Consider the following 114,923-nt stretch of genomic DNA (forward strand, 5'->3'; position numbering starts at 1 on the left):
ACTCGACCGACAACTCCGGTCAGGTCAACACCGACGTCGATGTGGACACCACCGTCGACGCCGGCCTGTTCTGAGCCGGACCACCAACGCCGCTGGCGGGGATCAACCACGATCCCCGCCAGTCGGCACGTCTACCGTTGACTCACCGGCCCACCCGGACACGAGGACTTCATGACGCAAGGCAACGACCCGCGACCGGCCAGACAAACTTCGGCCGGCGAGCCGGCCAGACAAATCAAGGTCATCGTCGAACTGATCGACCACAGCAGCAGGATCGCCGCGGCCAACGATCGCGCCGATCTGGTCGAGCGGCTGGCCAAGGCGAAGGACCGCATCACCGACCCGCAGATCCGGGTGGTGATCGCCGGTCAGCTCAAGCAAGGCAAGAGCCAGCTGTTGAACTCGCTTCTGAACGTTCCGGTCTCGCGGGTCGGTGATGACGAGAGCACGGTGCTACCGACCGTGGTGACCTACGGCGAGAACGCCGCCGCCAAGCTCATCGTGGCGCGCGGCGAGGGCGAGGAACCCGAGGCCGTCGACATTCCGATGGCCGACATCAAGAACGATCTTCGTCGGGCGCCGCAGGCCCACGGGCGTGAGGTGATCCGCGTGGAGGTGACCGCGGCCAGCCCGCTGCTCAAGAACGGGCTCGCGTTCGTCGACACCCCGGGCGTCGGCGGGCACGGCCAACCTCATCTCTCCGCGACGTTGGGCCTGCTGCCCGATGCCGACGCGCTGCTGATGTGCAGCGACACCAGCCAGGAGTTCACCGAGCCCGAGATGACGTTCATGCGACAAGCGTTCGAGATCTGCCCTGTCGCAACGATCATCGCGACCAAGACCGACCTCTATCCGCACTGGCGCCAGATCGTCGAGGCCAACAAGGCGCACCTGCAGCGGGCCGGTGTCAACGTCCCGATGATCCCTGCCTCCTCGCTGCTGCGCAGCCACGCGATCGCGCTCAATGACAAGGAACTCAACGAGGAGTCGAACTTTCCGGCCATCGTGAAGTTCCTCAGCGAGCAGGTGCTGGCGTTGCAGAACGACCGGATCCGCGACCACGTCGTCAACGAGATCTATTCGGCCGCCGAACATTTGACGCTCAAGGTCAAGACCGAGCTGGCAGCGCTCAACGACCCCGACACGCGGGACCGATTGAAGGCGGACCTCGAGCGGCGTAAGCAGGAAGCCCAGGACGCGTTGCAGCAGACCGCGCTGTGGCAACAGGTGCTCAACGACGGAATCGCCGATCTCACCGCCGATGTCGACCACGACCTGCGTGGGCGGTTCCGCGTCATCGGCCAACACATCGAGAAGGTCATCGACACCTGCGACCCGACCCATCACTGGGCCGAAATCGGCGCCGAGCTCGAGAATGCGGTCGCCACGGCTGTGGGGGACAACTTCGTCTGGGCTTATCAACGGGCCGAGGCACTGGCCGCCGAGGTCGCACGCACGTTCGTCGAGGCGGGTCTTGACGCGGTCAGCATGCCCCAGCTCGACCCCAGCCGGATGGGCGCCAGCCTCGGGGAGATGAAATCTCTGAACAAGCTGGAGGCCAAGCCGGTCCGTGCGGGGCGCAAGCTGACGATGGGCATGCAGGGGTCATACGGCGGGGTCCTGATGTTCGGCATGATGACGTCGTTCGCGGGTTTGGGCATGTTCAACCCCATCTCGCTGGGGGCGGGGTTGTTGATGGGGCGGACGGCGTATCGCGAGAACATGGAGAACCGGATGCTGCGGGTGCGCAACGAGGCCAAGACGAACACCCGCCGCTTCCTGGACGACACACAGTTCGCGGTGGGCAAGGAATCGCGCGACCGGCTCAAGGCGATTCAGCGGCAGTTGCGTGATCACTACCGCGGAATCGCCAACCAGACGTCCAGATCCCTCAACGAGTCTTTGCAGGCGACCATCGCCGCGGCCCAAGTGCAGGAGGCCGAACGCAGCGGCCGGGTCAAAGAACTCGAGCGTCAACTGAACATCCTCGATCAGGTCACCGAGCACGCGACCAAACTGATGCCGGCAAAATCCGCGCCCGAACCCGTCAGGACCACATAGCGGCGGCGGTGCATAAGCTGGACTCTCGGCCATCGCCGAACGCCGGAGAGCAGCCAGGAGCATTGGTGGGCAGCGCGAAATGAGCACGAGCGATCAGGTGCGCGCGATCCTGGGCGGAACCATCCAGGCGTACCGGGCCGATCCTGCTTATCGTCATCGCCCCGATGTGCACAGTGAGCTGGAGCGCATCGGCGGTCGGCTCAACCAACCGATCCGGATCGCGTTGGCCGGAACGCTCAAAGCGGGCAAGTCGACTCTGGTGAATGCGCTTGTGGGCGAGGACATCGCGCCGACGGACGCCACCGAGGCCACTCGGATCGTGACGTGGTTCCGGCACGGTCCCACACCGAAGGTGACCGCGAATCATCGCGGCGGCAGGCGATCCAACGTGCCGATCGGGCGCGATCCCAACGAGGGCGGGCTGACGTTCGACTTCGCCACGCTCGACCCCGGGGACATCGTCGACCTGGACGTGGAGTGGCCGGCCGCCGAGCTGATCGACACCACGATCATCGACACCCCGGGGACGTCGTCGTTGTCCCGCGACGTCTCGGAGCGCACCCTGCGTCTGCTGGTCCCCGAGGACGGGGTGCCCAGGGTCGACGCGGTGGTCTTCCTCCTGCGGACGCTGAACGCCTCCGATATCGCGCTGCTCAAGCAGATCGGTGAGTTGGTCGGCGGTTCCGCGGGAGCGCTGGGCGTGATCGGGGTGGCCTCTCGCGCCGACGAGATCGGGGCCGGGCGGATCGATGCGATGCTGTCGGCCAGGGACGTCGCGACGCGGTTCACCGCCGAGATGGAGAGGACCGGGACGTGTCAGGCGGTGGTGCCGGTGTCGGGCCTGCTGGCGCTGACGGCACGGACCCTGCGGCAGAGCGAGTTCGTCGCGTTGGAGAAGCTCGCCGGGGTGGACGCCGCCGAGCTGACCAAGGCGATGCTGTCGGTGGACCGCTTCGTTCGCGAGGACAGTGAGTTGCCGGTGGACGCCGCCGCCCGGGCGGCACTGCTGGACCGGTTCGGCATGTTCGGGATCCGGATCTCGATCGCGGTGTTGCGCGCCGGTGTGCGAGATTCGGTGGCGCTGGCCGACGAGTTGTTGGAACGCAGCGGGTTGGTGGCGTTGCGGGAGGTCATCGATCAGCAGTTCGCGCAGCGGTCGGAGCTGCTCAAGGCGCACACCGCCTTGCTGTCGCTTCGGCGGTTCGTACAGGCCAACCCGATCTACGCGACCCCTTACATACTGGCCGACATCGACCCGCTGCTTGCCGACACGCACGCGTTCGAAGAGCTGCGATTGTTGAGCCAATTACGTTCGCGGCCAACAACTTTCAACGACGACGAGATGGTCTCGCTGCGACGGATCATCGGTGGTTCGGGTACCGATGCGGCCAGCAGGTTGGGCCTGCAACCGGACAATCCCTACGACGGACCGCGCGCGGCGTTCGCGGCCGCACAGCGCTGGCGCAGGCGTGCCGAGCATCCGTTGAACGACCCGTTCACCACCCGGGCGTGCCGGGCGGCGGTACGCAGCGCCGAGGCGTTGGTGGCCGAGTACGCGGCTCTCGGGCGGGCCTGACGACCGGGCCTAAGGGGTAGGCGGCGCCGTCACCGTCTCGGTCACCGTTTCGGTGCTGGTCTCGGTGCTGATGATCGTGGTCGGCGGTTGGGTGGTCGTGGTGGTCGTCGTGGTGGTCGTGGTCGGCTCCGTGGTGGTGGCCGTCGGTGGTGCGGTGACGGTCTCGGTCACGGTCTGCGGAGCCTGCGTCGTGGTGGCGGTAACTGGAGACCGCGTCGTGGTGGTCAGCGGCGTCAGCGACGTGGTTTCGGTGGTGGAGTCGTCGCCACTGATCAGGCTCGCGAGCCCCCACACGATGAGGGCGATCAACAGGGCGCCGATCGCGCCGAAGGCGACCAGCGCAGCGGGCTTGCGGTACCACGGAACGGGCTCTTCGGGCGGCAGCCCGGTGCCGTCGCCGTAATTGAGGTACGCCGTGGGCTCGTTGTCGGGATGGTTCGGGTCGTCAGGAGGTCCGTATCGCGCCACGGCCATCGATACTAGGCGTTCAGGGCAGGGGATAGAGCGTGCGCGTCACATTCGTCCGGGGTCGGCGCGTCGTGCGGGTCGTGATCGCCTCGTCTGTCTCGTCGGCCTCACTGGTGGGCGATCTCTCGGTGCTTGTTCGCTCAGTGCTTGTTGTCTGGGTGCTCGGGGTCTCGGTGCTCGGGGCCGTCGTCGCCGAGGTTGTCGGGTCGTTGATCTCTGTGGTCTGCGGAGGGCTGGTGCTCGTGATCGTTCCCGTGGTCGAGGTGGTGGCTGTTGGGGTCTCGGTCGCCGTGAACGCCGGCTCCACGACGTTCAGCGGCGCCTTCGTCGGTTCGTTGGACCGGCCACCGACGAAGGAAACCGCCAGCACCAGGATTCCGATCACGGCCAGGCCGAGCAGGCTCGCACCGACCAATTCCGGCGTGCGGTTGTACCAGGGCTGCGGTGACGGGTCCGCACCGCGGTCGTAGTCGCTGCTGTTGCCGCCGGGCACGGCCACTGATCGTAGGGCCGTTCGCCCGCGTGTGCCTGCTCAGCGAAGCTGCGGCAGCACTTCGCGGGTGAAGAACTCCAGGTGATCGAGGTCTGACATATCGAGAACCTGCAGGTACACGCGTTGCACACCGGCGTTGACGAACGGGGTCAGTCTGTCGGCGATCTCGGCGGGCGTGCCGACCGTGGGAGAGTTGCTGCGCAGCTCGTCGACCTCGCGGCCGATCGCGGCCGCCCTGCGGGCGATTTCGTGGTCGTCGCGGCCGGCGCACAACACGAACGCCGCGGAGTACGTCATCGAGTCGGCGGATCGCCCGGCATCAGACACGGTCGCCGCGACGCGCTCGAACTGGGTCTTGACCGTGTCGAGCGGAACGAACGGGACGTTGAACTCGGTGGCGTACTTCGCCGCCAGCGCCGGTGTCCGCTTGGCGCCCTGCCCGCCGATGATCAGCGGCGGGTACGGCGTCTGCGTGGGTTTGGGCAGGCCGGGCGAGTCGGCGACCGTGTAGTGCCGGCCGGAGTAGTCGAACGTCTCGCCCTGCGGCGTCGTCCACAGACCGGTGATGATCTCGAGCTGTTCGGTGAGCCGGTCGAAGCGTTCGCCAAGCGATGGGAACGGGATCGCGTACGCCTGATGCTCGGCCTCGAACCAGCCCGCGCCGATGCCGAATTCGACTCGGCCCCCGCTCATCTCGTCGACCTGGGCGACCGATATCGCCAACGGCCCCGGATGGCGGAAGGTCGCGGAGGTGACCATCGTTCCCAGGCGGATGGTGGATGTCTCGCGCGCGATACCCGCGAGCGTGACCCAGGAGTCGGTCGGGCCCGGCAGGCCGTCGCCGCTCATCGCGAGGTAGTGGTCGGATCGGAAGAACGCGGAGAAGCCGAGATCTTCCGCGGCTCGCGCGACCGCGAGTTGGTCGGCGTAGGACGCGCCCTGCTGCGGTTCGACGAAGACCCGGAAATCCACCGATGAGCTCACGGCTGCCAGCTTAGGCGGCGTGCAGGTTGGCCAGCGTGACGCTGATGCATGCTTCGATCTCGCTGAGATGGACCGCCGGGTGGCCGGGTAGCGGTGGGGCGGTCGAGTGGTAGTGCGCGCCGGTGGGCGTGGTGAACTCCGCGTGGTGGGTGCCGTCGACCTCGCACGTTTGCACCTGCCAGCCCGGTGCCTCCTTGACGTAGTTGCACCGCTCGCACATGCCCAGCCCGTTGACCAGATGCGTGGGGCCACCGCGACGATCCGGTAGCGCGTGATCGCGGTGGCGGATCGGCGCATCACAGTAGGGGGTGCGACATCGTTGATCGCGCAATCCGATGAAGCGGGCCATCGCCCGGGGGAAGCGCCTCGAGCGCGACTCCATCGCCACCAGCGCCCCCGAGTCCGGACGCTTGTACAGCCGCCGCAGCGTGGCCCGTGACCGCTGGTCTAGGGCGGCGCCAACGACCAGCGCGCGCGCCACCTCGGCCGGTATCGGACCATAACCGTCGACCAGCGCGGGGCTGGTGTCGCCGCCCAGCAACGCCTCATCCGACATCACCAGGTTCACCGCGATCGGCTCGGGCACCTCGGCCGGCCGACCGGTGACCCGTTCCACCAGGGTGTCGGCCATCACCTGACCTCGGCCCCGCCCGTCGAAAGTGGTGTCGGACGCACGCTTGAGCGCCGCGTAGACGGATACGCCCTGACGCATCGGCAGCAGCGCGGTCACGTAGGCCATGGTGTCGGGGGCAGGGCGGATGGTCACGGTGCGATCGGCCTCGGCTCTGGCCGCGCGCTCGACGAACGCGTGAGGATCGAGCCGGTAGGCGATGGCTTTGGCGTCGGCGGCTATCCGCGCGTCGCCCTTCCCCTCCAGAGCCCGCACATCCGAGCACATTTCGTCATCCAACGCGCGGCGGTCCGCCACGCTCAGACAGGCCGATTCGCGCACGATCAGTGTGGCCCGCCGTTCCGACAGGACACCGCTCTCCAATGCGGCCAGGGTATGCGGCATCTCATCGACCAACGCCTTGGCGAACCCGAGGTGGCGACCACCTTGCGACGGCGAAACGCGCCGCGCCAAGGCGATCTCGCTGGAAACCCCGCGACCCCGTTTGGCCGCGGGCACACCGGCGGCGGCCTCACCGGCGCGCCGTGAAGCGTCCAGCAGCGCCGAAGCCCGGGCCTGCCCCGCCGCGGCGGCCGACTTCACCCGCTCCAACCAGGCGATCTGCTCGATCAGCGCAGCCTCGTCCGCATGCGGGTCCACCTCCGCCAGCGGCACATTATCGAACATGTGTTCGACACTAACATGCTCCACCGACGCGGAGGGCCGAAACGCGGCTACAGCCCCCGCCGGTTCGTGCGCACCGCGTCGACGACGTGTGCGTCGCCGTCGAATTCCACCCGGATCTCGTCGCGACCGGAGATGAACAGCAGCAACTCCTGTGGTTGGCCGACGATGGTCAGCGCGGGCCCTTTCCCGACGGTGGCGAGCACTTTGCCCTGCGGGGTACGCAGGGTGATTCGGGCAGGCGCCTTGGCCAGCGTCAGCCGGGCCATCACCGGAAGGGAACGATTCAGTGCCGACGCCGTCGCATCATCGAGAGGCCTTGGCTGCCAACCGGATTGGGCGCGACGGACGTCCTCGTGGTGGATGAACATCTCGCCCATGTTGGCCACGGGGTCGAGCAGCTTGAACGGGGAGAACAGCGGCGGGCCCGAGGCGACCTTGTCGAGCAGTTCCTCCCAGTCGGAGCCCTGGGCCGTTTGCCGCTGCACCCTGTCTGTGTAACCGGCGAGTGCGGGGATCATGATGCCCGGCGTGGCGTCGAGCCTGCGTTCGCGCACCACCAGGTGCGCGGCAAGGTCGCGCGTCGTCCAGTCCCCGCACAGCGTGGGGGCGTCGGGCCCCACTTCGCGCATGGTCTCGACGAGGGCGGCGCGTTCCCGTTGTGCGGCGGTCATCCCTTCACCTTAGGGACGGCCGCAAACCGCGGCCGCCATCGCGGTGTAGCCGTCGGCGAGCGCGCGCAGTTGTCCCGCCCCGTCGCCGGAGTGGGACGCGCCGTGCATCAGGGCCAGCGTCGTCGGCTTCAGGTCGGCCAGCTGGTGCAGCGTCGGTTGCAGGTTGGTGGTCAGGCCTGTGGCGTGGAAGAACCCCTCGGCGGCCAGTGCGGGTTCGACGACGTCGGCTTCGGTGATCGCCGGTCCTGCCCCAACATGGGTGAACAGGTCGCCGGCGAGCAGCGTCGAGGTGGTCTCGTCGAACCACAGCCCCGCTTCCCAGTTGTGTGGCACGTGCGGGGTGGCGATGAAGCGCAGCCGATGCCCGCCGATGTCGTGCACGCCGTCTTCGGGCGCGGCGACCGGGGGGCGGTCGCACAGGTCGGTCAGCGACAGCATGCACGCCAGTGCGCTGTGGATGACCTCGGCGTTGGGCGCGGCGTCGAGCAGCAGGTTGACCGCGCCGCACTCGTCGGCTTCCAAGTGCCCAAACGAGATCCAGCGGAGCTTCTCCAGCGGCACCACTCGGTTGATGGCCTCCGACACGAACGGAAAGAACTGGCGGTGGCCGCAGTGGAACAGGAACGGCTCGTCACCGGTCATCAGGAACTGATTGAAGGTGAAGCCGTGCTCGGTGATGCCCGGCACGAAGGTGGACAGCCGGTAGACGTCCGGCCCGATCTCGTCGACGACGGTCTCCATGCGGCTATGGTGCGCCGATTTCTGCACCAAGGCTGCCGATCGTCTCAGTTGACCCGGTTGGGAACAAACTCCGCGGGTACCCCGTTGAAACCTTCGTTACTTGAGTGCATCAGACTCAAGTCCGAGTTGACAGGGTAGGGTTCGTCGGCGCAGGCTTGAGTGCGGTGCACTCAGCCCGAAAGAGTGCAGTGCACTCGGCCCGAATGAGTGCAGTGCACTCGAGACCACTAGCAGGACTATCCAGGAGGAAACAACATGGCTCGTGCGGTCGGAATCGACCTCGGGACCACCAACTCCGTCGTCGCGGTACTGGAGGGTGGCGATCCCGTTGTGGTCGCGAACTCCGAGGGCTCCCGCACCACGCCGTCCGTCGTCGCGTTCGCGCGCAACGGGGAGGTGCTGGTCGGCCAGCCCGCCAAGAACCAGGCGGTGACCAACGTCGACCGGACCATCCGTTCGGTCAAGCGGCACATGGGCACCGACTGGTCCGTGGAGATCGACGGTAAGAAGTACACGGCGCAGGAGATAAGCGCCCGGACGCTGCAGAAGCTGAAGCGCGACGCGGAGAGCTACCTCGGTGAGGACATCACCGACGCGGTCATCACCGTGCCTGCCTACTTCAACGACGCCCAGCGTCAGGCGACCAAGGAGGCCGGCCAGATCGCCGGACTCAACGTGCTGCGAATCGTCAACGAACCGACCGCCGCAGCGCTGGCGTACGGCTTGGACAAGGGCGAGAAGGAACAGACGATCCTGGTCTTCGACCTCGGCGGCGGCACGTTCGACGTCTCGTTGCTCGAGATCGGTGAGGGCGTCGTCGAGGTGCGCGCCACCAGCGGTGACAACCACCTGGGCGGCGACGACTGGGACGACCGGATCGTGGAGTGGCTGGTCGACAAGTTCAAGGGCACCTCCGGCATCGACCTGACCAAGGACAAAATGGCGATGCAGCGGCTGCGTGAGGCCGCCGAGAAGGCCAAGATCGAGCTGAGCTCGAGCCAGAGCACCTCGATCAACCTGCCCTACATCACCGTCGACGCGGACAAGAACCCCTTGTTCCTCGACGAGCAGCTGACGCGTGCCGAATTCCAGCGCATCACCCAGGATCTGCTCGACCGCACCCGCCAGCCGTTCCAGCAGGTGGTCAAGGACGCCGGTATTTCGGTGTCCGACATCGACCACGTTGTGCTGGTCGGCGGCTCGACCCGCATGCCCGCGGTGTCGGATCTGGTCAAGGAGATGACCGGCGGCAAGGAGCCCAACAAGGGTGTCAACCCCGACGAGGTCGTCGCGGTCGGCGCCGCCCTGCAGGCCGGCGTGCTCAAGGGTGAGGTGAAAGACGTTCTGCTGCTTGACGTCACGCCGCTGTCCCTCGGTATCGAGACCAAGGGTGGCGTGATGACCAAGCTGATCGAGCGCAACACCACCATCCCGACCAAGCGGTCGGAGACCTTCACCACCGCCGACGACAACCAGCCGTCGGTGCAGATCCAGGTCTATCAGGGTGAGCGCGAGATCGCCGCGCACAACAAGCTGCTCGGCAGCTTCGAGCTGACCGGTATCCCGCCGGCTCCGCGCGGTGTGCCCCAAATCGAGGTCACCTTCGACATCGACGCCAACGGCATCGTGCACGTGACCGCGAAGGACAAGGGCACCGGCAAGGAGAACACGATCCGCATCCAGGAAGGCTCCGGCCTGTCCAAGGAAGAGATCGACCGGATGGTCAAGGACGCCGAGGCGCACGCCGAGGAGGACCGTAAGCGTCGCGAGGAGGCCGACGTCCGCAACCAGGCGGAGTCGCTGGTCTACCAGACCGAGAAGTTCGTCTCCGAACAACGAAACGCTGAAGGCGGCTCCAAGGTCCCCGAGGACACGCTGGCCAAGGTGGACTCCGCGATCGCCGATGCCAAGAAGGCGCTCGAGGGCACCGACATCGCCGACATCAAGTCCGCCATGGAGAAGCTCGGCGTCGAGTCGCAGGCCCTCGGCCAAGCCATCTACGAGGCTACCCAGGCCGAGCAGGGGGCGAGCGGCGGTGCCGACGCCGGTGCGGCGGACGACAACGTCGTGGATGCCGAGGTCGTCGACGATGATTCTGACAAGGAGAACAAGTGACAGGAAACGATCCGCACGAGCCGGTGACCGTCACCGACAAACGGCGCATCGATCCGGTCACCGGTGAAGTGAGAGAGGCAGGTTCGGGTCCGGCGCCGGATGCGGAGCCGGACGCGGCCGCTGCGACGGCGGCAGGGGAGGAGGCCGACAAGGCCTCCGAACTGCTCGCCGATCTGCAGAGGGTGCAAGCCGATTTCACGAACTACCGCAAGCGGGCGTTGCGCGATCAGCAGGTGGCGGCGGACCGGGCGAAAGCATCGGTCATCTCGCAGCTGCTGCCGATCCTCGACGACCTCGACCGGGCCCGAAGTCACGGTGACCTCGAGAGCGGTCCGCTCAAGGCAGTGGCCGACAAGTTGGTGAACACCCTTGAGGGGCTGGGGCTTTCGGGATTCGGCGCCGAGGGCGACGACTTCGACCCCGAACTTCACGAGGCCGTGCAGCACGAGGGTGAGGGCACTCACCCCGTCATAGGCACCGTGATGCGACGCGGTTACAAGGTAGGCGATCAGGTCGTGCGCCATGCCATGGTCGGTGTGGTGGACACGGTTCCCGAGGACGCTGCCCACGGCGATGACGACGCCGCGGGTGACGGTGCGCCGGAAGTCGAAGCCGAATGACGAGGAGGTGGCGCGGATTCGCCCGAGGGGGCGAATTCTGCGTCACCCTCGACTCGGAGGAAACGATGAATCCGACGCGATTCGTCGGCAACCAGCAAAATCTGAAGTGAGACTGCGATAAACCTACAAGAGCGAAAGGAGGTGACGCGGCATGGCCCCGCGTGAGTGGGTCGAAAAGGACTTCTACAAGGAACTCGGCGTCTCCTCTGACGCCAGCGATCAGGACATCAAGCGGGCGGCCCGAAAGCTGCTCGCGGAGAACCATCCCGACCGCAACCCCGGGAACTCGACCGCCGAAGAGCGGTACAAGGCCGTTTCGGAGGCCAAGGAGGTGCTCACCGATCCGGCCAAGCGCAAGGAGTACGACGAGACCCGGCGGCTGTTCGCCAACGGCGGTTTCGGTCGCGGCAGGTTCGGCGGCGGCGGGGGCTTCGGCGGATTCGGTGGCGGTGACGGCGCCGAGTTCAACCTGAACGACCTGTTCGATGCGGCGGGCCAGACCGGCGGGGCCAACATCGGCGACCTGTTCGGTGGTCTCTTCGGCCGAGGCGCCCAGCAGCCCCGGCCCAGCAGGCCGCGCCGCGGCAACGACCTCGAAACCGAGGCGGAGCTGTCGTTCCTGGAAGCCACCAAGGGTGTGGCGATGCCGTTGCGGCTCACCAGTCCCGCGCCGTGCACGAACTGTCATGGCAGCGGCGCCCGTCCCGGCACGAGTCCGAAGGTCTGCCCGAACTGCAACGGGTCCGGGGTGATCAACCGCAACCAGGGCGCGTTCGGATTCTCCGAGCCGTGCACCGAGTGCCGTGGCAGCGGGTCGATCATCGAGCACCCCTGTCAGGAGTGCAAGGGTACCGGGGTCACCACCCGCACCCGCACGATCAACGTTCGGATCCCGCCGGGCGTGGAGGACGGTCAACGGATTCGGTTGGCCGGCCAGGGCGAAGCGGGTCTGCGCGGCGCACCGTCGGGCGACCTTTATGTCACCGTTCATGTGCGGCCCGACAAGGTGTTCGGCCGCGACGGCGACGATCTGACCGTCACCGTACCCGTCAGCTTCCACGAATTGGCGTTGGGCACAACGCTTTCGGTGCCGACGCTCGAGGGTAAGGTCGGTGTGCGGGTCCCCAAGGGCACCTCCGACGGACGCATCCTGCGCGTGCGCGGTCGTGGTGTTCCGAAACGCTCTGGCGGACACGGCGATCTGCTGGTGACGGTGAAGGTGGCGGTGCCGCCGAATCTGGAGGGCGAGGCCGCCGAGGCGTTGGAGGCCTATGCGAAGGCGGAACGGGCCAGTGGCTTCGATCCGCGGGCCGGATGGGCAGGTGCGTGATGGCAGCGAAACGGTCCAATGACGAGGCCCGCACGTTCCTGATCTCCGTGGCCGCGGAGCTGGCCGGCATGCATGCCCAGACGCTGCGCACCTATGACCGGCTCGGACTGGTGCGACCGCAGCGCACCTCCGGCGGCGGCAGGCGTTACTCGCAGCACGACGTCGAGTTGCTCCGGGAGGTGCAGCGGCTGAGCCAGGACGAGGGTGTCAACCTGGCCGGCATCAAGCGCATCATCGAACTGACCAACCAGGTCGAAGCGCTGCAGGCGCGGGTGCGGGAGCTGACCGACGAAGTGGAGTCGCTGCGCGGGTCTCCACGCCGCGACCTCGCCGTGATGCCGAAGAGCACCGCGGTCGTGGTCTGGCAGCCCGGCGCCGGTCGGCGGCGACGGCAGGCGGAGTAGAGCTTCGTCAACCAATCGTGATCGAGAACCGAGCGGTCTCCGGCTTGTCGGGGGCCGCTTTTCGGTATCCGCCTCTGCATAGCGCATCCGTCGGAGCGGCCATCGGTTCGATGCCGATCAGGTCGTCGTTCGGGGGTGCGAAGAGTTGCGCTGCGGGATAACCGCTTTCGAAGGTCACGTCGATCCGGCGCCCGCCTCCGGTGAGGGTGAACACCGCGCCTTCGGGCACCTGGTCGAAACCGTCGTCGTAGGCGGTGACCATCAGGGTCTGCTCACCGCCGGGCCAGGGCTTGTGCGCGCCGGTGGGTATGCCCTTGTCGTCCACCGGCAGGTGGCGCATCGCCGGGGTGCTCAACGTCCACTCCTCGCGCGGCACGCCGGGGATCTTGACGTACGGGTGATAGCCGAAGCACAGCGGTACGGCCACCGACGAGGTGGGCGTCACGGTGGTCTCGATGGTGAGCCTGCGGGCGTCGAGCGTGACGTGTTGAGTGAGCATGTGCGGAAAGGGAAACGCCGCGAGCAGTTGTGCGTCGGCGCCGTAGTCGAGCACTGCGGTCATGCTGTTGTCCGTACGGTCGCTGACTTCCCAGCCGGGGTAGGCGGCGAGCACGCCGTGAATCGGCGCGCCGTGGTCATCGGTTCGAACCCCACCTGTCCCCGGAGTCAGGGTGACCACGGACCCGTCGACCTCATAGCTGTTGGCGCTCAACCGGTTCGCCCACGGATACAGGATGGGGATCCCCATCGTCTTGCCATTGTTCACATAGGCCGTCAAACCGCGGCGCTGACCGAGGAACTCATCACCCGACTCCGCCAGCGACGTGCCCACCATGCCCGCGGCGGGGACGAACGTCGCGGTCAGGTCCGACGACGAATCCCTCAGCGTGACGGCATCGAAGTCAACCACGAGACGATCGTCCCACGCTGCAGACGGAGTCGGCGCCTTACCGGTTTGTGAATCTGGCGACGCTCAGAGCGCCGAAACCGTCGCCGGATGCACAATTCAGCGATATGGGCGCGGGTCAGTCGGAGCGGGCGCCGCGCGACGCGTCAGGAGGCCAGCGGATCGTGCTGAATGCGTTCGGCCGGTGCCCCTTTGGCGATCAGGGCGGCCTTGGTCGCCGTCACCATGGCCGGACTGCCACAGATCAAAATCTGCCGGTCGCCCCAGTTGCCGTATCGGGTGACGACGTCGGCCAGCGTGCCGGTCTGTCGCACGTGCAGGCCGCGGGGTGGTCGCACATCCGGATAGTCCGCGGCCCACGGCGGGTCGACGTTGAACTCCGAGACCGGCGTGACCGAGAGCCAGGGGTTCTGTGAGGCGATCTCCCACAGAGTGCGGAGGTCGTAGAGGTCGCACGGATACCGTCCGCCGAAGAACAGGTGCACCCGCGGGTTGACGGCCCAACGGCTCAGATCCATGATCAGCGCCCGCAGTGGCGCCAGCCCGGTGCTGCCCGCCACCATCAGTACGTCGCCGCCGTCGCGGTCCACGTGCAGCCCACCGTGCGGATGGGACAGTCGCCATCGGTCGCCGGGTGTCGTCTCGGCGACGATGGCGGTGCTGACCATCCCACCGGGTACCGAGCGGATGTGGAACTCGATGCCACCGCCGGGTTCGGTCGGGATCGACGGGCTCAGGTACCGCCACCGGCGCGGCCACTGCGGGATTTGAACCGTCACGTACTGGCCCGGGTGGTAGAACAACGGCTGATCCAATTGCAACCGCACGACGGAGACGTCGCGGGTGACGCGCATGTGCTCGACGACCGTGCCGTCGCAGTATGGCGGGCCCGTCTCCGCGTCGGCGGCGCCACGCATCACCCCGACCATCAACGCGACCGCGTCGTGCGTGGCCTCGGCCAGCCGGTCGTCCCAGCTCGCGGCGAAGTGATTGCGGAAACCGGCATACAACGCGGTTTGCATGCTCTCGTAATGTCGTTGCGTCACACCGTATTTGCGGTGGTCGCGGCCCAGTTGGGCGAGGAATGCCACGGGCTCCTGCGCTCGTTGGGCGACGAGTTCATCGAGAACCCAGGTGACGGCGTGCGCGAACCGCCGGCGTTGCTCGTCCATGTCCGGCGGGAACAGGTCGCGCACCGAGATGTCGATCGCGAACCAGTGGCTGTAGAAACTCCGGATCAGGTCGGAGCCGAGCGCGGGATCGACCGCGTCGCGCAGCATGCGCAGCGCGTCACGGTCGTCGAGTCCCACGCGGCCCGAGTGTATGTCAGGTCGGCTACGTCTCTCGCCGGCGAAGTGCCGCCAGCACGATCAGCGCCGCGCCGACGGCGGTCCAGCAGGCCAGCACGATGACCGGCACAGCGCCGCCGGACCCGTCGAAGAACGCCGCCGACCGCAGCAGGGTGGCGTTGGCGCCCTGCGGAAGGAACTGCCCGAAATGCCCCCATCCGCTCGGCAGCAGTTCGGGAGCGCTGTTCAGACCGGAGAGCGGGTTGCCGACGAGAAGGGCGAACACCGCGCCCAGCGCCAAGCCGACGCGGCCGAACAGCGATCCCAGGCCCAGCAGCGTCAACCCCATGGCCAGCGTGCCCAGCGTCAGCGCACCGGCGACGCCCCAGAAGTTCGCGTCGAACGATCTCAGCACCCAGCGCAGCAGCGCGGCGATGGACAGGCCGGCGACACCGGCGAAGACCACGGCGGCGGCGAACCGAGTCCACACCTCGCGCTTGAGCGCGAGCATCAACGCGATCGCGGGCAGAAGTCCGGCAAGGGTGATGGGCAGCGCCGACGCGGCCAGGCCGGCGCCGCGTGGATCGTCGGCGGTCGGCGGCGCCAGATCCTCGACCTGCAACTGAGTGCCGGTCTTCTGCGCAATGCCGCTGCCGATCTGCGTCAACATCTGGGCGATCATCGGGCTGCCGCCGGTGGCGATCATCAGCGTGGGTCCGTCGGGCCCGAGTGCGATGCCGCCGTAGACGTCACGCGCGCTGATCGCTTCACGCAGCGCGTCCGCGCTGGGGTAATAGGTGACCGAGAACGCGCCCGGCGCGTGCTGTTCCATCGTGGCGGCCAGTTGTCCGCTCGCCGCCTGAGGGCCCGCGGCGCCGATCGGCACGTCGTGCGGAGCGGTGCGGGCCGCGGGCAGCGCGAAGGCCAACGCGACGATCGCGATGACGACGGTGAGCACCACGACAACGCCTGTCGCCCGTATCGCGGCAGGTGCTTCGTGGACCGGTGATGCGTGGGTGGAGCGCGCGGGGGTTTCGGTAGTCATGGCCGTGTCTTTTCATTCGTCGTTGAATTAATGCGCACCGGCAGCGTATAACCGCAGACGACAAATTTCAACAACTATTGAAATGATAGCCTCGAGGAATGGCGTCACCAGCAAAAACAGCCCGCCGCCGAGGCCGCCGCCAGGGTGAGCCGGTGTCGCGTGATGCGGTGCTCGCCGCGGCCCGCAAGCGGTTCGGCGCCGGGGGTTATGAGAAGACGACGCTGCGCGCGATCGCCCGCGACGCCCACGTCGACCCCTCGATGGTGCTTTATCTGTTCGGATCCAAGGCCGAGTTGTTCCGGGCGTCGCTCAACGTGGTCGTCGACCCCGGGGCCCTGGTCTCCGCGCTCGCCGGTGGTCCCGACGACGATCCCGACATCGGCACCCGCATGGTGCGCGCTTACCTGCGGATCTGGCAATCACCCGAATCGGGCCCGACGATGGTCGCGATGTTGCAGTCGGCCACCTCGAACTCCGACGCTCATGAAGCGTTCCGCGGGTTCATGCAGGACTATGTGCTGAGCGCGGTGTCCGAGGAACTCGGGGGAGGGGGGCAGGCCCGGCTGCGCGCGCTGCTGGCCGCCAGCCAACTCGTGGGCACGGCGATACTGCGCTTCGTCATGAAGATTCCACCGTTGGCCACGCTGCCCGACGACGACCTGGTGCGGCTTCTGGCTCCGACGGTCACGCGATACCTCACCGCCGACGCGGCCGATCTCGGGCTGCCGGCGTTCGACGAGTCATAACCCGTGAATGCCCTTGTACAGCACCATGAGACCGATCACGACGAGAATGCCCGCCATCAGGACGGCGTGCTGGCGGTCCATCCAATCCTTGAGCCGGGTCAGCGGTCGGTCCAGGCGGTCACCGGAGACGGCGTAAGCCAAGATCGGCAGCGCCACAGTCGATCCGGCCACGATCACGAACCACGCGACGGCCAGCCAGTCATCGCGTGAGCCACCGGCGGCGCTGCCGATCGCCAAACCCGCTGCGGCACAGATGAACAAGACTTTCGGGTTGACGACGGTCAAGGCCATCGCCGCGCCTCCTGCCCGCAACGGGCTCAAGGTGCTCAGGCTCTGCATCCAGCGAGGTTTGTGGGCTGACTTCTTCCGGTTGAGCCACCGGTGAATGCCGAAAACGATGAGTGCCGCACCGACCACGATCCGCAACCAGGACGCCCATCCCGGCGGTTGGCCCTCGCGCCCACCCATCAAGCTGGACACCTGGAGGAAGACGCTCGTCAGCACTGCCAACCCGATGAGCCATCCCGCCAGGAAGGCCAGTCCGGTCGGGCGCGGCCGCGGTGTGTGCAGCACGAGCACAGCGGGGATGATCGACAGCGGCGAGAGCGCCACCACCAACGCCAACGGGATCAATTCGGTCAGCACCGATCCCTTGTCCACGAAGCCGAACCTTATCGGAATGCCCGCTGCCGGTGCGGTTCTTGTGCGCCAGATGGTGTGTCCGACGACTATCGCGATCAGACCGATCGCGTGGGGTGGTACTGGCAGGCCTTCCATTCGCCGCCCTCGCGCACGAAGTCGATGTCGAAGGTCTTGGTGCTGGGCTGGTTCGTGGCCGCGAACCGGACCGTGGCGACGGCCGACGACGGGGGCTTGCCCGCGATGGTCACCGAGTGGATCGAGATCCGGGTGGGACCGTCGGCCTGCCGGCCGGCATACCACTCGGCCTCGAACCCAGCGGCCCCGCGCATCGACGCGCAGACGTGCGTGGCGAACGACGCGAAGTCCACGCGGTTGTACGAGCCGTTCATGCCGTCGAGGACCGCGCGGACCTGCTCCTCGTCGCTGGCCGCGGCCGCGGGGGCGGCCAACGCTGACGAGACGGCCGCGCTCAGTGCGAAGCCCGCGATTGCAGCGGTGAGTCGACGCATGGGGACAAGCGTCGCTGATGCAGATGTGAAAGCTGTGGCAGTTGTGCGGCGTGTTGTTTTTAAAGCCAGAAGATGCGAAGGCCGGGTGGGGCGAAAACTGATTAGACTTGAGCGGAACAGACTCAAGATTGACGACGTTGCACTATCCGACAAGCATTTTTGCCAAGCCTCACGTACCTAGGAAAGGGAAGGTGTCGTGGACTCGTTCAACCCGACGACCAAGACTCAGGCGGCGCTGACCGCGTCGTTGCAGGCGGCCACCGCCGCAGGCAACCCGCAGATCACCCCCGCCCATCTGTTGATGGCTTTGCTGACCCAGAACGACGGCATCGCCGCACCCCTTCTCGAGGCCGTCGGCGTCGAGCCCGCGACCATCCGCGCGGAAACGCAGCGACTCCTCGACCGGCTACCCAGCGCCAGCGGTGCGGCCTCGCAGCCGCAGCTCGCTCCTCAGGCCTTGGCCGCGATCACCGCCGCCCAGAACCTGGCCACCGAGATGGACGACGAGTACGTCTCGACCGAACACCTGATGGTCGGCCTCGCTGGAGGCTTGGGCGGCTCGGCCGCCGCAGGCGACTCGGATACGGCGAAACTGCTCACCGGCCACGGGGCCTCCCCGCAGGCGCTTCGCGAGGCGTTCGTCAAGGTGCGCGGCAGCGCCCGGGTCACCAGCCCCGAACCCGAGGGCACCTATCAGGCGCTGGAGAAGTACTCCACCGATCTGACCGAACGGGCCCGGGAAGGCAAGCTCGACCCGGTCATCGGGCGTGACACCGAGATCCGCCGCGTCGTGCAGGTGCTGAGCCGTCGTACCAAGAACAACCCGGTGCTCATCGGTGAGCCCGGCGTCGGCAAGACCGCGATCGTCGAGGGCCTGGCCCAGCGCATCGTGGCGGGCGACGTGCCGGAAAGCCTGCGCGACAAGACCGTCGTCAGCCTGGACCTGGGCTCGATGGTTGCCGGCTCGAAATACCGCGGCGAATTCGAGGAACGGCTGAAGGCCGTGCTCGACGACATCAAGAACTCGGCGGGACAGATCATCACGTTCATCGACGAGCTGCACACCATCGTGGGCGCGGGCGCCACCGGCGACGGTTCGATGGACGCCGGCAACATGATCAAGCCGATGCTGGCCCGCGGCGAGCTGCGCTTAGTCGGTGCGACCACGCTCGACGAATACCGCAAGTACATCGAGAAGGACGCCGCGCTGGAGCGGCGCTTCCAGCAGGTCTTCGTCGGTGAGCCGTCGGTGGAAGACACCGTCGGCATCCTGCGCGGCCTCAAGGACCGCTACGAGGTGCACCACGGTGTGCGGATCACCGACTCCGCGCTGGTGTCGGCGGCGACGCTGTCCGACCGCTACATCACCTCGCGGTTCCTGCCGGACAAGGCGATCGACCTGGTCGACGAGGCCGCGTCCCGGCTGCGCATGGAGATCGACTCCCGGCCCGTCGAGGTCGACGAGGTCGAGCGGCTGGTGCGTCGCCTCGAGATCGAGGAGATGGCGCTTGCCAAAGAAGAAGACGATGCCTCCAAGGAACGGCTGGAGAAGCTGCGCGCCGAACTGGCCGAGAAAAAGGAAGAGCTGACAGCGCTTACCGCGAGGTGGCAGAACGAGAAGAACGCCATCGACATCGTCCGCGAGCTCAAGGAGCAGCTCGAGGCGCTGCGTGGTGAGGCCGACCGCGCCGAACGCGACGGCAACCTGGAGCGGGCCGCCGAACTGCGGTACGGCCGCATTCCCGAGGTGGAGAAGAAGCTCGACGCGGCGCTCCCGCATGCCGAGGCCCGTGAAGACCTCATGCTCAAGGAGGAGGTCGGACCCGACGACATCGCCGACGTGGTGTCGGCGTGGACCGGTATCCCCGCGGGCCGGATGCTCGAGGGCGAGACGGCCAAGCTGCTGCGCATGGAAGACGAGCTGGGCAAGCGGGTCGTCGGTCAGCGCAAGGCCGTCCAGGCGGTCAGCGACGCGGTGCGCCGGGCGCGCGCCGGCGTGGCCGACCCGAACCGTCCGACCGGTTCGTTCATGTTCCTGGGCCCGACCGGCGTCGGCAAGACCGAGCTGGCCAAGGCGCTGGCGGAGTTCCTGTTCGACGACGAACGCGCGATGGTCCGCATCGACATGAGCGAGTACGGCGAGAAGCACTCGGTGGCCCGCCTGGTGGGTGCGCCTCCCGGCTACGTCGGCTACGACCAGGGTGGTCAGCTGACCGAGGCGGTGCGGCGGCGCCCGTACACGGTGATCCTGTTCGACGAGATCGAAAAGGCCCACCCGGATGTGTTCGACGTGCTGCTGGCGGTGCTCGACGAGGGCAGGCTGACCGACGGCCAGGGCCGCACGGTCGACTTCCGCAACACGATCCTGATCCTGACGTCAAACCTGGGTGCCGGCGGTACCGAGGAACAGGTGATGGCCGCCGTGCGCGGGGCCTTCAAACCGGAGTTCATCAACCGGCTCGATGACGTGATCGTGTTCGACGGGCTCAATCCCGAGGAGCTGGTGCACATCGTCGACATCCAGCTCGAGCAGCTGGCCAAGCGGTTGGCGCAGCGCAGGCTCACCCTCGAGGTGTCCCTGCCCGCCAAGAAGTGGTTGGCCCAGCGCGGGTTCGACCCGCAGTACGGCGCCCGACCGCTTCGCCGATTGATCCAGCAGGCCATCGGCGACCAGCTGGCCAAGATGCTGCTGGCCGGCGACGTGCACGACGGCGACATCGTGCCGGTCAACGTGAGCCCCGACGGCGACTCACTGGTCCTGGGCTGAGCGATTCGGCGTGCTCGCTCATTCTCAGCATGGGTGCGCACGCCGAACCCGCAAGATGGGGACATGATCACACCCGTTCCCGGTAATCCGAACCTGCTCCTCGGCGCCTACGACCTGGCCACGCTGGGTTACGGCGCCGAGGAGTTCTTCGTCTCAGGCACCGCGAAGTCGTATGCGACCGACGACACGGCCGACTACACCACCCGCATCGTGGTTCTGCAGCCGATCGATCGCGCGCTGTTCAACGGCGCTGTCATCGTCGAATGGCTCAACGTCAGCGGCGGGATCGATGCACCCGCGGTCTGGTCGATGGCGCATCGCGAGATCGCCCGCTCGGGTTATGCCTACGTGGGTGTGTCCGCCCAGCGGGTCGGCGTTGAGGGCGGGACGAGTCTGGTCGGCATCGACATGTCGCTGAAAACCCAAGATCACGAACGCTATTCGCGATTGCATCATCCGGGAGACGAGTTCTCGTACGACATCTATACACAGGTGGGGCGCCTGGTCCGCGAAGGCACTGTCGACGGGCTTCGCCCACAGATCCTGCTAGGGGTGGGTGAGTCGCAATCGGCCGCCTTCCTGTCGACCTACATCAATGAGATCGATCCGGAAGCCGCCGTGTACGACGGATTCCTCGTGCACTCCCGGTTCGGCACCAGCGCGCCGCTGGACGGTGCGAACCTGTTCGAGGGGCACGAATCAACCCTGCAAGCCGTCCCGTTCCGTCCCGACCCCCGCGTCCCGGTCCTGGCGTTCATCACCGAGACCGACCTGGTCGGCGGATTCCGGGTGGGGTATCACGCTGTGCGGCAACCCGATAGTGACCGGCTGCGGACGTGGGAGATACCCGGTGCTGCCCACGCGGACAACTACACCATCATCGGCAGTTTCATGGACAGCGGATGCGCACCGCTGGCCGACCTCGCCGCGGCGTTCGCGCCGACCAACGAGCTCATCGGCGAGAAGCTCTCGTACAACATCAACTTCGGGCCACAGCACCACTATGTGTTGCAGGCCGCCGTTTCCCACCTGAACGACTGGGTGCGCACCGGCAGGCCTGCGCCCTCGGCCCCGCCGATCGCCTTGACCGGATCCGACCCCGTGACGCCCGAACTCGACGCCAACGGCCTTGCCAAGGGCGGCGTCCGCACGCCCTGGGTGGACGTGCCGACCGCTCGCCTCTCTGGGCTCGCTCCCGACGAGGGCCCGATGTCATTCATCTTCGGCTCGGGCGAGGTGTTCGACGACGGCGTGTTGAGCAGGCTCTATCCGGGCGGCAAGGACGACTACCTCGAACGTTTCACCGCGGCGCTGGACCAGGCGGTCGAGGCGGGCTTCATCCTGACCGCGGACCGCGCCGAGATCCTCGAGTTGGCCGCGAGGAGCTTCCCAGGCAATTGAGCCCGTCATCGAAACTGCGGGCAGATCGCGTTCTTGCGCCGAAATGCGGTCTGACCGCCTTCTCACGGGCCGGCGCGGGGCCGATTGGACGCTATGTGATGGGGCTGTGATCGAGATGAGTTCGGGATTCGGTGCTACCTGCAAGTAGGCTAGGGCGCAATGGTTCCGCTTTGGTTCACGCTGTCCGCGCTCTGCTTCGTCGGCGCGGCCGTGCTGCTGTACGTCGACATCGACCGTCGGCGGGGGTTGGGGCGCCGGCGTAAGTCCTGGGCGAAGTCGCACGGCTTCGACTACGAACACGAATCGGCCGACATCGTCAAGCGCTGGAAGCGCGGCGTGATGTCCACGGTCGGCGACGTCACGGCGAAGAACGTGGTGCTCGGCCAGATCCGCGGCGAGGCGGTGTTCATCTTCGACCTCGACGACGTCGCGACGGTCATCGCGCTGCACCGCAAGGTCGGCACCAACGTCGTCGTCGACCTGCGGCTCAAGGGCATCAAAGAGCCGCGGGAGAACGACATCTGGCTGCTCGGCGCGATCGGCCCCCGCATGGTGTACTCCACCAACCTCGATGCCGCGCGCCGCGCGTGCGATCGGCGCATGGTGACGTTCGCCCACACCGCTCCGGACTGTGCCGAGATCATGTGGAACGAGGAGCACTGGACGCTGGTTTCCATGCCGGTGACCAGCACACGGGCACAGTGGGATGAAGGCTTACGGGCCGTGCGTCAGTTCAACGATCTTCTGCGCGTCCTGCCGCCGACCCCGCAGGCCATGACGAGCCAGAGCAGCCAGGCCGCTCTGGCCCGACGAAGCGGGTCACCGAGCCGCCCGCTCACCCCCGCCGCGGGCCGCGGCGAACCGGCACCCGGCGTCGACGCGCCACCGCGCCCCGAAGCGGCGCGTTACCCCCAGCAGCCGCCGCCTCGGCCGGATGCCAGGCGCCAACCGCCGTCGCGCAACGGACGGCAGTCGCCGCACTATCAGCGGTAAGTAATCTCTAGCGCATGTCCCGCCCTGTCGCCCTGATCACCGGACCGACGTCCGGCATCGGCGCGGGTTTCGCCCGCAGGTTCGCCCGCGACGGTCACGATCTCGTGCTCGTCGCCCGCGACACCGGCAGACTCGAGAGCCTGGCCGCCGAACTGCACGACCACGCCGGTTCGAACGTCGAGGTACTCACCGCCGACCTGGCCGAGGCCGCCGACCGCGCGAAGGTGGCCGACCGGCTGGCCGCGGGGGTGCAGGTACTGGTCAACAACGCCGGTTTCGGAACCTCCGGGGAGTTCTGGAGCTCGGACTTCTCACTGTTGCAATCCCAGCTCGACGTCAACGTCACCGCCGTCATGCAGTTGACGCACGCGGCGCTGCCCCCGATGCTGGACGCCGGCCGCGGCACGGTGATCAACGTCGCCAGTGTCGCGGGTCTGCTACCCGGTCGCGGTTCGACGTATTCGGCCTCCAAGGCCTGGGTCGTCGCGTTCTCGGAGGGCCTCGCGAACGGCTTGGGCGGCACAGGCGTTGGAGTGCACGCCCTGTGTCCGGGCTTTGTGCGCACGGAGTTCCACCAGCGGGCGGGCATCGACATGGACGGCACGCCGTCGTGGTTCTGGCTCGACGTCGACGACGTGGTCCGCGAGACGATGGCCCATGTCGGCGAAGGCGCCAAGAAGAAGAAAGTCGTGATCATTCCCGGTGTGCAGTACAAGGTGCTCACCCCCGCAGGGCGGATGGTGCCGCGAAACCTGGTGCGCGCCATGACAAAAGTCGTGGGCAGGGGCCGTGGCCGGACATAGGGCACCGCGTACGTGCGTGCGCTGATCGCGGTGCTGACCACGGTCGTCGTCGTCGCGGCATCGGCATGTTCCCAAAAGGGTCCGTCGGCTCATCCGTACGCCGCGCAGACTGCGACGATCGGTGAATCGCTTGCGACACTGGGTTGGAACATGTCGGTGTCGAACCTGCGCTTCGACGGCGACTACGTGTTGTTCGACGTCGACGCGTCACCATCGGACGCCGGCGCGGCGCACGCCAAACCCGAAGACATCCGGTTCGGCCTGTACGGGGCACTCGCGCACCCGATCGAAGCCAACGGGATCGGAAGCTGTCGCGATGCGACCGACCTTGAGTTGCAACCACTCTCGGCCCCCGTACCCGACCGCCTCACCGGCACAGTGTGCATAGGGCCCGCGCGCGATCATGTGCAGGTGCGCGGCGTGTACGCCTACTCGCCGCGGGAGAGGACACCGGGCACCACCGTCGCCCACCCCGCGGCCTTCCCCGTCGGTCTGCCCGCGGTCAGGGACAACGACACCGGACTGTCTCTGCGCACGACGAGCCTGGATGCCTTCCGTGGCGACGGCGCCATGCTCGACCCGACGGCGCTGGGCGATCCCCGTGCCTTCACGGGCAACGGATACATGCTGCTCGGTCTGGAAATCGGCGGTGTGGCAGAGCAATACCGCGAGGTCTCGCAGCAGCGCGGCGGACCAGCGATGGTGCTGGTCGCGCCCACACTGCCCCCACCCGGGCTGAGCCACGCCTGTGACGTCTACGGCGCCTCGGTGTTGGTGCTTCCCGACGCGTCCCGCGACGCCGTCCAGGTGCGTGCATCGCTGTGCACCCAGGGCGAGATCAACAACGCCCTGCTGTACGCCACCGTTTCGCTCGTCGGTACCCACGCCGCGCTCTGGACGAAGGATGACTGACCCACCGGAAGTCGCCGGCCCGACCGAATGGGGCGAGGGTCCCGGCGTCGGCCCCTGGCAGGGACCGGCGCCCGACGACCCGCGCTACGACCCCGCCCTGCTTCGCGACGGAGACACCCGCAACGTCGTTGACGCATACCGTTATTGGACGCGGGAAGCGATCGTCGCCGACATAGACAAGCGACGGCATCCGCTGCACATCGCGATCGAGAACTTCGGCAACGACGCCAACATCGGCGCGGTCGTGCGCACCGCGAACGCGTTCGCCGTCGACACCGTCCACATCGTCGGCAGGCGCCGGTGGAACCGCCGCGGCGCGATGGTGACCGACCGCTACCAACGGCTGCGCCACCACGACACCACCGCCGCGCTGCTGGCCTTCGCCGCCGACGCGCGGCTGACGGTCGTGGCCGTGGACAACGTCGCGGGCGCCGTGCGCATCGAAACCACTCCGCTGCCGCGCGACTGCCTACTCATCTTCGGTCAGGAGGGGCCGGGCATCACCCCCGAGGCGAGGGCCGGTGCCGCCATGACGATGTCCATCGCGCAGTTCGGCTCGACGCGAAGCATCAACGCCGGCGTCGCGGCGGGTATCGCGATGCACAGCTGGATCACCCAACACGGGGACCTTTCGGCGGCCTGGTAAGGCAGGATCGACACCATGGATCAGCTCTGGGCCAACCGCGCAGCCAGCGCTGAGGCCGCGATCACCAAGCGACACATCAGACGGCTATGGGGCCTGCCGGGGACCCAGCTGGGCGTCGTCGCCTGGCCCGCGACAAGGCAGCACCGCATGTTCGGAACGTGGCACTACTGGTGGCAGGCGCATCTGCTCGACAACCTCGTCGACGCCCAGGTGCGCGATCCGCGACCAGAGCGGCAGAAGGCGATCGCCCGCCAGATCCGCGCACACCGGTTGCGCAACAACTTCTCCTGGGTCAACGACTACTACGACGACATGGCGTGGCTGGCACTGGCGCTGGAACGCGCGGGCGCTCTCGCATCGGTCGAGCGGCCCAAGGCGCTGAAGAAACTCTCCGGGCAGTTCGTCAACGCGTGGGTGCCCGAAGACGGCGGCGGCATCCCCTGGCGCAAGCAGGACCAGTTCTTCAACGCCCCCGCCAACGGTCCGGCGGCGATCTTCCTGGCTCGCTACGACCGGTTGCGCAGGGCCCAGCAGATGTCGGACTGGATCGACGAGACCCTGATCGACCCGGAAACCCACCTCGTATTCGACGGGATCAAGGGCGGCTCGCTCGTGCGTGCGCAGTACACATACTGCCAAGGCGTGGTGCTGGGTCTGGAAACGGAACTGGCGGCGCGCACCGACGACCCCGACCACGCGGCGCGGGTGCACCGGTTGGTCACCGCGGTCGCCGAACACATGGCCACCGACGGCGTCATCAAAGGCGCCGGCGGGGGTGACGGCGGGCTGTTCAACGGCATCCTTGCCCGCTATCTCGCGCTCGTCGCGACCACGCTGCCGCAGAAAAGCGAACACGACGCCGCGGCCCGAGACACCGCCCGCTCACTGGTGCTCGCCTCCGCGGAGGCGGCGTGGCAGAACCGCCAGGTGGTCGACGGGCTGCCGCTGTTCAGCGCTTTCTGGGACCGCACAGCCGAAATCCCCACCGCCGCCGGGGGTCAGGCGCAATTCGTCGAGGGTGCGGTCAACGCTTCCGAAGTGCCCGAGCGTGATCTGTCGGTGCAGCTGGCGGGCTGGATGCTGATGGAAGCCGCTCACGCGGTGGCGGGGGCGTGAGCACCGAAGCCGGACCACGCATCGTGCGCGTGCTGCCCGCACGGTTCAGCGCGAATGCCAAGACGGCCAGGACCGGGGAGAATGTCGCGGCGGGCCTGCTGCTGCTCTCCACCGTCGCCGCGCTGCTGTGGGCGAATTCACCGTGGGCGCACAACTATTGGACGTTGCTCGACACCCACGTCGCGATCACCTTTGCCGAGCACCGCTTCGAACTGACCGTCAAGCATCTGGTCAACGACGGTCTGATGGCGTTCTTCTTCTTCATCGTGGGCCTCGAGGTCAAGCACGAGTTCGCCATCGGCGAGCTCACCGACCGGGCTCGAGCGGCGGTGCCCGTGGTGGCGGCGATCGCCGGCCTGGCGGTGCCCGCCGCGATCTTCTTGTTGTTCAACCCTTCCGGCGAGGACGCGCAGGCATGGGGCGTGGTGATCTCCACCGACACCGCGTTCCTGATCGGCGCCCTGGCGATCATCAAGCCCAAGTTCCCGGCCCGGCTGCGGATCTTCCTCCTCACCCTGGCCGTCGTCGACGACGTGGGCGCTCTGTGCGTGATCGCGCTGTTCTACTCCGAGCGCATCGACGTTGTGCCGCTTGTGGTTTCGATCGGATTGATGGCGGCCATCGCATTGGTGCGCTTCATGCCCGTCGGGCGGGGACCCGCCTACGCCGGGCTCGGGTTCTCACTGTGGGTGAGCCTGTACATGGCCGGTGTGCATCCGACACTGGCAGGTGTCGCGGTGGCGCTGCTGATCCCGGTGTTCTCGCCCGAGCGCAGCCAGGTCGAGGAGGTCGTCGCGCGTATCCGGGCCTTCCGGCAGTCGCCGAACTCCCGCTACGCCCGCGAGGTGACTCGCGGCTTGCGCGACTCGATCTCGATCAACGAGCGGCTTCAGACCAGTGTGGGCCCGTACGTGTCGTTCCTGGTGCTGCCGCTGTTCGCGTTGGTCAACGCCGGTGTCCAACTCGACGCTCAGAGCGTCTCGGCGGCATTGCGCTCGCCGCTGACGTGGGGCATCGTCGCCGGACTGGTGGTCGGCAAGTTCGTCGGTATCACCATCGCGACATGGGCCATGCAGCGCTCAGGAGTCGGCGCGCTGGCGCCCGGTCTCGGCCTGCGCCGGATCGCCGGCGGTGCGGCGCTGTCCGGAATCGGCTTCACCATCTCTCTTTTCATCGTCGACATCGCGATCGACGATCCGACCCGTCGGGAGCGGGCCATCATCGGCGTGCTTCTGGCATCGGTGGTCGCATTCGTCCTCGGCTGGTTGATCTTCCGGATCACCGACCGGCTCAGCCCGCCGGATCCGGTCGGCCTCAAATTGTTGCGGCCCATCGACCCGGATCGCGACCACATCGCGGGCGACCCCGACGCGCCGCTGACGCTGGTGGAGTACGGCGACTTCGAGTGCCCCTTCTGCAGCCGGGCAACCGGGGCCATCGACGAGGTGCGCGAGCACTTCGGCGGCGAACTGCGCTATGTGTGGCGCCACCTACCGCTGGGGCGCGTCCATCCCCGCGCCTTCGACGCCGCGCGGGCGAGCGAGGCCGCCGCGCTCCAGGGCAGGTTCTGGGAGATGGCCCACGAACTGTTCGGCCACCAGGACGACTTGGAGTGGTCGGACATGTACCGCTACGCCGTGGCGGCGGGTTGCGACATCGAGCGGTTCGACCAGGATGTCCGGGTGCACTCGTCGAAGGTCTTTCACCACGTGCAAGACGACGCGCAGGACGCGGAATTGATGGACCTGAACTCGACGCCGACCTTCTTCGTCAACGGCAGGCGGCACAAGGGTCCGTGGGATGCCGCCAGCCTCATCCGCGCACTCGAGAACAGCGGAGCCGGCCGCTAGCCCGGCTGCTCACCGGAGTCCAGCGGCGGCGCCGCGATTCCGGCTCGTTTCGCCGCGCGGCGCCGCTTGTACCACTCGATGAACATCGGCAGCACCGAGATCACGACGATCGCGATCACGATCGGCTCGAGCAGCTTCTGGACGATCTCGAACCGGCCGAGCCAGTATCCGAGCAGGGTCAGGCCGACACCCCACACGACCGCGCCGATCACGTTGAACGCCGTGAACACCGGATAACTCATCCGGGCCGCGCCCGCCGTCAACGGGGCGAGCGTGCGGACGATCGGCACGAAGCGTGCGATGACGATCGCGAACGGCCCCCGCTGCTCGAAGAACACGTGTGCCTCTTCGAGGTACTTCTGCTTCAAAACCCGCGCATCGGGCCTGAACATCGCGGTGCCGATGTTGCGCCCGATCCAGTATCCGACCTGACCGCCGAGCACCGCGGCGATGGGGATGAACAGCAGCAACTGCCAGAGCTGGAAGTTGATGACCTCGCCGCCGCCCTCGGCCAGCGCGGCCGTGCCCGCCGCCAGCATGCCCGCCACGAACAGCAGCGAGTCGCCCGGCAGGATCGGGAACAACACCCCGGACTCGACGAAGATGACGACCAGCAGCCCGACAAGCGCCCACGTGCCGAAGTAGCCGAGCAGCGTCATCGGGTCGAGGAAGTCCGGCATGAGCGCCAGGTGGTCGGTCGCCGCGAGGGCCGAGGTGGTCATGGCTCACCAAGATACCGGCGGCGCGAGCGCGGCCCGCGTCCGCGCGCGGGGGATGCGTACAGCGCGGATGCGTCATTAATGTCTGGCTATGCCCACTCACAAGGCGGTTCTCGTCGAATCCGTCGGCGGTCCCCTCACCCTGGCCGACGTCGAGACCACCTCCCCGCCGCCGTTCCACGTGCGCATCGCCGTCGCCGCCTGCGGCGTATGCGGTACCGACCACGGCTTCGTGGCCGGCGGCTTTCCCGGCCTCAACTGGCCGATCACGTTAGGCCACGAGATCGCGGGGACGATCGCCGAGGTGGGCGAGGGCGTCGAGGACTTCGCGGTCGGTGACCGGGTGGCCGTGGGATGGTTCGGCGGCAACTGCAACCGTTGTGTGCCGTGCCGCAAAGGCCAATTCATGCAGTGCAAACGCATGCAGGTGCCGAGCTGGCACTATCCCGGCGGCTACGCCGAATCGGTGACCGCGCCCGTCACCGCCCTGGCGCGCATCCCGGAGGCATTGACGTTCGCCGAGGCCGCCCCGATGGGCTGCGCGGGCGTCACCACCTTCAACGGCCTGCGGCAGACGAAAGCCAAGTCCGGTGACCTCGTCGCCGTGCTCGGCGTCGGCGGGCTCGGTCACCTCGGTGTGCAGTTCGCCAGGGCGATGGGTTTCGAAACCGTGGCGATCGCCCGCGGCGCGGACAAGGAGGCCGATGCCCGCGAACTCGGCGCTCATCACTACATCGACTCCAAAGCCGCCGACGTCGCCGCCGCACTCGAGGCCCTCGGCGGTGCGGCGGTGGTGCTGGCGACGGCGGCGAACTCACAGGCGATGGCCGACACCGTCGGCGGGTTGGCACCCCAGGGCGAGCTCGTCATCATCGGCGTCACCGCTGACCCGCTGCCAATCGCCCCGGTCCAGCTGATCACCAATGGGCTGCGCGTGAGCGGTCATCCGTCGGGCACCTCGCGCGACGTCGAGGAGACGATGCACTTCGCGGTGCAGAGCGGGGTGCGCGCCAGGATCGAGGAGCGGCCGCTGGCCGAGGCCGCCGAGGCCTATGCCGCGATGGAGGAGGGCCGGGCCCGCTACCGCATGGTGTTGACCATGTGAACCAGCCGCCGCGGTGGGATAATCGCCGAAACGGCGAGAGGACGGCTCATGCCCATCGCAACGCCCGACGTGTACGCGGAGATGCTCGACCGGGCCAAGGAGCACGGTTACGCCTTTCCGGCCATCAACTGCACCTCGTCGGAATCCGTCAACGCCGCGATCAAGGGCTTCGCCGACGCCGGCAGTGACGGAATCATCCAATTCTCCACGGGGGGCGCCGAATTCGCGTCGGGACTGGGGGTCAAGGACATGGTCACCGGCGCAGTCGCACTCGCCGAGTTCGCCCACGTCATCGCCGCGAGGTATCCGGTCACGGTGGCGCTGCACACCGACCACTGCCCGAAGGACAAGCTCGACACCTACGTGCGGCCACTGCTCGCCATTTCGCAACAACGGGTCTCCGGCGGCGGGCAGCCGTTGTTCCAGTCGCACATGTGGGACGGCTCGGCGGTACCGCTCGACGAGAACCTCGAGCTCGCGCGCGAACTGCTCAAGGATGCCGCCGCGGCCAAGATCGTGCTGGAGATCGAGATCGGTGTGGTCGGCGGCGAGGAGGACGGTGTCGCCAATGAGATCAACGACAAGCTCTACACCACCGCAGAGGATTTCGAGAAGACCGTCGAGGTGCTCGGCGCAGGCGAACATGGCAGGTACCTGCTGGCCGCGACATTCGGCAACGTGCACGGCGTGTACAAGCCGGGAAACGTCAAACTGCGGCCCGAAATACTCGCCGAGGGGCAGAAGGTCGCCGCTGCCAAACTCGGATTGAGTTCGGATGCAAAGCCTTTCGACTTCGTCTTCCATGGCGGCTCAGGGTCGTTGAAGTCCGAGATCGAGGACGCGTTGCGCTACGGCGTGGTGAAGATGAACGTCGACACCGACACCCAGTACGCCTTCACCCGGCCGGTGGCCGCGCACATGTTCACCAACTACGACGGCGTGCTGAAGATCGACGGAGAGGTCGGGGACAAGAAGGCCTACGATCCGCGCAGCTACCTCAAGAAGGCGGAGGCGTCGATGAGCGAACGCGTCGTCGAGGCGTGCCGCGATCTGCACAGCGCGGGTCGTTCGGTCACCGCGACTCGGTGACTTCGGTGCACCAACCGTCGGTGCGCGGTCAGTAGCGCACCGACATCACTGGGGGGCCTGGCAGATCTTCCACTGTTCGTCGTGGAATTCCAGATCGAAGCTGCGCTGCGACCGGGTCTGGGGAGCGTAAGCCATGAACGCCGTCACGTTCGCCTCCGCGTGGTCTCCGTTGATCACCACCTGGTCGATGCTCGCGACCACGGGATACCGCTTGGCGGCGGCGACCCGTTCGTGCGTCTCCTCCCATTTCTTGTCGTCGAACCTGACGTAGCTGTCCCGCTTGGCGCCGCAGGTGATGCTGCGCAGTTTGGCCAGATCGCCGTTCTGGATCGCGGTGTCGAACTCCTCGATGGTGTTGCGGACCATCTCCTCCTGCGATACCTTCGGCCTCGAGTCCCGGGTCAACAAGACGGTGCCGAGCACCGCGATAGCCACCAGCGCGGCGATGACCAGCACCACGGCCACCACCCAACCCCAACTGCGGCGCTGCCGCGGCGGGCCGGGAGCGTCGTCACGGGGCGGAATGACCTGCGGGGCAACGGGTTTCTGCTGTCCGGCGGTACCGGGAGAGGAGAACACCTCGGTGGCCGGTTCGGCCGGGGTGTCGATCTTCTGCGTCGTGCCCGCGTCGAATCCGGAGGGCGCGGTGAATCGGCGCTCACCCGGCTCGGTGCCCGGCGCCGGTTGTCCCTGCGGCTGGGTGGTCGTCATCACCTCCGTCGCGGGCTCCTGGTCGCCATGCGGTTCGATCACCTCGGTGACCGGGTCGGCGTCGCGCACCTCGCCGGAGTCGGCGCTTTCGCTCTCGGGTGCTTCGGGATTCTCGGAGGCGTGAACGTCCGAGGCGTCCGACCCGTCCGGAACTTTGTCCGGCTGATCAGGCCCTGATGGATTCGACATGCCTGCTGGGTCCTCCCTTACGACGCTACGGCGGGAAGCTTAGTCACCGCCGTCGGGTCCTCGCTCGTACCGGTGCGTTGCCGGCCGACGCGCACGGCACAATGGGGGCCATGACAAGGATGGGTGATCTGCTCGGGCCGGACCCGGTACTGCTGCCCGGCGACAGCGGCGCCGAAGCCGAACTCGCCGCCGGGGAGAAGCCCGCGATCGTAGCGGCCGCGCATCCGTCAGCCTCGGTCGCCTGGGCGACGCTGGCCGAGGAGGCCCTCTCCGACGACCGGGCGATCACCGCGTACGCCTATGCGCGCACCGGATATCACCGCGGCCTGGATCAGTTGCGCCGCAACGGCTGGAAGGGCTTCGGTCCCGTGCCCTACCGCCACGAGCCCAACCGTGGATTCCTGCGCTGTGTCGCGGCCCTGGCGCGGGCGGCCGACGCGATCGGGGAGACCGACGAGAACCAGCGCTGCCTGGACCTGCTCGACGACTGCGATCCGTCGGCGCGGGCCGAACTCGGGCTTGCCTGACTACTCAGCCTCGCAATTGCAGTTTGCGGTGCCGTCGCCCGGCTCCACCTGAACCGTCGCATGGTCCAACCCGCGTTCGGTCAGCACGGCACGCGCATCGTCGAGCACCAGCGCCGAATCCCGGTCGCTGGTCAGGTGGGCGGTGACCATGTCCTTGCCCGGCACCAGAGTCCAGACGTGCAGATCGTGCACATCGGTCACGCCCTCGACCGCACACAGCGCGGATCGCAACTCCTCGACGTCGATGTGGGCGGGCGAGGACTCCGACAGGATCCGCAGGGCCGCCCGGGCCAGTGAGAACGCCCGCGGCAACACCCACAGCGCGACGAACACCGCGACCACGACGTCGGCGTACGGCCAGTGCGTCGTGACGGTGACGATGCCCGCGATCAGCACGCCGATGCTGCCGACGGTGTCGGCGACGACCTCCATGTAAGCGCCCTTGACTGCCAGGCTCGTCTTGGAGTGCGAGCGCAGCAGCAGCACGACGACGGCGTTGGCGAGAAGGCCCGCCAGTGCCACGACGATCATCGGCACACCGGGCACCTCGGGCGCATCCCCGATCCGTTCGATCGCCTCGAACAGGATGAATGCCGCGACGCCGAGCAGCAGTACCGCGTTGGCCACCGCGGTGAACACCTCGGCGCGGTGCCAGCCGTACGTACGGGCCGGGGAGGTGCTGCCCTTGCGGGCCAGCAACACCGCGGTCAGACCCATGAACATCGCGACCAGATCGGTCAGCATGTGGCCGGCGTCGGCCAGCAGCGCTATCGAGTTGATCATCAGCGCCGTGACGAGCTCGATCACGAAGAAGGCGGTGAGGATCGCCGCCGCGATGACCATCCGGCTGACCCGGGTGTCGCGTCCGCTGTGATCGTGGCCGGCGCCCATGGCAAGCAAATATATGCGTAAATCCGCATATATAGCAAGGTTGCGGTCCGGCGCGCGCTCATCGCGGGCGGTGTCAGAGCCAGGCCGACCAGAACCGCGTCAGATCGCCGCCCAGCCACACCAGCGGGCGCGGCACGCCCGAGAAGTCGAAGAACCACAGGACCAGCTGCCAGAACCACCGGTTGAGTCCGGGGGTGAAGAGCAGCAGCAGCAAGACCAGCAATCCCCACTGCTTGGCCGGAGCCACCGCTCGCTGGGTCTGCGGGCTCAGGTGCGGCTCGAGTGCGCCGTACCCGTCCAGCCCGGGTACCGGAAGCATGTTCAGCAGCAACGCCGTCACCTGAAGAAAGCCCAGGAACGCCACGCCGGACCAGAAGACGCCGTGCGCGGGATCGTAGAGCGTGCTCGTCAGCACCAACAGCAGCGCCGCGAACACCAGGTTGGTGAACGGCCCCGCAAGGCTGACCAGCGTGCGCTGACGTGGCGTCATCCAGCCGGTCTGGACATACACCGCACCACCGGGCAGGCCGATCCCGCCGATCGCGATGATCGCGATCGGCAACCCGATCGACAACAGCGGGTTGGAGTATTTGAGCGGGTTGAGCGTCAGGTAGCCGCGCACCGCGACGTCGCGGTCGCCGAACCGCCATGCGGTGTAGGCGTGGGCGAACTCGTGCACGCACAGCGACACCAACCAGCCCGCGATCACGAACGTGAACACCCCGACATAGGCCAGCGGTCGCGAGATCTCCGTCGCACAAGCCCATGCGGCCACCCCGCCGGCCACTGTGGCCGCCACGATCGCGAGGAAGACGGGGCTGGGCCGCACCGACTGGTGCAGCGGACGAACGCTCACGGGTCGACGCTACCCGAGGTCAGCGCACCCGCAGCCAGCCTTCGGTGTGCCGGTAGAACGTCGAGCGCTGCACCGGGCGGGCGGCCATCACCCCGTCCCGGACCACGATGGCGCCGGAGGTCCCGAGCTGGGCGGCCCGACCCGTCACCCACCGTTGCGGGCGCATGCGACGGGACAGCACGGTGGCGCGCAAACCGGGCATCGTCGGCGTCGGTTCGATGCGCACTGCGGCCGCCGCTCCGTCGAAGAGCACCTCGTCGTCGACCACTGCCTCGCCGATCAAATCGGCGGGCGCCGAACCCTTCTCGAGCGCGCCCTCGCCGAGCCAGAACGCGGCGCCGACGAGCGCGGTTCCCCGGTCGTCGCGAATCAGCGGCACCCGGGTGGCCCGCCCGCGCAGAGCCCAGCGCGCCTGCCACGGCTGCCGCACGTGGGCCACCTCGACATCGAGCCGATCGGTGCGCAGCAGCCGGGTCAGCACCGCCGCCACGTCGGCCTCGGAGCCGACGACAATCAGGCGACGGCAGGGGGCATCCGATGAGTCGGCAACCGGGAGTCCGCGCAGCGCGGACGGTATCCGCCGTCGGCCGAACCGCAACACCACGACGTCAGCGGTGTTCAAGTTCGGCTCCTCGCAAGTGGCTGGGATAGGGTGACTCACCGGCTGCAACAAGGTTTCGGTGCAAGAGTAGCCAGGAATTGCGAGGTCCTAGTCATGCCGGCAATCGTGCTCATCGGCGCGCAATGGGGCGACGAGGGCAAAGGTAAAGCCACCGACCTGCTCGGTGGACGCGTCCAGTGGGTGGTGCGTTATCAGGGCGGCAACAACGCCGGCCACACCGTCGTACTGCCGACGGGTGAGAACTTCGCCCTCCACCTGATCCCGTCGGGGATTCTCACCCCGGGCGTGACCAACGTCATCGGCAACGGCGTGGTGGTCGACCCGGGCGTGCTCCTCACGGAGCTGCAGGGGCTCGTCGATCGCGGCGTGGACACCGAGCGGCTGCTGATCTCCGCGGACGCACACCTGCTGATGCCTTATCACGTCGCGATCGACAAGGTCGTCGAGCGGTATGCGGGCAGCAAGAAGATCGGCACCACCGGCCGCGGGATCGGCCCCTGCTATCAGGACAAGATCGCCAGGATCGGCATCCGAATGGCCGACGTGCTGGATCCCGTGTTGCTGGCCGAAAAGATCGAGGCCGCACTGGATTTCAAGAACCAGGTGCTCGTCAAGATCTACAATCGCAAGGCGCTCGACGCCGCGGAGGTGGTCGACAGCCTGCTCAGCCAGGCCGAGGGCTTCAAACACCGCATCGCCGACACGCGGTACCTGCTCAACACGGCCTTGGAGAAGGGCGAGACGGTGCTGTTGGAGGGCTCCCAGGGCACCCTGCTCGATGTGGACCACGGCACGTATCCCTTTGTGACGTCGTCGAATCCGACAGCGGGTGGTGCCGCGGTGGGATCGGGAATCGGCCCGACGCGGATCACGACGGTGCTCGGCATCCTCAAGGCCTACACGACGCGCGTCGGCTCGGGCCCGTTTCCGACCGAGCTGTTCGACGAGAAGGGTGAGTACCTGTCCAAGACGGGCGGCGAGTTCGGCGTGACGACCGGCAGGCGACGCAGGTGCGGCTGGTTCGATGCCGTCATCGCCCGATACGCCACCCGGGTCAACGGCATCACCGACTACTTCCTCACCAAACTCGACGTGCTGTCCAGCCTCGAGACCGTGCCGGTGTGTGTCGGGTACCGGGTACACGGCCAGCGCCTGGACGACATGCCGATGACACAGTCCGAGATCGCGCATGCCGAGCCCATCTACGAGGAGCTGCCCGGCTGGTGGGAGGACATCTCCGGGGCCCGCGAGTTCGAGGACCTGCCTGCCAAGGCGCGCGACTATGTGTTGCGGGTCGAAGAGCTTGCCGGAGCGCATGTTTCGTGTATCGGCGTCGGCCCCGGCCGAGACCAGACGATCGTGCGCCGCGACATCCTGGCGCAGTCGTGATGTGGGGGCACCGCCCGCTTGCGGGGGACGCTTGCGCGAAGAACCGACGGCTATGACGGATCCGCACCTCGAAGATCCCGACTACGACAAACACGGCGGCTTCCCGAACTATCAACGGGCCGAGCCGGGGCCGGGATTCGGCCGGTTCCTGGCGGCGATGCGCCGTGCGCAGGACCTCGCGGTGTCGGCCGACCCGGACGGAGACACCTGGGAGCGAGCCGCCGACCAGGCCGAGGCCTTGGTGGAACTGCTCGACCCGTTCCGCGCGGCCGAGGGTGTCGGCCCGGCGAACCGGGTGCCGTCGCTGCCCGGTGCAGGCAGCCTGCTGATGCCGCCGTACCGGAAGGTGCAGCTCGACCCGGACGGGGTCACCCTGAAGGTGGAGTTCAGCCGGTACCACGTCGGCGGCAACTCCGCCGTGCACGGTGGAGTGCTGCCGCTGCTGTTCGACTCGGTGTTCGGCATGGTGATCCACGCCGTCGGCCGCCCGATCAGCCGCACCGGTTTCCTGCATGTCGACTATCGCAAGGTGACCCCGATCGACACCGAGCTGTCGGCCCGTGGCTGGCTGCGTGAAGCCCAGGGACGCAAGGCGTTCGTCAACGCCGAGCTGCGCGATCCGGACGACAACCTGCTCGCCGAGGCCAACGGGTTGATGATCCAGCTGCTCGCCGGACAGCCGTGAGGTCGGTGCGCGCAGACTGTGCTACAGCGGCAGCGGATCCGGGTAATTGTGATCTTCCCGCAGTCTCGGAGGCCTGATGACACGATCACGACGTGACCATCAACCACACCGACCCGCCCCGGCACCTGACCACCCCACGCTCGGCGGCCCTAGCGGGCGTGCTCTTCGCGCTGTTGTTCGGGGCGGCGCTCGTGCTGATCCGTCTGGCGTTACCCGAGGGTGAGCAGCCAGGATCGCAGTGGGTGCGCGAAGGAAGCGCCAATCTGCGCATCGCAGCGATCCTCATGCCGTTCGCGGGAATCGCGTTTCTCTGGTTTATGGGTGTCGTGCGGGACGGGATGGGCGGCTACGAGGACAAGTTCTTCTCGACGGCTTTCCTCGGCAGCGGCCTTCTGTTCCTGGCGATGATGTTCGTCGCCATCGGCGTCGGTGCCGGCTTGGAGCGCAGCGGCGGAGTGACCGATGCGGGGGTGGCGGTCTTCGGGCAGATGGTCTTGATGGTCGTCTCGAAGACTTATGCGCTGCGAATGGCTGCGGTGTTCATGATCTCGCTCGCCACGATCTGGCTGAGGACACGACTCATGCCGCGGTGGTTGGCCATCGCCACGTATGCCGTGGCGGGGGGAGTGCTGCTGGCCGGTGATCTGAGCATGTGGCTGGTGCTGACCTTTCCCGCCTGGGTTCTGGTGGTCAGCGTGCTGCTGTTGACGCGGACGGGGCTCAGCGCGGCCGCGGCACCGGATCTTCCGACGCCACCCTGACCAACGGCCCCTTGGAGAGATGGCCATTCGACCCCCGGCGGGTCAGGATTCCGAGAGCCGCAAAGCCTGTGCCGGACAGAGCTTCACGGCTTCACGGGCGTGGTCGAGCTCATCGTCGGGGACCTCGGCTGTCTGGACGGCCCCGCCGTCCGTATCGGCCAGGACCACGACGATGCCGTCGTCGTCCTGGTCGAAAACGGCGCTGGCGGACATCACGCAGTTGCCCGCCTGGATGCAGACGTCGCGGTCCGCGTGCACCTTCATTTCCGTCACCTCCAATCCACCAGCAGCGATTTGAGACCGTAGATGAAGTGGAACGTCCGGAACTGCACATCGGCGAAGTCCTCGGCCAGCCGTAGTGCCGGAAAGCGTTGCAGCAGAGCTGGAAACGCCACCCGCATCTCCATGCGGGCCAGCGGCGCTCCGAGGCAGTGGTGCACGCCGTGACCGAATGCGAGATGCCCGGCCGCGCCGCGACCGACGTCGAGAACGTCTGGGGCGTCGATGAAGTCGGGATCGCGGTTGCCCGACGGCAACGATACGAACACCAGCTGTCCGGCCGGGATCGCGACACCGTTGATCTCCACGTCTGTTGTGGTGATGCGCGGTATCGCGGTGTGCACGATGGACAACCAGCGCAGCAGCTCTTCGACCGCGGGGCCGACGGCGTCGGGATCGTCGCGCACGGTGGCCAGTTGCTGAGGATGTCGCAGCAGGGCCAGCGTGCCCAGCCCGAGCATGTTCGAGGTGGTCTCGTGGCCGGCGAGAAGCAGGAGCCCGGCGATGCCGACCAGTTCGTCGTCGGTGAGCTCGGTGCCATGTTCACGAACCAACATGCCGAGGATGTCGTCGCCGGGCTGCCGCCGTGCGCGTTCGACCAGCGACCGCATGTACGCGCGCCCGGCCCGCTGCAACTCGAGTCGCTCGGTGACCGGCAGCGACAAGTCGAGCTGGCGCGCGCTGCGGTGTTGGAAGTCGTCACGATCCTCGTAGGGCACGCCGAGCAGTTCGCAGATGACCAGCGACGGGATCGGCAACGCGAAGTGTTCGACGAGATCGACGGGCGCACCGGCGGTTTCCATCATGTCCAGGTGCGTCTGGACGATCTCGACGATGCGCGGCTCGAGCCGTTTGATCCGGCGGATCGTGAACTCCGGGGTGAGCATGCGGCGCAGCCGCTGGTGCTCCGGCGGGTCCAGGCCCAGCAGGTTGCCTGCGCGGGCACTGGTCAGCTCCTGCTCCGAGAGCGTCGGCGCGCCCGGGACGACGAATCCCGGCGGGCGGCCGTTGGAGAACCGCTCGTGGTCGGACAGCACCTGCTTGACGTCGTCGTGCCTGGTGACCAGGTACACCGTCATACCGAAGGAGTTCAGCACGGTGCGAACGCCGGTGGTCTCGCGGATCTCGGCCAGCGCAGGTGTCGGATCGAATGCGTCGCGACGCATGTGCAGAGGCGGCAGCTCCGGTGCTTGCGTCATGACCCGACGCTACCCGCGGATCGCGGCGTCGCCGAGACCGACGTAGTGGTCGTTTTCACTCGCGCTGATCGACCAAAGCGTCGCTCTCGGCGAACCGGTCGTTCAGCGCGGGCCACCAGATCCGCGGTCCGATGAGCGTGAACAGCGCCGGGATGATGACCGTGCGCACGATGAACGTGTCGAGCAGGATGCCGAGGCCGACAATGATGCCGACTTGGGTGAGCACGATCAACGGCAGCACGCCGAGCACGCAGAACACCGCGGCCAGCACGATACCGGCGCTGGTGATCACCGCGCCGGTCGCGGAGACGGCGCGCACGATCCCGCCGCGCGTGCCGTGTTCGGGCGTCTCTTCGCGCGCACGGGTGACCAGGAAGATCGTGTAGTCCACGCCGAGCGCGACGAGGAACAGGAACGCGAACAGCGGTGTGGTGTTGTCGAGCGCGGGGAAGCCGAAGACGTGCACGCTGGCCCAGCCGCCGAGACCCAGCGCGGCCAACGCGCTCAACACCGTGACCGCCACCAGGATCAGCGGTGCCAGGGCGGCGCGCAGCAACACATAGAGCACCGCGAGCACGACGACGAGGATGGCCGGTATCACGACCGCCCGATCGCGGGACGCGGCGGCGCTGGCGTCGCGGGCGGTGGCATCCGAACCGCCGACCAACGCATCCGGGTCGGCGGCTCGCACCGAATTCCGCAGAGAGTCAACGGTTTCGAAGGCCCGCTCCGAGGCGGGTTCGGCGTCGAGCACGACCGACCACTGCGTCAGGCCGCCGGGGGTCTGCCCGGCGGGGTTGGCCGAGACCACGCCGGGCGTCTCGGTGATCGCGCGCTGCACGTCGGCGGCGCGGTCGGTGGACGCGATGACGCGGGTGGGGTCGGTCAGACCGCTCGGGAAGTGGTCCGCCAGCCGCGAGTATCCGCTCACCGATTCGGCCTGCACCCGGAACTGTTCGGTCTGTGACAGTCCGATCGGCGTGGCGACCGATCCGATGCACAGCACCGCGAGGCCGCCGATCGCGATCGTCGCGACGGAACCGGGCCTGCGGGCCACAGCCTCGGCGATGCGGTGCCAGATGCCGCTGTCGGTGTGCGCCCGATCGCCGGGCTTGGGGATGAACGGCCAGAACAGGCGCTTGCCGAACACGCCGAGCAGCGGTGGCAACACCAGCAGCACGAACACCGCGGCCACGACGAGGCCCGCTGCGGCCTGCACACCGAGGCTGCGCACGCTCGGAGACGACGCGAACACCAGCGTGAGCAGCGCCAGCACAACCGTGGCATTGCTGGCGATGATCGCCGAGGCTGCCCGTCGCACCGCGGTGTCCAGGGCATCGAGATGATTTTCGGTGCGGCCCAATTCTTCCCGGTACCGGGAGATGAGCAGCAGCGCGTAATTCGTACCCGCGCCGAACACCAGCACGCTGGTGATGCCCGACGTCGAACCGTCCGGGCTCATGCCGACCGCCTGGGCCACGGCGGCGCCGAGCACGGCGGCCACCCGGTCGGCGAACCCGATCACCGCGAGCGGGACCAGCCACAGCACGGGTGAGCGGTAGGTGATGATCAGCAGCAGAGCGACCACGGTCGCGGTGACCGCGAGCAGGGTGAAATTGGCACCGGAGAACGAGTTCGCGATGTCGGCGCCGAACGCCGGGCCGCCGGTGACCTCGGTGCGCAGGTCCGCGGGCAGTCCCTCGGCGGCCTTCGCGCGCACCTTCTCGACCTCGTCGGAGAGTTCGAACCCGGTGAGCTCGGCGTTCAGCGGCACCACGGCCAGGGCGGCCGCGCCGTCCTCGGAGACCTGGACGGCGGGCCACTTCTGGTCGACGGTATCGACGTCGGTCGGGCTCAGCGCCGCGCCGTCGGTGCGGGTGATGACGACGATCGCGGGCACTCGGTCGCCGCCGGGGAACTCGGCGCGCAGGGCGTCGACGCGCGCTGACTCGGCGGAGTCGGGCACGGGCACCGGCGACCGCGCGCTCGAGTCGTCGCTGCCGACGAGACCCATCAGGGCGCCCGAAACGAGCACCACGAGCACCGCGAGTATCCAGGAGAGGCGGCGGGACATGTCCCGAATATTTCAGAAACTTAACTAATAATCAAACCGCCCCGACCGGTTCGGCCTATGCTTTCGGCGTGCCCGAGGACCGTGACGCGCTGGAGGCGACGATCGCCGCCGACGTGCGTGCGATGAACGCCGAATCCGACGAGATCGGCCGGCTGTTCGCGAGCCGACACGACGTGGCGGCCAACGACTTTCGCGCGTTACTCCATGTGATGGTCGCCGAGACCGAGGGTGCGCCGTTGACGGCGGGAGACCTCCGCAGACGGATGGGCATGTCGGCCGCCGCGATCACCTACCTCGTCGAGCGGATGATCGCCTCCGGGCACTTCCGCCGCGAATCAGACCCCCGTGACCGCCGCAAGGTGATCCTGCGGGTGGCGGATCACGGAATGAACGTCGCCCGCGGGTTTTTCACCCCGCTCGGTGAACGAACCCGCGACGCGCTGGCGGGGTTGTCGGACGACGAGCTGGCCGCCGCGCATCGCACGTTCACCGCGCTGATCGACGCCATGCGGGAATTCCGCGGCCAGCTGGAGCAGTCGGCAATCTCAAACTGACTGTCGCTTCCGCGACGGTGTTACCGGGTACGCGATGACGTCTGGCAGGCTGGAGCCCCGATGACTGATACCCCGCAGACAGTCGATCCCGCCGATCCGGTGACCGATCCCGAACCGGTCGCCGGTACGCCCGGCGCCTCGTCGGTGATGCTGCTCGGCTCGGGTGAGCTGAGCCGGGAGCTGGCGCTGGCGTTCCAGCGGCTGGGCGCCGAGGTCGTCGCCGTCGACCGCTACGCCGACGCCCCGGCGCACGGTGTCGCCGACCGCCCGATCGTCGCGAGGAAGAACGACGCGGAGGAACTGACCGCGGTCATCGAGAAGGAGAAGCCGCGCTTTGTGGTGGCCGAGGGCGGCGTCATCGCCGCCGATGCGCTGATCGCCGTCGCCGAGCGCGGCGTCGCCGAGGTGTTTCCGACCCCCCGCAGCGCCCGCCTGTCGCTGGATCGGGAGGGCCTGCGCCGGTTGGCGTCCGACGAGTTGGGCCTGCCAACCGCACCGTTCTGGTTCGCCGGATCGACCGAGGAACTCAGCGCGGTCGTCCAACACGGCGGATTTCCCTTGGTGGTCAAGCCGATCGCGGCGGCGGCGGGAGAGGGCGAGTCGGTGCTGGTGCGCGCCGAGGATGTCGAGCCCGCGTGGCAGCGCGCGGTCGCCGCGGGGCGGATCCCGCACAACCGCGTGATGGTCGAGTCGGTGGTCGAAATCGATTTCGAGGTCACGCTGCTCACGATCCGCACGATCGGACCGACGGGTCCAGCGGTCCACTTCTGTGAACCCATCGGACACCATCAGGCCGACGGCGATCTGCTCGAGTCGTGGCAGCCGCAGCGGTTGACGCCGGCCGCGCTGGATGCCGCGAAGTCCATCGCCGCTCGCATCGTGAACTCGCTGGGCGGGCGTGGTGTGTTCGGCGTCGAGCTGTTGGTGCGTGGCGACGAGGTGTACTTCGACACCGTGCGCCCGCGGCCGCATGACACTGGCCTGGTCACGCTGCGCTCGCAGCGGCTTTCGCAATTCGAGTTGCACGCCCGCGCGATCCTGGGGCTGCCCGTCGACACGATCATGATCTCGCCGGGGGCCGCGGCGATCATCTACGCCGGTGCCGAGGCGACGCCGGCGAGCGGGCAGGATCCGCGGGCGGTGCTGACCGAGGCGCTCGCCGTGGCCGAGAGCGACGTCGCCCTTTTCGACCGCCCCGACGAGACCGAGGACAGGCGGCGCCTCGCGGTGGCGTTCGCGACCGCGCCCGATCCGATCGTCGCCCGTGATCGCGCCCGACGCGTCACCGCCGCAGTGCGCAGGCTCTGGTAGCGGTGGCGGATTCCGAAGCCACACCCGAGGACCGGCCGACCGCGGCGCCGTTTCTGATCGCGCTCACAATCTTTGTGATCGTCGTGATCGTAATCGGGTTGTTGAACCTGTTCGGCGGTGATCGGGAGTCCGCCGACCAGCAGGTGGCCCGGGCCGCTGTCGGGCAGAACGACGCGCTGCAGCGGCAGAACTACTCCGACTACCGCGGCTACACCTGCCCGGAGCAAGCGGGCACCGAAGCGGATGTGCTTGCCGTACAACGGGATTCCGTGGCCGCGCGCGGTGAGCGGTTCGTCGATGACGTCACCGAGGTCGCGGTCGACGGCGATCGCGCCACCGCCAAGGTGACCTATCACTTCGACAAGGCGCCCGACGAGAAGCGGGTCGTTGAGATGACCTTCGTCCGCGACGGCGACGCCTGGAAGGTCTGTTCTCCCGGTCCGAGGTAGCTGTGGGACACTCAACGACCGTGAGTTACGCCGGAGACATCACGCCCGAAGAGGCTTGGAAGCTGCTCACCGGCACCCCCAACGCGGTGCTGGTGGACTGCCGCACCGACGCCGAGTGGCGCTTCGTCGGCGTGCCCGACCTGTCGTCGCTGCAGCGCGAGGCCGTGTTCATCGAGTGGAACCGCGTCGACGGCACGCACAACGACGCGTTCGTCTCCGATCTCCGGCGCGAGATCGGCGACGCCGGTTCCGCGGGACCGGTGGTCTTTCTGTGTCGCTCCGGCAACCGGTCGATCGGCGCGGCCGAGGCCGCCACCGAGGCCGGGATCGAGCCGTCGTACAACGTGCTCGACGGATTCGAGGGCAACCTCGACGAGAACGGACACCGCGGCGGCAGCGGATGGAAGGCCGTCGGACTTCCCTGGAAGCAGTCATGAGCCCCGGTCCCGAGCACGCGGTTCCGTCGGTCCGCACACCCGCGGATCTGCCGGACGGGGTGAGCCAGGCGACCATCGGCGTGCGCGGTGGACTGCTGCGGTCGGAGTTCGAGGAGACGGCCGAGGGGCTGTTCCTCACCTCGGGCTACGTCTATGCGTCCGCCGCCGATGCCGAGAAGGCGTTCACCGGTGACATCGACCGCTATGTGTATTCACGCTACGGCAATCCGACCATCTCGATGTTCGAGGAGCGGCTGCGCCTGATCGAGGGCGCGCCCGCCTGTTTCGCGACCGCGACGGGCATGGCGGCTGTCTTCACGTCGCTGGGGGCGCTGCTGGCCGCCGGTGATCGGCTGGTCGCCGCGCGCAGCCTGTTCGGCTCGTGTTTTGTGGTCTGCGACGAGATCCTGCCGCGGTGGGGTGTGGAGACGGTGTTCGTCGACGGTGAGGACCTCTCGCAGTGGGAGGAGGCTCTCTCGGTTCCCACGCAGGCGGTGTTCTTCGAGACTCCGTCGAACCCGATGCAGTCGCTGGTGGACATCGCCGCGGTTTCTGAGCTCGCGCATGCCGCGGGCGCAAAAGTGGTGCTGGACAACGTTTTCGCGACACCGATCCTGCAGCAGGGTTTCCCGCTGGGGGCCGACGTCGTCGTCTACTCGGGGACCAAACACCTCGACGGGCAGGGGCGTGTGCTCGGCGGGGCGATCCTCGGCGACAAGCAGTACATCGACGAGCCGGTGCAGAAGTTGATGCGCCACACCGGTCCCGCGCTGAGCCCGTTCAACGCGTGGACACTGCTCAAGGGACTGGAGACGCTGGCGGTGCGGGTGGACTACCAGAACACGTCGGCGCAGCGGATCGCGGAGTTCCTTCAGAACCACCCCGCCGTGAGCTGGGTGCGCTATCCGTTCCTCGATACGCACCCGCAGTACGACCTTGCCAAGCGCCAGATGACCGGCGGCGGAACGGTTGTCACGTTCGAATTGGCTGGCGGCACGAAGGAGCGGGCGTTCGAGGTGCTCGACAAGCTGCGCATCGTCGACATCTCGAACAACCTCGGCGATGCGAAGTCGTTGATCACCCACCCGGCGACCACCACCCACCGCGCCATGGGTCCGGAGGGCCGCGCCGCGATCGGACTGGGTGACGGCGTTGTGCGGATCTCGGTGGGCCTGGAGGGAACCGACGATCTGCTCAACGATCTCGATCAGGCGTTGCGTTAGGTGTCCAGGCGCAGCGATGCGAAGAAGGCCCGCCGCCGCAAGCGGCAGGCCGCCCGCAACGAGCGCTGGATCCCCGACAACGTGATGGACGCGCTGACCGACGAGACCGCCATGGCGGCGTTGTTGGAGGCCTTCGACGCGCGAATCACGGAGCGGGGCTGGGTGTTCGACGACGAGCTCTCCGACGAGGAGTCCGCGCTGTGGTTCTACCCGCCGTCTCAGGCCGAGGTGCCCGACGAGGATCTCGTGTCCGTCACGACGGTGGTGCTCACCCCTGACGACGATGCGGACGTCGCGCACGTGGTGTTCGTCGGCACGGCCGACGACTATCAGTTCAACTTCGACGAACTGTTCGAGTGCCTCGACGTCGTCGAGGCCTACCGGTTGGGCGACCCCGCCCCGACGTTCCCCGTCTAGCGTCGAGTCAGTCCTCGACGACGCCCTGCGCGGCGCGCGCCCGGTCCTCGTACTTCTTGCGGGCGGTCGTGTCGAAGTCGAGGAAAACCCGGTCCAGACCCAGCTTGTTGTTGAGCCAACGACGCCCGCGTGGGCCGAGCATCTGTGCCGCCTGGGCGGTGAAGCGCAGCGGAGTCGGCACGGAGACATGGGTTTTCGGCTTGTCGAGAGTCTTGACGATCGCCGCGGCGATCTCCTCGGGCTCCACCGGCTTGATGGCCCCGCCGCTCTTGGTGCCCGAGATCAGCTCGGTGTTGGTGAACGGCGGCATGATCACCGACACGTCGACGTCATGCGGCGCGACCTCGTCGGCCAGCGCGGCCGACAACCCGACCACGCCGAACTTCGCACCCACGTACACGACCTGACCCGGCACCGGGATCAGCCCCGACAGCGAGGCGATGTTGATGATGTGCCCGCTGCGCCGCGCGATCATGTCCGGGAGCACCAGCTGACAGCCGGTGATCACGCCGTAGAGGTTGACCTCGAGGGTCGACCGGATCGACTGCTCGGTTTCGTCGACGAACGGTCCGATGGGCATCACGCCGGCGTTGTTGATCAATACGTCGATGCGTCCGCCGCCGTCGGTGCGGGCCTTGTCGAGGAAGCTCGCGAACGACTCCCGGTCGGTGACGTCGAGCGGATAACCTGACGCCGGGCCCAGGTTGCCCAATTGGGCGACGGCCGATTCCTGCAGCGCCACGTCCCGGTCGCCGATCACCACACGGGCACCGCGCGCCAACAGCGCCTTCGCGGTCGCGTACCCGATGCCCCGGGCGGCACCGGTGATCGCGATGGTCTTGCCCCTGATGTTGTCCATGCGGCCAAACTTTACACGTGTCAAGTTTGGTGTGGAAGTGGCCGATACTCGGATGGGCCGGGCCATGTGCGGTACAGGAATGGATGCGCCCGGTCCGCGATGGACAGTCAGGTGATGCCCGTGTCGACCCAGCTCGAGTTTGTTGCCGTACGCCAGGAGGATCCCCTGGCGGAGCCGTTGCTGGCCGAGTTGGCGGTCGAGTACTCGCAGCGCTACGGCCCGCCCGAAGACGCAGTGCGCGAGTGGCTGCGCGGACATCCCGAAGAGTTCGTTCCCCCAGACGGTGACTTGGTTCTCGGGCTGCTCGGCGACCGGCCCGTCACCGGCGGTGCCTTCTGCCGGTTCGACGACACCACCGCCGAACTGAAGCGGATCTGGACCGACAGCCGGCACCGACGACAGGGGCTGGCGAAGGCGCTGCTCGCCGAACTCGAGGCCCGAATCGTCGGGCGCGGCTATCGACGGATCTACCTGACCACCGGTGATCGCCAACCCGAAGCCGAGGCGCTCTATGTCTCCGCGGGCTATGAGAGGCTCGCCGAGCCGCTGCCCGCCGACGGTGATGTGTTCCCGGTGGCCTTCGCGAAGGCGTTGTGATGAGCTTCGCCCAGTGCTGGAACGTCGACCGGCCTATAGGCTGGGCTCCGGTGCCGGCTCGGAGCGGAGTCCACGGCGCCGGGGGTGATCGTGGCGTTGTCGCAGTCGATGGTCGGCTGGCTGCTGGTTGCGGCCGGTCTGCTGACGTTCCTGTTCGGGACGGCCTCGCGGGTGTTCATCGGGCGACGCCGCGAGACGAAGCCGGTGCGGATCATGGTGCACACGTTCCGCCGGACGGGGGTGGCGCGCGTGCTGTTCGGCAGGTTCGAAAGCGACGTGCTCGACGACGACGAGCTCGACGCGATGATCCTGATGCCGACCATCGTGATCGCCTGCGGGCTGTGCCTGACCGCGGTCTTTCTGCTCGGGTACCAGAAGCTGGTGTAGGGATCAGCCTTCGGCGGCGGCGCGTTCGGCCGCATCGCGAATCGATCCGCGCCATAACGGGCCGTGTCCGGGGAGCAGCACCTCAGTGTCCAGAAGGCCGAGCGCCGACAGACTGCGCACGCAACCGTCCTGGTCGTGGTTGAAGAGCCCGGGCAGAAGCTGCGGTCCTGCGCGTGTCGAAAGAGGGTGCCCGGTGACCAGCGCATCGCCGCTCACCAGAACGCCGTCGACCAGAATCGAACAGTGCCCACCGGTGTGACCCGGCGTCGGAACGGCCATCGGCTCGCCGGGCAGACCCGCCGCCACGTCCTCGGTCAGGGGTTGGGCGGTGGGTATGCCATCGCGCACCATGGCGCCCTTGCGGGTGATCGCCACCGACCATGTGAGATAACGAGGACGCCAGATGTGCTTGGCGATGTCGGCCGGAGAGGCTTGTTCGAGATACTCCCGCTTGGCATGCCCGACTTCGGCGGCATGGCAGTAGACCGGTGTGCCGTGCGTCTCGGCGAACCAGATCGCCGAGCCGAAATGGTCGATGTGGGCGTGGGTCAACAGGATTGCGCGCAGATCCTCCACCCCGAATCCGAGCTCGCGCAGCGACGCCAGCACGTCGTCGCGGCTGCCGGGGAACCCCGCGTCGATCAACATCACGCCCGCGCCGTCGGTCACCAGGGTCCAGTTGACGAGGTCGGTGTACGCGAAATGGACGGTGTCGGTGATGGCGCTCAAGCTTGCTGCCATGTCGCGAGTTTAAGCAAGGGAGTAGAAACGAATCGTGGCTGAACTCAAACCTGGACTGAAACTGGGCTATAAGGCGTCGGCGGAGCAGTTCGCTCCGCGGGAACTGGTCGAGCTCGCCGTGGCGGCCGAAGAGCACGGCATGGACAGCGCGACCGTCAGTGACCACTTCCAGCCGTGGCGTCACGAGGGTGGCCACGCGCCGTTCTCCCTGGCGTGGATGACGGCGGTCGGCGAGCGCACCAAGAACCTCCTGCTCGGTACATCGGTGCTGACCCCGACGTTCCGCTACAACCCCGCGGTGATCGCGCAGGCGTTCGCCACCATGGGGTGCCTGTACCCGAACCGGATCTTCCTCGGCGTGGGCACCGGCGAGGCGCTCAACGAGATCGCCACCGGCTACGAGGGCGACTGGCCCGAGTTCAAGGAGCGCTTCGCGCGGCTGCGGGAGTCGGTGCGGCTGATGCGCGAGTTGTGGCTGGGCGACCGGGTCGACTTCGACGGCGAGTACTACCACACGAAGGGCGCCTCCATCTACGACGTGCCCGAGGGCGGCATCCCGGTGTATATCGCCGCCGGCGGGCCGGTGGTGGCCAAGTACGCCGGCCGCGCGGGTGACGGGTTCATCTGCACCAGCGGCAAGGGCGAAGAGCTCTACAGGGACAAGCTCATCCCCGCCGTTCGCGAGGGTGCCGAGGCCGCGGGCCGCAACGCCGACGACATCGACCGGATGATCGAGATCAAGATCTCCTACGACACCGATCCGGAGCTGGCCCTGGAGAACACCCGGTTCTGGGCGCCGCTGTCGCTGACCGCCGAACAGAAGCACTCCATCGACGATCCGATCGAGATGGAGAAGGCCGCCGACGAGCTGCCCATCGAGCAGGTCGCCAAGCGCTGGATCGTCGCGTCGGATCCCGACGAGGCCGTCGAGAAGGTCAAGGACTACGTCGACTGGGGGCTCAACCATCTGGTGTTCCACGCCCCGGGCCACGATCAGCGCCGATTCCTGGAGCTGTTCCAGCGCGACCTCGAGCCGAGGTTGCGTCGCCTGGGCTGATCGGGCGCGCCGAACCGTCAACAACTGCAGCATGATTCGAGAAGTTAGCGACGCTCATCGGCCGCCAAGACTGGTGACGCAACTAATTCACGCACATCGCCGCTCGACGAGCTCTTAAGCTATGCGCGTGGTGCACCCGATTGACAGCTGCAGCAACGCGACCGGAAGTGGCCGGTGAAGATCGCCATCCTCGGTCTGGGGTATGTCGGCGTGACCGCTGCGGCGTGTCTGGCCCACAAGGGCCACGATGTAATCGGCATCGATCCTAACGCGACGAAAGTGGCTGCGGTTCTTGCCGGCCGATCCCCGGTCATCGAGCCAGGTGTCGAAGAACTGATCGCCGACGCGCGCGAGCGAGGCCTGATCAGCGCCAGCACGACGCTTGTTCCCGAAGTTGCCGACTGCGAGCTCGCCATCGTCTGTGTCGGCACGCCGAGCGCCGTCGACGGATCGCACAATATGACTTTCATCGCCGAGGTAACGCGCCAGCTCGCCGAATTGGTGAAGACGCATCCGAACAGCAAACTCACGGTGGCGTATCGGTCCACGATTCGGCCCGGGACGATGGAGGAGCTGATCCAGCCGATCATCGATGGTGTGCTCGGCGAAGGTGCGTCGCGTATCGAGCTCGTGTACAACCCAGAGTTCCTTCGTGAGTCCTCTGCGGTCGCCGACTACTACTCGCCGCCCAAAATCGTCGTTGGCACGAAGACCGGGGCCCCCTGCGCCGCGCTGGACAAAATCAATGAGGGCATCGACGCGCCGGTGTTCAATGTCAAGTACCGCGAGAGTGAGATCACCAAGTTCGTGGACAACACGTTCCACGCGGTCAAGACGGTCTTTGCCAATGAGATCGGACGTGTGTGTACCCAACTTGGGATCAGTGCCGCCGAAGTTCACAAGATCTTTATCTCCGATACCACGCTCAACATATCGCCCTATTACTTGAGGCCGGGAGGTGCTTTCGGGGGATCGTGCCTGCCGAAAGACGTTCGGGCACTTCAGCACATCTCGCGAACGACGGCTGCCTTCACGCATCTCATCGACTCACTGATCACCTCGAATGAGGCGCATAAGACATTCCTGTTCGAGCACGTCACTTCAGGTTTGGCGTATGGGTCCCGAGTACTACTGTTAGGCATCGCATTCAAGGACGAAAGTGATGATCTGCGCGAGAGTCCGAACGTCGATCTGGCTCGGATGCTGATCACAGCCGGTCATCAGCTGTCGATTTTCGACCCACATGTGGCCCCGCAGAACCTGATCGGACAAAACCTGGGCGTGCTTTCGAACTCCCCCTTCATCAGGGACTTGCTCGTAGACCAAGCAGTGGTCGAGAGCTCGGAATGGGATCTCGTCATCGATTCGCGAAGTTCCGCCGGAAGGTACTCACTGACAGCCACCCGCATCATCGACATCAACCGGTTGGCATAGCGGTCGACCAAAGATGGATTTCTTTGAGGAGGTCCTGCGTCATGGCTGAGGGTTCGCTGCCCAAGACCATGGAATGTGTGCGTAGCCGGCATCCTTTGCGAATCGCTTTGGTTTACAGTCGCTTTCCTTTTCCAATGATGCGTGGCGACCAGATGACAGTGGCACACCTCTTAGGCTTTCTGGCCGCCCGTGGTCATGCGGTCGATTTATATACGCTCGCCGTCGACGGAGAATTGGACGCCAAGCAAACACACTGGCTTCAGGAAGTTTGTCGCACCGTTCAGATCTATCCGCAACCATGGCATGCAAAGGTGACGGGGCTTGCTTGCGGGCTGTTCGTATTGCTACCACTGCAGGTGAGCATTTTTCGAAACTCGAAGTTGAAGCGAGATCTGTCGCGGGCGATCAACTCGGATGACTATGACGTCGTCTATTGCTACTACCCCCGCACTGCGCCGGCCGTACCACGCCGTTTGAGCACCAGGACGGCAGCCGTATCGTTCCTGGCGCTCCAACTGTCGCAGACGCTCAACACCAAACGTATGGCGCAGTACGAACGCAGCAGGATGAAGCGACTCGTCTACCGAATCGAAACTGTGCTGATGGGGCGTTACGAGGCTCGAGTCTGGAAGGACTTCGACAAGGTTGTGCTCATCGGGCCGGCTGACGTTGCGGCTGTCAAGGAGCAATGCCGCAAACATGGCGAGCCCGAGATCGACAATTGGATTTATGGGGCACACGGAACCGATACGAAAAAATTCGTGGCTGCTGATCCGAATGAGGTTGTGCCAGGCCGAATCATCTTTTCCGGCTCGATGCTGTATCCGCCCAACATCTACGCCGTGCTCTGGTTCGTAGACAATGTCTGGCCCGCTGTGCGGGCCCAGATTCCGGAGGCAAAATTCATCGTCCAAGGCCGTGACCCTGCTGCGAAGATCGTCGAGTTGGACGGGCGAGATGGAATCTCAGTCACAGGCACAGTTCCAGACGTCGGCGTGCTCATCCGCTCTGCGCAGGTGTGTGTGAATCCGATGCTTGCCGCAGGAGGGATGCAGAACAAGCTCATCGAGTACATGGCGTGCGGCAAGGCAGTCGTGGCAACCTCTGTGGCCAACGAAGGGATACGCGCACCAGACACGGCACTGGTTATCGCCGACGATGCGCATGCGTTCGCGAGCGCCGTGATTCACTTGCTCAGCGAGCCTGATGAAGCGGCGAGGTTGGGATCCGCGGCGCGCCGATACGTTCTGTCCGAGTGGACCTGGGAGAAACATTTTCTCGATCTGGAGGCGGCGTTCCATCACGCGTTGGAAGGGTCTACCGCCCGCAGCGCATTTCCGCCGCGCGACACTAGCCGACCGATTGGTCAATGACCTGTAGACGATCCAGCGGTATGCCGCGAAGGGCGTCGTCGGCGTCCCACCTCAAACCCGCCTGTTCGTAGACGGTTCCGATGAAGTCACGGGTCGCCATGGGGTCCAATTCGAAGGAGACACCCAACGGAGCGGAACTGGTGTCGATGACATAGGCGCCGTAAGTCTGCAGTGCCCGCGCCACTGTGCGCACGGCAGGAGTGAGGGCGAGTTCATTCAGATCCAGTGTCGGATCTAATCGGATGAGCGCGCCCTCTGGGATGCAATCCGGCTCCGGGTACTTCCCGTCGGTCTTGATCGCCGGTGCTACGAACACGTTCGTGCACGCGAACTTGCTCTGGAGCGCTAGTGCGTGCGGGATGTCGCGGTTCTCGATCTCAGAGAGCCGGATGACCCCGGCCAGCCTCGAAGCACCAGATCCCGTCGCGTGCCCTTCGCTCCGATCGCTGTTCACCCAGCCCGACCCCTCCAAGTGGGTAACTGCACCGAAACTAGTCGTCCACTGGCCGTCCTTGCGGCTCGCTTGCCAGAACTCGAACACCAAGCCGCTGGATCGGTCGATGACGACCATTGCTCCGTCGCTGCCCGTGTGCGGACGGGCTTCGTCGGGAATGGGGACGTCATGCCCGTCGAACGGGCATGGCCCCCAGTCGGTAACGGTGCATCGCACGCGATGGCGCTGACTCGTCGCGTCGGCTTCATAAATCGGGATACCGAATTCGACGAGGTTCGAGTGCAGACCGTCTGCCGTGAGCCGTCGGATGATTGCCTGGCTGTTTTTCGTCGTAGTGGCGTTGTCCGGTATCGGTGTGCGGAAGGGGCTGTCGGACGCCGACGGCTCAGGGCCCGCGGTGGATGTTTCCGGCGAACCAGCAGTTCTCATATCTTGCATTACCGTCGCGGCAGCGAGCAGAAGCAAGACCGCCGCGACCACACATGCGGCGATCCGCACAGGATGCTTCGTGTGCGCTGCCGCAGGTCGCCGTGGCTGCTGACGTGGCGTGCGAACGTTAGTCAAAGTCAAGTTGCTCCCCTGCATTGATAGCACGAGGTGCGGCGTACTGGATTCGCGTTGAGATCGCTCGTGACGGGGCGTGTGAACGGACTTTCACAGCGACCTCCCCGAATGACGTTAAGCTGGCCCGGCGGTCGGAAATCTGGTTACGGCGGGTTCGAGTCGGCGCGGAGGACAGTTGGGTGGGGAGTCGTCGCCGGGTTACGCGGGTCTTGATGATCCTCGACTCCTTCAGCTTCGGCGGCGCCGAGAACCTCATCGCAGAGCTCGGTTCGCACGCGCCCGATTCGCTGCAACTGTCGGTGGCAAGTCTGGCGCCCGCTAGTCAGGGCCGCAATGCAATGCTTGGTCGACTCACCGACGCTGGCCTTGAACCCGTATACCTTTCGGTGAACAGGCTTGCCGATCTACGCGGATTCGTGAGCCTGGTTCGTACGCTGCGACGTGCGCCTGTCGATGTCGTACACGCGCAATTGGGCTACGCCGCTATCGTGGTTCCGTTGGCAGCACGGCTGGCCCGCAAGCCGGCGGTTGCCACGCTCCACCTGAGTCCGCAACCCCACCAGCGGCGCCGTGAATGGCTCAAAGAGCGACTCTCGGTGCGGATCCCGGCCCGGTTGGGTCGGGTCGTTTTCGTCTCTCAACACGTATACGACGAGTTCGCACGCCGGCACGGACCCGCTCGCGCGACGTGGCGGGTGATTCCGAATGGTGTCGATCTCGACCGTTTCCGGATCCGACCGCGTACAGATCGAGCCGCGAGCCCGGTGTGGGCGTCGGTCGCGGCTCTCCGCCCGGACAAGAACCATGTAGATCTCGTCCGCGCGTGGTCCCGTGTTGTCGCCGCATTTCCCGAAGCCAGCCTGCTGATCGTCGGGGACGGACCATCTCGTGATGACATCGAACGCGAGGTGGCCGTCCACCAGCTGCAAGCATCTGTGCGGTTGCTTGGTCGTCGCGAGGATGTGGCAGAGATCCTGAGTTCTGTCGACGGTGTCGTAACGGCGTCGGTTGATGAGGCTCTGCCGACAGCACTCATCGAAGCAGCTGCGTGCGGACTTCCCGTGGTTGCGGCCGACGCGGGTGGTACCCGCGAGATCGTCGAGGATGGCGTGACGGGCCGCCTGGTACCCCTCCGCGATGTGTCGGCTCTCGCAGAAGCGTTGTTGACTACCATTGCGGACCCGGTCACTGCGGCTGCCTATGGCGCCGCCGGCCGCGCGGTCGTCGAGTCCAAATACTCCTTCCCGCGGTGGGTGGAGAACTTGGAGACCCTCTACGCGGAACTCTTGCGATGACGACCCGAGGCGAAGGTGCAGCCTCAGCGCCTGCCATCACCGTGGCGCACGTCATCCATTCTCTCGGTGCCGGCGGTGCCGAACAGGTCTTGATCGAACTCGCTCGGGTGGCGCCGTCGGCAGGCCTACGCATGATCGTGATCGGCCTCTCCGACGGCCACTCGGACGGACAGCTCGACAATCGTGTCGCTCCGCAGCTGCAGGCCCTCGGCGTGAAGGTATACGAGCTTCATGCGGCTCGTTATGACCCGACCGCGGTGATCCGGGTCGCCCAAATCGTGAGTGACGAAAACGTTGACGTCGTTCACACCCACCTCAAACATGCCGACGTGGTCGGTGGCCTGGCCGCTCTGTTCGCGCGTATCCCGTCGGTGTCGACGTTGCATGTGATCGACATCCCGACATCGCGCATGCATCGTCTGCGGGTGAACATCGCAGCGCGAGCGCGTCGACTCCTCTCCGGCACGGTTATCGCGCTGTCCACCGAGCAGAATGATTGGTACCGCCGGTACGCGGGTCCTCACCCGAACGTAGCGATGGTGCCCAACGGAGTCATCGAGCTCGAGGTCCGCCGGGACCGGGCGACAGTCCGTTCGGAGATCGGGGTCTCGCCCGAAACCACCCTGGCGCTTGTGCTCAGCCTCATGAAGCCAGTGAAGGGACATGCCCAACTCTTGGAAGCGATCCGCCTCGTTCCACCCGAAGTGCCTGTGACCTTCGCTCTCGCCGGCGACGGCCCGCTGCTCGACGAGGTCCGGTCGACGGTCGAGGGCGACAGTTTGCTTCGCGGCAGAGTGCGAATACTGGGCTTCCGCACCGATGTTGCCGACCTGTTGTCCGCATGCGACTTCGTTGTCCACCCCTCGATACAGGACGCATTGCCGACCGCATTGATCTCGGCTCTCGCTGCAGGGCGTCCCATCGTGGCGACCGATGTCGGAGGCATACCCGATATCGTCGGTCCGGGCTGTGGCGTCTTGGTCCAGCCAGCCGACCCGTCCGCATTGAGCGCCGCAATTGTCGACATGACCGAACTGATCCGCTCCGAGCCGACCCGTGCAGAAGATATTCGCCGCGCCGGCCGGGAGATGTATGAAAATCGCTTCAGCGCCGATATGTGGGTGGATAACTTGCGCAAAGTCTATGAGCGGTTGATGCGCCTATGAATACTGCTGCGGGAGATGACGTTCCGCGTCGCCGCATCGCGCTGGTTGAGTTTCCGCCATCGGGTGGCCTGTACCAGTTCGCGCTTCAGCTTGGTGAGGCGCTTGCGCAGGCCGGAGACGAGGTGGAGATCATAACCGGCCCCTCCCCGGAGCTGACGTCCCACGAGCCCGGCTGCCGAGTGCGAAGCATTCTGCCTACCTGGCATCCGAAGGCCGGCGACACCGTCCCCGAGTGGTGGCGTCGCTGCCGTCGGGTGTTGAGGGCCGGCCAGCACATCGTCGCCTGGGGCGTGTTGCTGGCCTACTTGACGCATAGAAAACCCGACGTGATCGTCTGGTCTGCCTGGCGGTTCTCGATCGATGGCCTGGGTGTCCAACTGACGAGAAGATGTTGCCCACGCGCAGTTCTCGCGCTCGTTGCGCACGAGGCGCTCCCGCTGGTCGAGCAGCCGGGCAGCACCGAAATGTACAAGTCATCGGCGACAATGAATCGCGTCCTTGGCCGGGCATACGCACAACTCGATGTGGCGTATGCGCTGGGCGAGTCGTGCAAGGAAGCCTTGATCCACTCATGGCCTGTCAGCGCACCAGTGCACATCATTCCGCACGGCGACCAAGGCATCTACGCGACAGCAGATGTTCCTCCTGCGGACGCGACCGGCCCAATTGCCCTGTCCTTCGGGACGATTACCAAACACAAAGGTCTTGACACATTGTGCGAGGCATGGCCGAAGATCAGATCCCAGCTCCCTGCGGCCGAGCTCGTCATCGCCGGTCCGCAGGCTGCCAACGTTGATGGGCAGGCGCTGCGCGAGCGTGTCGCCCGCCTTGACGGCGTGCATCTGAACGTCGGGTACGTGCCCATTGAAGACGTACCGTCGTACTTCGCGAAGGCGCGTTGTGTCGTGCTGCCCTACAAGCGTGGCAGCCAGTCCGGAGTCGCCCACCTTGCCCACACCCTTCGCCGGCCGGTGGTCGCGACCCGGGTGGGAGACATTCCCTCGGTCGTTCAGCACGAGGTGTCAGGTCTCATCGTCGAGCCTGACGATCCTGATGCCCTCGCGGCAGCGATCGTGCGCATGCTGACAGACGCCGCCGCTGCCCGGCGGATGGGAGACGTCGGCGCCGACGCGCTAGCGGTGCGATCGTCGTGGCATCGAGTCGCCGACCGATTTCGCCGTGGACTCCCCGGTCGGTGAGAGTAGCGACTGCGCTCGGCAAAGTGGCGCGAAACCACCATCACTACTCAACGCAGCTTACGATGCCGCTACGACGGAACCGCTGTCAGCGGATTCCCCAAACTCAGTGCTTGCCGAGAAAGGAGTCTCAAGGTAGCTGAGGAGAGTCCCCGCCGCACCGAGACCGGGTTGCCGGAGGTAACTCCCGAACCCGGGAGTTCGGGGTTCCCGCCTACAGGGCGGCAGGTCGCTTGGAACTATCTGGTGTTCGGCCTGAGCAGAAGCTCGGCGTTGATCACGACCGTTGTTGTGGCACGGCTGTTGACGCCCGCCGACTTCGGTCTCTTTGCGTTGGCATTGCTGGTTGTCAACCTCTTCGAATATGTCAAGGACCTCGGCGTCAACGCGGCGCTGGTGCAGAGCCCGCGCGACTGGAATCGGATCGCGCCGACGGGTCTGACGTTGTCCGTTGTTCTGGGAGCGACTTCCGGGACGATCGTGGCGCTAACCGCCCCACTCGCCGCAGCGGTTGTGAAGAATCCTGACGTTGTCCCGCTCATCCGGGTGCTTGCAATCGGGCTTGTCATCTTTTCTCTCAGTGCCGTTCCCGCTGCGCGTCTTCGCCGTTACCTCGATTTCCGAAGCCGGATCATGCCCGAGTTCGGGGGAGCCGTCGTCAAGACCGCACTCACGATCGGAATGGCAGCAACGGGTTTCGGGGTGTGGAGTTTGGTCTACGGTCAACTGGCCGCCAGCGTCGTCATCACGGTTGGCTACTGGTGGGTGGGTAGGGCGAGACCGAAATTTGGATTCTCCAAAGACGAAGCGGGTGCTCTTATTCGCTTCGGCGCTCCCATAACACTGGCCGGACTCGTCTGGTTCGCCACTGTCTCCGTTGACTACCTTGTCATCGGGATACGTTTGGGAGATACCCAGTTGGGCCTCTACACGCTGGCGTATCGCTTGCCCGAACTTATTGTTGTGTACTTGTGCATCGTCATCAGCGAGGTTCTGTTCAGCTCGTTGTCGCGGCTTCAACACGATCGAGCGGCCATGGAAACGCATTTCGTCAGCGTGATGACCGCGGTGGTGGCTCTCGTCGTTCCGATAAGCGTGGGACTTGCCGTGACGGCGCCGAGCCTGATCGCCACGCTGTACGGTCCTGACTACTCCGGTGCGGCACCGGCGCTTTCGGTCTTGGCGATCTACGCGCTGGTCCTTGCGGCTTCGTTTCATGCCGGAGATGTGTTCAAGGCGATCCACCGGCCATCGCTGCTGACGATTCTGAGTATTGGAAAGCTCGCAATCCTCATCGGCCCGATCTGGTGGGCAGCTGGGCGCAGCATAGTGATGGTGGCGGTCGTCCTCCTCGCCGCGGAGGCCGTCCATGGCGTCGCGAAGTTGGTGATCGTTCAGATGGTGACCGATCTCAAGCTCAGGCAGCTGTGGGGTGCGGTGTTTCGTCCGCTGCCGGCCGGCGTCTGTATGGGAGCGGTGATGTTCGGCGTTGCAAGCCTCATCGCACCGCTTCCGCCGCCGGCGGTCGTCGCGCTGACGTTCGCGGCAGGTGTTGTGGTGTACCTCCTGAGCCTTCGCGTTACCGCACCGAGTCTGTTCGCTAGTGGACTTCAAACCGTGCGCTCCGTCCGTTCTGCTCACCGGGCGGAGAAGGGGAGCGCTGATCAAGCGCCGAACAGCGACCATCCGTTGGATAGTGATCCTGACAGGAGAGAGACGTGACCAGAGGCCTGTTGAAACGAACATGGTTGGTCGTAGTGACGCTTGCCGTGCTCGGCCTCGCTTTGGGGGCGGCAGCGGCACTTGTTCTCATCGATCGTCAGGACCGAGTTGAGGCGCGGGCAACCCTTGCGATGATTCCGCAAAGTGAGATACCTCTTCTTGAGACACCCAACTACTGGGACATCTTGAACCAGGGACAGGCAACGCGCTCGGCCGCGATCATTCTCGGGGACAAACGGTGGCTCGATGCCGCTGCCACTCAAACGGGTGTGCCGAGGGGGGAGCTGTCGCTGTCTGCGAGCGCTGTGCCAGAGACCACGCTGATAACCGTCGCAGTCGAAGCTGACAGTCCGGAAGCCGCCGAGCGCGCGCTTGATTGGGTCCTGAAGAATGCGACCAGCCAAGCGGCCTCGATCGTCGGCCCATTCACTCTCCGACTGATAACAGATCCAATTGGCAGTGCGCGCGAGATGGGTGCCGCACCGGTACAGCTGATCACGGCCATGGCCATCGGGGGACTTCTCGTCGGTGCCGGCGCGGGGGTCGCCGTGAGTCGATCAGCTCAAAGGCGGTCGGCCACGGGTAGGCACGAATCGCCGGTACCAGAAGCTCGGGCGAGTGACGATGGAGCCATCAGTCCGCGAGACGACAGCCGAGCCGCCGGTCGACCGAGGGGAGAAAATCTGCTGCCATGAGTGAGACCCGGCTCGCTGCCACCCAGGGTGAACGGGCATTGAGTCACAGATACTTCAGCCCGTTGGTGATGGTGATCGGCTTGGCGCTCGCAGCGTGCATCGGCGCGCTCGGATTCCAAGCGACCGCGATCGCCGTGGCCTTGCCCGCAGCCGCAGTGGGCGTTTGGTACGTCCTGCAGCGGCCCCTGGTGGTGCTGGTGGGGATCGTCGTGATCGAAGTCGCCAACGTGGCGCAGATCATCGGCGGGCGACCCGCATCACTTCTGGTTCGGGGATCAATCGGCTTGGGAATACTGGCGATCGCGCTTGCTCTCCGTGACCCGGCGATGCGAAGTAGGGTAAATCGTGGGACCCTATGGTGCGTACTGCTGGCCGCGTGCTTTCTCGGCACCCAACTGTTGGCCGTGCTGGGCAGCGAAAGCCTTGAAGCGTCGATGGATCAAATGCGCAGTAACACTTTGGTTTGCGTGTTTCTGGTCGTGGTGCTCGTTCTCATCCAACTGACTGGCAGACCGTGGGCGGTTGCTGCAGCCATAGTGGTGCCGTTGGCTGTGCTGTCGGTGTTGTGTTACGTGAATCAATTCGGTTTCGGCGGTACCCAAACCTTTGGTGGCTTCGCGAAGGTGACGCAGCCTCCTGCAGGGCTGAGCAACATTCCCAGATACGGGGGGCCTACGACGGACGCGAATTTCTGGGGGCGGCAACTGATTATCGGCCTACCATTGGCCTTCGCATTGGTGTCGCGCGCATTGCGGTCAGGTCATCGACGTGCTGTGTTGGGTTGGTCTGTCGCCTTGGCGGCCCTGTTGGGCGGTGTCTACTTGACACAATCGCGGGGGGCGATCATCTCCGCCATGGTCGTGTTCTTCGTCTGGGCATGGGTGAGCGGGGGTAGAACGAAGACTCGCGCGCTGAGGAGTCTGCCCGTGGCGGCACTGGTGCTGTTCATTCCCGGCATAGGCGATCGGATCTGGGAACTACTGGGGTTTTTCACGTCCTCCAGTCCATATCACCAAGCCGTCGACTCCTCTGTGGTCGGTCGAACAGCTGCGCAAGAAATGGCCTGGGCGATGTTTCGTGATCGCCCCATCTTCGGTTTCGGTCCAGGGACGTTCTTGTCGGAAATACCGAATTACGGGGGCAGCACTCCGACTGCGATCCTGCATCCGAGTCGCTCCGCAGACGCGGCGCACAATCTGTACCTTCAACTCGCAGCCGATAGTGGTTTGGTAGGGGTCTTCGGCTTCATCGCGCTTGTCGGCGGCTTCATGTGGATGGTCGCGGCAAGGGCGGTCCGCGTACCACCGAGTGCGGCGGCCGACCGTCCGCTCGCTGTGGCGCTACTGGCCGGGATGACCGGCTGGCTGATCGCGAGTGCCTTCTTGCATCTGGCGTACTTCCGGACATTGGCGATAGTGCTTGCACTCGCGGGAGCGGTGGCCTTCGCTGCGCGACCTGCAGTCGCGCCGAGGGAGGCGCGTAAGGCGCGGAGATCGCCCGCCGTTCTGATTTCCTGCATAGCGGGCATCGCGGTGGCAAGCGGTGTTCTTGCGGCAACCAGCACACGGACATACACATCGAGCCAGACGTTGCTTCCGGTCCCGTCAGAAGCGATGGCTGAAAATTACGCCTACGCGCTCGGAATGCGGGGCCGAAGTGTATTCGTCACCACGCTGGCCGCCATGATGATTGACGGGGACCCGCACGAGGTGAAGAGTTCGGGTGATGCCGTTCGTGGCGTCGTGACCCTCAGCGTCACGCAAGACCAAGCTTGGAGAGCTCGACGGGGTCTGCTGGAAGCGCTGGACCTCGCTCAGGCGAGATTGGCACTCTTCAAGGTCGATTCGAGCTACTACTTTGTGCCGATCGGCGGCCGGCAGGACAGCACCGGCCTCCGATGGCCGCCGGGCGCAGTGCTTATCGCATTGGTATTGGGAATCATGGCAACCGTCGGCACATGGATGGCACTTGGGCGACGATCACTGAACCAGGACCGACCCACAGCGCGCGACGCGCCTACATCTAGCACATGAAGACAGGGCAGCGAAAGCCAAGGACGTCACCTGTACGCAGCCTTCAGGCTGTCGATCTTCTCCTCGGGTATGTAGTAAGTATTCGAGCGGCCGACCTGATCAAGGACGGGACGGCCTCCGCTGAAGGTGGCCCTTCGATAACCTTCTGCGATGAGGATGCGCTCATGGTCGAGCTCCAGGCCATTTTCGATTAGGAACGTAGGTCGGTATTCGCGAATAGTCTCCAGCCCCCCTGAAAGCACGTTCGATTCGAATCCCTCGACGTCTATTTTTACCAACGATGGGCGGGTTTCCACCTCATCCCACCTGCGCACTTCACAGCGGACTTTCTCGATTCTGAGATGTCGTCGATTGAACCCGTAGACGGTGTCTGCGTTCAAGACTTTTGCTGCTGATGAAGGGTCGAACGACGCCAGACCATCGAAGGTCCAGCCGCGGTAGCGAGGCAGGTAGAGATCAAAATGCCCGTCTTCTGTCCCCAACCCGAAGGGATGGATGGTGATCGCCGGGTCATCCGCGTGACGCCTGATCAATTTACGAGCGAGAATTGGATTGGGCTCGAAGGCTTGTACCGGCAGAAGCGGATGATAGAGCCGGACCGAAGCAATAGTCTGTCCCCGATTTGCCCCGATGTCGAGGAACTGTGCGTCAGATCCGAAAGGAAATCGGTCGAATGCCCTGTAGTCGGGATCCGATGGTTTTCGGAGAATGCGGTTGAGCTTTTGTTGTGCCCAAGGCTTCACTTCCGAGAAGGGTGCTGCATAGGTTTGAGCAGTCCGCACCACCTTTCTAAGCTCCAAGGCTCCTCCCGGCTATCCTCTGAGATGCTTGCATGCGTTGCCGCTTCCTGTTAGTGCATGGCGTAGTCCGCGGACTGGTCAAGGCAGCTCAGCCCCCGACACCAGCAGTCGGAAGCGAGAGAAGGATAGGTCGCTACCAATCCCGATGCGCGGCAAGGCAAGCGGGTCTGACTCACGGTCTGCCAAACCCGTCATCGTGGACAACGACCACGTCACGCCTGCCTTCTGCAGAACCGTGCGCGCACGTTCGTCGAAGTCTTGCGCCCGGCCGTTGGGATAGGCGAACACCTTGGGTGGCTCGCCGGTGAAGCGCTGCAGCGCAGCACAGGACTGGATGATCTCGCTTTCGACCTTGTCGTCATCGCACCGCGAGAGTATCGGGTGCGTGACCGAGTGTGGATGGAGTGTCACCAGGCTGTCACGAGTGAGATCTCGTGCCTCGTCCCAGGACAACATTTGGAACGGGCCTGGGTCGGTGTCCGCTGGTCCAAGCTCAGCGACGATTTTCTCGAACTCCCTTATCCGCATATCGTCGTCTAGATCCTTGAGCCGCTTGACCGCATCCGCGTACGTCGCGCCACGTTCGGCGGTGTCGACGAGCGAGCGCATCCCCAACCCGAGATCGGTCAAATCGATTTGGTGTCTGCCGCTCCGCGCAAACGCGAGCCAAAGACGGTCAGGCCAGAGTGTTTCACGGGTGCCGATCACGCCCGTTGTGAGGAAGACCGCGGCAGGCAACTGAAGTTCGCGCAGAATTGGCGCAGCGTGAACGAGAAGATTTCGCGTGCCGTCGTCGAAAGTCAGAACGGCTGCACGCGCCGGCAGTGCGCCTTGCCGTAGTCGCTCGAGTGCGGTTTCGATCGGGAGCACCTGAAAGCGGCGAGCCACATATCGCAGCTGCCGCCGCAACCTGACCGCACTGATCACGTGCCAACACGGTGGTGACAGCTCTTGGGCTTCAATACCGTGATACATCAGGACCATGATTTTGCCCCGATGCCTTCGGTGCCGGGAGTATGCGGGAACACCGGCAACGCATTTGACCCACGCTACTGTCTCGACCACTGCCCGGCGTGCAGACTTGGCCAGCTTGAGTTGCGCCGCATGCCCGCGCCGCCGCTGACCGCTGCGCACGTTGTTGACCACTGTCGCTCTCTACCGATAGTTCTGGCCGATCGCCTACCTGCCGTGAGCATAGATGGTCGCACCAACCCGTCGTCGACATTGCTGTTTGACGCCGAATGGCGACCTTGCCGCGCTTGTGACTACAAAATGGCAGTGTGAACCCGAAGGAAGGCGAGTTGCCTGAACGCATGCGCGGATTCGTCCGAGGAGCGGCACGGAAGTTACCGCCCTCCGCGCGCAGTCGGATGAAAAAGGCGTGGCGGCCGATCGGTTCGCCCCTGGCGCGAATACGTATGGGTTTCGGGACTCGACCGCTGAGTTATGAGTGGGGGAACGATCGGGGCCTGGAGATCGCGCGCTATTACCTCGAGAACAGGTTCTTCCCCGAGTTCGCGGCAGATATCCGCGGTCGGACACTCGAGTTCGGCTCAGACATGTACGCCAGCCGCTTTGGGGACACAACGCGCCTCAGCAAGATCGACGTACTCAACCTGGAGGACGGTATTCCGGGCACGACCATCCGGGCTGATCTGACGAAGCCAAATGGCATCCCTGACAACACCTTTGATTGCATCATCTCGACACACGTCCTGCACCTGGTCAAAGACTTCAACGCCGCATGTGACGACATGCATCGAATCCTCAAACCCGGTGGAGTCCTTATGGTCGCCGTACCGCACGCAAGCATGTGCGATCCGAGTTGGGGCGAATACTGGCGGTTCACTCGGCTAGGGGTCCAGGCTGTCATGGAGCGGACGTTCGATCACGGCGACGTCACGATGCGCGCATACGGCAACTCGTTGACCGCCGCAGGCGAGATTCGCGGTCTGTGCGCCCACGAATTCACTCGCAGGGAACTCGACTACCACGATCACCGGTTCGCCGTGGAGATCTGTGCGCGCGCCGAAAAGCGCGGCCTACAGGGGTCTGCGCCTACGCAGCACCACTATGAGAACGAGACTGATTGCCAACAGAGCAAGCGCTCCGCCGCCGGCCCACAGCAGCCATCGTGAGGCAAGCCATTCAGTGTCCGCCGCACCCTCCGACGTCGCATCCGGGCTGCCCACCACGTTGACGGTCACGGGTCCCTGTCCAGGTGTTGAGACCAGTGCAACGCCGTCGATCGTCGACCAACGCGTGCGGTCGCTGTTGAGCCAGTTGAGAAGCTCGTCGAGTTGCGCGGGACCGACGTCCGAGGTCGCGACCAACAGTGACCGGCCGCGATCGAATACCGTCTGGAGCGACGCGAACCGCAGTGGTGGGGTCAGGCTGAGAGTCGCGGGCTTGCCGTCATCGTCAACTGCGCTGACGACCACCGGTCCTTCGGGAGCCGCCGACACCGGCAACACGACATCCGGGTAATTCCACCCGTCGGCGGCGATCACCAACCCGGGATTCGACGAGTCGATCACCTCCTGACCACCCATCACAGTGGTGTCTATCGGCGGGACACTCATTCGTTGCAAGCCCACCATGATGGTGACGGCGCGGACGGTATCGCCCAAAATGTCGTTTCCGATACCGATCTGGACGGTGGGCGACATCAGTGCTTGCGGCAATGATCGCAGGCCACCAGGCACCGGCGGCGTGGCTGGACGGCTTTCCACCGTGCTGTCATCGTCGATGACCAAAGACAGCACCTTGTCGCCGGGACCGGCTGTTGAGAAGTCTCCACACGGCCCGTAGGTGCCCGACAAGCGTATGTCGAATCGGGTATATCGCTGCAGAAGGTTGTCAGGTACGTCAACCCAGTGGTCGATGATGCCGTTGTCCTCGGTCCGCCAGAAGTCGATGGTTTCGTTGCCGACGGTGACGGTGATGTCGCTACCCGGCACGGGGGTATGCGACCCGAGTAGATGCAACCGCACCGAGCGGATCGATCTCGCCCACTTGGTCTGGTCGAGTCCGACCGACACCGATGGCGAGAGGCCGGTCGCGCTGAGCTCAGGCTGCTCCAAGTCACCCAACGTGACGATGTCACCCAGCTGTAGAGATTGCGATGTCAATGGTCCCACAACGGCTTTGGGCGCTAGTGCCAGCTGGGAAATCTCGCTGAACAGTAGCCGCGTCTGGTTCTTCAAATCGTCGGGCGGGCCCGAGATCAGGAGCCACGGCACTCCGGCACCGGAAAGAGAAAGTCCGCCGGTTCCTCCTTCTGCGATCACGATCTGGCGTTCCAGCGGTTGCGATGGGGCTCTCGGAACTGTCTGCCCCTCGGGCAGTGCAACTATGGCTATCTCGGTGGGCTGTCCGTCGTAGCGGGCCGCGGCCGCAGTGGCCAGTTGAACCGTTGCATCAGCCTCAGCCTTTGACGGCTTCTCCGGCAAGAATATGGTCAGTCTCCGCAGCACTGCCGGCAGGAATTGTGCGACCGTGACGGGCGGTTGCTCCGCCCCTTCGTACGTGATGGATGCGTTGAGCAGGCGCAGCGGATTCCTCGGGTCGTTGCAGTACCCGTCGGTCGCCAATAGATAGGTCGACAGCGTCACGGTGACCGCGTTGTCGATCACGGTCGCTCCGGCCAACGGAATGACGATCGGCGCTTGATCCACTGGCGGTAGGCCCACCCGCGAGATGGTGCGATCGTCTTGCCTCACGGCGATCACTCCGGGCCGCGGATCAATCGGCAGTTCGACAATCGCATTGAGGGCGACGGGTGCCAGCCCGGCCGGAACCGGAATGGTCACCCGTCTCGAGTCCTCGAGCCCACGGAAATCCAGACGAGGGTCAGGCCCGAGCTCGGTGAGTGGAAAGGTCGGGGCGATCACCACTGCACCGCCGTCTGCGGGTTGGGCCCAGGATGTTGGTGCGCTCATGACCGGAAGCCCGGCCAACGCAGCTGTAGCGAGAACTCTTTTCACATATGTGGCCCACATTGCCGGAAATAGTACGTGGGTAAAGAGCACGAGAGCCGAATTTCGGCGCCGAAGCCACAGGTGATCTGCCGCAAGGCGATCGGCTCCCGCTGGCTTCAACCGATAGACTGGCCATCTCAACAGCCGGGACACAATCGGGGGCAGCGTGAGAGTGTTGGTCACCGGCGGAGCCGGCTACATCGGAGCACATGTGGTCCATGCGTTACAACGTGATCGACAGGACGTGGCAGTGCTCGACGATCTCTCGACCGGAATCAGGGATCGATTGAATCAAGGCACGCCGTTCTATCAGGGGTCGGTGCTCGATGCCGATTTTGTCGTCAGCGCTCTTCGTGAACACCGCACCGAGGCCATCGTTCACGTAGCCGCAAAAAAGGCTGTAGAGGAATCCGTTCAACATCCGCTGACCTACTACCTTGAGAACGTCGTAGGTATGCACTCGCTGCTCTCGGCGATGACAGATACGGGAGTGTCGAGGATCCTGTTCTCCTCCAGCGCGGCCGTATACGGTGTGCCCTCGGATGGCATGGTGACCGAACAATCGGAGACGGCACCCGCTTCGCCGTATGGCTGGACGAAGCTGATGTGCGAACAGATGCTCCGAGACACCGCGCGCGCTCATGAACTCAGCTGGGTCAGCCTCCGCTACTTCAACGTCGCCGGCGCAACGGATCCGGTCCTCGGAGACCGGGGCGTCAACAACCTTGTGCCAAAAGTCTTTCGGGCGATCAGCTCGGGTCAGAATCCGCAGATCTTCGGCGACAACTACCCCACCGAAGACGGCACTTGCGTTCGCGACTACATCCATGTGGAGGACGTGGCTGAAGCGCATGCTGCGGCTATCCAACGCATGGCAGCCTTAGAACTCGCGGCCACATACAACATCGGCACTGGATCGGGCACGAGCGTGCTGGCAGTGATGCAAGCCGTCCAGCGAATTACCGGCATCAAATTCAAGTGGGACGTGTGCGGTCCACGAGAAGGCGATCCCGCCCGAGTTGTGGCTGACCCGACAAAGATCCGCGACGAGCTGGGGTGGAGGTCGCGACATGACCTAGACGACATCATCGGCAGCGCGTGGAACGCGTGGTGCGCCGCGAGCGCCGGGCCCCATGACGCACGTTGAGGCAACGAAGGCGTATGGAGGCCGCGGCAGGGTCAGCGCTCTCACCGGTGGTCGGCGTCGACCACATGCTCCTAACACAACTGCAGGGCCGCAGAGGCGTATAACGCGGCGGTCCCGGAGTCCGATCACCGAGGACTGGTCGTTACCGTCGATGTTCCCGTCGACCCGACCGCGAGCTGACCGGATCCGGGCCGATTAGGCTGTACGTGTGTCGGAGGCGGTCAGGACCAACTCACATACTTCGCGCGAGCGTTCCTCCGCCATCTACGTCGCATCCCCGGAAGGGGACACCGGTAAATCCACGATCGCGCTGGGCATCCTGCACCGGTTGACCGCCACCGTGGCCAAGGTCGGTGTCTTTCGGCCGATCACCCGGCTCGGCGAGGACCGCGACTACATTCTCGACCTCCTGTTGGACCACACCACGGCGGGCCTGTCCTACGACGACTGCGTCGGCGTCGGCTATGAGCAACTGCACGACAACCCCGACGGCGCGCTGGGCGAGATCGTCGACCGGTACCACCGGGTGGCCGATCAGTGCGATGCGGTCCTGATCGTGGGCAGCGACTACACCGACATCGCCGCGCCCAGCGAGCTGTCGACCAACGCACGTATCGCGGCCAACCTCGGCGCCCCGGTCGTGCTGGCGGTCAAGGCCAAGGATCGAAGCCCCGACGATGTCGCGCACATCGTCGACATCTGCCTCGACGAGATCGCCGCCCAGCATGCCTACACCGCGGCGGTCGTCGCCAACCGCTGTGATCCCGCGCAACTGACCGCGGTGCTCGACGCGTTGAAGGGCTTCGACCCCACGTGCTACGCGCTGCCGGAGGAGCCGCTGCTGGTCGCCCCGTCGGTCGCCGAACTGCAGCAGGCCGTCGAGGGCGAATTGATCAGCGGTGACCCGGCGCTGCTGTCGCGGGAGGCGATGGATCTGATGGTCGCGGGGATGACCGCCGAACGCGTACTCGAGCGGCTCAGCGAGGGTGTGGCCGTCATCGCGGCCGGCGACCGATCCGACGTCGTGCTCGCGCTCGCTAGCGCCCATGCCGCCGAAGGTTTCCCGTCGTTGTCGTGCATCATTCTCAACGGCGGGCTGGAACTACATCCCTCGATCGCGGCGCTGGTGTCGGGGCTGGGATTGCGGTTGCCGATGATCGCCACCGCATTCCGGACGTTCGAGACGGCCAGCCGGGTGGCTTCCGCACGCGGCAGGGTGACCGCGACGTCTGTACGCAAGATCGACACGGCTATCGCGTTGATGGAGGCCCACGTCGACGTCGCAGACCTGCTGGATCAGTTGGCCATTCCGATCCCGGAAGTGGTCACCCCCCAGATGTTCACCTACAAGCTGGTGGAGTGGGCCCGGTCCGACCGTAAGCACATCGTGCTGCCGGAGGGCGACGACGACCGCATTCTGACCGCGGCCGGCCGGTTGTTGCACCGCGGCGTCGCCGAGCTGACGATCCTCGGCGAGGAATCCCAGATACGTTCGCGCGCAGCTGAATTGGGGATCGATATCTCGGGCGCCACGGTGCTGGACCCGCAGACCAGCGACCTGTGTGACAAGTTCGCCGAGCAGTACGCCGAAATGCGCAAGCACAAGGGCGTCACGGTGGAGCAGGCCCGCGAGATCATCCACGACGTCTCATATTTCGGCACCATGCTGGTGCACAACGACCTGGTCGACGGCATGGTGTCCGGCGCGCGCCACACCACCGCGCACACCGTGCGGCCCGCCTTCGAGATCATCAGGACGCTGCCCGATGTTTCGACGGTTTCCAGCATCTTCCTGATGTGCCTTGCCGACCGGGTGCTGGCGTACGGTGACTGCGCGATCGTGCCGGATCCGACCGCAGACGAACTGGCCGACATCGCGATCTCGTCGGCCCGTACCGCGGCACGCTTCGGCATCGAACCGCGAGTCGCGATGCTGTCCTACTCGACAGGCACCAGTGGAACGGGCGCAGACGTCGAGAAGGTCCGAGAAGCAACCGATTTGGTCATCCAGCGGGAACCGGACCTGCTGGTCGACGGCCCTATCCAATACGACGCCGCCGTCGACGCCTCCGTGGCCAAGTCCAAGATGCCCGACTCCAAGGTGGCCGGTCATGCGACGGTGCTGATCTTCCCCGACCTCAACACCGGGAACAACACGTACAAGGCGGTGCAGCGCAGCGCGGGCGCGATTGCGATAGGCCCCGTGCTGCAAGGGCTGAAGAAGCCCGTCAACGACCTCTCGCGCGGGGCGTTGGTGGAGGACATCGTCAACACCGTCGCGATCACCGCTATCCAGGCGCAGACGCTCTGATGGCCCGCAGCGTGCTGGTTCTCAACTCTGGGTCGTCCTCGCTCAAATATGCTGTCATCGAACCTGATTCGGAGACGATGGTGATCGACGGCATCGTCGAGCGCATCGGCGAGGGGCAGGTGCGCGACCACGCGGAGGCCCTGCAGACGGCGTTCGAGCAGATGGCCGACGCGGGCCAGGGCCTCGATGCTCTGGACCTCATCGCCGTGGGGCATCGCGTGGTCCACGGCGGTCCCGACCTGTATGAACCGACGCTGATCGACGATACCCTGGTCGCGAGGGTCGAAGAGCTGTCTCCCCTTGCGCCGCTGCACAATCCGCCGGCCCTGCTCGGAATCGAGGAGGCGCGCAAGGCGCTGCCCGACCTGCCTCATGTCGCGGTCTTCGACACCGCGTTCTTCCACGACCTGCCCGCCGCCGCCGCCGCCTACGCGATCGACCGTGACATCGCCGAGCAGTGGCACATCCGTCGCTACGGCTTCCACGGCACCTCGCACCAGTACGTCAGCGAGCAGGCCGCCGCATACCTGGGAGTTCCGCTGGACTCGCTGCGCCAGATCGTGCTGCACCTGGGCAACGGCGCGTCGGCCTCTGCGATCGTGGGCGGCCGCCCGGCGGACACCTCGATGGGGCTGACGCCGATGGAGGGGCTGGTGATGGGAACCCGCTCGGGTGACATCGATCCCGGAGTGCTGTTCTACCTCTGGCGTACGGCGCACATGAGCGTCGAGGACATCGAAGAGATGCTCAACCGTCGCTCCGGGGTGCGTGGACTCGGCGGCGAGGTCGACTTCCGGGTGCTGCATCAGCGCATCGAAGCCGGGGACGCGTCTGCGCAACTGGCTTACGACGTCTACATTCACCGGCTGCGCAAGTACATCGGCGCCTATCTGGCGCTGCTGGGCACAGTGGACGTCATCACCTTCACCGCCGGAGTCGGGGAGAACGACGCGGCGGTGCGGCGCGACGCGCTGAAAGGCATGGCGCCGTTGGGGATAGAGCTCGACGAGAAGCTCAACGCCGGCCCCGAGAAGAACACCCGGCGGATATCGACCGACCGGTCCGCGACGACGGTGCTAGTTGTTCCCACTGATGAGGAGCTTGCGATCGCCCGCGCCTGCACGAACCTCGTCGAGCACTGAGCGCGGCTTCTCCAGCGGCAGTTCCCGCGCGGAATCGCAGATGGCCAGCAGTCGGCGGACCTGCCTGCCGCAGCGCACCTGCCAGTCGATTCCGTTCCGGGAGCAGATCACGTTGATGTAGTGCAGCGCGGCGAACCCGGCGGTGCCGAAGAAGTCGGCGAGCCGCAGGTCGATCACCAGCCGCCGGGTGCCGGCGACCTGACCTTCGACGTAGGTGGCCAGCGCGCGGCTGTTGGTGGCGTCGATCTCGCCGTCGACCGTCACCAGGACCGTCGAACCATGCCGGTGGGACGCCGTGAAGCTCGCCCGATGGTGGTGTTCGCACTGATCGACGGACCGGGGGTCGGGTCGGAACACCCGGCAGGTTCCTACAGCGGACACGGCGCACTCCTGTTGTCGAGATGCAATTGAAACCGCGGATGCCCTCGGCGGCGCCTGACGTTCCTCAGCCGCATTCGAGGATTTGCCCCCGATGACCTCTGCAGTTCGGCTGTGACCTCAACCTGTGATGCAGATTACTACGGAATCCGCGGCGTGACCATTGAGTGTTACGACATGGGCAAATCCCGTAAAGTCGGCGCTTCGTGCGGCGTGGTTTGCTATATCGACCACTGAATCCGTAGTCCTCACTCTGGCCGGTGTGGCGCCGGTGCGCACCGATTTGCCCCGCCGGCGACCGGTCGAAATCCGAACCCAGTCGCCAGCGCCCTCAGAACGTGCTCGTCGGGCGGACGCTGTTGGCGAGGTCCACCAGCGCGTAGCGGTGCGCCTGGGTCGGCGCCACCCGTGCCAGGGCGCGCAGCGAGGCCTCCACGCCCAGCTGCAACCCGTGTTCGGTGAACGGGAACCCGAGGATGTGGTTGGTGCTCGCGGTGTTGTCGGCCAGCCAGTCCATCGCGGTGCCCAGCACCAGCGCACGGATCTGCAGAACCCGCGGCTCGGTGTCGGGCAACGCCTCGACGCGCCGCGCGGCGTCCCGGATCTGCTGTTCGGTGATCTCGCTCGACGATCGACCGGACAGCAGGGTGACCGCACTGGTCAATCGGGCCGTCGTGAAGTGGCGGGACATCGCGGGCACCTTGTCGAGGGTCTTCACCGCATCGTCGCGCTCACCGGCGGCCGATTGCGCGCGCGCCAGTCCGAACCCCGCCGAGATCACCCCGTTGTCCGTCGACCACACGGTCTTGTAGAACTTGCCCGCGTCCGGGGTGCCGGCCAGCTCGGCGGTGGCCGCCAAAGCCAGCTTGGGGGCCAGCTCGCCGGGCATCGTGTCGAGCACCTCGGTGAAATGCTTTGTCGCCGAGTCATAATCGGCGGTCAGGAGTTCGGAGACGGCCTTGAACCAGACGAGCCGCCACGGCCAGCCCACCCGCCCGGCGAGATCGTCGAGCTTGCGGGTGGCCTTGGCGACATCGCCGAGATCGAGCAGTGCGCGCACTTCCATCAGCGGCAGTTCGACGGAGTCCGACAGATCGATCCCTTCGGAGTCCAGCGCCCCGTGCCTGGCCGCGCGCAGCTGGTCGAGGGCCTGCACGGGCTGGCTCACCACGCTGGCCGACAGCACCGGCGCGCCGACGTCGGTGGGGTCCACCAGGGGTACGGGCAGCGCCCTGACGATCTCCTGAGCCGTCAGTCGTTCGGAGTGCACCTGCCCGTCGAGATAGACGTCGGTGTGGGCGACCAGAAGATCGATGCCGAACGTGGACCGCGTTGGCGAAAAGACCGTGGACAGACCGGGTTTGGGTGACCCGGTGTCCTTTGCGACCACTTCGCGCAGCACGCCGAGCAGCTGCCCGGACATCTCGTCGGCGCTGCCGAAGCGCCGCCGCGGGTCCGGATCGATCGCCCGGCGCAACACCCGGCCGAACGAGTCGTACTCGGCCAGCACCGGATCGTCCTCGGGCAACCCGTCGACATAGCGGCCCTTGCGCGTGCGCAGTTTGAGGGTCAGCGCCGCGAGCGTGCGGCCGACGGTGTAGATGTCGGTGGCAACCGTCGGCCCGGTCCGCACGATCTCGGGTGCCTGATATCCGGGAGTGCCGTAGAGATAGCCGAACGAGTTGATGGTCGACACCGCGCCGAGGTCGATGAGCTTGAGCTGTTCCTCGGTGATCATGATGTTCTCGGGCTTGAGGTCGTTGTAGGCCAAGCCGATCGAGTGCAGATAGCCCAGCGCGGGCAGTATCTCGAGCATGTACCCGATGGCCTGGGCCACCGGCAGCTTCTCGCCCCTGGCCTGTTTGAGCGAGGTGCCGCCGACGTACTCCATCACGATGTAGCCCACGGGGTTGCCGTGCTGGTCGGCGTGCTCGACGAAGTTGTAGATCTTCACGATGCCGGGATGGGTGACCTCGGCGAGGAACTGCCGCTCGGCCATCGCGATCTTCTGCGCCTCGGCGTCGCCGGAATGCACCAGACCCTTGAGCACGACGGGTCGTTCGTTGACGTTGTGGTCGAAGGCCAGGTAGACCCACCCGAGGCCACCGTGCGCGATGCAGCCCTTGATCTCGTACTGGTCGGCGACCATGTCCCCCGGGTTCAGTTGCGGCAGAAAGGAGTACGGACTACCGCAGTGCGGACACCACCCTTCCGACCGGGCGGGCTTGCCATCGCTGGAGCGGCCGACCGGGCGTCCGCAGTTCCAGCAGAACCGCTTCTTCTCCGCGACCACCGGGTTGGTCATCAACGCTTCGAGGGGGTCCTTGGCCCGCACCCGCGGGATCTCGACCAGCCCGCCGCCCAGCCGGCGCGTGCGCGACAGCGCCCGCGTCGTCGAGGTGGTGTGCTCCTGTGGCTCGGTCTCCCCGGTGCCCACCGACGCGCTGTCGTCGTCGTCGAGGTGGGGCCGGAACACCGCCTCGGTCGCCATCGGGCGGATGGTCGACGCCGAATCCATGCCCATGTCGTCGAAGCTCGCGGGTTGGGTGCCCGGATCCTCGTCGTCGAAGTCCTCCAACTGGGTCTCGGCCATCAGTCGGTGTACCTCGCGACCGGAGGAGCAGGCGCCGGCCCGAGCACCGTCAACCACTTGCGGTACAACGTGTTCCAGGTGCCGTCGCGGCGGATTCGTTCGAGCGTGCCATTGACGAACCGGACCAGGCCGGTGTTCTGCTTGTTGACCCCGATGCCGTAGGGCTCCTGGTTGAGGCTCGGGCCGACGATGTGCAGATAAGGATCCTGTGACACCAACCCGGCGAGGATCGAGTCGTCGGTGCTGACCGCGTCGACCTGCCGCTGCTGCAACGCCACCAGGCAGTCGGCCCATGCGACCACCCCGACGATGATCGGCGGCGGCGTGATCTGGCGGATCCGCTCCAGAGACGTCGTGCCCTTCGCGACGCACACGCGGCGACCCGAGAGGTGCGACGCCTGCCGGATCGTCGAGTCGCGCGGCGCAAGGATGCGTTGATTGGCCGTCAGGTAGGACGTCGAGAACCCGATCAGCTTCTTGCGTTCGCAGGTGATGGTCATGGTCTTGACGACGACGTCGACCTGATTGTTCTGCAGTGCGGCAATGCGATCCGCTGACGACAGGATGCGGTACTCGACCTGCGAGGGGGTTCCGAAGATGTCGCGGGCGATCTCACCGGCGATGTCGACGTCGAACCCGGTGATCTGCCCGGTGATCGGGTCGCGGAATGAAAACAGGTTGCTTCCGATGTCCAGGCCGACGATCAGCCGTCCGCGCGCGCGGATGTTCGCGACGGCCCCCTCCGCCTCGGCCCGACTGCCGAACGGGCGAAGGCTCGCCATGCGATCGCAGTCCTCGGTGTCCTCCCCGGGCGGCCGCACCGGTTGCGGTGGCAACTCCTCCATACCCGCCGGGGTGGGCGGCGCAAGCGTCACGCCGGGTGCGGAAACCACCGACGCCGCCTGCCCGCACCCGCTCAGCAGCAGCGTGGCGGCGAAGAGGATGCCCAAGAACCTGATCACCGGTACTCACTCAGCCTCGGCCACAACCCCAGCGCCACCGCGACCGCGGCGACGACGCTGAGCACCGCGGCGCCGACGGTCGCACCGGACAGCACCCGGTGTGCGTCGATGATGTCGTCGCGGAGTTGTCCGCGGCTTTCTTCGATGCCCTGGCTCAACGCCGCGTCGAGCTTGTTGAACGCGGGCGTGGAGTCGTCCGCCCCCGTGCCCAGCGCCACCTGCGTGGCGGCCTGGTAGTTGCCGACGCTGATGTAGGCGTTGATCCGGTCGTCGGCGGCGCGCCAGCGCTTCAACAACTGCTCGGCCTCGGCGAGGTCGGTCTTGTCGATGGCGTCATCGCGGGCCAGATAATCCGAAAGCTGCTGCTGCATCATGTCGATGCGCTGGTAGTACGACTGTTTGCGTACCGTCTCGTCGCCGCGCCGGATCAACGACAGCGTCTCGTCGGCGCGGGCCTGCTGCGCGGTGATCGCCAGGTTCGTCACGGTCTTCAACGACTCGGCGGCGGTGTCCTTGGCGCTGCGGCTGTCGGAGGTCGAGATGACCAGTGCCGTGCCGACCCAGATCAACATCGTCAGAACGGCCAGGCCGCCCGCGACGAAGCCGATGTTGATCCGCCTGCGGGTGCGTCTGGCCAGCCAACGGTTGGCGAACACCCCGAACAGCAGGGTCGCCAGCACCACCAGGATGACCGGACCGGGAATGCGGGTGGACGCGCTGGTCTCGACGTCCACTCGCGCCGAGGTCTCCTCGTAGAGACGTTCGGCCCCGGGCAGGATCTGTGTCTGCATCAACGCCGACGCCTCAGACAGGTACGACGAACCCACCGGGTTGCCCGAACGGTTGTTGGTGCGTGCGGTCTCGACCAAGCCCGTGTACACCGACAACTCCGCGTTGATGCGACCGAGCAGTTGCACCAGGTCCTCGTCGGTGAGCCCGCTCGACGCCCGGGTCACCGCCACCGACGCGTCCGTGATCGCCTGCTCGTACCGTTGCCGGACGTCGCGCGGTTCCGCGCCGGCGATGAAGGCCGTGGCCGCGGCGGCGTCGGCGACGGACAGCTTCGTGTAGAGCTGCCCGGCGGCGAAAGACAGCGGTTCGGTGTGGTTGAGCACCGTCATGAGCGCCTGCTGCCGGTCGTTGATCGTCGTCGAGGTGGCGAACGCGCTGGCGATGACCAGCGCGGACAACACGATCCCGATGGTCAGGATCCGGCCGGGGGTGGTCCACAGGAACCACCAGCGTTGTTGTGCCGACGTCGACGGCGACCGCGACGCGAGCGGCTCCGTCGACGGGTGCGCCAACTCCACAGTCACGTGCGCGCGGACCTCATCAGCATCGCTTTCCGGCTCGTCGTTCCGACCGCTCCCACTCTATGAAAGAAGTCTAAGAGTTTCCGGGAGGCCGGGCGGTCCTATTGTTGAGGCGTGCGTGGCGACGGTGACGGATGGGTGGTGTCCCAGGGCCAGGCCTATTGGGGTCGGTACGGCGCGGCCGGTCTGCTGCTGCGAGCCCCTGGCCACAACGGCACCCCGGTGGTGCTGCTCCAGCACCGGGCGGCCTGGAGCCACCAGGGCGACACCTGGGGTCTGCCCGGCGGTGCCCGCGACAGCCACGAGACCGCGGAGCAGGCGGCCATCCGGGAGGCTCATGAGGAAGCGGGACTTCCGGCGGGGCAGTTGACGGTGCGCAAGGTGGTGGAAACCAAGGTCGTCGCCGGCGACGGCGTCAGCTGGACCTACAGCACGGTCATCGCCGATGCGCCGGCGATGCTGCAGACCGTTGCGAATCGCGAGAGCGCCGAATTGCGCTGGGTCGCCGTCGATGACGTCGCGAAGCTGCCGCTGCACCCCGGCTTCGCCGCCAGCTGGCAGCGGTTGCGCGACGAGTTCGCCTCGATCCCGCTCCTGGTCAATCCGCAGCTCTGAGTGCCGCCCTCAATGCCGCCTTCAATGCCGCGGCCGCCGCACGCGGGTCCTCGGCCGCCGTGACCGCCCGCACCACGACGATGCGGCGCGCGCCGGCGGTCAGCACCTGCGGTAACCGGTCGGCGTCGATTCCGCCGATCGCGAACCACGGCTTGTCCGTACCCAGTTGGGCGGTGTGCCGGACCAGGTCCAGGCCGGGCGCCGGGCGGCCCGGTTTGGTCGGGGTGGGCCAGCACGGGCCGACGCAGAAGTAGTCGACGGCCTCGTTCACCGCCGCCGCGACCTGGTCCGCGTCGTGGGTGGATCGCCCGATCAGCGGCCCGTCGCCGACGATGCGGCGCGCCATCGCCAGCGGAAGGTCATCCTGGCCCAGATGGAGCACGTCGGCGCCGGCGGCCAGCGCGATGTCGGCGCGGTCGTTGACGGCCAGCAGCGCGCCGTGGCGCCGGGCCGCGTCGGCGAGCACCTCGAGGGCCTCGAGTTCTCCACGCGCCTCCAACGGGCCGAACCGCTGTTCGCCCGGCGAACCCTTGTCACGCAGTTGGATGAGGTCGACCCCGCCGGCGAGGGCGGCGTCGGCGAATTCCGCGAGGTCGCCGCGCTCGCGCCGGGCGTCGGTGCACAGGTACAGCGATGCGCCGGCCAGGCGTTCCCGAAGTCGGTGCACACCGCGACGCTAGCGACTCGTCGGTCGGGCCGTGGCCGGCGGGTACTGTGGGTTGACGAACGCGGGAGTCCCGGGCGGGGACTGAGAGTGGGCATTCGTACCTGCCCTTACCGTCGCACCTGATCCGGGTCATGCCGGCGAAGGGAGGGATGTTGACCACAGCGAGCCTGGCCGTGATCGGCGGCGGTGTCATCGGATTGGCCGTGGCGCGGCGTGCGCTGACCGCCGGCTGGGATGTCCGGGTGCACCGCACCGATGATCGCGGTGCGTCGTGGGTCGCGGGCGGCATGCTCGCACCCCACAGCGAAGGCTGGCCCGGCGAGGAGAAGCTGCTTCAGCTCGGCCTGGAGTCGCTGCACATGTGGCACGACGGCTTCCTCGACGGGTTACCCGACGATGTGGTCACCGCACGCGGATCGTTGGTGGTCGCCGTCGACCGCGCCGACGCGGCCGACCTCAAAACGGTGGGCGAGTGGCTTGCGGCCCAAGGGCATCCGGTGACGGCGACGACGTCCGCCCGCGACATCGAACCGCTGCTCGCCCAGGGCATCCGGCACGGATTCCGTGCCGAAACCGAACTGGCCGTTGACAATCGGCTGCTGGTGCGAGCCTTGGCCGTGCTGTGCGAACGGCTCGGTGTGCAGTGGGGGCCGCCCGTGTCCGACCTCGCCTCGGTGCATGCGGATGCCGTCGTGATCGCGAACGGCATCGACGCGCCGACATTGTGGCCCGACCTACCCATTCGGCCGGTCAAGGGTGAGGTGTTGCGGTTGCGGTGGCGCCGCGGCTGCATGCCGGTGCCGCAGCGGGTCATTCGGGCCCGGGTGCACGGCAGGCAGGTGTACCTGGTTCCGCGGGCCGACGGGGTCGTCGTCGGCGCGACGCAGTACGAACACGGTCGCGACACCGCCCCCGCGGTGACGGGAGTGCGCGAACTGCTCGACGATGCCTGCGCGGTGATGCCTGCGCTGGGCGAATACGAACTCGCTGAATCCGCGGCGGGTTTGAGGCCGATGACGCCGGATGGATTACCGCTCGTCGAACGCCTCGATGAGCGCACACTGGTCGCGGCGGGCCACGGGCGCAACGGCTTTCTTCTCGCGCCCTGGACGGCCGAGCGGATCGCGGCCGAACTCGACGTCACGATTGGAGCGACACCATGACGCCCACGCGAGGAGCAAAACCATGACGCGCACGCGAGGAGCAAAAACCATGAAAGTAGTTGTCAACGACGAAGCGGTGGAAGTCGACGCGACGACGACGGTCGCAGCGCTGCTGGAGCGTCTCGGTTTTCCGGAGAAGGGGATCGCCGTCGCGGTGGACTGGTCGGTGCTGCCCAAATCGGACTGGGACACCGCCTTGTCGGAAGGCGCTCGCGTGGAGGTGGTGACGGCGGTGCAGGGTGGCTGATTCGAAGCTGACCATCGCCGGTCGTGAGTTCGGTTCGCGGCTCATCCTGGGCACCGGAGGCGCGGCCAACCTCGCGGTGCTCGAAGAGGCGCTTGTCGCATCGGGCACCGAGCTCACGACTGTGGCGATGCGGCGCGTCGACGCCGACGGCGGGACCGGCGTGCTCGCGCTGCTCGACCGGCTGGGCATCACGCCGTTGCCGAACACCGCCGGTTGTCGCGGCGCGGCCGAGGCGGTGCTGACGGCCCAACTCGCCCGCGAGGCGCTGCGCACCGACTGGGTGAAACTGGAAGTCATCGCCGACGAACGAACGCTGCTGCCCGACGCCGTCGAATTGGTCAGGGCGGCTGAGCAATTGGTCGACGACGGTTTCACCGTGCTGCCCTACACCAACGACGATCCGGTGCTCGCGCGCCGGCTCGAGGACGTCGGATGCGCGGCGGTGATGCCGCTGGGTTCGCCGATCGGAACGGGGCTGGGAATCGCAAACCCGCACAACATCGAGATGATCGTCGAGTCGGCTTCGGTGCCCGTGGTGCTCGACGCGGGCATCGGCACCGCGAGCGACGCCGCGATGGCGATGGAGTTGGGATGTGACGCCGTGCTGTTGGCCACTGCCGTGACACGCGCCGCCGATCCGCCGACCATGGCGGCGGCGATGGCGGCAGCGGTCACCGCCGGTCATCTGGCACGCCAGGCGGGCCGCATCCCGAAGCGGTTCTGGGCTCAGGCGTCCAGCCCGGCTCGATGAGTCGGTATGTCGCACTGGGCAGTTCGATGGCGGCGGGTCCCGGGATCGGACCCCGCGCCGACGGCGCACCCTGGGCCGCCGGCCGCTCGGCGCGTAACTATCCGCACCTGGTCGCCGCGAAGCTAGGTCTCGACCTCGTCGACGTGACGTACTCCGGCGCGACCACCGCGAACGTCCTGCGTGAGGCGCAACACTGTGCGCCGCCCCAGATCTCGGCGCTGACCGGATCCGAAGAACTGGTGACGGTGACCATCGGTGGCAACGATGTCGGGTACGTGCCGATGCTCTTCGCCGCGGGCCTGCCACGGGCTCTCCGCAGGTTGCCGCTGCTGGGCGGTGTGCTGCGCGCTCAGCTGGACCCGCAAGCGCGCGAGGACGCGCTGACAGAGGTCGCCGCGGCGCTCGAGGAGGTCGGCCGGACCCTGCGCGCCCGCTCACCACGCGCGATGGTGCTGTTCGTGGACTACCTCACGTTGCTACCGCCACCGGGTGACTCGGCGCCACCGCTGTCCGACGCCGACGTCGCGACCGGCCGCCACGTCGCCACCACGCTGGAACGGCTGACCGCGGAGGCGGCCTCGGTCACCGGCTGCGGACTCGTTCGGGCCGCCGAGCACAGCCGCGCGCATCACGCGTGGTCGGCCGAACCGTGGACGACACGGTTCGGGGCGCCGTTACCGGGCAGGCCCGCGCCCCTGCACCCCAATGCGGCGGGCATGCGGGCCGTGGCCGACCTCGTCGTCGCGCAGGTGACGGGCGAGGGATCCGAGCGACGCTAACGTAGTGGGCGATGAGCCACACCCGGGTTTCGAAGACACTCGCGCTGATCGCGGCCGCCGCACTGCTGCTCGGGGGGTGCGGCCGGGACCACGAACCGAAGCCGACGGTTCAGCCGCCTACCACGCAGGCCGAAGTTTCCCCGGCCGCCGTGGACTTCGCCAGGTCGCTCGCGCAGCGGACCTCCGCCGATGCCATGTATCAGCATCTTGTCCGGCTGCAGGAGATCGCCGACGACAACGACGGTAACCGAGCGCTGGGCACATCGGGTTACGACGCCAGCGTCGACTACGTTGCTAATACCCTGCGGGACAGTGGTTTCGACGTGCAGACGCCGGAGTTCGAGGTGCGGCTGCCGTTCGCCGACGAACCCGCCCTGAGCGTCGGTGGCGCCGCAGTCAAGGCCAAACCGCTGAATTTCACGATCGGTACGCCCCCGGGCGGTGTGGCTGGCCGACTGGTGCTCGCCCGCGTCGAGGACAGCCCGGGATGCTCGGTCTCCGACTACGACGGCTTGCCCGTCGAAGGTGCCGTCGTGCTCGTTGACCGCGGCACCTGCCAGTTCTCGGACAAGGAAAAGGCGGCGGCCGATCGCGGCGCTGTGGCGTTGATCGTCGCCAACAACGAGGACAACGACGAGATGGGCGGCACGCTCGGCGAAGACACGCAGGTGCGAATTCCGGTCGTCAGCGTCACCAAGGTCGAAGGGGAACGGCTACGGGCCGCGCCCGGCGAGGCGACGCTCAAGCTCAATGCCGGTGTGCGCAGGGAGCGAACCCGCAACGTCATCGCTCAGACCACGACCGGTGACACCCACAACGTCGTGATGGCCGGTGCACATCTGGACAGCGTCCCGGCGGGCCCGGGCATCAACGACAACGGGTCCGGTGTGGCGGCCGTGCTGGAGTCCGCAGTTCAGTTGGGTGGTTCCCCCGACGTCCGCAACGCGGTACGGTTCGGTTTCTGGGGTGCGGAGGAGGTCGGGTTGTTCGGATCGAACAACTATCTGGAGACGCTGGATCTCGATGCTCTCAAGGACATCTCGCTCTATCTGAACTTCGACATGGTCGCCTCACCCAATCCCGGCTACTTCACCTACGACGGGAACCAGTCTCTGCCGCCCGACGAGGAAGGCGCCGTCGTTCGGGTGCCCGAGGGGGCGGCGGGCGTGGAACGCACGTTGGTGGACTTCCTCGACGCGGCCGGAAAACCGGCCGAGGACACCAGCTTCGACGGTCGCTCCGACTACGACGGTTTCACCCTGGCGGGCATTCCGGCAGGTGGCACCTTTTCGGGCGGCGAGGCCAAGATGACGCCGGAGCAAGCCGAGGTGTGGGGTGGCGAGCCGGATCAGCCGTTCGATCCCAACTACCACAAGGAATCGGACAACCTGGAGCACATCGATCGCACCGCACTCGGCATTCACGGGTCCGGTGTCGCTTACGCCGTCGGCATCTACGCCCAGGACCAGGGTGGGCCGAATGGAATTCCCACCCGTGATCTCCGCGTCCGTCACCCGCTCGCGTCATGAAGACGTGGGCGGCCAGCGTCGGAGCTGTCATCGGTGTCGTAGCGGCCATGACCTCGTGCTCGTCGCCGGAGCCGACACCGCCGTCGCCCCAGGAGGTGGCCGACGAAGTCACCACCGACGCGATGTTCACCCACCTGCAGAGGCTGCAGGAGATCGCCGACACCAACGGCGGTAACCGCGCCAACGGCAAGCCAGGCTACGACGCCACCGTCGATTATGTTGCACAGTTCCTGCGCGACAAGGGATTCGACGTTCAAACGCCGGAGTTCGAACTGCTCGACCGTAGTCAGGGCGGCAACCCGTCGATGCGGGTGGGCGGGCGCGAATATCCCGTCGACCAGGCCTCCCTGTTGATCACCACGCCGCAGGGCGGGTTGAACGCCGTGACCCTTCGGCCGACCAAGCCTGCCGGCTGCCGGGCTGCCGACTACGACGGCACCTCGGTGCGCGGCGCGATCGCCGTCGTCGACGACACGGGATGCTCGGTGGTCGCCAAACAGAATGCGGCCGTGTCGGAGGGCGCCGTCGGCCTCCTCGTCGTCAGCTCGCCGGATGGCGGCGGGAGCCCGGCCGGCCTGTTCACCCCCGGCTACTACCAGGATCTGACCGTGCCCGTCGGGGTGATCGGCCGCGACGCCGACACCGCTCTACGGCGGAGCTCGGCACCGGTGCGGCTCGTGCTCGACCGCGAGCCGGTCATGAAGAAGACCCGAAACCTCGTGGCGCAGACCAAGACCGGCGATGCCCGCAACGTCGTGCTGGCGGGCGCGCACCTGGACAGCTCGGCTGCCAGCCCCGGTGTGAACGACGACGGGACGGGCATTGCGGCGCTGCTGGAGACGGCGGCCGCACTGGGCCCGCAGCCCCAAATCAGGAACGCTGTGCGCTTCGTGTTCTGGGCTTCCGAAGAGAACGGGCTGGCCGGACCGACGAGATACGTGCAGGGACTGTCGCCCGACGAACTCCGCGACATCGCACTGTATCTGGGCTTCGACATGCTCGGTTCGCCCAATGCCGGCTACTTCACCTACGACGGCGACCAGTCGGCCCAGCCCAACCCGGCGATCCCCGCACAGTCGGTACCCACGGGTTCGGCCGGTATCGAACGGACGCTGGCCGGTTACCTCAACACCGCGGGGGTGCGGCCCGCCGACATGCCACTGAGCGAATTCACCGACTATTACCCATTTCTCGCCGCCGGAGTGCCGATCGGCGGTCTGACGGCCGGCTCGTCGCAGCGCAAGAGCGAGATACAGGCCCGGCTCTGGGGTGGCCGGGCGGGGGTCCCCTTCGACCCGAACTACCGGACCAAGCGGGACACCGTCGAGAACGTCAACCGAGATGCGCTGTCGGTTCTTGGGCCGGCGGTCGCCTACGTCGTCGCGGGCTACGCGCAGTCGATCGACGGCGTCAACGGCGTTCCGCCCCGGGATCAGCGGCAGCGGACCGCTCGCTAACCTGTCGGGATCGACGCGCTGTCAGGTCGGTTCGATCACGGTCTGAAACGGTAAGCCAACGCACCCACCAGCACCACGCAAACGCCGGCCAGGATCGACGGTCCCGGAAGCAGGAACGCCAGCACCACGCATCCCGCCAGCCCGATCGCCGGGACCGTTCGGCGGCCGAGGGTCCAGGCCGACGCGTTGGCGATCGCGTAGTAGACGAGCACGGTGAACGACGAGAACCCGATCGCGGTGCGGACATCCACGGTGGCGGCCAGCGTGGCCACCAGGACGCCGACGGCCACCTCGGCGCGGTGTGGGCTGCCGAATCTCGGGTGGACGTGCGACAACGTGTGGGGCAGGTGGCGGTCGCGCGCCATCGCCAGCGTCGTGCGCGACACCCCGAGGCTGAGCGCCAACAGCGACCCGAGCGCGGCCACCGCCGCACCGACCCGCACGACTGGCTCGAGAGCCGGGAAGCCGGCGGAGGTCACCGCGTCGGCGAGTGGCGCTGTGGCCGAAGCCGTTGCCGCACTACCCAGTTCGGCCAGAACGGCGGTGGCGACGAGCGCGTACACCACCAGCGTGATGGCCAGCGCCAACGGTATCGCGCGGGGGATGCTGCGGGCCGGATCGCGGACCTCTTCGCCCAGTGTCGCGATCCGCGCGTAGCCCGCGAACGCGAAGAACAACAATCCGGCGGCCTGCAGCACGCCGCCGACGGAGACGTCGGGGCCGATCGACAACCGGCTCGACTCGACCTCCCCGAAACCGAGGACCGTCACCACCACGGTGCCCAGCACCGCCAGCACCACACCGACGATGACGCGCGTCAGCAGCGCCGACTTGTGGATGCCTGCGTAGTTCAGCGCTGTCAGCGCCGCGACCGCTCCGACCGCGACCCCACGGGCCGCCTCGGGCCACACGTAGTAGCCGACGGTGAGCGCGATCGCAGCGCACGAAGCGGTCTTGCCGACGATGAAACTCCACCCCGCGGTGTAACCCCAGAACTCGCCGAGGCGCTCACGCCCGTAGACGTAGGTACCGCCGGACTTCGGGTACCGCGCGGCGAGCCGGGCGGACGAGGTGGCGTTGCAGTAGGCCACGACGGCGGCCACGACGAGGCCGATCAGCAGTCCCGAACCGGCCGCAGCGGCGGCGGGCCCGACGGCGACGAAGATGCCCGCGCCCATCATCGAACCCAGCCCGATCACGACCGCGTCGAAGGTTCCCAGCCGGCGTGGGAGTCCGGGGCCGGCCGGCGTGCTCACGCCGGAATGCTAGATCAGGCCCGGTGGTGATGCGGGTGCAACGACTCGCGGGCGGAGGTCGTCGCTGAGGCGACGAGCGTCACGAGCACCCCGGCACCGCCGAGCACGGCCAGCGGGACCGTCCACAGCCGTCGCATCAGCAGCGCCGACTCGCACTGCTCGACGTAGTTGGTGTCGCCGCTGGCCGCGGCCGCCTGTGTCAGGTCCGTGAGATATCCCGTCCCGCAATTGACCTGCCAGCCGTACTGGTCGTAGCTGTCGAGAAACACCGGAAAGTTCATCGCCAGCAGCGCAGCGCCCAACACGACGCCGGCGATGATCCCGGTCCAGGCGAGGCGGTGGTGGTGATCGGACAAGGTGTTCCCCCGTTCATGTCATGCAGACGTCGGAAAACAACAGCACCGGCCACGAGACGATCGACCCCAGATACGAAACCACCAGGTCGGCACCGGTCATCCGCTGCAGGTGTTCGGTGTGGGTGGTCGACCAGAACACGCCGATCAACAGGTACGGCGTGCCCAGGACGAGGGCCGCCGTAATCAACTCCCCGATCGTGACCTGAAAGCCCAGTAGCTTGCGGAGCGCGCCGAACACCCCATTATGTTAATCGTCATTCTCCATGGTTTGGCAAGTTTGGATCAACACCGGCACTCGTGCCGGACGGGTATGGACGAGCTCACTCCGATATCGTGTCTGCCATGTCGCGCACTCGGCCGGCGAGCGGTGACGCGGTCCGGCGCCGGCCGAAGGACCGCAAGGCCCAGATCGCCCGGGCATCCGCCGAGGCGTTCAGCACCCTGGGCTTCTACGGCGTGAGCATGGAGTCGATCGCATCGCGGGTCGGGATCACGGCCGCCGCCCTGTACCGGCACTATGCAAGCAAGTACGACCTGTTCCGCGACGCCGTGCTGAACCTCGGACAGCAACTCGTGGATGCCACCGCGTTCATCGACGAGACCGATCTGGAGGACCCACAACGGGAACTGGGCCGGCTGGTGGCCGCGCTCACCGAGACCGCGATGGCGAACCGGGAGTCGGGTGGGCTGTATCGCTGGGAGGCCCGATACCTCCGGGGCGACGACCAAGCGTCGCTGATCGCGCAGATGCGCACCGTCAACCGCCGCATCCAACGCCCCATCCACGCGATGCGCCCGGATCTGACCTCGCGGCAACGGTGGACCTTGTCCATCGCGGTCCTGTCGGTGATCGGCAGCATCGTCGACCATCGCGCGAAGCTTCCCACCGTCCAGGTGCGGGTACTGCTCTCCGACCTCGCAAAGTCGCTGGCCGCCACAGAACTGCCCGATGACGATGACGTCGTCGCTGAGCAACCGGTCGCACCGGTTTCCACCGTCGTCGAGCCGTCGAGATACGAAGCGTTGCTCAACGAGTCCATGCGCTTGTTCAACATCAAGGGATACCGCGACACGGGGATGGAGGACATCGCCGCGGCCGTCGGCATGCCGGCCTCGGGGATCTACCGGTACTTCGCAGGCAAAAGCGACATCCTTGCGGCGGCGTTCCGGCGGGCCGCCGACCGGCTCTCAGAGGAGTTGACGGCGATCACCGGCTCGATCGCAGATCCCGAGGACGCACTGAGCGCGGTCATCGATGCCTACGTAGCCAGATCGTTCGCGCATCCCGAACTCGACCACGTCTACTACTCCGAGCGGCTCAACATGTCGCCGACCGATCAGAAGATCTTGCGAAACATGCAGCGCACCACCGTGGAATCGGTGGTGGAGTTGGTGGTCGCCGTGCGCTCGGAGTGGACACCGGCCCAGGCCCGGTTCGCCGTGCACGCGGCCATGGCGTTGGTGATCGACCTGGGCCGGTTGATGCGGTACGAGAACTCGCCGCAGAACCTGGCGATTCTGAAGCGGCTGCTGGATGTGACTCTGTTGGGCCGCTACCGGTTACGCGCGACGTTGCCCGCCAAGTAGGCGAGGTAGCCGACGGTTCCGAGGACCGCGAATTTGCGGGTCTTGCGGGCGGCCAGACCAAGGCCCAGTACGGTCTCGATGGCGCCGTTGAGGTAGATGAACTCGCGCGTGTTGTGCGGGAAGGCCTGTATGGTCACCGACTCGAACAGTTCGGGTTTGGCGAAGTGCGCGAGCCCGGCGCCGGCGAGGCCCAGGCCGGCCAGCGTGGCCGCGCGCGAACCGCTGCTCGATTCCTGAAGTGACACAGCCGTTGTTCCTCTCTGATCACGAAATTCGATAGTCGCTCAGAGGATACTGTGACGCCTCTTTGATGGCTTTACGGGTCGATACCGGCTGGAGCAACGTGGCCTCGCCGTTGGGGTCGAAATAGTATGACCGCGAACCCGCGCAGTTGCCTGCCATGAACACCGAGTTGGCCATGAGCTCGGTCATCCGCTCCAGGTAGCGAGTGTTGGCTTCCTCGGTGACCTCGAATGTCGTTGCACCCCGGCGCTTCATCTCACCGAATAGCCGATCCATATGGCGCATCTGATATTCCATCGAGTTGAAGAAGTTCAGCCCGAGGAACGCAAAGGGGCTCGCCAGACTCAGATAGTTGGGGAAGTAGGGCACCGTGACGCCCTGATAAGCCTGAAACCTTGTGTCGCGCCACCACTTCCCCAGGTTGCGCCCCTTACGCCCGATTACTTCGATCGCAGGGAAGTTCGCCTCCCACAAATCGAAGCCCGTCGCCAGAACGAGCGTGTCGATCTGTGTCTTCGTTCCGTCGGCGGCAACGACACCGTCGGCTTCGATGCGCTCGATCCCCGAATTCTGCAGATGCACATTCGGTTTGGTGAACACACGGTAGTAGCTGTTGGAGAACGTCGGGCGCTTGCAGCCGAAATCGTAGTCGGGGGTCAACTGCTTGCGGAGCTCGCGATCGCGCACGGAGAAGAACCGGTGCATCTTGGCCACGTCGGACGCCGCGATGTTCAGGCGCCGGAACAGAAGCTGTCGGTGACGCAGGCCGACGAAGAGAAAGAACTCGTATATCGCGTCGGTGACGGCCCGAAGCGCCCGCTGCGTCAGCGGGACCCGGGAGAACAGTCGCTTGACACCGTCGGGGATCGGGAAGTCGAGTCTGGGCACCACCCACACCGGTGTGCGCTGGTAGACCGTCAGGTCGGCCGCCTTCTTCGCGAGTTCCGGAATCAGCTGCACGGCGGTCGCACCGGTGCCGATGATCGCCACCCGACGGCCGTCGAAGTCGTATGCGTCGTCCCACGCGGTGGTGTGCATGATCCTGCCGGCGAAACCGGTGATCCCGGGGATATCGGGTGTGTGCGGCTGCGACAGGAACCCGGTGGCTGTGATCAGGTAACGCGCGGACAGCGTCTCGCCACCGGCCAACGCGACCCGCCACACCGCGACCTCCTCATCCCAGCGGGCACCTTCGACGAGCGTGTTGAACCGCATGTGCCGACGCACGTCGTACTTCGCGGCGACGTCAGCGGCGTACTGCTTGATCTCGTCGCCGGTGGAGTACAGCCGCGACCAGTTCGGATTGGGCTCGAAGTAGTACGAGTAAGTGGTCGTCGGCACATCGACCGCCAGCCCCGGGTAGCGGTTGACGTGCCAGGTGCCTCCCAGGTCGTCCTCGCGATCGAGGATGACGAAGTTCTCATAACCCATCCGCTTGAGCTGGATGGCGGCTCCTATCCCCCCGAAACCGGCGCCCACGATGACGACGTCGAGTAGTTCCGAAGTCATGAGAAAAACGGTACCTCAGGTACCGGGCACTATCGGGGAGGCCTCAGCCCTTGAGCGAGCCGCTCCGTGGCGGGTCGAGCGTCGCGATACAGGTCACGGCCCGGTCGCCCTGCTCCCAGGTTTCGGCCGTGGGATAGAGCACATACAGCTGAACGGAACTGTCCGTCATAGCGTCCGGCGCGTAGGCGGCCAGTTCGGGACTGCACTTCTCGGCGTATGCATCGATCGCCGCTTGACCTGGGAAGTCGCCGTCGGGCATCTGGAGCACCGCGAAGACCTCACCGGCGTGGACCTCGTCGCATCCGACCGTCTTCACGGTCAGCACCCGGGTGTTGTCCGGAATCTCGGCCAGGCAGTCGCCCTCCTTGACGTCGGTCGCGGTCACCGTGCCGTTACCGATGAGGAAGTACACCAGCAGGGCGACGGCGAGCCCCGCCACCCACAACGCCGACAGCACCAGGCCCGCGATCGCCAACCCCCGGCCGCCCTGACCTTCCCTGGCCTTTCTCAAGCCGACGACGCCGCAGACGACGCTGATCAGAACTCCGCCGAGCAGGCCGAAGATCAGCGAGACGATGGCCCACCAGTTCGTGGGGCGCTGTTGGGGCGGCGCGTAGTAGGACTCCTGCTGCGCATACGGGGGAGGCGGCGGTGGCGGATAACTCGGTGGTGGCGGCGGAGGGTAAGCGGGCCCGGACGGTGGGTACGGACCGGATGGCTGACCGCCGTAGGGCGGCGGTGGTCCGTACGGCGGACCCGGCGGCGTTGTCACGCGGCAACCGTATCGCGGTCATCGCCTTCGAGCCGCGGATCGAACCCCGAGCACTCGCTTGTCGCCATCGCCACGCCGGCCACCGCGGTGACCACCCTGTGGCTAGGAGGCACCCGTCAACCGTAATGCCGCGTCGACCGCCAGCGCGGGCACATCGAGTGTCTTGGAGGCCAGATCATGCCGGGCTCCGGTGATCTCGACGACCTCGGCGCGTGCGCCGATCAGCTCGGCGGCGGACCGCAGTTCGTCGATCGAGCCGAACGGGTCGGCGGTGCCGTGCGTGAACACCGTCGGAACCGCGATACGCGGAAGGTGTTCGGTGCGGGCGCGTTCCGGCTTGCCGGGCGGATGCAGCGGGTACGAGAACAGCGTCAGCACATCGATGTCGGCAGCCCCATCGGCCACCGCCATCGATGTCATCCGGCCGCCGTAGGAGTGCCCGCCCGCGATGACCGGACCATCGGCGAGCCTGCGGGCGAGCTGGATCGCCTCGATCACTCCGGCCTGGTCGGCCTTCGCGGATCCGGACGGCGGGCCCTTCGGTCGGCGGCGCCGGTACGGCAGGTTGTATCGCACCGCAAGCCATCCGCGTCCGGCCCACTCGTCACAGAGCCTCACGAGCAGCGGCGCTTCCCTGCTGCCGCCGGCGCCATGGGTGAGGACGACGACACCGGCGGGGTCTGCGTCCGGCTCGTGCGCGACACCGGCAATCGGCTCGAGGTTCACTCGGACAGCCGGAACAGCGCCGACACCGGACCGTGGCCGTGTCCCAATGGGTAAGCCGCACGCAGACATTCGGTCACCCAGCGCTTGCCGAACGCGACCGCGTCGGGTACCGGGTAACCGTGTGCCAGCGCGCCGGCGATGGCTGCGGCCAACGTGTCCCCGGCGCCGTGGTCGTGGCCGGTGTCTATTCGGGTGGCGTCGTATTCGTGGAATTCGGTGCCGTCGAAAAGCAAGTCGGGACTCTGCGCCGATGCCCGCAGGTGCCCGCCCTTCACCAAGGCCCACCGCGGTCCGAGGGCGTGCAGCGCGCGGGCCGCCTCGCGCTGGGATGAGTGGTCGACGACCTCTATACCCGTGAGCAGACGCACCTCGTCGAGGTTCGGCGTCACCAGCGTCGCCAGCGGAAATAGCTGCGTTCGAAGCGAATTCAGCGCACTGGGATGCAACAGCGGATCGCCGTGCATGGAGGCGCACACCGGGTCGACGACCAAGGGCACCGTACCGGCCAAGCCTTGTGCGCGCCAGGTCTCGGTGACGGTGTCGATGATGTCTGACGACGCCAACATTCCCGTCTTGGCCGCCTGTATCCCGATGTCGGAGGCCACCGCTTCGATCTGTCCCGCGATGACGTCGAGCGGGATCTCGTGAAACCCTTTGACCCCGACGGAGTTCTGTACCGTCACCGCGGTGACCGCAACCAGGCCGTGCACCCCGAGCAGAGCGAACGTGCGCATGTCGGCCTGGATTCCGGCACCTCCGCCGGAATCGGATCCGGCGATCGTCATCACCCGCACGGGTGTGGCGCCGGGCGGGGGCAGTGGCAGGTAGCTCATGCCAGGGGCAGGTACACGCGGTTGCCGTGTTCGGCGAATTCGCGTGACTTCTCGGCCATACCCATCTCCATCGCGGCTTCGATCGCCTCCTCGCTGTCGAGTCCGTGCTTGGCGGCATATTCGCGCACGTCTTGCGTGATGCGCATGGAGCAGAACTTCGGTCCGCACATCGAGCAGAAGTGGGCGGTCTTCGCCGGTTCGGCAGGCAGCGTCTCGTCATGGAATTCGCGTGCGGTATCGGGATCGAGTGACAGCGCGAACTGATCGTTCCAACGGAACTCGAAGCGCGCGCGGGACAACGCGTCGTCGCGCTCCTGGGCGTGGGGATGGCCCTTGGCGAGATCCGCCGCGTGCGCAGCGATCTTGTAGGCGATGACGCCGTCCTTGACGTCTTTGCGGTCGGGCAGGCCCAGGTGTTCTTTCGGGGTGACGTAGCACAGCATCGCGGTGCCGGCCTGGGCAATGATCGCCGCGCCGATGGCGCTGGTGATGTGGTCGTAGGCCGGTGCGATGTCGGTCGCCAGCGGGCCGAGGGTGTAGAACGGCGCCTCTTCGCACCACTCCTCCTCGAGCCGGACGTTCTCCACGATCTTGTGCATCGGCACGTGGCCCGGACCTTCGATCATCACCTGCACGCCATGTGATTTGGCGATCTTCGTGAGCTCGCCGAGCGTGCGCAGCTCGGCGAACTGTGCGGCGTCGTTGGCGTCGGCGATCGAGCCGGGGCGCAGACCGTCACCGAGCGAGAACGTCACGTCATAGCGTTGCAGGATGGCGCACAGCTCATCGAAGTGCGTGTAGAGGAACGATTCCCGATGGTGTGCCAGGCACCAGGCGGCCATGATGGAACCGCCGCGACTGACGATGCCGGTGACACGCTTGGCCGTCAGCGGGACGTAACGCAGCAGCACCCCCGCATGTACCGTCATGTAGTCGACGCCCTGCTCGCACTGTTCGATCACGGTGTCGCGGTACAGTTCCCAGGTCAGCGCTGCGGGCTCGCCGTTGACCTTCTCCAACGCCTGGTAGATCGGAACCGTTCCGACCGGCACCGGAGAGTTGCGCAGGATCCACTCCCGGGTTGTGTGGATGTCACGACCGGTGGACAGGTCCATGATCGTGTCGGCGCCCCACCGAGTGGCCCACACCATCTTGTCAACCTCTTCGGCGATCGAACTGGTCACCGCCGAATTGCCGATGTTGGCATTGACTTTCACCGCGAACGCCTTGCCGATGATCATCGGCTCGGACTCGGGGTGATTGTGGTTCGCGGGTATGACGGCCCTGCCCGCGGCGACCTCGTCGCGAACCAGTTCGGCGGGGACGCCCTCGCGTGCGGCGATGAACGCCATCTCGGCGGTGATCTCGCCGGCGCGGGCCCGCTGCAGCTGCGTCCCGCGGTCGCGCACGACGCCGGTCCGCGCCGGTAAGCCCGCCTGCAGATCGAGGGTCACCGTCGGGTCGGTGTACGGGCCGGAGGTGTCATACAGGTCGAGGTGCTCGCCGTTGGTCAGGTGCACCCGGCGAAACGGCACCTTCGCCCCGGGCACTTCGTCGAGTTCGCGGTAGACCTTGGTGCTGCCCTGGATCGGGCCGGTGGTCACCGACGGAGTGACAGGACTGTTCGCGACATGCGTCATCTGAGCTATCTCCCTACGCCGGCATTACCCGGTCAGGTTCGTACGGTCGACGGGCCCACCCGTCCTCTCAGCGCACTGGTGTGCGCTCCCGTGTGTGGACGCCTGCCACGCTAGCGCAGACAGGGCGGAACCGGGAGGGGGTGAAGTGAGTTCGTCAGGACGGCGGATCGTCTGGACCCGGCGGTGGTGGAGGTGGTGGCTCCCAGTCGGGTGGCAGTTCTTCAGGCTCGAAGGGATCGTCGATCCAGCGGCACCACGGACTCCTGCTCGGTTCCGTTCCCTTGAACACGATCTTCAGGAAACGGGAACGGTTGCGCCACCGGCGTCCCTCGATCTCACGTCGCCGCTCCCGAACCCTGCGTCGCTGCTCGGCGTTGATCGACCAAACCTCCTTCCGACGCCAACCAGATCTGGTGGGGGTGGTTGCGGTGCGGTCGAGCCGGTACTGCTCGCGTAGCGCCTCGATGCCCTCACGAGGCGACTCCCACGTTGCGGCACCACGATCTTGCGGCGCGGATCGATCAGCCTCGGGAACCGGCCATCGCGGCGTGCGGCGGCACTGGTTCGACCGAGCGTGTTGTACATGTTCTCGTTATTTGGCGATCTTCGCCGGGTGCCCGTGCGGCAGCGACACCAGTTGTTAGAAGAACTGGCGCAGCGTCATGAGGATCCCGCGCTCGCGGAACGACTGACGATGTTCACCGCATGCGGCAGGACGATCTTCTGCCAGTCAAGGTGGGTCTTGGCGCTGTTCGGTTCGGTCATGACCACCATCATTTCATCAAGGTGAGTGCGCAAGGGAATGAATCATGCTGTCTCACTTCATATTTCAACTTCCTATCTCCCTACACAGGAGATTTTCCGGCCCTATATCTGCTGTGTACAGAGCGGAATGCCGTTCCCGCAGGTCAGTTCGGGTGCCACGAAATCGCTGCGCACCGAATTTCCCACGCCGGAAAACAGGTCCGCCAGCCGCCCCAGCCGCCCAGGCCCGAAGCGTACAACCCGTACACAACCCTTCCAGTTCGTGTCGGACAGCGGTCCTGATGGCCCCTACGCCTTCCCCCGGTGGGGTGTCTGGTCGGCCTGTGGTGGCCGTGGAGCGTCCTCCGGCGGGCGGGGGTGGGGGTTTTTGGTGCGGTCGTGCGGGTGTTGGCTCCAAGAGGGTTCCAAGGAATCTGATCGACGGTCACCTCACCGCCGCGTGAGTCGCGGTGAAAGCCGAGAGGAGGTGACCGCAATGGTTCGTCGGATGGAACGCCGCATGACCCGCGCATTCCGGTTCAAAGGATGACCGAAAAGAAACACGAAGCGACCAAGAGGAGGTGACAAGCAATGGTTCGTCGGATGGATCGCCGACTGCTCCGCTGGTTCCGGCGCAGGAATTGACCGACATGGACAACGACATCGAGAGGTGGTGATTAGCAATGGTTCGTCACATGCAGCGCCGCTTGACCCGGCATCGCAGGCGTCTGTAAGGGCACTTACGCCAAGTGAGGCAACACAGGAGGAGGTGACAAGGAATGGTTCGTCCGACGGCACGCCGCCTGACCCGACATCGCCGTAGGCACGGCTGACCGCTGTGCACTGAGCAATCAAGAGCGGGAGGTGGTGATTAGCAATGGTTCGTCGGATGGAACGCCGCCTGACCCGACATCGCAGGCGGATGTGAGGGCACATGCGCCAAGTGAGGCAACAGAGGAGGGGGTGACAAGCAATGGTTCGTCGGATGGATCGCCGACTGCTCCGCTGGTTCCGGCGCAGGGGTTGACCGACATGGACAACGACATCGAGAGGTGGTGATTAGCAATGGTTCGTCGGATGGAACGCCGCCTGACCCGGTGGCGTATGCGCAGGTACTGAGAGAAGCCCACGGCGAGCGTCCGTGAGTTCTTCTTGCGCTGCGAGCCTTCTTCGCGACAGCGACCGGGGCCTCCTGTGCGCCGGTCGCTGTCGGGAGCGGGAGCGGGCAGCGTGAGCGCGGACCCGGTCGTCCTCGCGCGCGTCGGCTGCGGCCTGAACGCGGCGGGCACGGTCGGCGTCAGTCGATGTCGACGCGGCGCGCACAGCGTCGACATCGGTGTGCGACTATTCCAGAGCTCCGCTGACAAGTCTCGGTCACGCCAGTTCGATGAGCACCGGGGCGTGATCGCTGGGCGCGCCGATGCGGTCTTTCCCGCTCTTGCGTTCGTCCCGGACGATCTCGGCGTGCGTGACGCGTTCGGCCAGCGCGGGTGAACCGAGGATGAAGTCGATCCGCATACCGCGGTTCTTCGGGAACCGCAGCTGGGTGTAGTCCCAGTAGGTGTAGACACCCGGACCGGGAGTGAACGGCCGCACCACATCGGCGAAACCCGCTTCCACCACCGCGTTGAACGCCTCGCGTTCGGGTGCGGTGACGTGAGTGCTGCCCTGGTAGAACTCGACGCTCCAGACGTCCTCGTCGGTCGGCGCGATGTTCCAGTCGCCGACGAGCGCGATGTGTGCGGCCGGATCGTCGGACAACCATTTGTGTGCTGTATCGCGAAGCGCATCAAGCCATTTCAGCTTGTACGCGTAATGCGGTGAGCCGACGAACCGGCCGTTGGGCACGTACAGGCTCCACACCCGGACACCGTTGCAGGTGGCGCCGAGCGCACGTGCTTCCGCCGCCGCCTCCACTTCGGGCTTGTCACTCCAGGTCGGCTGGTCGTCGAACCCCACCTGCACGTCGTCGATGCCGACTCGGGACGCGATCGCCACGCCGTTCCACTGGTTGAAGCCGCAGTGGACCACTTCGTATCCGGCGGCGAGAAACGGCATGACCGGGAACTGCTCGTCGTTGCATTTGGTCTCCTGCATCGCCAGCACGTCGACGTCGGCCCGCTCGAGCCAATCGGTGACCCGTTCGACCCGCGCCCGAATCGAGTTGACGTTCCAGGTGGCGATCCGCATGGCCTACAGGCTACGAGCGTCGACATAGCGGCTGTGGTGCTGCGTCGAGAAATCCATCGACCTATAGAGACCGCGGGCCACCTCGTTGTCGACAAGCACCTGTGCGTAGCCGCGGGTTGCTCCCCGCTGGGTCCCCCAGTGCAACAGCGTCGAACACAGTGCGCGCGCCAGGCCCCGGCCGCGGGCCCGCTCGTCGACCCGCACCGCCGACAACCCGACCCATCGCCCGCCATCCGGCGCCGTCGTCACCGCGGCCCTGCCGACCGCCGCGCCGGCGATGGTCGCGAATGCAACCTCGCCGTCGACGACCGCAGTCAGCACGTCGACAGGCACATCGCGCTGGTATAGACGCAGCCATTCGCCGTCGGGCGCGGGAGTCAGCGCCACCGACTCATTAACGGTCACCTCGCGCAGTTCGCTTGTCAGCACTGCGGTTTCGAGGTGTCCCGGCAGGTCGGCGAGGCGGAACAGCCGGTCGGGCACCGACAGCCACGGCGTGAGGTTTCGTTCGGCGTAGAAGTCGATGATCGTGGGAAGCGCCGAGGCATCGGCGTCGAATCCCAGCGGCACAGCGGAATTCGCGCGATGCGTGTGCCCGTGCGCGGCGCGCAGCAGCCAGCCGTCGACCCACGTCTGCTCGATTCCCGGCCACCCGAGCGCGGCGGCGTGTTCGACTTTGCGAATATCGGCAGTGCGCAACGGTTTCGGTGGAAGCGCCTTGAGGACGACGACGTCACCGGCGTCGACGTCGACTATCTCGCCGCGCTTGGTGCGCACCCGCAGCTTCGGATGGTCGGTGAGCAGGTGACCGATCACGTCGGTGAACGGGGGTTCGGAGCCGGCGGGTAGGCGGTAGCGGATGATCACCCGCGTCCCCGTCGGAGGTACCTGCATCAGTGACCGAACGGATCGGGATCCTTACCGGGCATCCACGACAACCCGGGCACCCCCCAGCCGTGCGACTTCACCGCACGCTTGGCGCTGCGCGCATGCCTTCCGATCAACCGGTCCAGATAAAGGAAGCCGTCGAGGTGGCCCGTCTCGTGCTGCAGCATCCGGGCGAACAGATCGGTGCCCTCGATGGAAATCGGGTTGCCGTCGGCGTCCAGGCCCGTCACCCGTGCCCAGTCGGCCCGCCCAGTCGGGAACGACTCCCCGGGCACCGAAAGACAACCCTCGTCGTCGTCGTCCGGATCGGGCATGGTCTCGGGCACCTCGGAGGTCTCCAACACCGGATTGACGACCACACCGCGGCGGCGGGTGACACGACCGCGCGCGTCCGCACAGTGGTAGACGAACACCCGCTTGGACACCCCGATCTGGTTCGCGGCCAAGCCAACCCCGTTCGCGGCGTCCATCGTGTCGAACAGGTCGGCGATCAAGTCCGCGAGATCGGCGGGCAGTGAACCGTCCTCGCCTACCTGCACCGGCTCGGTGGCTTTGTGCAGGACGGGATCTCCTACGATGCGGATCGGAACGACTGCCATGCGGAAAATCTTAATTCGGGAATGCTTGCCGCCCGACTCGCGGGCATGTCGAACCGCTCATCGGCCCGTCACGTGGTTGAATGAGCGCCGAACCACAGCGATGTCATTCAAGTTGTCGGAAGGGTCCAGGAGCCAGATGGACGGCGCGATCGCGCGGACTGCACAATCCGGGGACAACTCTGAACTCTCCGACGGGCTCACCCGGCGCGAGCACGACATTCTCGCGTTCGAGCGGCAGTGGTGGAAGTACGCCGGCTCCAAGGAAGACGCCATCAAGGAGTTGTTCTCGATGTCGGCCACCCGCTACTACCAGGTGCTGAACGCGCTCGTCGACCGGCCGGAGGCGCTTGCCGCCGATCCGATGCTGGTCAAACGGTTGCGACGGCTGCGGGCCAGCAGGCAGAAGGCGCGGGCCGCACGCCGCCTCGGCTTCGACGTCACCTGAGCCTCGACGTTTTTCGAAGCCGCGTGGCTCGCTCGATAAGGTGGGCGCAATGAACCAGCGAGATTCGTCGGGGCTGCCTCTGCGCGCCATGGTGATGGTGCTGCTCTTCCTGGGCGTCGTCTTCCTGTTGGTGGCGTTCCAGGCGATGGGTTCCGACAGCGACGACGACGACGCGACGCCGCTGACCACAACGACCACCACGCCGACGACGTCGGAATCGGCGAGACCCGCCGATGCCGAGGTCCGGGTCTTCAACGTCTCCACCGTCGCCGGCGCGGCCGAGGGTACCGCCCGACGGCTGCGCGAGGCCGGCTGGAACGTCACCGAGACCGGCAACCTCGAACTGCCAGACGTGCCGGCGACCACTGTGTACTTCAGCGATGCGCCCGGCGAGCAGGAGGCAGCGCAAGAGGTGGGACGTCTGCTCGACGCGCCCGTCCAGCCGCGCCTGCCCGAACTCGCCGAACAGCCGCCAGGCGTCATCGTGGTCGTCACCGGCTAGGCTCGTGCACATGTTCAAGACCGTCGCCGCCGCCGCCTTGTTCGCTGTTCCCGCTCTCGCCTTGAGCGCCTGCACGGCGCCCGAGGAGCCCAGCAACACCCCCGGCACCCCGCCGCCCGTCTGGACCGGATCTCCGTCTCCCTCAGCCCCGCCCGGTGAGGGCGGTGGCGGTCACGGTGGCGGGCAGGGCCAAGGTGAGGGAGAAGGTCAGGCCGCCGGTGAGAAGCTCACCGCCGAATTGAAACTGGCCGACGGCACCCCGGTGGCCACCGCGGACATCCAGTTCAGTGGCGGCTACGCGACGATCACCGTGGAGACCACCACGTCCGGGAAGCTGACCCCCGGCTTCCACGGCATGCACATCCATCAGGTCGGCAAGTGCGAGGCCAATTCGGTCGCACCCACCGGCGGCGCGCCGGGGAACTTCAACTCGGCGGGTGGGCACTTCCAGGTGCCAGGCCACAGCGGCCACCCGGCGAGCGGCGACCTGACGTCGCTGCAGGTCCGCGGGGACGGTTCGGCGAAGGTCGTCACGACGACCGACTCGTTCACCGCCGAGCAACTCACCTCGGGCGCGGGTACCTCGATCATCGTCCACGAGAAGGCGGACAACTTCGCCAACATCCCGCCGGAGCGCTACCAACAGGTCAACGGTGACCCGCCGCCGGATGCGGCCACTCTGGCGACCGGTGACGCCGGATCGCGGGTGGCATGCGGTGTTATCCGTACCGGCTAACAGCCACATCGATTTCGTCGGCTCGCCGCGACCGACGGTCGGAGTCGAGTGGGAATTCGCGCTCGTCGACGCGACGACGCGGGCCCTGAGCAACGAGGCCACCGCGGTCATCGAGGAACTCGGCGAGAACAACCCGCGCGTGCACAAGGAACTGCTGCGCAACACGGTCGAGATCGTCACGGGTATCTGCGATTCGGTGCCCGAGGCGATGACGGACTTGCGCTCGACGCTGGTGACGGCCCGCGAGATCGTCCGGGCCCGCGGCATGGAGTTGTTCTGTGCCGGCACCCACCCGTTCGCGAAGTGGTCACCGGGCAGTCTGACGGATGCCCCCCGCTATGCCGAGTTGATCAAGCGCACCCAGTGGTGGGGCAGGCAGATGCTGATCTGGGGCGTGCACGTGCACGTGGGAATCCGGTCCGCGCACAAGGTGATGGCGATCAACACCTCGCTGCTCAACCACTACCCGCACCTGTTGGCCCTGTCGGCGTCGTCCCCGTTCTGGGACGGTGAGGACACCGGCTATGCGTCCAACCGGGCGATGATGTTCCAGCAGCTGCCGACCGCCGGGCTGCCGTTCCACTTCCAGACGTGGGGGGAGTGGGAACGCTTCGTCTACGACCAGAAGAAGACCGGCATCATCGACCACATGAATGAAATCCGTTGGGATATCCGACCTTCCCCGCATATCGGGACCGTGGAGGTGCGCATCTTCGACGGGGTGTCGAATCTGCGCGAGCTGAGCGCCCTGGTAGCGCTGACACATTGCCTGGTCGTCGATCTCGACCGGCGGCTCGATGCCGGTGAGTCGCTGCCGACCATGCCGCCGTGGCACGTGCAGGAGAACAAGTGGCGCGCAGCGCGTTACGGTCTCGACGCCATCATCATCCAAGACGCGAACAGCAATGAGCGGTTGGTGACCGAGGATCTCGACGAACTGCTCAACCGTCTCGAACCGGTGGCCGCGTCACTGCACTGCGCCGACGAGTTACGGCGCGTCGCGGACATCTACGGCACCGGCGGGTCGTATCAACGACAACGCCGCGTCGCCGAGGAGCACGACGGTGACCTCCGCGCCGTCGTCGACGCTCTGGTCGCCGAGCTGGAGTTGTAGACGATGGCCGCCATCCCGATGTTCCCATTGCAGGTGGCGATGCTACCGGGCGAGGAGCTCCCGCTACGGATCTTCGAACCGCGTTACGGTGCACTGGTTTCGGATTGTCTGGCTACCGAAGATCCGGCGTTCGGCGTCGTGCTGATCACGGCGGGCCGGGAGGTGGGCGGCGGTGACACCCGCAGCGATGTCGGAGCATTGGCACGCATCGCCGAGGTCGCAGATTTCGGCGATGGCCGCTACCGCCTCAAATGCACGGTAGGCGAACGCATCCGGGTCATCGAGTGGCAGCCCGACGACCCGTATCCGCGCGCCGCGGTCGAACCGTGGCCCGATCAGCCGGGCAAACCCGTCGAGGCCGAGGCGATCCGCGACGTGGAGGATCGCATGATCGCACTGTTCGAGCGGATTGCCGCTGCACGCGGCGCCGAGGTCAACGGTCGCGAATTCGTGGCGGGTGCGGACGCGTCCGGTGATACCGGTAAGTGGTTGTATGCGTTGACCTCTCGTCTGCCCATGGGACAGGCCGACCGCTACGCGGTGCTGGCTGCGCCGACGGTGGCCGAACGGCTGTCGGCGTTGAGCGACGCCGTGGAGACCGTGACGGCGATGGTGGAGTTCCAGCTCGGGGGTTAGCTGTTCGGCGGACTTGTTCAGCAGGTCCGGTGTGCTTCAACGAACACCGTCCGCGGCGTGGTGTCGTCGGCTTCGCCAGCGGCACACCGGCCATAGCGGTCCATCAGATCCGCGGCGCTGATCGTGGTCACGTCCCATTCGCGGTCGGTGAACCAGTCGCTCACCTCGGTGCGCTCCTCGATGTACCACAGATCCTGTACGTCGAATGCGTCGTCGTCATCCTCGGCACCGGACTGCCCGCGGTACTCGCGCAGCTTCTCACGGCGACTCGCCAGGTAGTCCGGATCGAAGAACCCCGCCCCGAACGACTCGACACCGACGCGGCTGCCTCGCGCGCTGAGCTGGTGGATTCGTTCGAACAGCAGGTCCTGCCCGCTCGCAGGCAGATACGGCAGCAGGCCCTCGGCGGCCCACGCGGTCGGCTCGCTCGCGTCGAACCCGGCATCCCGTAGGGCCCGTGGCCAATCGTCGCGCAGGTCGATCGGCACGGGGATGTACCTGGCGGTCGGCTGGGCTTCGTGTCTGCGCAACGTGTCGACTTTGAATGTGAGGACCCGCGGTTGGTCGATCTCGTAGACGACGGTGCCGCCGATCCACGGCAACCGCCAGGCCCGCGCATCGAGCCCGGCCGCGAGGATCACCGCCTGGTCGATGCCGTTGGCGCCCGCGGCGATGAAGAACTCGTCGAACCATTTGGTGCGCGACGCCGCGTACCCCCCGATGGCTCGGATCCGTTCGATCATGTGGGCGGGCGGCAGATGCCAACCCCGTTCCACCGCGGCGTCGACGAACATCTGAGCGTACGGGTCGGTGAAAAGTGGGCACTCGGTGTTCTGCTCCTGCGCACGAGACCAGGCCACACCCAGCGCCGTCGCGCCCACACTCTCGGTGACGTCCCAGCTGTCGTCGTCAGTTCTGGCCATCGGCACCGCTTTCCGGCTGGTCGGCGAACTCGTCAATCTCGTCCGCGGTCAACAGATCGTCTCGGACGTTCTGTTCCCTATACGCAAGCTGACCAACCCGGTTCGCCACCACCGGTGCGGTGATCACTGTGAACAAGCCGGTGAGTACGAGCATGCCGACGTCGGCGTTGCCGCGCAGCCGTATCCCGGCGCCGACGATCACCAGCAGAAGCCCGAGAACCTGCGGTTTGGACGCCGCGTGCATCCGGGTCAACGTGTCGGGGAAGCGGACCACGCCGATCGCGGCGGTCAGCGCGAGCGCAGAGCCGCCCAGCACGAGCATGCTCGCGACGATGTCGGGACCCGTCATCGCCGCCCCCGCATGGATCGCGGCTTGTCGACGTCGGGAACGCGGAATCGGGCGACGCTCACGGTGCCGACGAAGCTGATCAACGCCAACGCGGCCATGCCGTAGGTCACGGTGCTGTCCAGACTGTAGGCGCTCCAGATGCCGATCCCGCACATCGCCATGGCGATGAGCGTGTCGACGGCGACCAGGCGGTCCAGCGTGCTCGGCCCGGACAGCAGACGGAACATCGTGATCGCCGCGGCGGCGGTAATCATCACCGCGGCGATGACCCAGACGGTGTTCATGCGCACTCCGCCTTCGCTTCTCGCTGGGGACTCATGTTCGGTGCTCCTCATGGGCAGGGCGCCAGTCCTCGGGACGCTCGAACGTCGCGACCAGCAGCCGTTCGACCACGCCCACCTGGTGGTAGAACGCGCTCAGCGCGCGGTCGGAGCCGACGTCGATGACATGCATGTAGAGCAGCCGGCGGGTCTGGTCGATCTCGAGCACGATCGAACCGGGAATGAGGTTGAAGATGTTGACCGCCAACGCCAGAACCAAATCCGACTTCACTGAGAGCTGTGCCCGCAGCACGGCGGACAGCGGCGGACGGGGTTTCACGGCCAACAGCGCAACCTGTACCGACGACAGCACCAACCGGTAGGCGACGGTGAGCAGAAGCCGGAGCAGCGACAGCACGTGCACCTTGCCTTCGACCGGTACGGCGGGCAGCGGCAGGAGCACCGTGATCAACGACGCGATCACCAGCCCCGACAGCACGTTGGCAGCTGACAGGTTGCCCCACAACAGGATCCAGACGAAGACCAGCCAGCAGAGGACCCATACCCGCAACACGACGCTTCTCATCGGCGCCCGCTCTCCGCCTGCGCTCATCGCGGCCCCACCACGGCGGTGATGTACTCGCTTCGGTCGAGCACTTCGGTGGAAGCCCTTTCGCTGTAGGCGAATATCGGCCCGGCCAGCACCGTCAGCGCGAGTCCGGCGGCGATCAGCGCGCCCGTCGGCCCCACCATCCCCGCCGGCATGCGCCCGACGTGGTCGCGGTCGACGAACTGGATGTCCTCGGGTTCGTCGAGCAACGCCGACGGCACCGCCGCGGACAGGTGGCCCTCCGGCGCGTCCTCGCGCGAGCGCCAGAACGCCTTGGTCCACACCCGGACGACCACATACAACGTCAACAAGCTGGTCACGACGCCGCCACCCACTAAGATCCAGGCCAGCACGGAGCCGTCCTGCGCCCCGGCTTCGAGTAGCGCCACCTTCCCAATGAACCCGGAGAGCGGTGGTATGCCACCGAGGTTGAGTGCGGGGACCACGAACACGACCGCCAACAGCGGACTGGCGGCCGCCAGACCTCCGAGGCGGTCCATCGTCGACGCTCCGGCCTGGCGTTCGATCAGCCCGACAACCAGGAACAGGGTGGTCTGCACCAGAATGTGGTGTGCCACATAGTAAATCGCGCCGGCCATGCCGAGCTGGTTGGACAATGCGATGCCGAACACCATATAGCCGATGTGGCTCACCAGCGTGAACGACAACAGACGTTTGATGTCGCTCTGCGCGATCGCACCGAGGATGCCGACCAGCATGGTCAACAGCGCAGCCACCAGCAGCACCGGATCGAGCCCACCGCCGGGGAACAGCAAGGAGTGCGCCCGGATGATCGAATAGACGCCCACCTTGGTGAGCAGGCCGGCGAACACGGCGGTGACCGGAGCGGGCGCGGTCGGATAGGAGTCGGGCAGCCAGGCCGAAAGCGGGAACACCGCGGCCTTGATGCCGAACGCCACCAGCAGCACGGCGAACATCGCCGATCGGATTCCGCCCGATACGTCGTCGAGACGCACGGAGAGCTCCGCCAGGTTCAGCGTTCCGGTGGCTCCGTAGACGAGGGCAAGACCGAACAGGAAGATCAGCGAGCCGACCATCGACACCATCACGTATGAGATGCCCGCGCGCACACGGTCTTTGCTGGCTCCGACCGTCAGCAGCACGAAGCTCGCGGCCAGCAGCACCTCGAAACCGACGAAGAGGTTGAACAGGTCTCCGGCGAGGAACGCCATGCAGACACCTGCCGACAACACCAGATAGGTGGGCATGAAGATCGACACGGGTTGGCGTTCGTCCCCGTCGCGGACACCCTGCCCGATCGCATAGAGCACCACGGCCAGCAACACGATCGACGAGACGACGAGCATCAGCGCCGACAACCGGTCGACCACCAGAGCGATGCCCAGCGGACCCATCCCGGGCACGGACTGTCCCCAGCCGCCGACGTTGAGCACGAGTGTGCCGTCCCGGTCGGCGAGGTAGAGCAGCGCGCCGCACACCGCGACGACGACAGACAACACAGCCAGGGTGACGAGCCGCTGCAGTCGAGGCCGTCGGCCAGCGATCAGCGTCGTCGCCGCGCCCAGCGTCGGGAGCAGGACGGGCAGGGGAATCAGGGTGGCCGCTAACGTCATACGCAATCCACCTTCGCTACTTGCCCCCGAATCACTTCGACCCCTCGTAACCGGGCAGGGCGTCCAACTCGTCGGGTGCGTCGGTGTCGCGTGCGGCTTCGGGTTGCGGACGGTCCTCCTCGACGGCGGCGGTGTCCTTCGCGGCCAGTTCGGAGACCCTGGCGTCCTCGGGGTCGTCGCCCACTTCCTCGGCGGTGGTCAACCGGTAGGTCCGGTATGCCATCGCCAGCACGAACGCCGCGACACCCATCGTGATGACGATCGCCGTCAGGATCATGGCCTGCGCCAACGGATCTGCGGTGGTGGTGTGTTCGTTGCTTGTTCGCCCCCAGATCGGGGGCTTGCCGGACGGGCCACCGGCGATGAGGATGAGCAGGTTGATCGCGTTGCCGACGAGTAACAGCCCCAACAGCATTCGCGTCAGGTTCCGCTCGAGCAGCAGGTAGACGCCGGCGCTGGTGAGCCCGCCGAGCAGGATGAGGGGTACGAGGGCGGTGGTCATCGTGAACTCACCGCCGTCTTGAGCTCCTCGGTCATCTCCACGTCGATGCGGGCCCCGAGGCTGCGCAACACGTCGAGGACCAGACCCACGACGATGAGGTACACCCCGAGGTCGAAGAACAACGCGGTGACGAACTTGACGGTGCCCAGAATGGGAACGTCGATCTCGATCAGCGCCGACGACAGCGCGGGCGCCCCGACCAGAAGCGAGGCGAACGCGGTTCCGGCTGACAGGGTCAGCCCCGCGCCCAGGATCTTGCCCGCGTCCAGCGGTAGCGTCTCGCCGAGTTCGTAGCGACCGCCGGCGAGGTACCGCAGCACCAGCGCGAGCCCGGCGGTCAACCCGCCCGCGAACCCGCCGCCGGGGGTGTTGTGCCCCGCGAAGAAGAAGTACGCCGACAACACCATGATCAACGGGAAGATGACCCGGGTGGCGACCTCCAGGATCAACGACCGGTGCCGCGGATCACGCAGTTCGCTGCCGCGCAGCCAGGTGATGTCACCGGCCGCCGGGCTGGTGTTCACGATGGCGGGAAGTCGGCCGATATCGGGCTGGCCCGCATCGGAGACCCGCGGCGGCGCCCCGAACCTCCTGTGCCGGAACACCATTGACGCGACACCGGTCGCCGCGACCACGAGCACCATGACCTCGCCCATGGTGTCCCAGGCGCGGATGTCGACGAGCAGCACGTTGACGGCGTTGGCGCCGTGGCCGCGGTAGTACGCCGCATCGGGGATCAACGATGCGATCGGAGTTCCCGTGCGCGCGGCCATCGCGTATGCCGCCAAGGTGGTCACGGTCGCCCCGACCGCCAGTGCCAGCACCGCCCGCGGCCACCGGTACCTGCGGATATGCGCCCGGTCGGCTTCGGCGGGCAGCGTGCGCAGCACCAACACGAACACCACGAGGGTCAAGGTCTCGACCAGGAACTGGGTCAGGGCCAGATCCGGTGCGCCGTGCAGCGCGAAGATCGCACCACACCCGTATCCCGTCACGCCGACGAGCAGCACCGCCGCCAAGCGGTTGCGCATCACCAGAGCGCCGAGCGCGGCGGCCAGGATGATCAGGCCGATCACCACCTGAAGCGGTGAACCCCACAGCCGGAACTCGGGGCGGTCGCGAGCGCCCACCGCGAGCGCGATCGTCGGCACCAATACCAGCGTCGACAGGATCGCCGTCTGGGTGGCCGGGATGGAACCACGTTGGGTGACAGCGGTGACTTCCACCGCCCACAGGTCGAGTCGGCGCACCACGGCGTCGTACACGTGGTCGGCGTTGCCCAGCGGTTCGCGGACCGTACGCAATCGACGCAACCGCTCGCGACCCACGAAGGCCGCCACACCCGTGGCGATTACGAGCACCGACAACAGCAGGGGCAGGTTCACGCCGTGCCACAGGGCGAGGTGGTATTCGTTGTTGCCGCCGGGCACCGTGTCGGCGTAATCCTCCAACACGTCGCCGATCCCGACGGGCCAGATCCCGAACGCCAGGCCCGCGGCGGCGAGGATGCCCGGCGCGATCATGAACGTGCGGTCGGGGCGATGCATCTCGGCGACACGTCTGCTCGGCTGTGGCTGACCCTTGCGGCCGAACGCACCGAACAGGAAACGCAGGCTGTAGATGGTCGTGAACACCGAACCGACCACGATGCCGGCCAGCACCAGCGGGGCGAAGACGCCGAGGGTGGGGCTGTGCAGCACGGTGGCGAAGTCGGCCTCCTTGGCGACGAACCCGAAGAACGGGGGTATCGCTGCCATGCTGGCCGAGGCACCGATTGCGATGACCGCCAGCGGTCGGGCGCGGTCGCCGAGCCAGGCCAGCCTGCGGGTGTCGCGCGTGCCGGTGGCGTGGTCGATGATGCCGACGACCATGAACAGCGCCGCTTTGTACATGGCGTGCGCGACCAACATCGCCAGCCCGCCGAGCATCATGTCGCTGCCGCCTGCGCCCACCATGACCGTAATCAGTCCCAGCTGGCTGACCGTTCCGAAGGCCAGGATCAACTTGAGGTCGTACTCGCGCACCGCACGCCAGCCCGCCATCAGCATGGTCAACAGGCCTAGCGAGACCACGATGGGCCGCCACAGCGGCGAGTCGGCGAAACCGGGGCTCATCCGCGCGATCAGGTAGACACCTGCCTTGACCATCGCCGCGGCGTGCAGGTATGCGCTCACCGGGGTCGGTGCGGCCATCGCGCCCGGTAGCCAGAAGTGCAGCGGCACGATCGCCGACTTCGACAGGGCGCCGACCAAGATGAGCACCAAACCGACCGATGCCGCCACCCCGCCCGGCGGGGAGTCGAGGAGTTCGGACAACAGATAGGTGCCCGCGATGTTGCCGAGCACGATGATGCCGACCAGCATGGCCAGGCCGCCGAACGTCGTGACCAACAGCGCCTGGGTCGCTGCCCGTCTGCTGGTGAGGCGCTCGGCGTAGTGGCCGACCAGAAGGAACGACAGTACCGAGGTGATCTCCCAGAAGACGTAGAGCACCAGCATGTTGTCACCTATCACCAGGCCGAACATCGCGCCGGAGAAAGCGACCAGTTCAGCGGCGAAGCTGGGCAACCGGTTCTCGATGCGGCCGTCATGGTGGTGGAAGTAGTCCGCGCAATAGAACAGCACCAGTGCTCCGATACCGAGCACCAAGACGCTCATGATCGCGGCGAGCGTGTCGAAGCGCAGCGTGATGTTCATCGACAGCTCGGGCACCCACGGCACGTCGACGGTGCTCGACTGCCCGGCGGACGGCCAGTTCTGCGCCACCCACACCAGGGACAGCAAAGGCACCAGCGCCAAAGGATAGAAGGCCTTACGACCCCACCTGTGGACAAGCAGGGGCGCCAGCGCGGTGGCGACCGCGTGGGCGAGCAAGACGGCGAGCAGGGCACTCCGATCGGTTGGGTTGGTCAGCACGCGGCCGCCAACCGGAGAACTGATGGTCGGGGTGTCAGCCGAGTAAGGCTTCGGTGATTGTCATTCTACGTGGGCCGATCGGCGCTACTATGCCGCGTCGTCGACACCACCGATGCCGCGGTGGCCGGCCCGGCCGTGAACCAGCGCCGGGCGGCGCGACCATCAACGCCGCCCGGCAGGAACCTGGGCCGCCTGCCGGACCGGGGTTGCGTTGACCGCTACGCGGTTCGCGCCGGGCTGATCGAGCCGTGACCGCGTCGGCAGGGCGTGGGCGGTAGCGCATACCGCACCGGAAGGGCGTGGCCGACTAACCCGATGCCCGCGCCGAGGATCGGCCAGATCGGCCAGAAGTACCACGCGCCGGCGGTCAGGCCGACCGCCAACCACACCGTCAGCACGATCGCGACCATGGCAAGGTAGCCGGCCAGGTGCAGCTGGACGCTGCGGCGCGCCATCCGCCTGCGGACCTCCCGGCGGCGCGGGTCGTTGCGCCGAAGGCGCTCGAAGGGCAGGTCGGCGGTTAGGCCGCGCAGTTCCGGGCGAGTGTTCGCGGCGAACGCGGCCTGCAGTCGGGCCTCGTACTCGGGCATTTCGAGGTAGCCCTGCGCCAGGGCCAGCCCGAGCACGTCCGCGGTCTTCTCGCGGTCGGGGTCTCCGGCGCGTACGACGGGTGTGATGGCGGGCATGGCGACCTCCCCAATCTTGACAATGACAAGTTATTTCGACTATGCCGCGGGAACTAGCCACTGTCAAGATGCTTCGGCGATTTCACGCTCTTCCCGCCATTTGATTCGCCAGCCTAAGCGCCCCGCTCAGATAGGCCAGTTAGTGCGATTTCAATCCGGTTGTTTTGCTTAGCTGCCATGCTGAATTCTCGGGTCTTGCATTGGGGAGAACGACCATGGCCGTCGACGAAGAACGACTGAACGAGTTTCTCGGCAAGGCGGTGGCGGACCTTGGCGCCGCAATGAGTGCGACGCTCATGCTCATCGGGGACCGCCTCGGGTTGTATCGCGAACTGGCTACCGACGCCCTCACGGCGGATGAACTGGCGCAGCGCACCGGGACCAAGGAGCGTTATGTCCGCGAGTGGCTCGGTAATCAGGGCGCGGGTGGATATGTGCAGTTCGATCCGGAGTCCGATCGATGGTCGTTGACCCCGGAGCAGGCGTTGTGCCTGACCGATCCCAACGGGCCCGTCGACATGCCGGGCGCCTACAACATCGTCGAAGCGACATTCCACGCGCTCGAGCGCACGCTGAAGAACTTCCGGTCAGGCGACGGTATGGAATGGGGCGAGCATCATCCTTGTCTTTTCGTGGGCACCGAACGCTTCTTTCGGGCCGGCTACAACGCCAACCTGATCGGCTCCTGGTTACCCGCCCTCGACGGTGTCGTGGAGAAACTGCAGAAGGGGGCCAAGGCCGCCGACATCGGATGCGGGCACGGTGCGAGCACCATTCTGATGGCGATGACCTATCCCGATTCGGAATTCGTGGGTTACGACTACCACGAAGAATCGATCGCCGTCGCGACCGATAAGGCGAGGGCTGCGGGGGCGACGAATGCGCGCTTCGAGGTCGCAGACGCCGTCAGCTACCGAGGCAGCGACTTCGATCTGATCGCGTTCTTCGACTGCCTGCACGATATGGCCGATCCGATCAGCGTGTCACGCCACGCACGAGAGGCTATCAGCGACGACGGCACCGCGATGATTGTGGAGCCGTTCGCGAACGACCGGATGGCGGACAATCTGAACCCAGTCGGCCGGGTGATGTACGGCGCCTCGACGCAGATCTGCGTCCCCGTGTCGCTTGCCCGCAACGGGCCCGCGCTCGGCGCCCAAGCTGGCGAAGCGCGGCTACGAGAAGTCGTCGTCGACGGTGGCGGCTTCTCTCGTTTCCGTCGGGCCACCGAGACGCCGTTCAATCTGGTGCTGGAGGCCCGGCCTTGATCAGCGTGCGGCCGAGAAGGCGCGCAACGCGTCGACCTGCACCGGGTCCAGTGACGGGCGCACCGCCTTGCGTGCGGCCGCGACGTCGGAGGCGGTGACGTCGGCGGCGTCGATCGAGCGTCGCATCGCGGTCAGCGCGGCCTCGCGCAACAACGCGACGCAGTCGGCGGCGCTGTAGCCGTCGAGTTCGCCGGCCAGGGCGTCGAGATCGACGGCTTGCTCGCCCTCGGAGGCCAGCGGGACGGACTTACCGGCGGTACGCAGGATCTCGCGACGGGCCTCGGCGTCGGGCGGTTCGACGAACACCAGCTTCTCCAACCGGCCGGGACGCAGCAGAGCCGGGTCGATCAGATCGGGCCGGTTCGTCGCACCGACCACAACCACGTCGCGCAGTGGTTCGATGCCGTCGAGTTCGGTCAGCAGCGCGGCGACCACGCGGTCGGTGACGCCCGAGTCGAAGCTCTGGCCGCGGCGCGGCGCCAGTGCGTCGATCTCGTCGAGGAACACCAGCGACGGCGCCGAGTCGCGAGCGCGCCGGAACAGTTCCCGCACCGCCTTCTCCGACGAGCCGACCCATTTGTCCATCAGTTCGGCGCCCTTGACCGCGTGCACCGATAACCGCCCGGAACTGGCCAGCGCCCGCACCACGAACGTCTTGCCGCAGCCGGGTGGGCCGTAGAGCAGCACACCGCGGGGCGGCGCCACCCCGAGCCGTTGGAAGGTGTCGGGGTGCTGCAGCGGCCACAGCACCGCCTCGGTGAGCGCCTGCTTGGTGTCGGCCATGTCGCCGACGTCGTCGAGCGTCACCGAACCGACCGACACCTCTTCGGTCGCCGACCGCGACAACGGGCGGATGACGGTCGTCGCGCCCAGCAGATCGTCCTGGGTCAGGGCGGGCGGCTCACCGTCGGCGCTGGCGCGCGCCGCCGCCCGCAGGGCCGCCTCGCGGACCAGTGCGGCAAGGTCGGCAACCACGAATCCCGGTGTGCGCCCGGCGATCTCGTCGAGGTCGAGATCCCCGGCAGGCACATCGCGCAACAACACATCGAGCAACTGCTTGCGGATCGCGCCGTCGGGCAGGCTCAGCCCGAGTTCCCGGTCGCACAGGTCGGGCGCGCGTAACCGGGCGTCGACGTTGTCGGGTTGTTGTGACGTCGCGACGAACGCCACGCCGCGGGTGGCGACCGCGTTGCGGAGTTCGGTGAGTATCAGCGTGGCCACCGGTTCGGCGGGCCTGTCTTGTGTGCCTGGCAGCAGGGCGTCGATGTCGGTGATCAACAGCACGCCGCCGCCGTCGCGGACTGTCGACACCGCCGACGCGACGCGCGCCAGCCGGTCCTCGGCGCGCAGCGAGCCGACCTCTGGTCCGTCGAGTTCGACGAGTCGCCGGTCGGCGCAGACGGCGCGCACCAGTGCGGCCTTGCCGACACCGGCCGGGCCTGACACGAGCACACCCAGATTGGCTGTGGCACCGAGGGTTTCGAGTAGCTCGGGCTGGTCGAGCGCGAGCTTGAGCCATTCGGTGAGCCGCTGAGCCTCGGCCTGTGAACCCTTGAGGTCGTCGACGCTGGGCGCCGGTTGCGATTTTCGCGGTGGGGTCACGATCGCCTGACCCGTCACCGTGTCCGAAGCCGAGGTGACGGACGCACCTGGCGAGCCGTCGGCCCAGCAGACCGCCGAATTGGGTTGCACACTCACGGGTCCGACGGGGTCGGTACCGGTGACCGTCAACAGTTCGGAGGTCCAGGTGATGCCGACCGACGAGGCAAGCGCCGCGGTCGCGCGCGAGGACGGGATGTCGGGCCCCAGTTCGCGAGGCAGCAGTGACACCGTGTCGCCGACCGTCATCACCTTGCCCAGCAACGCTTGTCGCAGGGTGGCCGGCGTAATCGACTGGCTGGCCAGCCTGGATCCGGACAGCGTCACCGATCTTGCGCCGTAGACCGTCACGGGCGCGACGAGCACGGTGGTGTCCTCCCGCAGCCCGGCGTTCGACAGCGTGACGTCGTCGAGCAGCGCGGTGCCCGCCGGAATGCCCGCGGGCGCCTCGGCCGCCACGGCGGCGGTGGTGCGCGAACCGGTCAGCGTCACCGCATCCCACTCGCGAATTCCCAGGGCGGCAATGGCTTCCGGGTGCAGGCGAATCACGCCCCTGCGCGAGTCGAGCGCCGAGGTGTTCAGCCGCGCGGTCAGTGTGAGTTGCACCCGGGGAGCCGGGCGGTCGGACTGCAGTTCAGTCATGTCGGGAGCCGGGTCTGCGCAGTCCGAGTCGCATCACCGACCGCCGGTGTGGCTGGGCCCGGCGGATGGCCCGCCGGGCAGCGCGCTGCTGGCGGGGTTTGTCGTCCCAGACCTCGGGGTGCGCGGCCAGGAAGCGGCGGGTGCGAATGGCGAACGGGATGTGTACGACGTAGGCGCCGATGATGATCAGGATCACCAGGTAGCCGTAGAGAATCGCCGCCGCGACGCCGATCGCCACCAGCGCCAGCAGCGGCGCGACCATGTTCGGCGGCACCGAGAACGTGTGGATCTTGCGCATCGGGATGGTGCTGACCACCAGCGCCGAGACGCCGAGCATCCAGATCACGACGGCGGGTTCCGACGTCCACCAACCGTCGCCGAACTGCATCTTGGCGGCCAGCGGACCGATCGCGCCGATCGCGCCGGCCGGGGCGGGCATGCCGACGAAGTACTTCTTCTCGTAGTCCGGTTTGTCGACATCGAGCATCGCGTTGAACCGAGCCAGACGCAGCACGATGCACACCGCGTAGACCAGCACCACGATCCAGCCGAGCTCCGACCGCGACAGCAGGGTTCCGTAGACGATGAAAGCCGGTGCGACACCGAAGTTCACGGCATCGGCGAGCGAGTCGATCTCCTCGCCCATGCGTGAGGTCGCCTTGAGGGCGCGTGCGATGCGGCCGTCGAGCGCGTCGAGTATCGCGGCGGCCGCCAGGAACGCCATCGCCTCGGTGGCGCGCCCGTCCAGAGCCATCTTGACCGCACTCAGCCCCAGGCAGATCGCGGCGACCGTCATCGCGCTGGGCAGGATGCGCAGGCTGACGACGGAGCGTTTGATGCGCGGCCGGATCATGCCGGAGCCGTCCGGCCGGCGGCGTCGGACTCCAGCTCGGCCAGGACCGTCTCGCCCGCCAACGCGCGCTGCCCCATCGTCACCAGGATGCGCGAGCCGGCGGGCAGGTAGGTGTCCAACCGCGAGCCGTAGCGGATCAACCCGTAGGTCTCCCCGATCGCCAGTTTGTCGCCCACCTTCGCCTCGCACACGATGCGCCGCGCCACCAGACCCGCGATCTGCACGGCGATCACCTCGACGCCGTCGGCGGTGCGGATCAGCACACTGTTGCGCTCGTTGTCCTCGCTGGCCGCTTCCAGCTCGGCGGAGCCGAACAAGCCGGGACGGTGCTCGACCGCGACGACCTCACCGCTGATCGGCGCGCGCTGCACGTGCGCGTCGAACACCGACAAGAAGATGCTGATGCGGGGCAACGGCGTTGAGCCCAAACCGAGTTCGGCCGGGGGCGGGGCCTCCTCGATCAGGCAGATCAATCCGTCGGCGGGGGCGACGACCAGGTTCGGCCGGGTGGGCGGTACGCGCGGCGGGTGGCGGAAGAACGCGGCGTTGGCGGCGGCCGACGTCAACGCGGCGCCGCGCAGCCACCGGTTCCTGCGTCCGAGGGCGGCCAGTGCCAGGCTCGCACCGACGAACGGCAGCCCCGCCGGATGCATCGGGGGGATCGTGGTACGGGCCAGCGCCAAAAGCCGCGCGGGGCCGGATTTCAGGTCGGGGCGTCTGGCCATCGTCCCGCGATTCTACGGGCCGGCCTGACGCCGCGGCATGCGCCGCCTGACCTCACTGCTGCCCAAACTGCTGCCGAAACTGAAGATGTGTGCGACGAAATGCCGCGTTTTCGTGCAGAGCCTCAGTTTCGGCGCGGAAAGACGGCGCGGAAGGAAACCAGCTCAACTCAGGTCCCATACCTGGACCGGCGAGCCGGCCGACAGCGCGTCGACATTCTCGGCGATCTCGAGCAGACAGTTCGCCGAGGCCAACCACCGCAGGTGGTGCGAGGCGGGCGGTCCGTAACTGGTCACCGTCCCGGCGGCGGCGTCCAGCACGCCGCGGCGGAACTGGCGTTTTCCGCGCGGCGAGGTGAGGTCCTCGGTCAGCACGGCGGTGCGTTGCGGCCGGGCGGGACTGGGCAGGCCCATCGCGGCGCGCAGCGGCGCGCGCAGGAACACCTCGAACGAGACCAGCGCGCTGACCGGGTTGCCGGGCAGCGTCACGATCGGGATGTCTCGGTTCGCGGGCGACCCCGTTCCGGCGATGACGCCACAGCCCTGCGGCATGCCCGGTTGCATGGCGACCTTGACGAAATCTACCGACCCGCCCAGGCGCGATGCCGCCGGTCCTCCGGCTCCGAGTGCGTCCTTGACGACTTCATACGCGCCCGCGCTCACCCCACCGGTCGTGATGATCAGATCGGCATCCCCGGTGTGCTTCGCCAGCGCGGCGCGAAACGATTCGACGTCGTCGCCGGTCATGGGGGAGGCCACCACGTCGGCGCCGGCGTCGCGTAGCGCCGCGGCGAGCATCACCGCGTTCGACTCGTAGATCTGACCGGGTGCCAGCGGTGTGCCGGGTGCGACGAGTTCGGTGCCGGTCGACATCACCAGCACCCGCTGACGCGGGATCACCGTCAGCTCGGCGAGACCCAGTGCGGCGGCCAACCCGAGCGCGGCCGGTGTGACGACCTGTCCCGCGCGCAGCACGGGCGTCCCGGCCGTGACGTCCTCGCCGGCGCGTCGGATGTGCTGGCCGTCCTTGGCGGCCGCGCGGATCTCCACGGTGTCGATCGCCGCGTTCGTCACCTCCACCGGCACCACCGCCGTCGCCCCCGCGGGGAGCATCGCCCCCGTCATGATCCGGTGCGCCGTACCGGGTTTCAGTGTAAGAACGTCGGTACGTCCGGCGGGGATGTCTTCGGCGACGGGCAGTCGGACGGGGTCCTCGGGCGTGGCCGACGCCACGTCGTCGACCATGACGGCGTATCCGTCCATCGCGGAGTTGTCGAAACCGGGCAGCGACAACGGCGCGACGACGTCCTCGGCCAACACCAGGCCCAGTGCGTCGGCGATGGACACCCCGACCGGCGGGCGAGCGGCGATCAACCCGGCGACGACGCGCTGATGTTCCTCGACGGTCCGCATCAGACCGGGAATGTGACGCCGGTCAGTTCCTCGGACATGCTCCACAACCGGCGCTGAATGTCTTCGTCGTGCGATTGTCCGCTCGAGGCAACGAGTTTGGGATGACCCCTCACTTCGCCGATCCCGTCGGGGCCGTAGTACTGCCCGCCCTGCACATCGGGGTCGGTGGCCGCGCGAAGTGTCGGCAGCGCACCCTTGTCGGCGGGCTGGGTGAAGAGCCTCCACACGATGTCCGGAACGAAAACCGGCAAATAGCGCATCAATTCGGTGTCCGAGAAACCGGGATGAGCAGCCGTCGCGATCGTCGGAGCGCCGTTGTCTGCAAGGCGCCGGTGCAGTTCGTAGGTGAACAGCAGGTTGGCCAGCTTGGACTGTCCGTAGGCTTGGACGCGGTTGTATCCGGTTTCGAAATGTGGATCCTCGAAGCGGATTCGAGCCATGATCCGGTGGCCGACGCTGCTGACCGTCACGACGCGCGAGCCCTCGACGCTCAGCAGGTTGTTCAATAGCAGACCCGTCAACGCGAAGTG

The 114,923-nt window shown here is 66.6% G+C and carries 110 protein-coding genes and 2 riboswitches (1 of these 112 running past the window's edge); of the genes, 55 read left to right on the forward strand and 55 right to left on the reverse strand.

The features are described from left to right. Window positions 1-171: 171 nt before the first annotated feature. Together AU193_RS17425 and AU193_RS17430 are read left to right on the forward strand one after the other, a co-directional pair. Window positions 172-2,061: a dynamin family protein gene (locus tag AU193_RS17425; protein WP_064423631.1), complete on the forward strand. Its 1,890-nt coding sequence runs from the start codon at window positions 172-174 to the stop codon at window positions 2,059-2,061. Window positions 2,062-2,140: 79 nt separating this feature from the next. After that, a complete protein-coding gene (locus tag AU193_RS17430; RefSeq protein ID WP_064423632.1) occupies window positions 2,141-3,637 on the forward strand; it encodes a dynamin-like GTPase family protein in 1,497 nt (498 codons plus the stop codon). 9 nt (window positions 3,638-3,646) lie between these two features. On the opposite strand, the gene AU193_RS17435 is transcribed toward AU193_RS17430, so the two are convergent. Genes AU193_RS17435 through AU193_RS17460 form a run of 6 tightly spaced genes read right to left on the reverse strand, consistent with a single transcriptional unit; the run spans window position 3,647 to window position 8,291 of the window. Continuing rightward, a complete protein-coding gene (locus AU193_RS17435) occupies window positions 3,647-4,111 on the reverse strand; it encodes a hypothetical protein (RefSeq protein WP_064423633.1) in 465 nt (154 codons plus the stop codon). Between the two features lie 13 nt (window positions 4,112-4,124). Then, window positions 4,125-4,598 carry a hypothetical protein gene (locus AU193_RS17440; protein WP_156425274.1) on the reverse strand — a complete coding sequence of 158 codons (474 nt, stop codon included), beginning with the start codon at window positions 4,596-4,598 and terminating at the stop codon, window positions 4,125-4,127. Between the two features lie 39 nt (window positions 4,599-4,637). After that, window positions 4,638-5,582 (reverse strand): LLM class F420-dependent oxidoreductase, encoded by a 945-nt coding sequence (locus AU193_RS17445; protein WP_082683032.1) that lies wholly within the window; start codon window positions 5,580-5,582, stop codon window positions 4,638-4,640. 10 nt (window positions 5,583-5,592) lie between these two features. Next, entirely contained in the window at window positions 5,593-6,879 is a 1,287-nt protein-coding gene (locus tag AU193_RS17450; protein ID WP_064423636.1) for a DUF222 domain-containing protein, read from the reverse strand. A 47-nt stretch (window positions 6,880-6,926) separates the two neighbouring features. Then, a complete protein-coding gene (locus tag AU193_RS17455; protein ID WP_064423637.1) occupies window positions 6,927-7,550 on the reverse strand; it encodes a TIGR03085 family metal-binding protein in 624 nt (207 codons plus the stop codon). Between the two features lie 9 nt (window positions 7,551-7,559). Then, window positions 7,560-8,291 (reverse strand): hypothetical protein, encoded by a 732-nt coding sequence (locus tag AU193_RS17460; RefSeq protein ID WP_064423638.1) that lies wholly within the window; start codon window positions 8,289-8,291, stop codon window positions 7,560-7,562. 255 nt (window positions 8,292-8,546) lie between these two features. Here AU193_RS17460 and dnaK point away from each other — a divergent pair, with 255 nt between their 5' ends. The 4 genes from dnaK to AU193_RS17480 all read left to right on the forward strand — a co-directional run bounded on the left by dnaK (window position 8,547) and on the right by AU193_RS17480 (window position 12,760). Next, the gene (gene dnaK / locus AU193_RS17465; protein WP_064423639.1) at window positions 8,547-10,406 is read left to right on the forward strand and encodes a molecular chaperone DnaK; all 1,860 of its coding nucleotides are present in this window, start codon (window positions 8,547-8,549) and stop codon (window positions 10,404-10,406) included. Next, entirely contained in the window at window positions 10,403-11,026 is a 624-nt protein-coding gene (gene grpE / locus AU193_RS17470; protein WP_064423640.1) for a nucleotide exchange factor GrpE, read from the forward strand. The genes dnaK and grpE overlap by 4 nt, the downstream gene beginning before the upstream one ends. Window positions 11,027-11,177: 151 nt before the next feature. Continuing rightward, window positions 11,178-12,356 (forward strand): molecular chaperone DnaJ, encoded by a 1,179-nt coding sequence (gene dnaJ, locus AU193_RS17475; protein WP_064423641.1) that lies wholly within the window; start codon window positions 11,178-11,180, stop codon window positions 12,354-12,356. Continuing rightward, complete coding sequence (locus AU193_RS17480; protein ID WP_064423642.1) at window positions 12,356-12,760, forward strand: heat shock protein transcriptional repressor HspR; 405 nt, start codon at window positions 12,356-12,358, stop codon at window positions 12,758-12,760. The genes dnaJ and AU193_RS17480 overlap by 1 nt, the downstream gene beginning before the upstream one ends. A gap of 7 nt (window positions 12,761-12,767) precedes the next feature. On the opposite strand, the gene AU193_RS17485 is transcribed toward AU193_RS17480, so the two are convergent. From AU193_RS17485 to AU193_RS17495, 3 genes are all read right to left on the reverse strand, one after another. Next, window positions 12,768-13,670 carry an aldose 1-epimerase gene (locus AU193_RS17485; RefSeq protein ID WP_064423643.1) on the reverse strand — a complete coding sequence of 301 codons (903 nt, stop codon included), beginning with the start codon at window positions 13,668-13,670 and terminating at the stop codon, window positions 12,768-12,770. Between the two features lie 143 nt (window positions 13,671-13,813). Then, window positions 13,814-14,977, reverse strand: a complete 1,164-nt coding sequence (locus AU193_RS17490; RefSeq protein WP_064423644.1) for an FAD-binding oxidoreductase — start codon at window positions 14,975-14,977, stop codon at window positions 13,814-13,816. A 25-nt stretch (window positions 14,978-15,002) separates the two neighbouring features. After that, window positions 15,003-16,001, reverse strand: a complete 999-nt coding sequence (locus AU193_RS17495; RefSeq protein WP_064423645.1) for a hypothetical protein — start codon at window positions 15,999-16,001, stop codon at window positions 15,003-15,005. 98 nt (window positions 16,002-16,099) lie between these two features. Here AU193_RS17495 and AU193_RS17500 point away from each other — a divergent pair, with 98 nt between their 5' ends. Next, window positions 16,100-16,747, forward strand: a complete 648-nt coding sequence (locus AU193_RS17500) for a TetR family transcriptional regulator (RefSeq protein WP_172798345.1) — start codon at window positions 16,100-16,102, stop codon at window positions 16,745-16,747. On the opposite strand, the gene AU193_RS17505 is transcribed toward AU193_RS17500, so the two are convergent. Beyond that, a complete protein-coding gene (locus tag AU193_RS17505; protein WP_253867934.1) occupies window positions 16,742-17,392 on the reverse strand; it encodes a GAP family protein in 651 nt (216 codons plus the stop codon). The two genes, AU193_RS17500 and AU193_RS17505, sit on opposite strands and share 6 nt — an antisense overlap. A 92-nt stretch (window positions 17,393-17,484) precedes the next feature. Beyond that, window positions 17,485-17,898, reverse strand: coding sequence for a hypothetical protein (locus AU193_RS17510; RefSeq protein ID WP_064423647.1), 414 nt, complete (start codon window positions 17,896-17,898; stop codon window positions 17,485-17,487). Between the two features lie 196 nt (window positions 17,899-18,094). Here AU193_RS17510 and clpB point away from each other — a divergent pair, with 196 nt between their 5' ends. The 8 genes from clpB to nhaA all read left to right on the forward strand — a co-directional run bounded on the left by clpB (window position 18,095) and on the right by nhaA (window position 28,386). Next, the gene (clpB, locus tag AU193_RS17515) at window positions 18,095-20,665 is read left to right on the forward strand and encodes an ATP-dependent chaperone ClpB (protein ID WP_064423648.1); all 2,571 of its coding nucleotides are present in this window, start codon (window positions 18,095-18,097) and stop codon (window positions 20,663-20,665) included. A 63-nt stretch (window positions 20,666-20,728) separates the two neighbouring features. Further along, on the forward strand, window positions 20,729-22,066 hold the full coding sequence (locus tag AU193_RS17520) for an alpha/beta hydrolase domain-containing protein (RefSeq protein ID WP_064423649.1): 1,338 nt from the start codon (window positions 20,729-20,731) through the stop codon (window positions 22,064-22,066). Between the two features lie 159 nt (window positions 22,067-22,225). After that, the gene (gene ttfA / locus AU193_RS17525; RefSeq protein WP_064423650.1) at window positions 22,226-23,059 is read left to right on the forward strand and encodes a trehalose monomycolate transport factor TtfA; all 834 of its coding nucleotides are present in this window, start codon (window positions 22,226-22,228) and stop codon (window positions 23,057-23,059) included. A 14-nt stretch (window positions 23,060-23,073) separates the two neighbouring features. Further along, complete coding sequence (locus AU193_RS17530) at window positions 23,074-23,862, forward strand: SDR family oxidoreductase (protein WP_064423651.1); 789 nt, start codon at window positions 23,074-23,076, stop codon at window positions 23,860-23,862. A 12-nt stretch (window positions 23,863-23,874) separates the two neighbouring features. Then, window positions 23,875-24,774 (forward strand): hypothetical protein, encoded by a 900-nt coding sequence (locus tag AU193_RS17535; protein ID WP_064423652.1) that lies wholly within the window; start codon window positions 23,875-23,877, stop codon window positions 24,772-24,774. Then, the gene (locus AU193_RS17540; protein ID WP_064423653.1) at window positions 24,767-25,420 is read left to right on the forward strand and encodes a TrmH family RNA methyltransferase; all 654 of its coding nucleotides are present in this window, start codon (window positions 24,767-24,769) and stop codon (window positions 25,418-25,420) included. Before AU193_RS17535 ends, AU193_RS17540 begins: the two co-directional genes overlap by 8 nt. A 15-nt stretch (window positions 25,421-25,435) precedes the next feature. Continuing rightward, window positions 25,436-26,536, forward strand: coding sequence for a glycoside hydrolase family 76 protein (locus AU193_RS17545; RefSeq protein ID WP_064423654.1), 1,101 nt, complete (start codon window positions 25,436-25,438; stop codon window positions 26,534-26,536). After that, window positions 26,533-28,386: a Na+/H+ antiporter NhaA gene (nhaA, locus tag AU193_RS17550; protein ID WP_064423655.1), complete on the forward strand. Its 1,854-nt coding sequence runs from the start codon at window positions 26,533-26,535 to the stop codon at window positions 28,384-28,386. Before AU193_RS17545 ends, nhaA begins: the two co-directional genes overlap by 4 nt. Here the strand turns inward: nhaA and AU193_RS17555 are convergent. Beyond that, complete coding sequence (locus AU193_RS17555; protein WP_064423656.1) at window positions 28,383-29,108, reverse strand: VTT domain-containing protein; 726 nt, start codon at window positions 29,106-29,108, stop codon at window positions 28,383-28,385. The genes nhaA and AU193_RS17555 overlap by 4 nt on opposite strands. Window positions 29,109-29,196: 88 nt before the next feature. Here AU193_RS17555 and AU193_RS17560 point away from each other — a divergent pair, with 88 nt between their 5' ends. Beyond that, entirely contained in the window at window positions 29,197-30,210 is a 1,014-nt protein-coding gene (locus tag AU193_RS17560; protein ID WP_064423657.1) for an alcohol dehydrogenase catalytic domain-containing protein, read from the forward strand. A 48-nt stretch (window positions 30,211-30,258) separates the two neighbouring features. Next, the gene (gene fbaA, locus AU193_RS17565) at window positions 30,259-31,299 is read left to right on the forward strand and encodes a class II fructose-bisphosphate aldolase (protein WP_064423658.1); all 1,041 of its coding nucleotides are present in this window, start codon (window positions 30,259-30,261) and stop codon (window positions 31,297-31,299) included. A gap of 45 nt (window positions 31,300-31,344) precedes the next feature. Here fbaA and AU193_RS17570 read toward each other — a convergent pair whose 3' ends face one another. Further along, the gene (locus tag AU193_RS17570) at window positions 31,345-32,199 is read right to left on the reverse strand and encodes a hypothetical protein (protein ID WP_064423659.1); all 855 of its coding nucleotides are present in this window, start codon (window positions 32,197-32,199) and stop codon (window positions 31,345-31,347) included. A gap of 110 nt (window positions 32,200-32,309) precedes the next feature. Here AU193_RS17570 and AU193_RS17575 point away from each other — a divergent pair, with 110 nt between their 5' ends. Continuing rightward, window positions 32,310-32,726, forward strand: a complete 417-nt coding sequence (locus AU193_RS17575) for a DUF3151 domain-containing protein (RefSeq protein ID WP_064423660.1) — start codon at window positions 32,310-32,312, stop codon at window positions 32,724-32,726. On the opposite strand, the gene AU193_RS17580 is transcribed toward AU193_RS17575, so the two are convergent. The 3 genes from AU193_RS17580 to AU193_RS17590 all read right to left on the reverse strand — a co-directional run bounded on the left by AU193_RS17580 (window position 32,727) and on the right by AU193_RS17590 (window position 35,095). Beyond that, the gene (locus AU193_RS17580; protein WP_064423661.1) at window positions 32,727-33,617 is read right to left on the reverse strand and encodes a cation diffusion facilitator family transporter; all 891 of its coding nucleotides are present in this window, start codon (window positions 33,615-33,617) and stop codon (window positions 32,727-32,729) included. Between the two features lie 73 nt (window positions 33,618-33,690). Next, window positions 33,691-34,473: a site-2 protease family protein gene (locus AU193_RS17585; protein ID WP_064423662.1), complete on the reverse strand. Its 783-nt coding sequence runs from the start codon at window positions 34,471-34,473 to the stop codon at window positions 33,691-33,693. A 19-nt stretch (window positions 34,474-34,492) separates the two neighbouring features. Then, the gene (locus AU193_RS17590) at window positions 34,493-35,095 is read right to left on the reverse strand and encodes a hypothetical protein (RefSeq protein WP_064423663.1); all 603 of its coding nucleotides are present in this window, start codon (window positions 35,093-35,095) and stop codon (window positions 34,493-34,495) included. 93 nt (window positions 35,096-35,188) lie between these two features. On the opposite strand from AU193_RS17590, the gene AU193_RS17595 reads away from it, so the two are divergent. The 3 genes from AU193_RS17595 (at window position 35,189) to AU193_RS17605 (ending at window position 37,930) form a co-directional block, all read left to right on the forward strand. Beyond that, a complete protein-coding gene (locus tag AU193_RS17595) occupies window positions 35,189-36,484 on the forward strand; it encodes an adenylosuccinate synthase (RefSeq protein WP_064423664.1) in 1,296 nt (431 codons plus the stop codon). 52 nt (window positions 36,485-36,536) lie between these two features. After that, window positions 36,537-37,169 carry a PaaI family thioesterase gene (locus tag AU193_RS17600; protein WP_064423665.1) on the forward strand — a complete coding sequence of 211 codons (633 nt, stop codon included), beginning with the start codon at window positions 36,537-36,539 and terminating at the stop codon, window positions 37,167-37,169. Window positions 37,170-37,294: 125 nt separating this feature from the next. After that, complete coding sequence (locus AU193_RS17605) at window positions 37,295-37,930, forward strand: hypothetical protein (protein ID WP_064423844.1); 636 nt, start codon at window positions 37,295-37,297, stop codon at window positions 37,928-37,930. A 42-nt stretch (window positions 37,931-37,972) separates the two neighbouring features. On the opposite strand, the gene AU193_RS17610 is transcribed toward AU193_RS17605, so the two are convergent. The 3 genes from AU193_RS17610 to AU193_RS17620 are packed head-to-tail and all read right to left on the reverse strand — an operon-like array spanning window position 37,973 to window position 41,482. Continuing rightward, complete coding sequence (locus tag AU193_RS17610; protein ID WP_064423666.1) at window positions 37,973-38,194, reverse strand: ferredoxin; 222 nt, start codon at window positions 38,192-38,194, stop codon at window positions 37,973-37,975. Window positions 38,195-38,199: 5 nt separating this feature from the next. Beyond that, window positions 38,200-39,408, reverse strand: coding sequence for a cytochrome P450 (locus AU193_RS17615; protein WP_064423667.1), 1,209 nt, complete (start codon window positions 39,406-39,408; stop codon window positions 38,200-38,202). Window positions 39,409-39,463: 55 nt separating this feature from the next. Then, window positions 39,464-41,482, reverse strand: coding sequence for an MMPL family transporter (locus AU193_RS17620; RefSeq protein WP_064423668.1), 2,019 nt, complete (start codon window positions 41,480-41,482; stop codon window positions 39,464-39,466). A 122-nt stretch (window positions 41,483-41,604) separates the two neighbouring features. Between AU193_RS17620 and AU193_RS17625 the strand changes: the two genes are divergently transcribed. From AU193_RS17625 to AU193_RS17650, 6 genes are read left to right on the forward strand one after another with little or no spacing between them, the layout of a single operon-like run. Next, a complete protein-coding gene (locus AU193_RS17625; protein WP_064423845.1) occupies window positions 41,605-42,036 on the forward strand; it encodes a MarR family winged helix-turn-helix transcriptional regulator in 432 nt (143 codons plus the stop codon). 60 nt (window positions 42,037-42,096) lie between these two features. Next, window positions 42,097-43,347 carry a formate-dependent phosphoribosylglycinamide formyltransferase gene (purT, locus tag AU193_RS17630; RefSeq protein ID WP_064423669.1) on the forward strand — a complete coding sequence of 417 codons (1,251 nt, stop codon included), beginning with the start codon at window positions 42,097-42,099 and terminating at the stop codon, window positions 43,345-43,347. A gap of 2 nt (window positions 43,348-43,349) precedes the next feature. Further along, complete coding sequence (locus AU193_RS17635) at window positions 43,350-43,796, forward strand: lumazine-binding protein (protein ID WP_082683034.1); 447 nt, start codon at window positions 43,350-43,352, stop codon at window positions 43,794-43,796. Between the two features lie 20 nt (window positions 43,797-43,816). Next, window positions 43,817-44,233 (forward strand): rhodanese-like domain-containing protein, encoded by a 417-nt coding sequence (locus AU193_RS17640; protein ID WP_064423671.1) that lies wholly within the window; start codon window positions 43,817-43,819, stop codon window positions 44,231-44,233. After that, window positions 44,230-45,456: an O-succinylhomoserine sulfhydrylase gene (locus AU193_RS17645; protein ID WP_064423672.1), complete on the forward strand. Its 1,227-nt coding sequence runs from the start codon at window positions 44,230-44,232 to the stop codon at window positions 45,454-45,456. Before AU193_RS17640 ends, AU193_RS17645 begins: the two co-directional genes overlap by 4 nt. Continuing rightward, window positions 45,457-45,873, forward strand: coding sequence for a hypothetical protein (locus AU193_RS17650; protein ID WP_064423673.1), 417 nt, complete (start codon window positions 45,457-45,459; stop codon window positions 45,871-45,873). Window positions 45,874-45,880: 7 nt separating this feature from the next. On the opposite strand, the gene AU193_RS17655 is transcribed toward AU193_RS17650, so the two are convergent. After that, window positions 45,881-46,732: an SDR family oxidoreductase gene (locus AU193_RS17655; protein ID WP_064423674.1), complete on the reverse strand. Its 852-nt coding sequence runs from the start codon at window positions 46,730-46,732 to the stop codon at window positions 45,881-45,883. A gap of 114 nt (window positions 46,733-46,846) precedes the next feature. On the opposite strand from AU193_RS17655, the gene AU193_RS17660 reads away from it, so the two are divergent. Beyond that, complete coding sequence (locus AU193_RS17660; protein WP_064423846.1) at window positions 46,847-47,329, forward strand: GNAT family N-acetyltransferase; 483 nt, start codon at window positions 46,847-46,849, stop codon at window positions 47,327-47,329. A 108-nt stretch (window positions 47,330-47,437) separates the two neighbouring features. Next, window positions 47,438-47,716, forward strand: coding sequence for a hypothetical protein (locus tag AU193_RS17665; protein ID WP_064423847.1), 279 nt, complete (start codon window positions 47,438-47,440; stop codon window positions 47,714-47,716). A gap of 3 nt (window positions 47,717-47,719) precedes the next feature. Here AU193_RS17665 and AU193_RS17670 read toward each other — a convergent pair whose 3' ends face one another. After that, entirely contained in the window at window positions 47,720-48,457 is a 738-nt protein-coding gene (locus AU193_RS17670) for an MBL fold metallo-hydrolase (protein ID WP_064423675.1), read from the reverse strand. Between the two features lie 55 nt (window positions 48,458-48,512). Here AU193_RS17670 and fgd point away from each other — a divergent pair, with 55 nt between their 5' ends. The 3 genes from fgd to AU193_RS17685 all read left to right on the forward strand — a co-directional run bounded on the left by fgd (window position 48,513) and on the right by AU193_RS17685 (window position 52,321). Beyond that, window positions 48,513-49,514 carry a glucose-6-phosphate dehydrogenase (coenzyme-F420) gene (gene fgd, locus AU193_RS17675; RefSeq protein WP_064423848.1) on the forward strand — a complete coding sequence of 334 codons (1,002 nt, stop codon included), beginning with the start codon at window positions 48,513-48,515 and terminating at the stop codon, window positions 49,512-49,514. A 174-nt stretch (window positions 49,515-49,688) separates the two neighbouring features. Next, window positions 49,689-50,948 (forward strand): nucleotide sugar dehydrogenase, encoded by a 1,260-nt coding sequence (locus tag AU193_RS17680; RefSeq protein WP_064423676.1) that lies wholly within the window; start codon window positions 49,689-49,691, stop codon window positions 50,946-50,948. A gap of 41 nt (window positions 50,949-50,989) precedes the next feature. Further along, window positions 50,990-52,321: a glycosyltransferase family 4 protein gene (locus AU193_RS17685; protein WP_172798346.1), complete on the forward strand. Its 1,332-nt coding sequence runs from the start codon at window positions 50,990-50,992 to the stop codon at window positions 52,319-52,321. Here AU193_RS17685 and AU193_RS17690 read toward each other — a convergent pair. Next, window positions 52,299-53,273: a hypothetical protein gene (locus AU193_RS17690; protein ID WP_253867915.1), complete on the reverse strand. Its 975-nt coding sequence runs from the start codon at window positions 53,271-53,273 to the stop codon at window positions 52,299-52,301. The genes AU193_RS17685 and AU193_RS17690 overlap by 23 nt on opposite strands. Before the next feature lie 278 nt (window positions 53,274-53,551). Here AU193_RS17690 and AU193_RS17695 point away from each other — a divergent pair, with 278 nt between their 5' ends. From AU193_RS17695 to AU193_RS17715, 5 genes are all read left to right on the forward strand, one after another. After that, complete coding sequence (locus AU193_RS17695) at window positions 53,552-54,634, forward strand: glycosyltransferase (protein WP_064423678.1); 1,083 nt, start codon at window positions 53,552-53,554, stop codon at window positions 54,632-54,634. Beyond that, window positions 54,631-55,800, forward strand: a complete 1,170-nt coding sequence (locus AU193_RS23660; RefSeq protein WP_064423679.1) for a glycosyltransferase — start codon at window positions 54,631-54,633, stop codon at window positions 55,798-55,800. The genes AU193_RS17695 and AU193_RS23660 overlap by 4 nt, the downstream gene beginning before the upstream one ends. Continuing rightward, entirely contained in the window at window positions 55,797-56,999 is a 1,203-nt protein-coding gene (locus AU193_RS23665; RefSeq protein WP_064423680.1) for a glycosyltransferase family 4 protein, read from the forward strand. The genes AU193_RS23660 and AU193_RS23665 overlap by 4 nt, the downstream gene beginning before the upstream one ends. A gap of 168 nt (window positions 57,000-57,167) precedes the next feature. After that, window positions 57,168-58,718 carry a lipopolysaccharide biosynthesis protein gene (locus AU193_RS17710; protein ID WP_082683036.1) on the forward strand — a complete coding sequence of 517 codons (1,551 nt, stop codon included), beginning with the start codon at window positions 57,168-57,170 and terminating at the stop codon, window positions 58,716-58,718. 691 nt (window positions 58,719-59,409) lie between these two features. Beyond that, complete coding sequence (locus AU193_RS17715) at window positions 59,410-61,446, forward strand: O-antigen ligase (RefSeq protein ID WP_064423681.1); 2,037 nt, start codon at window positions 59,410-59,412, stop codon at window positions 61,444-61,446. Window positions 61,447-61,472: 26 nt separating this feature from the next. Here the strand turns inward: AU193_RS17715 and AU193_RS22920 are convergent, their stop codons facing one another. Both AU193_RS22920 and AU193_RS17725 read right to left on the reverse strand, forming a co-directional pair. Then, the gene (locus tag AU193_RS22920; RefSeq protein ID WP_172798347.1) at window positions 61,473-62,231 is read right to left on the reverse strand and encodes an FkbM family methyltransferase; all 759 of its coding nucleotides are present in this window, start codon (window positions 62,229-62,231) and stop codon (window positions 61,473-61,475) included. A gap of 93 nt (window positions 62,232-62,324) precedes the next feature. Next, window positions 62,325-63,392: a polysaccharide deacetylase family protein gene (locus AU193_RS17725; protein ID WP_253867919.1), complete on the reverse strand. Its 1,068-nt coding sequence runs from the start codon at window positions 63,390-63,392 to the stop codon at window positions 62,325-62,327. A 272-nt stretch (window positions 63,393-63,664) separates the two neighbouring features. Here AU193_RS17725 and AU193_RS17730 point away from each other — a divergent pair, with 272 nt between their 5' ends. Then, a complete protein-coding gene (locus AU193_RS17730) occupies window positions 63,665-64,384 on the forward strand; it encodes a class I SAM-dependent methyltransferase (protein WP_064423683.1) in 720 nt (239 codons plus the stop codon). On the opposite strand, the gene AU193_RS17735 is transcribed toward AU193_RS17730, so the two are convergent. Continuing rightward, entirely contained in the window at window positions 64,289-66,247 is a 1,959-nt protein-coding gene (locus AU193_RS17735; RefSeq protein ID WP_064423684.1) for a hypothetical protein, read from the reverse strand. The two genes, AU193_RS17730 and AU193_RS17735, sit on opposite strands and share 96 nt — an antisense overlap. A 151-nt stretch (window positions 66,248-66,398) precedes the next feature. On the opposite strand from AU193_RS17735, the gene galE reads away from it, so the two are divergent. The 3 genes from galE (at window position 66,399) to AU193_RS17750 (ending at window position 70,826) form a co-directional block, all read left to right on the forward strand. Continuing rightward, the gene (gene galE, locus AU193_RS17740; RefSeq protein WP_256364341.1) at window positions 66,399-67,373 is read left to right on the forward strand and encodes a UDP-glucose 4-epimerase GalE; all 975 of its coding nucleotides are present in this window, start codon (window positions 66,399-66,401) and stop codon (window positions 67,371-67,373) included. Window positions 67,374-67,581: 208 nt separating this feature from the next. Then, the gene (gene pta, locus AU193_RS17745; protein WP_064423686.1) at window positions 67,582-69,684 is read left to right on the forward strand and encodes a phosphate acetyltransferase; all 2,103 of its coding nucleotides are present in this window, start codon (window positions 67,582-67,584) and stop codon (window positions 69,682-69,684) included. After that, window positions 69,684-70,826: an acetate kinase gene (locus AU193_RS17750; protein ID WP_064423687.1), complete on the forward strand. Its 1,143-nt coding sequence runs from the start codon at window positions 69,684-69,686 to the stop codon at window positions 70,824-70,826. Before pta ends, AU193_RS17750 begins: the two co-directional genes overlap by 1 nt. Here AU193_RS17750 and AU193_RS17755 read toward each other — a convergent pair. The 4 genes from AU193_RS17755 to glnX all read right to left on the reverse strand — a co-directional run bounded on the left by AU193_RS17755 (window position 70,761) and on the right by glnX (window position 76,075). After that, window positions 70,761-71,207: an STAS domain-containing protein gene (locus tag AU193_RS17755; RefSeq protein WP_064423688.1), complete on the reverse strand. Its 447-nt coding sequence runs from the start codon at window positions 71,205-71,207 to the stop codon at window positions 70,761-70,763. The two genes, AU193_RS17750 and AU193_RS17755, sit on opposite strands and share 66 nt — an antisense overlap. Before the next feature lie 328 nt (window positions 71,208-71,535). Further along, window positions 71,536-73,797, reverse strand: coding sequence for a serine/threonine-protein kinase PknG (locus AU193_RS17760; RefSeq protein WP_064423689.1), 2,262 nt, complete (start codon window positions 73,795-73,797; stop codon window positions 71,536-71,538). Then, window positions 73,797-74,723: a glutamate ABC transporter substrate-binding protein gene (locus tag AU193_RS17765; protein ID WP_371259242.1), complete on the reverse strand. Its 927-nt coding sequence runs from the start codon at window positions 74,721-74,723 to the stop codon at window positions 73,797-73,799. Before AU193_RS17765 ends, AU193_RS17760 begins: the two co-directional genes overlap by 1 nt. A gap of 32 nt (window positions 74,724-74,755) precedes the next feature. After that, a complete protein-coding gene (gene glnX, locus AU193_RS17770; protein ID WP_064423691.1) occupies window positions 74,756-76,075 on the reverse strand; it encodes a protein kinase G-activating protein GlnX in 1,320 nt (439 codons plus the stop codon). A gap of 111 nt (window positions 76,076-76,186) precedes the next feature. Between glnX and AU193_RS17775 the strand changes: the two genes are divergently transcribed. Continuing rightward, a complete protein-coding gene (locus AU193_RS17775) occupies window positions 76,187-76,687 on the forward strand; it encodes an NUDIX hydrolase (RefSeq protein ID WP_064423692.1) in 501 nt (166 codons plus the stop codon). Here the strand turns inward: AU193_RS17775 and thiE are convergent. Next, on the reverse strand, window positions 76,671-77,354 hold the full coding sequence (gene thiE, locus AU193_RS17780) for a thiamine phosphate synthase (RefSeq protein WP_064423693.1): 684 nt from the start codon (window positions 77,352-77,354) through the stop codon (window positions 76,671-76,673). The genes AU193_RS17775 and thiE overlap by 17 nt on opposite strands. Window positions 77,355-77,405: 51 nt before the next feature. After that, a riboswitch (TPP riboswitch) is annotated at window positions 77,406-77,518 on the forward strand. Between thiE and thiO the strand changes: the two genes are divergently transcribed. The 6 genes from thiO (at window position 77,504) to AU193_RS17810 (ending at window position 83,280) form a co-directional block, all read left to right on the forward strand. Next, the gene (thiO, locus tag AU193_RS17785) at window positions 77,504-78,517 is read left to right on the forward strand and encodes a glycine oxidase ThiO (protein WP_064423851.1); all 1,014 of its coding nucleotides are present in this window, start codon (window positions 77,504-77,506) and stop codon (window positions 78,515-78,517) included. Its footprint overlaps the riboswitch before it by 15 nt. 49 nt (window positions 78,518-78,566) lie before the next feature. Next, window positions 78,567-78,764: a sulfur carrier protein ThiS gene (gene thiS / locus AU193_RS17790; protein ID WP_064423694.1), complete on the forward strand. Its 198-nt coding sequence runs from the start codon at window positions 78,567-78,569 to the stop codon at window positions 78,762-78,764. Then, window positions 78,757-79,515, forward strand: coding sequence for a thiazole synthase (locus AU193_RS17795; RefSeq protein WP_064423695.1), 759 nt, complete (start codon window positions 78,757-78,759; stop codon window positions 79,513-79,515). Before thiS ends, AU193_RS17795 begins: the two co-directional genes overlap by 8 nt. Next, window positions 79,512-80,294, forward strand: a complete 783-nt coding sequence (locus AU193_RS17800) for an SGNH/GDSL hydrolase family protein (protein WP_064423696.1) — start codon at window positions 79,512-79,514, stop codon at window positions 80,292-80,294. The genes AU193_RS17795 and AU193_RS17800 overlap by 4 nt, the downstream gene beginning before the upstream one ends. Before the next feature lie 11 nt (window positions 80,295-80,305). After that, window positions 80,306-81,823, forward strand: a complete 1,518-nt coding sequence (locus AU193_RS17805) for a M28 family metallopeptidase (RefSeq protein WP_064423697.1) — start codon at window positions 80,306-80,308, stop codon at window positions 81,821-81,823. Next, on the forward strand, window positions 81,820-83,280 hold the full coding sequence (locus AU193_RS17810; protein WP_064423698.1) for a M28 family peptidase: 1,461 nt from the start codon (window positions 81,820-81,822) through the stop codon (window positions 83,278-83,280). The genes AU193_RS17805 and AU193_RS17810 overlap by 4 nt, the downstream gene beginning before the upstream one ends. Before the next feature lie 35 nt (window positions 83,281-83,315). Here the strand turns inward: AU193_RS17810 and AU193_RS17815 are convergent, their stop codons facing one another. From AU193_RS17815 to AU193_RS17825, 3 genes are read right to left on the reverse strand one after another with little or no spacing between them, the layout of a single operon-like run. Further along, window positions 83,316-84,536, reverse strand: a complete 1,221-nt coding sequence (locus tag AU193_RS17815) for an APC family permease (RefSeq protein ID WP_064423699.1) — start codon at window positions 84,534-84,536, stop codon at window positions 83,316-83,318. 14 nt (window positions 84,537-84,550) lie between these two features. Further along, window positions 84,551-84,892, reverse strand: a complete 342-nt coding sequence (locus AU193_RS17820; protein WP_064423700.1) for a hypothetical protein — start codon at window positions 84,890-84,892, stop codon at window positions 84,551-84,553. A 13-nt stretch (window positions 84,893-84,905) separates the two neighbouring features. Continuing rightward, window positions 84,906-85,130, reverse strand: a complete 225-nt coding sequence (locus tag AU193_RS17825) for a hypothetical protein (RefSeq protein ID WP_064423701.1) — start codon at window positions 85,128-85,130, stop codon at window positions 84,906-84,908. A 104-nt stretch (window positions 85,131-85,234) separates the two neighbouring features. Here AU193_RS17825 and AU193_RS17830 point away from each other — a divergent pair, with 104 nt between their 5' ends. Then, window positions 85,235-86,479, forward strand: coding sequence for a TetR/AcrR family transcriptional regulator (locus AU193_RS17830; protein ID WP_064423702.1), 1,245 nt, complete (start codon window positions 85,235-85,237; stop codon window positions 86,477-86,479). Here the strand turns inward: AU193_RS17830 and AU193_RS17835 are convergent. The 9 genes from AU193_RS17835 to AU193_RS17875 form a co-directional block, all read right to left on the reverse strand. After that, window positions 86,446-86,724 carry a hypothetical protein gene (locus AU193_RS17835; RefSeq protein WP_064423703.1) on the reverse strand — a complete coding sequence of 93 codons (279 nt, stop codon included), beginning with the start codon at window positions 86,722-86,724 and terminating at the stop codon, window positions 86,446-86,448. The two genes, AU193_RS17830 and AU193_RS17835, sit on opposite strands and share 34 nt — an antisense overlap. Window positions 86,725-86,743: 19 nt before the next feature. Then, complete coding sequence (locus AU193_RS17840) at window positions 86,744-88,231, reverse strand: NAD(P)/FAD-dependent oxidoreductase (protein ID WP_064423704.1); 1,488 nt, start codon at window positions 88,229-88,231, stop codon at window positions 86,744-86,746. Between the two features lie 43 nt (window positions 88,232-88,274). Continuing rightward, entirely contained in the window at window positions 88,275-89,003 is a 729-nt protein-coding gene (locus AU193_RS17845) for a DUF4190 domain-containing protein (protein WP_064423705.1), read from the reverse strand. Between the two features lie 102 nt (window positions 89,004-89,105). Next, a complete protein-coding gene (locus tag AU193_RS17850; protein ID WP_064423706.1) occupies window positions 89,106-89,729 on the reverse strand; it encodes an alpha/beta family hydrolase in 624 nt (207 codons plus the stop codon). Beyond that, window positions 89,726-90,562 (reverse strand): bifunctional hydroxymethylpyrimidine kinase/phosphomethylpyrimidine kinase, encoded by an 837-nt coding sequence (gene thiD, locus AU193_RS17855; RefSeq protein ID WP_064423707.1) that lies wholly within the window; start codon window positions 90,560-90,562, stop codon window positions 89,726-89,728. Before thiD ends, AU193_RS17850 begins: the two co-directional genes overlap by 4 nt. Then, window positions 90,559-92,202 carry a phosphomethylpyrimidine synthase ThiC gene (gene thiC, locus AU193_RS17860; protein WP_064423708.1) on the reverse strand — a complete coding sequence of 548 codons (1,644 nt, stop codon included), beginning with the start codon at window positions 92,200-92,202 and terminating at the stop codon, window positions 90,559-90,561. The genes thiD and thiC overlap by 4 nt, the downstream gene beginning before the upstream one ends. Further along, window positions 92,196-92,304: riboswitch (TPP riboswitch) on the reverse strand. (Overlaps the previous gene by 7 nt.) Before the next feature lie 2,016 nt (window positions 92,305-94,320). Beyond that, the gene (locus AU193_RS17865; RefSeq protein ID WP_064423709.1) at window positions 94,321-95,136 is read right to left on the reverse strand and encodes an exodeoxyribonuclease III; all 816 of its coding nucleotides are present in this window, start codon (window positions 95,134-95,136) and stop codon (window positions 94,321-94,323) included. A gap of 3 nt (window positions 95,137-95,139) precedes the next feature. Then, window positions 95,140-96,030, reverse strand: a complete 891-nt coding sequence (locus tag AU193_RS17870; protein ID WP_064423710.1) for a GNAT family N-acetyltransferase — start codon at window positions 96,028-96,030, stop codon at window positions 95,140-95,142. Further along, window positions 96,030-96,623, reverse strand: a complete 594-nt coding sequence (locus tag AU193_RS17875) for a peptide deformylase (RefSeq protein WP_064423711.1) — start codon at window positions 96,621-96,623, stop codon at window positions 96,030-96,032. The genes AU193_RS17870 and AU193_RS17875 overlap by 1 nt, the downstream gene beginning before the upstream one ends. A gap of 136 nt (window positions 96,624-96,759) precedes the next feature. Between AU193_RS17875 and AU193_RS17880 the strand changes: the two genes are divergently transcribed. From AU193_RS17880 to AU193_RS17900, 5 genes are read left to right on the forward strand one after another with little or no spacing between them, the layout of a single operon-like run. Then, window positions 96,760-97,068, forward strand: coding sequence for a DUF3263 domain-containing protein (locus AU193_RS17880; protein WP_064423712.1), 309 nt, complete (start codon window positions 96,760-96,762; stop codon window positions 97,066-97,068). A gap of 49 nt (window positions 97,069-97,117) precedes the next feature. Beyond that, window positions 97,118-97,570, forward strand: a complete 453-nt coding sequence (locus AU193_RS17885) for a LytR C-terminal domain-containing protein (protein ID WP_172798348.1) — start codon at window positions 97,118-97,120, stop codon at window positions 97,568-97,570. A gap of 10 nt (window positions 97,571-97,580) precedes the next feature. After that, complete coding sequence (locus tag AU193_RS17890; protein ID WP_064423714.1) at window positions 97,581-98,306, forward strand: superoxide dismutase family protein; 726 nt, start codon at window positions 97,581-97,583, stop codon at window positions 98,304-98,306. Then, window positions 98,287-99,420, forward strand: a complete 1,134-nt coding sequence (locus AU193_RS17895) for a glutamate--cysteine ligase (RefSeq protein ID WP_064423852.1) — start codon at window positions 98,287-98,289, stop codon at window positions 99,418-99,420. The genes AU193_RS17890 and AU193_RS17895 overlap by 20 nt, the downstream gene beginning before the upstream one ends. Before the next feature lie 3 nt (window positions 99,421-99,423). Continuing rightward, window positions 99,424-100,056: an LON peptidase substrate-binding domain-containing protein gene (locus AU193_RS17900; RefSeq protein WP_064423715.1), complete on the forward strand. Its 633-nt coding sequence runs from the start codon at window positions 99,424-99,426 to the stop codon at window positions 100,054-100,056. A 17-nt stretch (window positions 100,057-100,073) separates the two neighbouring features. Here AU193_RS17900 and AU193_RS17905 read toward each other — a convergent pair whose 3' ends face one another. From AU193_RS17905 to AU193_RS17940, 8 genes are all read right to left on the reverse strand, one after another. Then, window positions 100,074-100,979, reverse strand: coding sequence for an SAM-dependent methyltransferase (locus AU193_RS17905; protein ID WP_064423853.1), 906 nt, complete (start codon window positions 100,977-100,979; stop codon window positions 100,074-100,076). Then, window positions 100,966-101,328 carry a monovalent cation/H(+) antiporter subunit G gene (mnhG, locus tag AU193_RS17910; protein WP_064423716.1) on the reverse strand — a complete coding sequence of 121 codons (363 nt, stop codon included), beginning with the start codon at window positions 101,326-101,328 and terminating at the stop codon, window positions 100,966-100,968. Before mnhG ends, AU193_RS17905 begins: the two co-directional genes overlap by 14 nt. After that, on the reverse strand, window positions 101,325-101,612 hold the full coding sequence (locus AU193_RS17915) for a monovalent cation/H+ antiporter complex subunit F (protein ID WP_064423854.1): 288 nt from the start codon (window positions 101,610-101,612) through the stop codon (window positions 101,325-101,327). Before AU193_RS17915 ends, mnhG begins: the two co-directional genes overlap by 4 nt. Before the next feature lie 31 nt (window positions 101,613-101,643). Beyond that, window positions 101,644-102,174 carry a Na+/H+ antiporter subunit E gene (locus tag AU193_RS17920; RefSeq protein WP_064423855.1) on the reverse strand — a complete coding sequence of 177 codons (531 nt, stop codon included), beginning with the start codon at window positions 102,172-102,174 and terminating at the stop codon, window positions 101,644-101,646. A gap of 23 nt (window positions 102,175-102,197) precedes the next feature. After that, window positions 102,198-103,793, reverse strand: coding sequence for a Na+/H+ antiporter subunit D (locus tag AU193_RS17925; RefSeq protein WP_064423717.1), 1,596 nt, complete (start codon window positions 103,791-103,793; stop codon window positions 102,198-102,200). Window positions 103,794-103,824: 31 nt separating this feature from the next. Continuing rightward, window positions 103,825-104,295 (reverse strand): Na(+)/H(+) antiporter subunit C, encoded by a 471-nt coding sequence (locus AU193_RS17930; RefSeq protein ID WP_064423718.1) that lies wholly within the window; start codon window positions 104,293-104,295, stop codon window positions 103,825-103,827. After that, window positions 104,292-107,180 (reverse strand): Na+/H+ antiporter subunit A, encoded by a 2,889-nt coding sequence (locus AU193_RS17935; protein WP_064423856.1) that lies wholly within the window; start codon window positions 107,178-107,180, stop codon window positions 104,292-104,294. The genes AU193_RS17930 and AU193_RS17935 overlap by 4 nt, the downstream gene beginning before the upstream one ends. Window positions 107,181-107,428: 248 nt before the next feature. Beyond that, the gene (locus AU193_RS17940; RefSeq protein WP_064423719.1) at window positions 107,429-107,896 is read right to left on the reverse strand and encodes a DUF1707 domain-containing protein; all 468 of its coding nucleotides are present in this window, start codon (window positions 107,894-107,896) and stop codon (window positions 107,429-107,431) included. Between the two features lie 215 nt (window positions 107,897-108,111). On the opposite strand from AU193_RS17940, the gene AU193_RS17945 reads away from it, so the two are divergent. After that, entirely contained in the window at window positions 108,112-109,164 is a 1,053-nt protein-coding gene (locus AU193_RS17945) for a methyltransferase domain-containing protein (RefSeq protein WP_064423720.1), read from the forward strand. Here the strand turns inward: AU193_RS17945 and AU193_RS17950 are convergent, their stop codons facing one another. The 5 genes from AU193_RS17950 to AU193_RS17970 form a co-directional block, all read right to left on the reverse strand. After that, the gene (locus AU193_RS17950) at window positions 109,165-111,405 is read right to left on the reverse strand and encodes an AAA family ATPase (protein WP_064423721.1); all 2,241 of its coding nucleotides are present in this window, start codon (window positions 111,403-111,405) and stop codon (window positions 109,165-109,167) included. Continuing rightward, on the reverse strand, window positions 111,398-112,258 hold the full coding sequence (pssA, locus tag AU193_RS17955) for a CDP-diacylglycerol--serine O-phosphatidyltransferase (RefSeq protein ID WP_064423722.1): 861 nt from the start codon (window positions 112,256-112,258) through the stop codon (window positions 111,398-111,400). Before pssA ends, AU193_RS17950 begins: the two co-directional genes overlap by 8 nt. After that, window positions 112,255-112,983: a phosphatidylserine decarboxylase gene (locus tag AU193_RS17960; protein WP_064423723.1), complete on the reverse strand. Its 729-nt coding sequence runs from the start codon at window positions 112,981-112,983 to the stop codon at window positions 112,255-112,257. Before AU193_RS17960 ends, pssA begins: the two co-directional genes overlap by 4 nt. Window positions 112,984-113,145: 162 nt before the next feature. Next, window positions 113,146-114,393, reverse strand: coding sequence for a gephyrin-like molybdotransferase Glp (gene glp, locus AU193_RS17965; RefSeq protein WP_064423724.1), 1,248 nt, complete (start codon window positions 114,391-114,393; stop codon window positions 113,146-113,148). Further along, window positions 114,393-114,923: the 3' portion of an SDR family NAD(P)-dependent oxidoreductase gene (locus AU193_RS17970; RefSeq protein ID WP_064423857.1), read on the reverse strand. The gene runs 381 nt beyond the window's last position; 531 of the gene's 912 nt are visible here — the last part of the coding sequence; its start codon lies beyond the right edge, outside the window; it ends in the stop codon at window positions 114,393-114,395. The genes glp and AU193_RS17970 overlap by 1 nt, the downstream gene beginning before the upstream one ends.

This window comes from Mycobacterium sp. GA-1285, assembly GCF_001499905.1.
Taxonomy (GTDB): Bacteria; Actinomycetota; Actinomycetes; order Mycobacteriales; family Mycobacteriaceae; genus Mycobacterium.

Excerpts from the sequence above, each read along its gene's own strand:
- AU193_RS17425 (WP_064423631.1), top strand. The coding sequence starts at position 172 with ATGACGCAAGGCAACGACCCGCGACCGGCCAGACAAACTTCGGCCGGC.
- AU193_RS17430 (WP_064423632.1), top strand. The coding sequence starts at position 2,141 with ATGAGCACGAGCGATCAGGTGCGCGCGATCCTGGGCGGAACCATCCAG.
- AU193_RS17435 (WP_064423633.1), bottom strand. The coding sequence starts at position 4,111 with ATGGCCGTGGCGCGATACGGACCTCCTGACGACCCGAACCATCCCGAC.
- AU193_RS17450 (WP_064423636.1), bottom strand. The coding sequence starts at position 6,879 with ATGTTCGATAATGTGCCGCTGGCGGAGGTGGACCCGCATGCGGACGAG.
- AU193_RS17455 (WP_064423637.1), bottom strand. The coding sequence starts at position 7,550 with ATGACCGCCGCACAACGGGAACGCGCCGCCCTCGTCGAGACCATGCGC.
- AU193_RS17460 (WP_064423638.1), bottom strand. The coding sequence starts at position 8,291 with ATGGAGACCGTCGTCGACGAGATCGGGCCGGACGTCTACCGGCTGTCC.
- dnaK (WP_064423639.1), top strand. The coding sequence starts at position 8,547 with ATGGCTCGTGCGGTCGGAATCGACCTCGGGACCACCAACTCCGTCGTC.
- dnaJ (WP_064423641.1), top strand. The coding sequence starts at position 11,178 with ATGGCCCCGCGTGAGTGGGTCGAAAAGGACTTCTACAAGGAACTCGGC.
- AU193_RS17480 (WP_064423642.1), top strand. The coding sequence starts at position 12,356 with ATGGCAGCGAAACGGTCCAATGACGAGGCCCGCACGTTCCTGATCTCC.
- AU193_RS17495 (WP_064423645.1), bottom strand. The coding sequence starts at position 16,001 with ATGACTACCGAAACCCCCGCGCGCTCCACCCACGCATCACCGGTCCAC.
- AU193_RS17500 (WP_172798345.1), top strand. The coding sequence starts at position 16,100 with ATGGCGTCACCAGCAAAAACAGCCCGCCGCCGAGGCCGCCGCCAGGGT.
- AU193_RS17510 (WP_064423647.1), bottom strand. The coding sequence starts at position 17,898 with ATGCGTCGACTCACCGCTGCAATCGCGGGCTTCGCACTGAGCGCGGCC.
- AU193_RS17520 (WP_064423649.1), top strand. The coding sequence starts at position 20,729 with ATGATCACACCCGTTCCCGGTAATCCGAACCTGCTCCTCGGCGCCTAC.
- ttfA (WP_064423650.1), top strand. The coding sequence starts at position 22,226 with ATGGTTCCGCTTTGGTTCACGCTGTCCGCGCTCTGCTTCGTCGGCGCG.
- AU193_RS17530 (WP_064423651.1), top strand. The coding sequence starts at position 23,074 with ATGTCCCGCCCTGTCGCCCTGATCACCGGACCGACGTCCGGCATCGGC.
- AU193_RS17540 (WP_064423653.1), top strand. The coding sequence starts at position 24,767 with ATGACTGACCCACCGGAAGTCGCCGGCCCGACCGAATGGGGCGAGGGT.
- AU193_RS17545 (WP_064423654.1), top strand. The coding sequence starts at position 25,436 with ATGGATCAGCTCTGGGCCAACCGCGCAGCCAGCGCTGAGGCCGCGATC.
- AU193_RS17555 (WP_064423656.1), bottom strand. The coding sequence starts at position 29,108 with ATGACCACCTCGGCCCTCGCGGCGACCGACCACCTGGCGCTCATGCCG.
- AU193_RS17560 (WP_064423657.1), top strand. The coding sequence starts at position 29,197 with ATGCCCACTCACAAGGCGGTTCTCGTCGAATCCGTCGGCGGTCCCCTC.
- fbaA (WP_064423658.1), top strand. The coding sequence starts at position 30,259 with ATGCCCATCGCAACGCCCGACGTGTACGCGGAGATGCTCGACCGGGCC.
- AU193_RS17570 (WP_064423659.1), bottom strand. The coding sequence starts at position 32,199 with ATGTCGAATCCATCAGGGCCTGATCAGCCGGACAAAGTTCCGGACGGG.
- AU193_RS17575 (WP_064423660.1), top strand. The coding sequence starts at position 32,310 with ATGACAAGGATGGGTGATCTGCTCGGGCCGGACCCGGTACTGCTGCCC.
- AU193_RS17580 (WP_064423661.1), bottom strand. The coding sequence starts at position 33,617 with ATGGGCGCCGGCCACGATCACAGCGGACGCGACACCCGGGTCAGCCGG.
- AU193_RS17595 (WP_064423664.1), top strand. The coding sequence starts at position 35,189 with ATGCCGGCAATCGTGCTCATCGGCGCGCAATGGGGCGACGAGGGCAAA.
- AU193_RS17600 (WP_064423665.1), top strand. The coding sequence starts at position 36,537 with ATGACGGATCCGCACCTCGAAGATCCCGACTACGACAAACACGGCGGC.
- AU193_RS17610 (WP_064423666.1), bottom strand. The coding sequence starts at position 38,194 with ATGAAGGTGCACGCGGACCGCGACGTCTGCATCCAGGCGGGCAACTGC.
- AU193_RS17615 (WP_064423667.1), bottom strand. The coding sequence starts at position 39,408 with ATGACGCAAGCACCGGAGCTGCCGCCTCTGCACATGCGTCGCGACGCA.
- AU193_RS17620 (WP_064423668.1), bottom strand. The coding sequence starts at position 41,482 with ATGTCCCGCCGCCTCTCCTGGATACTCGCGGTGCTCGTGGTGCTCGTT.
- AU193_RS17625 (WP_064423845.1), top strand. The coding sequence starts at position 41,605 with ATGAACGCCGAATCCGACGAGATCGGCCGGCTGTTCGCGAGCCGACAC.
- purT (WP_064423669.1), top strand. The coding sequence starts at position 42,097 with ATGACTGATACCCCGCAGACAGTCGATCCCGCCGATCCGGTGACCGAT.
- AU193_RS17645 (WP_064423672.1), top strand. The coding sequence starts at position 44,230 with ATGAGCCCCGGTCCCGAGCACGCGGTTCCGTCGGTCCGCACACCCGCG.
- AU193_RS17655 (WP_064423674.1), bottom strand. The coding sequence starts at position 46,732 with ATGGACAACATCAGGGGCAAGACCATCGCGATCACCGGTGCCGCCCGG.
- AU193_RS17660 (WP_064423846.1), top strand. The coding sequence starts at position 46,847 with ATGCCCGTGTCGACCCAGCTCGAGTTTGTTGCCGTACGCCAGGAGGAT.
- AU193_RS17665 (WP_064423847.1), top strand. The coding sequence starts at position 47,438 with ATGGTCGGCTGGCTGCTGGTTGCGGCCGGTCTGCTGACGTTCCTGTTC.
- AU193_RS17670 (WP_064423675.1), bottom strand. The coding sequence starts at position 48,457 with ATGGCAGCAAGCTTGAGCGCCATCACCGACACCGTCCATTTCGCGTAC.
- AU193_RS17685 (WP_172798346.1), top strand. The coding sequence starts at position 50,990 with ATGGCTGAGGGTTCGCTGCCCAAGACCATGGAATGTGTGCGTAGCCGG.
- AU193_RS17695 (WP_064423678.1), top strand. The coding sequence starts at position 53,552 with ATGATCCTCGACTCCTTCAGCTTCGGCGGCGCCGAGAACCTCATCGCA.
- AU193_RS23660 (WP_064423679.1), top strand. The coding sequence starts at position 54,631 with ATGACGACCCGAGGCGAAGGTGCAGCCTCAGCGCCTGCCATCACCGTG.
- AU193_RS23665 (WP_064423680.1), top strand. The coding sequence starts at position 55,797 with ATGAATACTGCTGCGGGAGATGACGTTCCGCGTCGCCGCATCGCGCTG.
- AU193_RS17715 (WP_064423681.1), top strand. The coding sequence starts at position 59,410 with ATGAGTGAGACCCGGCTCGCTGCCACCCAGGGTGAACGGGCATTGAGT.
- AU193_RS17730 (WP_064423683.1), top strand. The coding sequence starts at position 63,665 with ATGGGTTTCGGGACTCGACCGCTGAGTTATGAGTGGGGGAACGATCGG.
- AU193_RS17735 (WP_064423684.1), bottom strand. The coding sequence starts at position 66,247 with ATGTGGGCCACATATGTGAAAAGAGTTCTCGCTACAGCTGCGTTGGCC.
- AU193_RS17750 (WP_064423687.1), top strand. The coding sequence starts at position 69,684 with ATGGCCCGCAGCGTGCTGGTTCTCAACTCTGGGTCGTCCTCGCTCAAA.
- AU193_RS17760 (WP_064423689.1), bottom strand. The coding sequence starts at position 73,797 with ATGGCCGAGACCCAGTTGGAGGACTTCGACGACGAGGATCCGGGCACC.
- thiO (WP_064423851.1), top strand. The coding sequence starts at position 77,504 with ATGTTGACCACAGCGAGCCTGGCCGTGATCGGCGGCGGTGTCATCGGA.
- thiS (WP_064423694.1), top strand. The coding sequence starts at position 78,567 with ATGAAAGTAGTTGTCAACGACGAAGCGGTGGAAGTCGACGCGACGACG.
- AU193_RS17800 (WP_064423696.1), top strand. The coding sequence starts at position 79,512 with ATGAGTCGGTATGTCGCACTGGGCAGTTCGATGGCGGCGGGTCCCGGG.
- AU193_RS17805 (WP_064423697.1), top strand. The coding sequence starts at position 80,306 with ATGAGCCACACCCGGGTTTCGAAGACACTCGCGCTGATCGCGGCCGCC.
- AU193_RS17810 (WP_064423698.1), top strand. The coding sequence starts at position 81,820 with ATGAAGACGTGGGCGGCCAGCGTCGGAGCTGTCATCGGTGTCGTAGCG.
- AU193_RS17830 (WP_064423702.1), top strand. The coding sequence starts at position 85,235 with ATGTCGCGCACTCGGCCGGCGAGCGGTGACGCGGTCCGGCGCCGGCCG.
- AU193_RS17840 (WP_064423704.1), bottom strand. The coding sequence starts at position 88,231 with ATGACTTCGGAACTACTCGACGTCGTCATCGTGGGCGCCGGTTTCGGG.
- thiD (WP_064423707.1), bottom strand. The coding sequence starts at position 90,562 with ATGAGCTACCTGCCACTGCCCCCGCCCGGCGCCACACCCGTGCGGGTG.
- thiC (WP_064423708.1), bottom strand. The coding sequence starts at position 92,202 with ATGACGCATGTCGCGAACAGTCCTGTCACTCCGTCGGTGACCACCGGC.
- AU193_RS17865 (WP_064423709.1), bottom strand. The coding sequence starts at position 95,136 with ATGCGGATCGCCACCTGGAACGTCAACTCGATTCGGGCGCGGGTCGAA.
- AU193_RS17870 (WP_064423710.1), bottom strand. The coding sequence starts at position 96,030 with ATGCAGGTACCTCCGACGGGGACGCGGGTGATCATCCGCTACCGCCTA.
- AU193_RS17875 (WP_064423711.1), bottom strand. The coding sequence starts at position 96,623 with ATGGCAGTCGTTCCGATCCGCATCGTAGGAGATCCCGTCCTGCACAAA.
- AU193_RS17880 (WP_064423712.1), top strand. The coding sequence starts at position 96,760 with ATGGACGGCGCGATCGCGCGGACTGCACAATCCGGGGACAACTCTGAA.
- AU193_RS17885 (WP_172798348.1), top strand. The coding sequence starts at position 97,118 with ATGAACCAGCGAGATTCGTCGGGGCTGCCTCTGCGCGCCATGGTGATG.
- AU193_RS17890 (WP_064423714.1), top strand. The coding sequence starts at position 97,581 with ATGTTCAAGACCGTCGCCGCCGCCGCCTTGTTCGCTGTTCCCGCTCTC.
- AU193_RS17900 (WP_064423715.1), top strand. The coding sequence starts at position 99,424 with ATGGCCGCCATCCCGATGTTCCCATTGCAGGTGGCGATGCTACCGGGC.
- AU193_RS17905 (WP_064423853.1), bottom strand. The coding sequence starts at position 100,979 with ATGGCCAGAACTGACGACGACAGCTGGGACGTCACCGAGAGTGTGGGC.
- mnhG (WP_064423716.1), bottom strand. The coding sequence starts at position 101,328 with ATGACGGGTCCCGACATCGTCGCGAGCATGCTCGTGCTGGGCGGCTCT.
- AU193_RS17915 (WP_064423854.1), bottom strand. The coding sequence starts at position 101,612 with ATGAACACCGTCTGGGTCATCGCCGCGGTGATGATTACCGCCGCCGCG.
- AU193_RS17920 (WP_064423855.1), bottom strand. The coding sequence starts at position 102,174 with ATGAGAAGCGTCGTGTTGCGGGTATGGGTCCTCTGCTGGCTGGTCTTC.
- AU193_RS17925 (WP_064423717.1), bottom strand. The coding sequence starts at position 103,793 with ATGACGTTAGCGGCCACCCTGATTCCCCTGCCCGTCCTGCTCCCGACG.
- AU193_RS17930 (WP_064423718.1), bottom strand. The coding sequence starts at position 104,295 with ATGACCACCGCCCTCGTACCCCTCATCCTGCTCGGCGGGCTCACCAGC.
- AU193_RS17940 (WP_064423719.1), bottom strand. The coding sequence starts at position 107,896 with ATGCCCGCCATCACACCCGTCGTACGCGCCGGAGACCCCGACCGCGAG.
- AU193_RS17945 (WP_064423720.1), top strand. The coding sequence starts at position 108,112 with ATGGCCGTCGACGAAGAACGACTGAACGAGTTTCTCGGCAAGGCGGTG.
- AU193_RS17950 (WP_064423721.1), bottom strand. The coding sequence starts at position 111,405 with ATGACTGAACTGCAGTCCGACCGCCCGGCTCCCCGGGTGCAACTCACA.
- pssA (WP_064423722.1), bottom strand. The coding sequence starts at position 112,258 with ATGATCCGGCCGCGCATCAAACGCTCCGTCGTCAGCCTGCGCATCCTG.
- AU193_RS17960 (WP_064423723.1), bottom strand. The coding sequence starts at position 112,983 with ATGGCCAGACGCCCCGACCTGAAATCCGGCCCCGCGCGGCTTTTGGCG.
- glp (WP_064423724.1), bottom strand. The coding sequence starts at position 114,393 with ATGCGGACCGTCGAGGAACATCAGCGCGTCGTCGCCGGGTTGATCGCC.